Here is a 114791-nt window from a genome sequence, read left to right as displayed (position 1 = left end):
GGGCCTCCTCGGTGCGCAGGATGAGCATCTTGCGGTTCGGCAGCCCGGTGAGCCCGTCGTGGGTGGCCTGGTGGTCGCGGCGCAGCGAAAGCGTCGCGGTGAAGTAGACCGCGGTCAGCGGCGCGACGAACAGCGGCACCAGGGCCGTGGAGTGCGCCATCACGACCACGACGAGCGGCGCGAGTCCGAGCAGCGCCCCGTAGACGAGGGCCTGCGGGCCGATCGACGCCTTCATCACCCGGGCCAGCGGCCGGCGCTCGTGCAGCGCCACCGCCTGGCAGACCAGGATCGCGCGGACCGCGAAGTACGCCGCCGCGGCCAGCGCGATGGCCGGGATGTCACCGCCGTCGGGCGTCCAGGGCGCGCGGGGCGCCGGATGCGCGCCGAACGCGGCGAAGGCCGCCGCGGCCGCCGTGCAGGCCAGGGTCACCTGGGAGAGGTTGAACAGCACCCGGTGCCAGGCCCTGCGGTGCACCAGGCCGCTGACCACCACCGCGACCGCCTGCATCAGCACCGCCGTGGGCAGTCCCTGGTACATCAGCACGGCGAAGGTGAACATCGTGGAGGTCGGCGTGCCCCCGACCAGCGTCGAGGAGCTGAACATGACCGGGCGCAGCTCGCCCAGCACCACCAGGACGGTCAGCATCCAGAACAGCGGAGTGCGGGCCACCTCGCCCAGCTCGCCGAAGCCGAGCCGTGCCTGCGCGATCACCAGCGCGGTGACGCCGACGGCGGTGACCGCCGTGAGGTAGGCCCACAGAGGCGAGCCGGGGCGCGGTCCGGTGTCCCGGGTGTCGACGGGCGTGGACATTTCGCCCAGGTCGACGGCGGGCAGGAGGACGCGTGGCACCCCGGCGAGCGGCATGAGACCGCGTGAAAGCGTCATCGGTAAGAAACCCCCCAAGAGGTCACTATGGGAGGGTACGGCCTCTGGGCCACTTCGCGAAACCGCTTGGGCACACTCCGTCACCATGATTTCTGGAGATATCACGGTCTGACCGGAGCTGCCGTGAAAGTTTCAATTGCTCCACAGGTCCGTTCCCCCGCCCGCCTGCGCCTATTAGGTTGGCCGTCCAGACAAACCCCGAGCGGCCCTTCTTGGACCCGCCTTCGGCTCCCTACCATCCGAGAGACCTGTGGGAGCGCTCCCACATTACCGGACGGAGTATTTCCATGTCTCGCAGATTGACGGCGGCTGTGCTCACGGCGGTCGCCACGGCCGCGGTGGGAGCGTCCGTGCTCACCTCCTCCGCCGCACAGGCCGCCGACTCCGCCTTCTACGTGGATCCGACGACCAACGCGGCCAAGTGGGTGGCCGCCAACCCCGGCGACAGCAAGGCCCCGGTGATCAGGGACCGCATCGCCGCCGTCCCGCAGGGCCGGTGGTTCGCCAGCTACAACCCCTCGACCGTTCGCAGCCAGGTCGACGCCTACGTCGGCGCCGCCGCCTCCGCCGGCAAGATCCCGATCATGGTCGTGTACGAGATGCCGAACCGCGACTGCGGCGGCGCGAGCGCAGGCGGCGCCCCCGACCACGCCTCCTACCGCGCCTGGATCGATCAGGTCGCCGCGGGCCTCGGCGGGCGGCCAGCCTACATCATCCTGGAGCCCGACGCCCTGGCGATCATGCCGAACTGCATGAACTCCTCGCAGCAGGCCGAGGTCCAGGCGTCCATGGCGTACGCCGGGAAGAAGTTCAAGGCCACCTCCCCGAACGTCAAGGTCTTCTTCGACGCGGGCAACGACGCCTGGGTGGGCGCCTCCGACATGGCCAACCGGCTGCGAGGGGCCGACGTCGCCAACAGCGCGGACGGCATCTCGCTCAACGTCTCCAACTACCGCTTCACCTCGGGCGCGGTCTCCTACGCCAAGAGCGTCATCGCCGCCACCGGCGTCTCCTGGCTGAAGGCCGTGATCGACACCAGCCGCAACGGCAACGGCCCGGTCGGCACCGAGTGGTGCGACCCGGCCGGCCGCGCCACCGGCACCTGGAGCACCACCAACACCGGCGACTCGGCGATCGCGGCATACCTGTGGGTCAAGCCTCCGGGCGAGTCCGACGGCTGCATCGCCCCCGCGGGGCAGTTCGTGCCGCAGCGGGCCTACGACCTGGCGATCGCCGCCCCGTACACCCCCTCGCCGTCCCCGTCACCGTCCCCGACCCGGTCCCCGTCGCCCTCGCCGTCGCCGTCCCCCTCGGCTTCGCCGTCCCCGTCTCCGTCGGCCTCGCCCTCCGCGTCGCCGTCGCCGTCTCCGTCGCCGACCTTCACCGGCGACCGGGGCTGTACGGCGGTCTACAAGGTCGTCAGCTCGTGGCAGGGCGGCTTCCAGGGTGAGGTCACCGTGACCAGCGCGGGCGCCTCGGCGATCAACAACTGGACCGTGAAGTGGACGATGCCCAGCGGGCAGTCCATCAGCCAGTCGTGGAACGCCAACCTGACCGGCAGCACCGGCAGCATCACGGCCTCGAACCTGAGCTGGAACGGCAACATCGCCCCCGGCGGAAGCGCCACGTTCGGCTTCCTCGGCAGCTCCAGCGGAGCCCCGTCCACCCCGTCCCCCCTGGTCTGCACCACCTCCTGATCCCCATCGCATAGTCCAGGCGTGCCGTACGGCTCCCCCTCCGTACGGCACGCCCTTCGCGTGCGGCGCGTCAAGTGGTGCGGATCTCCACGAACCCGAGAGCGGCCAAGCCGATCAGATGCACTCCGGCGCTCGCGCAGCCCGCGCGGGTGGGTCGGGTCGACGCGAGCCGAATCAGCCGCCGGCCGGAACAGGCACCGCCGCGCCGGAAACCCGGACCCTGGCGTCCCCTTCTCGCAGCTCCACCCGCAGCAGACCGGGCCGTCCCAGGTCGACACCCTGGTGCAGGGTCAGCCTCGCAGTGGGACCGGCCTCGCCGAGGTCCCGCAGATACGCCCCGAAAGCGGCTGCGGCGGCTCCGGTGGCCGGGTCCTCCACCACTCCGCCGACGGGAAAGGGATCACGCACCTGGAAGGTGTCCGCCGACTCCCGCCACACCAGTTGCAGGGTGATGAGATCCCGATCGGTCATGTATTGAGCCAGCCGGGAGAAGTCGTAGTCCAGATCGGCGAGGCGCTCGCGGGTGGCGGCGGCCAGGACCAGGTGGCGCGATCCCGCGAAGGCGATCCTCGGGGGCAGTCCGGGATCGAGCTCGTCGATCCGCCACTTCAGCGCGTCGAGCGCCTGTGCCACGTCCAGCTCGCTGACCGGCTCGACGTACGGTTCCACGCTGGTCAGGGTCGCCCACAGCACGCCGCCGTCATCCGCCACTACCTCGACCGGTACGGTTCCGGCCCGCGTCTCGAAGACCAGGCCGCCCGGGCCGATCCGTTCGGCGAGCGCGACGGCCGATGCCACCGTGGCGTGCCCGCAGAACGGTACCTCCATCTTGGGACTGAAATATCGGACGGTGAAGGCCCGACCGGCGTCGGCGAGTCGCGCCGGAGCCTCGCGCAGGAAGGCCGTCTCCGGATGGCCCACCTCGGCGGCGATGGCGAGCATGGCCGCCTCATCCAGCCCTGCGGCGTCGAGCACGACTCCGGCCATGTTGCCGCCGGCGGGATCGGTGGTGAAGGCCGCGTACTGCAGGACCTCCGGTATCGCATGGGCAGAAGTCGGCATGCCCCTGCCAACAGCGGAGGAGATACCCCTGTTCCCGAGGACATCGCCTCGTTCACGCGAAGGCTCAGGTCCTGTCAGCGGGGCTCCTGCACCTGGTGCCTTCTGCTGACGCAATGCCGCCGATGGCGACAAAGTCTGATCACATCTACGTTAGAGCGGATCTACCCCTGATCGCGGCGACTACGCCGCCGAGGCCACGCTCACTCCTCGGGGGTGACGGCGACGGCGCGGGCGGCGTCGGGGCCCTCGTCGAGGAGGACGTGGAAGCCTTCCTCGTCGAGGATCGGGACGCCGGCCTTGACCGCCTTGTCGTACTTCGAGCCGGGGTTGTCCCCCACCACCAGGAAGCTCGTCTTCTTCGACACCGACGAGGTGACCTTGCCGCCCCTGGCGCTGATGGCCTCGCCGGCCTCGTCACGGCTGAAGTCCGACAGCGTCCCGGTGACGACGAAGGTGAGCCCCTCCAGCGGACGCGGGCCCTCGTCGGCGGGCGACTCGTCGGCCATCCGGACCCCGGCGGCCCGCCACTTCTCGACGATCTCCTGGTGCCAGTCGACCGCGAACCACTCCTTGATCGTCTCAGCGACCCGTGGGCCGATGCCCTCCACCGCCGCCAGCTCCTCCTCGGACGCCTTCGCGATGGCGTCGATCGAGCGGAACTCCGCGGCGAGCGCGCGGGCCGTGGGCGGGCCGATGTGCCGGATCGTCAGCGCCACGAGCACCCGCCACAGCGGCTGGTCCTTCTTCTCCTTCAGCTGCTGGAGGATCAGTTCGGCGTTCTTGCTGGGCTCGCCCGAGATGTTGGCGAAGAACGAGACGACCTTCGGCTCGCCGGTCTCCGGATCGGTCTTCGGCAGGCCCGTGTCGGGGTCGCGGACCACCGATCTGATCGGCAGCAGCTTCTCGATGGTCAGGTCGAACAGGTCGGCCTCCGTGCGGACCGGCGGCTCCTGCGGCGGCAGCGGCTGGGTCAGCGCGGTCGCCGCGACGTAGCCCAGCCCGTCGATGTCGAACGCGTTGCGCCCGGCGGCGAAGTAGATCCGCTCACGCAGTTGCGCGGGGCAGGAGCGGGCGTTCGGGCAGCGCAGGTCGGCGTCGCCCTCCCGCTCGTAGGCCAGTTCCGTGCCGCACTCCGGGCAGTGCGTGGGCATGACGAACTCCCGCTCGCCGCCCTGCCGCAGGTCCACGACCGGCCCGACGATCTCGGGGATGACGTCGCCCGCCTTGCGCAGCACCACGGTGTCGCCGATCAGCACGCCCTTGCGCGCGACCTCCGAGGCGTTGTGCAGCGTGGCGCGCTCCACGGTGGACCCGGCCACCACCACCGGCTTCATCACGCCGAACGGCGTGACCCGGCCCGTGCGCCCCACCCCGACCTGGATGTCGAGGAGCTTGGTGGTGACCTCCTCGGGCGGGTACTTGAACGCGATGGCCCAGCGGGGGGCCCGGCTGGTGCTGCCGAGCTGCCGCTGCACCGGAATCCGGTCGACCTTGACCACCACGCCGTCGATCTCGTACTCCGGGTCGTGGCGGTGGTCGTTGTAGTAGGAGACGAACTCCCGGATCTCGTCGAGGCTCCCGACCACCTTGTAGCGGTCGCTGACCGGGAGCCCGAAGTCACGCAGCCGCTCGTAGACGGCGGACTGCGTGGCGGGCAGCGGGCCGCCGCCCTCCCACTTGCCGACGCCGTGGACGATCATCCGCAGCGGCCGCTGCGCGGTGACGCGCGGGTCCTTCTGCCGCAGGGAACCCGCCGCCGAGTTGCGCGGGTTCGCGAACGGCGGCTTGCCCGCGTCCATGAGCTGCTCGTTGAGCTTCTTGAATCCCTCGACCGGCAGGAAGACCTCTCCGCGCACCTCCAGCAGGTCGGGGACGTCGTCCCCGTCGAGCCGGTGCGGCACGTCGCCAAGCGTGCGGATGTTGGGGGTGATGTCGTCGCCGGTGCGCCCGTCGCCCCGGGTCGCGCCCCGCACGAGACGGCCCTTCTCGTAGACCAGTGCCACGGCGAGACCGTCGATCTTCAGCTCGCACAGGTAGGGCCCGGGGTCGGCCTCGATCAGCCGCTCCGCCCTGGCCTGCCAGCCGGCGAGGTCGGCGTCGTTGAAGGCGTTGTCGAGGCTCTCCATGCGCTGGAGGTGGGTGACGGGGGTGAACTCCGTGGAGACCGGCGCCCCCACCTTCTGGGTGGGCGAGTCCGGCGTGCGCAGGTCGGGATGCGCCTCCTCCAGCGCCAGGATCTCCCGCATCCAGCCGTCGTACTCGGCGTCGCTGACGGTGGGCGAGTCGAGCACGTAGTAACGCCAGTTGGCGTCCTCGAGCAGCTCGGCCAGCTCGGCGTGCCGCTCCCGGGCTTCGGCGGGCGCGCTCCGCGCTTCTCCGGCGGCGCTCCCGGCGGCCTCGGCGGCGCCCGTCACGCTGTCGACCTCGCTCGCGGCCTCCGCGTGCCCCTTCGCCTCATCCGCAAGCTCAGTGTCGTCAAGCCCGGTGTCATCAAACCCGGCGTCATCGAGCCCGTCAGTCTCGTCAGCCCTGTCGGTCACGTCGCCCGTCTCCCCTCGTCAGACACCCAGGGCAACCGTATCTCCGGCGGCCGACAGTTCGCGAAGGACGGGGGCGGGAGCCGCGCCGAGGACGTGGGCGGCCCCCGCCGGACCGCTCGTCGAGAGGGCCGCTCCAGACCGCGCGGCCCCTCGTCTCAGGAGCGATCGAGAATTACGGTAGACCGCTTGCAGCCCACTTTCATTCCTTTTTGTCCGGGTGTACTCGGGCCGGTCGCTGTGGATGGAGAGGGACCGGCCCGAGGGTCATCCTCCCTGGGTCCAGACCCGTTCCCAGCGAGAGCACTTGCCGGTGATCCGGGACGCGCTGCCCCTGCAGACCATGGCCTTGGCCAGCAGCATGTATCCGGCGTTCACCGTGAACGTCCGCGGGGTGGACTGGGAGCAGTTGCGGTAGGTCGCCGTGCGGTACTTCCCGCGGTCGGTCAGCCACTTGATCTTCACCCACGAGCAGGTCCTGGCCCCGCCCGCGTCGTAGAGGTCGCCGACGATGCGCAGGCCCGACGAGCCCGACCGGACGTGCCCGTTCGCCCAGCCCTTGGTGTCCGAGGACGCTGTGGGCCCCCACTCCCAGGTCTCCGCCGCCGAGGACGCCGAAGCCGCGGCGGGAGCCGCGGCGAGACCTGCGGCCAGAGCGGCGGACAGCCCGGCGGCGGCGAGGGGGAGCAGAAGGCGCGCGGCGCTTCGCATGGTCTTTCTCCTGAACGTCTGAACTTCCAGCACGTCAAGAGATAGGTGACAGGGCTTGTGAATCACTTGGGGATGAGCTGGGAGACCGCTTGGATCACTCCGCGCGATCCCGGCGGACGTCAGATCGTGAGGTGCGGCCCGATCCGGGCCAGCGCCTCGGCGGGCCCGGGCTCGGCCGCGAGGGCGGCGGTCAGCAGCAGCCGGGCCTTGGGGGCGGCGAGCGATCCGGCGAAGACCGCGCCCGCCTCTTGCAGGGTGGCCCCGCCTCCTGCGCCATACACCGGCACGGACGGACCGGCGTGGCAGCGCGAGGTCACGAGCACGGGCATGCCCGCCGCGACGCACGCGCGGGTCTCGCCGAGCAGGCCGGGGGTCGGGTTGCCCGCCCCCAGGGCCTCCAGGACGAGCCCGCGTGCACCTGCCGCCCGGGAGGCGGCCACATGGACGCCGTCGGCGCCGAGGTAGGCGGGCACGATGTCCACCCGGACCGCCAGGCCCTCGAGCTCCGCCAGGGTGAAGCCGGGGAGACGTTCGGGCCTGGCGGCGATATGGACGCGTCCGTCGTGCACGCGGCCGATCGGACCGTAGCCGGGTGAGTCGAAGGCGTCCGGCGCCACAGTGTGGGCCTTGGTCGCGTACCGTGCGGCGTGGACCCGCCCGGCCATGACGACGACGGCGCCCAGACCCCGGCGCGCGGTCGCGGCGGCGACCTGGAGGGCGTCCGCGAGGTTGCGCGGCCCGTCGCCGTCCGGCTCGCCCGCGTGCCGCTGCGCCCCGGTGAACACCACTGTCCGGTGGGCGCCCAGGAGCAGGTCCACGAAGAACGCGGTCTCCTCCATCGTGTCGGTGCCGTGGGTGACGACGACCCCGTCCACTTCGGGGTCGGCGACCGCCGCGGCGACCCGTTCCGCGATCCGCAGCATGTCGTCCAGCGTGAGGTTGAAGCTGTGGACGAGCATCGCCTCGTCCACCTCGACGGTCACCGCCGCTCCGGCCGCACCGATCAGGTCGCGCCCGGCGACGGCCACGCTGACCTCGCCGCCGGGGCCGGGCACAGAGGCGATCGTGCCTCCGGTGGTGATGACGCGGATCCGTGCGCTCATCGGGACAGCGCCTCCTCCAGCTGTCCGGACGTACGGCCGGTCCTCGCCCGGGCGAGCAGGTAGTAGATCCCGCCCGCGACCAGGCCGCCGGCCAGCCACGAGAAGTCGGTGCCGTTCAGCGCCCGGGCGATGGGGCCCTGGGTCGCGGGCACCATCCCGAACTGCCAGCTCCACGCCGCGAGCAGGCCCAGCCCGAGGCTGATCATCGCGGGCCGGCCGTCGCCGCCGGCGGCAGAGGCGTCGTCACGGTAGAGGGAGAGCACGTCGATCCGGCCGCGGCGCAGGAGGAAGAAGTCGACCAGGACGATGCTCGCCCACGGGCTGATCCACACCAGGATCGAGACCATCCAGTTGTCGAAGGCGTGGGCGAAGCTGTCGGCCCGGACGAACACCGCGAGCACGACGGACGCCACGAGACCCGCGATGAGGGTGAGCTTCCATCGGGCGATCCGGATGCCGACGGACAGGGCGGCGAGTGAGCAGGAGTAGAGGTTGAGGATGTTGGTGGCGACCGGCCCATGCATGATCAGCAGGAGCACGGGAATCGCCATCACTCCGAAGGTGCTCGTCACCAGGCCAGCGGGGTCGGCTCCGCTGCCCGAGGCGGCCAGGTACGCCCCGAGCGCGGCCAGCCACACGGTCGGCACGTACATGCCGAGTGCGGTGGACCAGAACACGGACCGGGCGGACGCGCCGGCCCGGACGAAGCGGCTGTAGTCGGCGGAGTAGGGCAGCCACGTGATCCCCCAGCCGACGCCGATCGCGGTGAGGAGCTGCGTGATCGCGGTGATCTTCGAGCCCGGCGCCGCCGCGGCGGTCGTCCACCGGGGGTCGGCCTGGCTCACCGCGAGGACGGTCATGAGGGCCATGAGCGCCACGGTGGCCGGCACGGTGTACTTCTCGAAGGTGCGGATGGCGTAGAAGCCGTACAGCGCCAGGAAGAGCTGGACGCCCATGATGACGGCGGCCACCAGATACTTCAGGCCGGTGCCGCCCTGGACGCCCAGCTGCGCGAGGATCGCCAGCACGAGGTCGAGCACGACCCAGGTGTTGACCCCGACCCAGCCCATGGTCAGCAGACCCTGGACGAGGCCCGGCACGATCGCCCCCCGGCGCCCGAACGCCGCGCGGCCGAGCACCATCTGGTTGACCCCGGTGCGATGTCCCATGACGTTGAACAGGCCGAACACGGCGCAGCCCACGAGGTTGCCCACGGCCACGACGACGACGGTCTCGACCAGGCTGAGACCCAGGGTGATGCCGAGGGCGCCGAGCACCCAGTTGATCGGTGCGATGTTGGCGCCCGTCCAGATCCAGAACTGTTGCCATGGAGTGGAGTCGCGGGCCGAGGGGGAGATGGGCTCGATGCCGTGGGAGTCGAAACGGACCGCGTCCGCCGAGTCGGCAGGAGGGGGGTTGTGCATGGCTGCTCCTGATAGTGCCGGCGTCACACCCTGATGTGACGCCCACCACACAAGCAGGTGGGACAGAGCCCGATAAATGGACGAAGCTCTAGCGATCAGGCCGGCCGCTGTGTAGATTCACACGGTGTTCACGCTGCGGTCCCTGGTCGCGAACGCGTCGCTGAAGCTGAAAGTGCTGGTGCCCGGCCCGGAGGGCGCCCTGGACGAGCCCGTCGCATGGGTCCACAACACCGAGCTCCCCGACCCCTCCTCGTACGTCCGGGAGCGGGAGCTGGTGCTGACCAACGGCCTGTGGACGGGGCAGGTGAGCGCCGCCGAGTTCGTGGCGAATGTGCGGCTGGCGAGGGCGGCGGGAATCGTCTTCGGGTTGCGTCCGCAGACTCCGAGCACCCCGCCGGAGCTGGTCACCGCCTGCCGGGACGCGGGCCTGCCGCTGCTGGAGATCGCCCCGGCGGTGCCGTTCACGGAGGTCTCCCAGGCGGTCTCCGCCATGTACACCGACCAGCGCCAGCAGGCCCTGGTCGGAATGGTCCGCAGGGGCGACGCCCTGGCGACCGCGATCTCGCGTGGGGCCGGCCCGTCCGGTGTGCTCGACGTACTCCGGCGGGATCACGACCTGCCTCTCGCCGTGGTCGACCGGACGGGCCGGGTGCTGGCGGCGGCAGGGGCCGACCTCGACGACGCTCAGGTCAGGGCGGTGACCGCCGGGCTGGCCCGCAGGCCGCCGGCGCTGGAGGTGGTCCTGCAGCCGGACCGAGGCGAGACCCTCGCCGCGCTCTTCCCCGTGGGAGCGGTGGGTGACGTCGACGCGGCGCTCGTCTGCCTGCGCCCGCTGTCCGGCCTCGAACCGGCCGAGCGGGCGGCGCTGGAGCAGGCGGCCAGGTTCCTCAGCCTGGAGGTGGCCAAGCAGCAGGCGGTGCAGGCGATCGAGATGCGCTTCGCCGGCGAGCTGCTGGAGATGGTGCTGTCCGGCGGGCAGCGCACGGCTGAGGTGGCCGGCAGGCTGCAGGCGTTCGGTGTGGACGCGGCGGGGCCGCTGGCCGTGTGCGCGCTGGCCTTCGCGGGGCCGGAGCCCGCCGCACTGCCCGGCCTGGCCGAGGTGGCCGGCGAGTTCCTCTCCGCTTCCGGGATCCCCGCGTTGGTGGCCGGAGGGACGCAGGACGTCGTGTCCGTGCTCTCCTGGCGGCATCCCGAGCCCGAGCTCCCCCTCCTGGCCGAGCGCCTTCTGGCGGCCGTGGGCAGGCGCTTCCCCGGCCGGCGGGTGGTCGCGGGGCTCGGCGGGGTGGCTCCGCACGCGGCGGGGCTCCGGCAGCCGCTGCTGCACGCGCGGGAGGCGTGCCGGGTGCTCCGGCGCTCCCCCGGCGGGCCGGCGGTTCGCCGCTTCGCCGAGCTGGGCACGCACCGGCTGCTGCTCGGGCTGGTGGACTCCGAGACGTTGCGCGGCTTCTCCCGCGACCTGCTCGGTCCGCTCCGGGAGCACGACGCCCGGCGCGGGAGCGATCTGGAACCGACGCTGCGCGCCTTTCTCGATCACGACGGGCAGTGGGCGGCCACGGCCGCGGCACTGCACATCCACGTCAACACCCTGCGCAACCGCCTGGCGAAGATCGCCGAGTTGACCGGCAGGGATGTGGGACGCACCGAGGACCGCGTCGACCTGTTCCTCGCCCTCGCCGTCGAGACGGGCTGAGCAGCGCCTGCCGACCGCGCCTACGAGGGATAGACCTCGGGGTCGACGGCCGGCGGGCGGGGCCGGCGGGTGGTCAGGTCCGGATCGGCCGCCGCCAGCTCGGCCACCTCGCGGCACCGGGCGAACCGCACGTCCCCGCACTCCAGCGCGTACTCGACGAATCGGCGCAGCGCCATGGCACGCCCCGGACGGCCCGACAGGAACGGGTGCACACACAGGTTGAACAGGCATCCGTAGTGGCGCATCCCGTCGAGCTCGGCGCGCCACATCTCCAGCACCTTGCCCGGAGACTCGATCACCGAGCCGACGTGTGGCGCGGGGAGGAACGCGTACTGCTCCCAGTCGTCGAGCGACCAGTGCACGGGCAGCTCGACGATGTCGCGGGACCCGGTGACCAGCCGGTACGGCCGGTCGTCACCCATGAGGGAGGAGTCGTAGAGCAGGCCGTGCTCGGCGACGAGATCGGGGGTCTGCCACGACGCCTCCCACAGCGCGGCCCGATGCCCGGCGATCTCGATGCCCTGGCTCGCGAACACCTCCAGGCCACGCTCGAAATCCGCGCGTTCCTCCTGTGCGGTCATCGAGGTGGGCGGGCGGTGGCTGTAGGAATGGTGTGCCACCTCGTGCCCGCGCTCCACGATCGACGCGGCCAGCCCCGGCCGTTGCTCGGCGACCCAGCCCGGGACGAAGAACGTCGCCGGGACGCCGAGTTCGCCGAGCAGGTCCAGGATGCGCGGAAGGCCCACCTCCGGGCCGTACGCCTGGTGTGACATGGTGCTCGCGTGCCGGGCGTACTCGCGCCCATGCGCGAGGACGGGCGTCTCGGCGTCCACGTCGAAGGTCAGGGTCACCACGGCCGCGGCGCGGTCACGCCAGTTCGCGCTCATCCCGCTCCTTCCTCTCCCGGCCGGTCGCACGGCCGTCGTTCCACCGTCCTTGGTGTGCCGAGTCTCGCATTCCCCGCGATCAGGACATGGCCCGCGCCGCCCGCAGCCACCGGCGCGCGTTGCCGAGCGTCGCCATCGGCTCCAGCATCGCGTGGTCGAACCGGTCCAGCGTCAGGCCCCGGGCGAGGCGCCGCGGCAGATCGGGGTTGGCCAGCGCGCCCCTGGCGACCGACAGCATGTCGGCATGGCCGTCCGCGAGCACCCGTGCCGCCTGGGCGAGATCGTGCATGCCGCCGTTCGCGACGACCGGAAGGCCGGTCACCTCGCGGGCGAGGGCCGTGATCGTGACGTCGCCGTCGAGGCGGGCGGTCTCGATCCAGTCGCGGCCCTCGCTGGCGATGTGCAGGTAGGTCGCGCCGGCGTCGGCGAGTGCGGAGAAAATGATCTTCGCGTCCCGGGCGCCCCCGGACCAGCGGTGTGTGAAGTCGTTGACCTTGCCCTGGGACAGCCGCACCCCGACACAGAAGCCGGGGCCCAGTTCCGCCCGGATGCCGGCCACCACCTCGGCCGTCAAGCGCACCCGGTTCGCGACGTCGCCTCCGTACGAGTCGGCCCGCCGGTTGGTGTAGTCGGTGAGGAACTGATCCAGCAGGTAACCGTTGGCCGCGTGCACCTCGACGCCGTCGAACCCCGCCTCTCGAGCCCGTACGGCCGAGCCGGTGAAACCGGCGATCGCCGTCTCGATGTCGGCCGTGCTCATCTCCCTGGGGATCGGCCACCTGCCCGATCCCCCGTACTCGGGCATCATCTCCCCGCGGGGCGGCACGGCGGACGGCCCGGCCGTCTCGTCGCGATAGGCGTTGCCCTGGGACAGGGCGCCGGCGTGCATGAGCTGCAGCAGGATCCGTCCGCCCGCGGCGTGCACGCGGCCGGTGATCTCCCGCCATGCCGCGACATGAGCGTCCGACACGATGCCCGGCTGGTTGCGATACCCCTGGCTGTAGACGGTGTCCGTGTAGGTGCCCTCGGTGATCACCAGGCCGAAGCCGCCTTCGGCGAATTCGGTGTAGTAGTCGGCCATCTCCGGGGTCGGCGTGCCGTCGGGGGCCGCGGAGACCCGGGTCATCGGCGCGACCGCGAGCCGGTTGGGCAGGTCGAGGCCGGCGAAACGGAGGGGCAGCAGGGCCGGATGACCCGGGGTGAACGCGCTCATCATCGGAAACGCACTCCTCGGAACGTGGGATCAGTCGGATTCGGGCAGGACGTCGATCGCCAGCGACGTCGGCACGCCGCCGTTGATGGCCACCAGGTCCTGCGGGCAGGCGGAGACCACGAGAACGCAGTCCATGACCGCCTGGAAGGTGATCGCGTCTCCCGGTCGGCTGACCGCGGGGAGCCAGTCGAGCCGCCCCTCCTCGTCGACGGGGATCCGCATGAACACGTTGACCGGTTGCGGGGTGAAGGGAACGGCCAATCCCATCGAGGCGAGCGCCCGGTGCAGGTTGCCGGCGCACGAGGCATGGGACGGCTGCGCGCCCAGCGCGGCGTACCGTTCCGGATCGCACGCGGCGATCAGCATGTCGTGCCGGCCCGGGGAGGTGTCGGAGACGAGCGTCAGGATCGGCCGGCGGCGATCGGTGACGAACCGCTCCCCCACGGCGGGGAACAACCGGTTCGTGGAACTGCGCGTATGCGAGGCGCTAAGGTGCTCGGTGACGTCATCGGCGGCGAAGGCGAAGACGTCGCCCACCTGGCCGCCTTCGAGATCGACGACGCTGACGCGCCGGCCCTGCGGCACCCGCACCGCCCTGGCCTCCCGGGCGGGTACGACGGTCCGCTCTATGGCGGTGATCGAATCCATACCCCAAGGCAACCATCGGTTCCCCACCTGGCGCCATGGAGCTTCCTCCAGCGAATGTCACTTCGACTGTGTCAGCATCCATCTCGCGCTGCGGAGCGCCGGCACCCGTTACTCGCCGGGGTCCTCGCGCAGCACCCGCGCCGCCTCCCTGCACCGGGCCAGCGCCGCCTTGGCGTACCTGGGCGAGGCCCCGGCCAGGCCGCAGGCGGGGGTGAGCACGACCTGCTCGGCGAGCCGGGCGGGCGGGAACCCGAGGCGACGCCACAGCTCGACCGCCGGCTTGGCCACCACGCCGACGTCGGCGAGCCGGGAGTCGGTCCCCGGCACGACGCCGAGGAACAGCGCGAGCCCCTTCTCGATCGTCTCGCCCAGCTCGTCCTCGTCGCGGCGGCGCAGCAGCGCCGCGTCCACCGACGCGCCCCGCGCGCCCGCCGTACGGATCACCTCGTACGGCACGCCCGGCGCGCAGCAGTGGACGACAGGGAAGGCGGGCGCGAGCGCGGTCAGCACGGTCCTCAGCCGCTCGGCCGCGATCGGGGACTCGACGGCGGGCAGCCGCCCGAAGCCGGACGCGGTCGGCACCGTGCCCGCGAGCACCCCGGGCAGCCCCGGCTCGTCGATCTGCACGACGAGGTCGGCTCCCGGGACCCGGCGCCGGACCTCCGCAACGTGCTGCGCCAGCCCCTCGGCCAGCGACTCGGTCAGGTCGCGTACGGCTCCCGCGTCGGCGAGCACCTTGTCGCCGTGCCTGAGCTCGATCGCCCCGGCGAGCGTCCACGGCCCGCATGCCTGGATCTTGAGCGGTCCCTCGTAGCCCTGGGAGACCTCCTCCAGGCCGTCGAGGTCGCGGGTGAGGTGGTCCCTGGCCCGCTTGAAGTCCCGTCCCGGCCGGTCGGCGAGCCGCCAGCCGGACGGCTGCACCTCCACGGGCAGCTCGACCAGCAGTGACGCCGTACGGCCGATCATGTCGGCGCCCACGCCCCGGGCGGGCAGCTCGGGCAGGTAGGGCATGGGCAGTTCACCGAAGGCCGTCCTGACCGCCTCCAGATGGTCCTCGCCCGGATAGGACCCCACCCCGGTGGCTGTGGCCTCGCTCCACGGATAGTCGCTCACGGTCACTAGCTTAGGGATTATGAAACTCACCAAACTCGGTCACGCGTGCTGGCGGCTGGAGAAGGACGGGCGGACGCTCGTCATCGACCCCGGCTCGTTCAGCGGCGAGGGGCTCCTCGACGGCGCGGACGCCGTGCTCATCACTCACGAGCACTTCGACCACGTGGACGCGAACCTGCTCAAGAACGCGAACCCAGGACTGGAGGTCTTCACCTGCCAGGCCGTCGCCGACCAGCTCGGCGAGATCCCGGCGAAGGTCCAGACCGTCCACCACGGCGACGCCTTCGACACGGCGGGCTTCCGCGTGCGGGCGATCGGCGAATGGCACGCCCGCAACCTGCCCGACGTCCCGCCCGTGCAGAACGTCGGCTTCCTGGTGGACGACGAGGTGTTCTACCCGGGCGACGCGCTCACGCCTCCGGGCGTCGAGGTGCCCACGCTGCTCGTGCCGACGGGCGGCCCGTGGCTGAAGGCGTCGGACACCATCCTCTACCTGCGCGACGTACGCCCCGCACGGGCGTACTCGACGCACGACGGCCTGTACAACGAGATCGGCCTCACGCTGGTCGACAACTGGCTCGGCATGGAGGCCGAGGCGCAAAAGGGCGACTTCCGCCGGATCCCCGTCGGCGAGTCCGTCGAGGTCTGACGTCAGACGGCCGAGGCGATCGTGGCGGAGCCGATGACGGCGTCCCCGTCGTACAGGACGGCCCCCTGCCCCGCCGCGACGCCGGTCGCCGGACGGTCGAGCTCGATGTGCAGCTCGCCTCCGGACACCTGGGCGCGGCAGCCGTACACCTCGCCGTGCGCCCGCAGCTGGACCGTGCAGGTGATCGGCTCGTACGGCTCCGGCACCCGGCCGTTCCACACCGGCCGCTCCCCCACGATGCTCCGGACCTCCAGGGAGGTGCGGGGGCCGACCGTGACCGTGTTGGACACCGGCTCGATCGACAGCACGTAGCGCGGCCTGCCGTCCGCGGCCGGCCGGTCGATGTGCAGGCCCTTGCGCTGCCCGACCGTGAAGCCGTACGCCCCCTGGTGGCTGCCCACCACCTGGCCGGTGAGCGCGTCGACGATCGGCCCCTCGGACGCGCCGAGCCGATCGGCGAGGAACGCCCGGGTGTCGCCGTCGGCGATGAAGCAGATGTCGTGGCTGTCGGGCTTGTCGGCGACGGTCAGCCCGCGCCGCGCCGCCTCCTCGCGCACCTGCGCCTTGGTCGAGCCGCCCAGCGGGAAGATCGCGTGCGCGAGCTGCTCCCGGGTGAGCACGCCCAGCACGTACGACTGGTCCTTGGCCTCGTCGACGCTGCGCCGCAGCACGCCGTCCTCCAGCCGCGCGTGGTGGCCGGTGGCGACGGCGTCGAAACCGAGCGCGAGCGCCCGGTCGAGCACCGCCTCGAACTTGATCTTCTCGTTGCAGCGCAGGCAGGGGTTGGGGGTGCGTCCCGCGGCGTACTCGCTGACGAAGTCCTCGACCACGTCGCGGTGGAACCGTTCCGCCATGTCCCACACGTAGAAGGGGATGCCGATGACGTCGGCCGCCCGGCGCGCGTCGCGGGCGTCCTCTAGCGTGCAGCACCCGCGCGCGCCGGTGCGGTAGGACTGCGGGTTGGACGACAGCGCCAGATGGACGCCCGTCACGTCGTGCCCCGCCTCGGCGATCCGGGCGGCGGCCACCGCGGAGTCGACCCCGCCGGACATGGCGGCGAGGACGCGGAGCTTTCCTGTGGGACCCATAACACATCGAGGTTACCCCCCGCGGGAGCGCGCCCGCGTTGGCATCGGGGCGGGCCGCCTGGGAGGATGCGGGGTCATGCGACTGTTCGGGCGCAAGAGCGAGTCCGCCGACCCCGCCGAGGCCATCGCCGAATTCTGGACCTGGTGGGACGAGGCACGTCCCCAGATCGACGCGCACGTCGAGGCGGAGGACCCCGAGGCCCTGTTCGAGATGATCGGCCCCGCCGTCACCGCCCTTCATCCGTCCCTCGTCTGGGAGATCGCTCCCGGCCGCATGGCCGTGAACGCCCTGGTCGTCAGCGCGTCGAACGACCCGGAGCTGCGGCCGTTCGCCCACCGGTGGGCCCTGGCCGGGCCGCCGTCTGACGCGATGTGGGAGTTCCACCCGTCGCGGCAGGCGAACCCGCAGGCAGCGGATCTGACGGTCGACGTCGGCGGTCGCGAGTTCGGGCTCGACCGGCTGGTGGTGGCGCTGCGCGTGCCGCCCGGCTCGCCCCGCGTGGACGTCACCGCCTTCCACCCGATCTTCCCCGACGTCGACGACGACACGCGGACGGAGGCGGCCTTCCTCGCGCTCGACTGGCTGCTCGGCGAGGACGAGGTGGCCCGCTGGGTGGGCGAGATCGTGGCCGCCGAGTTCGAGCCGATCGACGCCCTCCCCGCGGTCCACCTGCCCGCGGTCGTCGCCGAGGTGGCGGAGGAGTTCAAGGAGGAGCAGTGGGCGCTCCTCGAAGGCCACACCGCCACCGGCGGCCGGCTGACCGCCGCCGCCCGCTACCCCCTCAGGCCGGTCGACTTCCCGCTGTTCGACCAGCACATCGCCGTCACCCTGCCCTACCGGGAGGCCGACGGCGACGGGCTGCCCGAGGGAGCCTCCCTGGACGCGCTGCGCGACTTCGAGGAGCGGCTGAACGGACGGCTTGCCGCGCTCGGCTCGGCCGTGCTGGCGGCCCACCTGAGCGCCGACCGCAGCCGGGTGCTGCACGTCTACGCCGACCCAGCGGCGGCCCTGCCGCCCGTGGTCGAGGAGCTCGCGGCCGAGTGGAAGGAGGGGCGGGCCCGCGTCGACGTGGCCGAGGACCCCTCGTGGAGTGCGGTCGCCCCCTTCCTGACCTGAACCGGATATTCAGCGCGTTTCATGCCATACGGGACGGGCAGGTCGCGGTAGACGCACCGCGGGCGAGCGCCCGCGTTCCGCCCGTTCCCGCAGGCTGCGGGGCCGATCCGGCGATGGGATTGGGATCGGACATGGCTCAGCGCACACTGGACCGGTTGCTGGACGCGATCGAAGGCGACGGCCGCCTCGACCGGCCGGGTCATCGGCTCGAACAGGGTCTCGCGTTCGCCGAGAACCTCCTCGGGGTCACCCGGGGCCGCGCCCGCGGCCTCCTGCACGGCGTCTGGCTGGGACACCCGCTCCACCCGGTGCTCACCGACCTCCCGATCGGCTCCTGGACGACGGCGCTGGTCCTGGACCTCACCGGGCAGAAGCGGGCAGCGCGCACGGCCGTGGGAGTCGGCCTCGCCGGGGCGCTGGCCGCGGCGGCGACGGGCCTGCACGACTGGCAGCACACGCATGACAACGCCCGGCGCATCGGCATGGTCCACGGCACGCTCAACACGCTCGCCCTCGGCCTGTACGGCTGGTCGTGGCTGCAGCGGGGCCGGGGACACCACCTGCGGGGGCGGCTCGCCGCCCTGCTCGGCTATCCCGTGATCATGGCCAGCGGCTTCCTGGGCGGCACGCTCGTCTTCCGCCACCGGATCGGGGTCGACCAGACCGACAGGCGGCTCGATCCACGCCGTTTCACCCCCGTGCTGGCCGAGCGCGACCTGACCGACAACAGTCCCCACCGGGTGCGGGCGGGCGACGTGGACGTCGTCCTGGTCCGCGCGGACGGCCGCATCCACGCTCTGGAGAACGCCTGCCCGCACCTGCGCGGCCCGCTGTCCGAGGGCTGGCTCCGCGACGGCGCCCTCACCTGCCCCTGGCACGGCTCCCGGTTCGAGCTGTCCAGTGGAGAGAGTCTGAACGGGCCGGCCACCGGGCCCGTGCCGTGCTTCCAGACCCGCGTGCGCGACGGGTGGATCGAGGTGCGCCGCGCGCCGGTCGCGACCACCGCGCCTCCCGGCAGCGCGCTGGTCCACCAGCAGGAGGTGCAGCCGTGAGGAGAAGGTCACCGGTGCTCACGGAGGTGCGGGAGGCACCCGCTCGGCAGGAGCGGAAGAAGGCGACGCGGGTGCTCGTGGAGCACCACGAGTTGCTGCGGGCGATGATGCGGCGCCTGAGCGAGATACCGCGCTCCCAGCCCGGACGGCGGCGTGCGCTCGCCGACGAGCTGTTCGACGAGCTGTGGATACACGAACGGATCGAGGAGAACATCTTCTATCCCGCCGTGCGCCATATCACCCCCGGCACCGCGGCGGCGTGGTCCGAGCATCGCCAGCTCACCGACCAGCTCGCGGCGCTGACGTGCGCCGACCCGCGCACCGAGCGGTTCGACCGGGAGCTGGGCGTGCTGCACGACGTGCTGGAGTCACACGCCCACCTGGACGAGGAACTGCAGATGTTCCCGGAGATCGAGCGCTTCGCGGACGAGGAACTGCTGGCCGAGCTGGGCGACCGGCTCCAGGCCCGCCAGGGGCGGCTGCGCTCGTCGCGGCGCGTCCGCAGGTTCCTCCGCCTGGAGCGGGCGCTGCTGCGCCGTACGGCCCGATAGGCGGGCGATAGCGGCGGGAAGTGAGAGCACCGGCGGCTGTCATGGCCCTCGGCCCACCGCCGGCCGCGTCCACGAAGTGATCACCTGCCGGGCATTGTCGGTGGCGTGGTGCACCATCGGGATCACCGAGCCGTCGACAGGGACAGGAGATCGCGGTGGCGCCGACGAACCAGCACGTGGCCGGTCATGCCTTTCTCAGGGGCATGTACGAGGACGGCTACTACCCCGATCACCTCGTCGACAAGGGGAAGGCGATTCTTCTGAGGCTCTGTGAGCGGATCGAGGCCGAGAAGCCGTCGGACCTGGCGGCGCTGTACGTACTCACCGAGGCGGCGACGGAGGAGTTCAACGCGCTGGGGGAAGAGTTCGAGGCGGCCGGCAGCGATATCGAGACCGTCGCACGAGAGGTGATCGCCGAGGGCTTCTGGTTCGTGGCGTCCGCATACGGGTTCGCGGAGGTGGACGCGGAGGAGCTGATCGCCGCCCGGGAGTGGTGAGACCGGCCCTCGATGCGCCGCTGTGCCGTTGAACCGATCGGCTTCGGACCGAGCGGCTCGGGCGGGAGAAGAGAGCCCGCCGCGCCCGAAGAGGGCGGCCGGGCGGGTTGAGAGGGAGGAGGGGAGTCAGGGTTCGCTGCGGGCGGCCTCCAGGAATCGTGTGACCAGGGGGTTCTGGTCGTCGCGACGCCAGGTCACCGCGACGGTGGTGCGTGCGTTGTTCGGTTCGATCCGGCGGTATGCGACACCTTTGAGGCGGATCCGGCGGATGCTCGCCGGGGCGAGTGACACTCCCAGTCCCGCCTCGACGAGCGCGCAGACCGTCTGCCATTCGATTGCCTGCTGGCCGAGGCGGGGTTCGAAACCCGCATTGCGACACAAGTCGAGGATCCGGTCGTAGAACATCGGTCCGGCACTGCGGGGCAGCAGCACGAACGGTTCGTCCGCGAGTGCTTTGATCGGGAGGACGCGCCGGGCCGCAAGGGGGTGGGCGGCCGGCACGACCGCGATGAACTCCTCGGACAAGATCGTCTCGGTCGCCAGCCCCGGCTCGTCCGGCGGCTCGCGCAGGAGCCCGACGTCGATCACATGCTCGTGCAGGGCGGTCACCTGCGGCGCCGTGGTCATCTCGCGGATCTCCATCTCCACCTGGGGAAACCGATCGTGGTAGGCGCGCAGCAAGCCCGGCAGGACGGTCAGCGCGAGCGATGCGGAAAAGCCGATCCGGATACGACCGGCCTCACCGCTGCCAGTGCGCCGGGCCGCGTCCAGGCCGACGGCGATCTCGTCGAGTGCGCGCCGGGCGGCGGGCAGGAGTTGGCGTCCTGCCTCGGTGAGGGCGACCGCGCCGGGGCCTCGGGTGAACAGCGGGTGCCCGACCTTCGCTTCCAGCCGGCGGATCTGCTGGCTGAGCGGTGGTTGTGCGATGCCCAGCCGCTCCGCTGTGCGCCCGAAGTGGAGTTCCTCGGAGAGGACCGCGAAGGCGTGTAGCTGCTGGAGGCTGAGCTCAGGACGGTCCATACCTTCAGGGATATCAGATGATTCAACGGAAGGTGTTGGACATATCGCTGCCGGTTGCCTACCTTTCGCCCCATGACAGAGCGACGCGTGATCGTGAGTGGATCCACCTTCGAAGAGGAGATCGGCTACGCGCGGGCGGTGATCGACGGCGACTGGGTGCACGTGTCCGGGACGACCGGGTTCGACTACGCGACCATGACGATCTCCGACGACGTGGTCGAGCAGGCCGAGCAGTGCCTGCGCAACGTCGAATCGGCACTGGCCGAGGCGGGTTGCTCGTTCGCCGACGTCGTCCGGGTCAGATACCTGCTGCCCAATCGTGAGGACTTCCAGCCGTGCTGGCCGACCCTGCGCCGCCGCTTCGGCGACATCCGCCCAGCCGCGACGATGCTCGTGTGCGGGCTCTCCGATCCCCGCATGAAGTTCGAGATCGAGGTGTACGCACGACGCCCCGCAGAGCCGAGGCCCGCGACCGCTGCCTGCTGACCGGCAGGAGGAACGCCCCGCGAGTCGGCGCATGCGCGCTGTTCCAGAGTTCGCGCTCCACGACCGGAGCGAGGGTCCCAATGATCCGCCTTGCTGCGCGTCCGATAGAACCCCTGAGTACAACGAGGCTGATCGATGACCATCGCCGCGGTCCATGTCCACCGTCTGGTGGCTCCCCTCCACACGCCGTTCGTCACCGCCCTGGCGCACCTGACCCACGTCTCGACCGTCGTCGTCGAGATCGTGGACCGCGACGGGCGCTCCGGCTTCGGCGAGGCGCCGGAGGTGTGGACCGTCACCGGATCCTCACTGGCCTCCAGCGAGGCCTGCGTCACCGAGGCCTTCGCCCCGCTTCTCATCGGCCGCGGTGCCGATGACCTGGTGGAGAACTGTCGCAGAGTCAGCCGCGCCGTGGTCGGCAACGAGCCGGCCAAGGCCGCGGTGGACGTCGCGCTCCACGATCTCGCCGCGGTCCGCCTCGGGGTCCCGCTGGTCCGGCTGCTCGGCGGCTCCCGGCTGGTGGTGCCCACCGATGTCAGCCTTGCGGCCGGCACGGCGGACAGTTTGGCCCTGGCGGCGAAGAGCCGGGCCGCGGAGGGCTTCGACGTGCTGAAAGTCAAGGTCGGCACGGACGCGGCCACGGACGTCGACCGCGTGACGGCGGTCCGCCAGGCGGTCGGTCCCGAGGTGAGGATCCGTCTCGACGCCAACCAGGGGTGGACGCCCCGCGAGGCGGTACGGGTCATCCGCGCGCTGGAGGACGCAGGCATGGGAGTGGAGTTCGTCGAACAGCCGGTGGCCTACCGGGATGTGGAGGGCCTGGCCTGGGTGAGCGACCGCGTCGAGACCCCGATCATGGCGGACGAGTCCGTCTTCGACGTGCGCGACCTGGTGGAGGTGATCCGACGGCGCGCGGCGGACCTGATCAACGTGAAGCTGGCGAAGAGCGGTGGGCTCAGCGCCGCCCGTACCCTCCTCGAACTGGCGCGAGCTCAGGGCATGGGCACCATCGTCGGCTGCATGCTGGAGACCGAGATCGGCACCGGCGCCGCGGCCAGCCTGGTAGCCGCCTACGGGACCACGATGGTGAGCGACCTCGACGCGGTGTGGTGGCTGCGGCGCCCCGCCGTCGTCGGCGGCATGCGGTACCAGGGCGCTGCGATCGCACTGTCCGACGCGCCGGGCCTGGGCATCTCCGGCCTGGTCGCCGCAGAAGCCCGGGAAGCCGCGGAGGCACGGGCATCAGGGGGCAATCAGGGCAGGTTATGACAGGCCGGCACGGCGGGCGCGCTCGACGACGTGCCCGATGACGTCGGCGAGCCGGTCGACGTCCTCCTCGACGGAGGTGTGGCCGAGGGAGAAGCGCAGTGAGCCGCGGGCGCGTGCGCGGTCCTGGCCCATGGCGAGCAGCACGTGGGACGGCTGGGCGACCCCGGCCGAGCAGGCCGAGCCCGTGGAGCACTCCACGCCCTTGGCGTCGAGGAGCATGAGCAGGGCGTCCCCCTCACAGCCGGGGAACGAGAAGTGGGCGTTGCCCGGCAGCCGGTCGACCGGGTCGCCGTTCAGCACCACGTCGGGCACGGCCAGCCGTACGCGCTTGATCAGGTCGTCGCGCAGCGCCGACAGCCGCTCGGCCGTGGCGGTTTGCCGCGCGACGGCCGTCTCGACCGCCGCCGCGAACCCGGCGATGGCCGGCGCGTCGAGGGTGCCGGAGCGGATGTCGCGCTCCTGCCCGCCGCCGTGCAGGACGGGCACCGGATCGACGCCCCGGGCCAGCAGCAGCGCCCCGACGCCCACGGGACCGCCGACCTTGTGGCCGGAGACGGTCATGGCGTCCACGCCGGACTCGGCGAACGAGACCGGGAGCTGGCCGACCGCCTGCACCGCGTCGGTGTGGAAGGGGATGCCGTATTCGTGCGCGATGGCGGCCAGCACGCGCACCGGCTGCACGGTGCCCACCTCGTTGTTGGCCCACATGACGCTCACCAGCGCCACGTCGTCGGGGTCGCGGGCGATGGCCTCGCGCAGCGTCTCCGGATGCACGCGGCCCCGCTCGTCCACGTCCAGCAACTCGACTCGCGCGCCGTGGTTGTCGCCGAGCCAGTGGGCGGGATCGAGGGCGGCATGGTGCTCGACCGCGCTGATCAGGATCCTGGGCCGCTTCCTCGCCCAGAACAGGCCCTTGACGGCGAGGTTGTCGGCCTCGGTGCCGCCGGCCGTGAACACGACCTCGCTGGGGCGGGCGCCGAGCGCGCAGGCGATCGTCTCGCGCGACTCCTCGACGACCCGGCGGGCGCGGCGGCCCGCCGCGTGCAGGGATGAGGGGTTGCCGACCTGCCCGAGCTGGGCGGTCATCGCCTCGATCGCCTCGGGCAGCATCGGGGTGGTCGAGGCATGGTCCAGATAAGCAGCTCCCACGACCCCTCCCTGACACGGATTCAGCCCACCAAGCGTATCCGGGCGGGCACCGGACACAGGCACGTGTCGCAACTTAACCGTCCAGACGGTACAGTAGATGTCATGAGGAAGGACGAACTGCTGGACGCGGCCGAGGGCCTGCTGCAGGATCAGGGCGCCCAGGCCCTGACCCTGGCGGCGGTGGCCGAGCGCGCCGGTGTCAGCAAGGGCGGTCTCCTCTATCACTTCGCGAGCAAGGAAGCCCTCGTCAAAGGCATGATCGAGCGTTTGATCGCCGATTTCGACGCGCTGATCGAGGGCCAGTCGGAGAGCACCTACACCCGGGCGTACGTCGCCGCGACATTCGAGGCCGTGGAGACCGGCCGGCTGCGACGATGGGCCGTGGTCACGGGTGCGGCCGGCGACCCCGAACTGCTCGCGCCGCTGCGCGGGGCGATGGACCGCTGGATGCGGCAGGGCCTGGACGACGAGCCTGACCCCCTGACCTCCCAGGTCGTACGACTGGCCTGTGAGGGCGTCTGGGAGGTCGCCACCCACTGTGCGGCGATCATCGACTACGCCGCGATCCGCGCCAGGCTGCTCGCCCTTTTGTAGAGCGCCGCTTGTGAACAGCGCCGCTTGTTGACCCCTGACCCACACCTGGTGGTCGCCCTTCCTTCCGGCTCTGCCGTGAAAGGGCGACCTGCTGGTGTCTGCCCGTAAATCCGGGCCTGGAAACCCACTCGACTCACCTGGAAAGGAAGCTGTGATGACCCGCGCTTTGAGGAAGGCCCGTCACGGGGCAGTCCTCACCTTCGTCCTGGCCGGCCTGATGTGTGGAACCTTCACCGTGCGCCTCCCGGCGCTGGCCGACCGGCTCCGCCTGCCGGAGTCGTCGGTCGGGCTCACCCTGCTCAGCTGGGGGGTCGGCGCGCTGCTCACCATGCAGCTCATGCGCGTCGTCCTGGCCAGGATCGGCAGCCGTGGCGTCCTGCGCGCGGCCGCTCCCCTGTGCGCGGCGTCACTGGTCCTCGTCGCGTTCGCGCCGTCCCTCCCGGTGCTGGCCGTGTCCGCCGCCCTGTTCGGCATGGCGTTCGGCGCGGTCGACGTCGGCATGAACGCCCAGGGCTCGGCGGTCGAGCGCGCGTACGGCCGGCCGATCATGAGCGGCATGCACGCGGGATGGTGCGTCGGCGCGATCTCTGCGGGCCTGCTCGGCACGGCGGCCATCGCCCTGGGCCTGTCCCTCACCGCCCACATCCTGGTCGTCGCCCTGGTGTCGGTGCCGGCGGCGCTGGCCCTCAGCCGTCTGCACCTGCCCGACCCCGCGCCCGAGGCGGACGAGGCGGGCCAGGCGTCCGCCCGAGCCCGGCGCAGGCTTCCCGGGGTCGTCTACCTGCTCGGCGCGGTCACCTTCGCCGCGTTCATGGTGGAGGGCGTCGTCGCCGACTGGAACGGCCTCTACCTGATCGGCACGCTGCACGCCTCCGAGGCGGTCGCCGCGCTCGGTTACCCGGTGTTCGAGGCGGGCATGCTGCTCGCCCGGCTGGCCGGCGACCGGCTGCGCGGCCGCTACGGCGCCCGCGGACTGATCACGTTCTCCGGCGCCGCCACCGCGCTGGCGTTCCTCGTGGTCATCGCCGCGCCGGTGACCGTGGCCGCCGTCTCCGGGCTGTTCTTCATCGGGCTGTCGGTGGCGACGATCTCGCCGATGGCGCTGTCGCTGGCGGGGACCGCGACGCGCGAGCCCGGTCCGGCGATCGCGCAGGCGAGCGCGATGGGCTACGCGGGCCTGCTGCTCGGACCCGTGGTGATCGGCTTCCTGTCCACCGCGGCCTCGCTGCGGCTCGCGATGGGCGTGGCGGTCGTGCTCGGTGTCGTCATCGCCGTGGCCGCACGGCTGCTGCCCGCGTCCCGTACGGAGATCATCCCGCTGCCGGTCCGGTCGGGGGACGAGGAGGCCCGCCTCCGCGCGGCGGCCTGACGCCTGGCGGGCCCGCGATGGCCGACGGCGCCCTGGTCGCCCCCCAGCATGCCCGAGGCGTCGCCACCAGTGGAATGCACGAGGCGGACCTGATCCCGGATCAGGTCCGCCTCCGACGTGCAGGGCGCCGGCTCCCGGCCCGTGCCGCGTGAACACGCGGCAGGGCCGGGCGCGTCACTTGCGCTTCTCGATCTCCTCGGTGAGCTGCGGGACGACCTGGAACAGGTCACCCACGACACCGAAATCGGCGATCTCGAACAGGGGCGCCTCGGCGTCCTTGTTGATCACGACGATGGTCTTGGAGGTCTGCATGCCGGCCCGGTGCTGGATCGCGCCGGAGATGCCGGCCGCGATGTAGAGCTGCGGGGACACGGTCTTGCCCGTCTGCCCGACCTGGAACTGGTGCGGATACCAGCCGGCGTCGGTCGCGGCACGCGAGGCGCCGACGGCCGCGCCGAGGGCGTCGGCGAGCTTCTCGATGATCGAGAAGTTCTCGCCCGAGCCCACGCCCCGGCCGCCGGAGACCACGATCGCGGCCTCGGTCAGCTCGGGACGGGCGCCCTTCTCCTGCACGACCCGCTCGACGATCTTGGCCGCGCGGGCGGCGTCCGACAGGGCGACCTCCACCTTCTCCTCGGCGCCTGCCGCGGCGGCGGCGACGGGGGCGGTGCTGTTCGGACGGACCGTGATGATCGGCGTGCCCTTGGTCACGCGGCTGTGGACGTTGACGCCGCCGCCGAAGATGGACTGCTCGGCGACGAAGCCCTCGCTGACGCCCACCGCGTCCGAGATCACACCGGAGTCCGTCTTGACCGCCAGGCGGCCGGCGATCTCCTTGCCCTCGCCGGTCGCGGCGACGAAGACCGCGGCCGGGGAACGCTCGGCCACCAGGTGCGCAAGCACCTCGGCCTTGGGCGCCACCACGTAGTCGCCGATCTCGTCGGCCGCCGCCACGTAGATCTTCTCGGCGCCGTACTCGGCGAGCCTGGCCTTCGCGGCGTCGGAGTAGCCGGGGCCGGCCCACACGGCGGCCGGCGTGCCCAGCGACCGGGCCAGGGTCAGCAGTTCGAGGGTGACCTTCTTGACGTCACCGTCGACGTGGTCGACGAGAACCAGAATCTCACTCATCCCAAGCCCCTCAGATGAACTTCTTCGACGCGAGGAACTCGGCGGCCTTGGCTCCGCCGTCGCCCTCATCCTTGATCACGGTGCCCGCGGCACGCGGCGGGGCGGCCGCGAAGTCGACGACCTCGCTCCAGGAGTTCGCCAGGCCCACCTGGTCGGCCGCGATCTCCGCGTCGGCGACGCCGAGCGTCTCGACCGGCTTCTTCTTGGCGGCCATGATGCCCTTGAACGACGGGTAGCGCGGCTCGTTGATCTTCTCGACCACCGACACGACGGCGGGCAGCGAGGCCTCGACCTTGTCGTAGCCGTAGTCGGTGATCCGCTCCACCCGGATGGCCGTGCCCTCGACCTCGACCTTGCCGGCGAGCGTGAGCTGCGGGGCGCCGAGCCGCTCGGCCAGCATCGCGGCGAGCATGCCCGTGCGGGCGTCGGTCGACTCCGAACCCAGGATCACCAGGTCGAAACCGATCTTCTTCAGGGCCTGGGAGATGGCGTAGGAGGTGCCCAGGGCGTCCGAGCCGTGCAGCGCGTCGTCGTGCAGGTGCACCGCCTTGTCGGCGCCCATCGCCAGGGCCTTGCGGATGGTCTCGGTCGCCTTGGCGGGGCCCATGCTGAGGACGGTGACCTCGCCTCCATGGGCCTCCTTGAGCCGCAGCGCCTCCTCGACCGCGTACTCGTCGAGCTCGTTCACGACGCCGTCGGCGGCGTCGCGGTCGAGCGTCTTGTCATCGGACCTCAGCTTGCGCTCGGTCGCCGTGTCGGGGACCTGCTTCACGCAGACGACGATGTTCATGGCCGGTGGCCGACCTCCCCTTTCCGTACGGCTGACGCCGCGGTTCTCGGTACGTGGCGCGGGGTACGCGCACGTGATGCAAGACTGCCAGGTGCTCGCGGGCGCGCCTGTGCAGGTGGCCCGGGTGTCGAGCTGACCCTGGTCCCCCCAGGCGTATGTTACCCATCGGTAGCTTAGGTGCAAACCTCCAGGTTTTTACGGCCGCGTCCTTCGATTGAGGAATTCCCCAGAACCCGGTCACGCCCACTGCCACCCTACCGAACTATGTTCCGGAGGAGTCGCGGAGGTCCCTGCGGCCGAGACCCACCCCGCTCCGGTGTCCGATATGTTGGCATTTCTACGGGCGATCTTGGGGGTTCTCCGCCAGTGCGTGGGACGTGGCTGATCATGGCTCTTGTCGTAGGCCTGTCCGGCTGCGGTGCGGTCACCGACATGGTCGCGCACCGGGCCGACACGCCGAGCCCGGTCTCCTCACCTCGGCCGACGCCGAGCGCCGCACCCACTCCCTCCGCCGGCGAGACGGGGCCGACCATCGCCCAGGCCAGGCAGGCCCTGCGGGAGTGGGTGGGCAGATACAACGCGACGCTTCGCAAGCCCAAGTGGTGGAACCGGAACGACCGGCTCGACGCGCTGTTCGTCGAGGCGGCGCTGCACGAGGGTGTGCTCGAACGCAACCATGAGATCTTCGGGTCGAAACCGGGGCACACACCGATCAGGCCGACCGGCACCCCGACGATCTACCTGCCCAGGCCGGAGCGGCAGCGGCCGATCGGCGAATGGTTCATCGCGCAGGCGACCTACAAGGACACCAAGGGCCATGCCCGCCCCCACGTGCTCGCGTTCCTCCGCTCCCCCGGGCAGTCGTTCAGGCTGGCCGTCGCGACTCCGATCCACTGGGGCGAGCGGATGCCGAAGCCGCGGCTCGACGCCGACGGCTACGTCACCGACATGGACACCCTCATGGCGCCCGCCGTGGCCGAGGAGTACCTGAACTTCTGGAACCACGAGAAGAAAGAAGGCGTTTCCGGCTACCGCCTCGCCAAGGACAGTTACAGCCGCAAGGCGTTCCCCGCGGTGTACAAGGGGGCGTACGTCGAGTTCGCCGGGCACGGTTCGATCTTCGGCTTCCGCACGGCGGACGGCGGGTCGTTCTTCCTGTTCGGCATGGTCAACGACCCCGAGCACGTCAACCAGGTGCTGAGGGAGGCACTGCTGGTGCCCCGGGGCAGCAGGACCATCCAGGAGCTCGGCGCCGACTGGTTCTCCTAGGGCCTGTATCGAAGTCCGCTGTGGCGGTCAGCTCGCGAACACGAGCATCACGAGCAGGAGCAGGACGGTGCCGACGGCCATGAGGAGCGTCGCCGTGCTGAACAGCGTGCTGAGCAGCGCCCACACCGCGACGGCCCCGACGCCGCCCGCGAGGTCCACCACGAGCCGCCGCCTCGACCTGCCCAGCAGCCCGAACCCCGCGTCCACGAGCAGGGCGATGCCGTAGAGCACCAGCAGGAGAAGCGACACCTCCGGCAGGTTGGCACGGGCCGCGGCGGCGAACAGGCCGACGACCACCGCGGAGCCGATCACCCAGCGGCGGTGCAGCTTCTCCCGGTGCGCGGCGCGCGGGTCGTCCACCTCTCCCCGGCGGGTGCCGCGCGAGGGCAGGCTCCGCCGCCGGTCGCCGGGCCGCCACTGCTGGGTGGGCGCCTCCGACAGCGCGGGCCGCGCCGGCTCGATCCCGTCCAGCGCCGGCGCGGCCTCCTTGAGGAGCCCGGCCAGCTCGGCCGTCGCCGGGCGGTCCGCCGGATCGGCGCTCAGGCATCGCTCCACGATCGGGGCGAGCCAGGCCGGCACGCCCGACAGGTCGGGCTCGCGGTGGACGACCCGGTAGGCGATCGCCGCGGCCGGCCCCGTCCCGTACGGCTGCCGCCCCGACGCGGCGAAGGCCAGCGTCGCCCCCCAGGCGAACACGTCGGCCTCCGGCCCGGCCTCCCGGCCTTCCAGCACCTCGGGGGCCAGGTAGCCGGGCGTGCCGACGACCGCCCCCGAGGCGGTGACCGAGGCCGACTCCAACGCGCAGGCGATGCCGAAGTCGATCACGTACGGCTCGCGCTCGGAGACGATCACGTTGGCCGGCTTGAGATCGCGGTGGACCACCTCGGCCGCGTGGACGGACTCCAGCGCCTCCGCCAGCCCCAGGGCGAGCCGTAGCAGGTCGGCCCCGGCGACCGGCCCGTCGTTGGCGATGACCGCGCTGAGCGGCCTGCCCTGGACATACCGGGTGACGATGTAGGGCCGCTCCCCCGACAGCGAGGCGTCCAGCACCTCGGCGACGTGGGCCCCGCGAACCCGGCGCATGGTCTCCACCTCGCGGGCGAGGCGGGTGATGGCGAACCCGTCGGAGGCGACGTGGGGATGCAGGACCTTGACCGCCACCGTGCGCCCGTCGGGATCGAGCGCGAGGTGGACCTCACCGAACCCTCCGGAGCCGAGCGTGGAGACCAGGCGATAGGGACCAAGCTGTTCCGGCGTGCCCAACAGGTGCCTCCCGGTTCACCGTGGCGACCGGGGCGGGGTCAGGTCCAGAAGGTCAGGAAGCCCAGGCCGATCCTGTCCATGATGTCCCCGATCACGCCGCCGATCAGGTTGACGACCGTGTCCTGACCCTTCTGTTTGAGATCCGCGACGATGTGGTCCACCGCCACCGACGGCGGCCGCCAGGGGACCCACGAGGCGTCCGCGGACAGCGCCGTCATGATCGCGAACAGCGCGACCGTGCCGACCGCGATCGTCACGATCATTCCCGCTCCGGGGCTCCGGATCACCGCGCTCAGCGTCCGGGACACCGCCTTGCGGGGGGCCTTCCCCCCGGGAAGGAGGAACAGCCCGGCCACGAAGGCGCCCGTGGCGTACGCCGCGGCGGGGTCGGGCCTGACCCCGCCGAGGTAGTGGAACCCGCCCCACACGCACATGGCGAACATCACGGCCAGCGGCACCTGCACCACCGTCGCCAGTCCGGCCTTGATCAGCGCCCACGGGGTGCCGAGCACCGCGAGGAGCGGGTCGGCCCCGCTGCTGCCCCGCGCGGCCCGGCGGTCGGCCAGGTCGCCGAGCAGGTACTGCCCCACCCGCAGGCACAGCGCCGCCACGACGGCGAACAGGCTCACCACGACCGGCAGCAGGCAGGCCAGCGCCACGAGCGTGGCCAGCAGCAGGGCCGCGAGCACCGGATGCGGGGCCCGGTAGGGGGCCCGCCTCGGCTCGGGCTCGTACGGCGCGGCGGGAGCCGGCGGCGGCGCGACCCGGGGCTCAGGGTGGCCCGCCACCCGCTGGTCGGTGTACGGCTGGTACACGGGTTGCTGGTAGCCCGGGGGCTGGTACGGCGGCGGGGGCGGGCCCGCCTGCCCGTACGGCGAGGCCTGCGGATGCGCCGGAGGCGGCGCGGACACCGGACGGCGCTGCCTGGGCGCCCGGGGCTCCCGTCGGGGCCGCTCCGGCTCCACGTAGTTCACCGGCGGCAGCAGGTCGGAGTAGCTGTCGTCGCCGGCGGGCAGCATGCTGGTCCGGCTTGCGCCGGCGCCGTTCACCCGGTCGCCCGCGTCTCCCCGCGCCGGCTCGTCGAGCACGCGCGTGCCGTCCAGGATCCGCGTCCCGCCGTCGCGCGGCGGCTCGTGGGCGGTCTCCCTGAGCACGGTGACCGAGGGGTCGAGCGAACGGGTGAGCCTGAGCAGCGACGCGGCCGTGGGACGCGAGGTGGCCTCGGGCGCCAGCGCGGCGCGGAGCCAGCCCCGCATCCAGGCCGGCGCGAGGTCCACCTGCGCCTTGCCTTCGAGGATGTTGTAACAGACCGACTCGAACGTGCCCGAGCCGAACGGCGCCTTCCCCGTGGCGGCGAAGAAGACCGTGGCCGCCAGGGCGTGCACGTCGGCGGCCTGGGTGATCTCGGTGTCCCGGATGATCTCCGGGGCGAGGTAGCCGGGGGTGCCGACGAACATCCCCGTCTGGGTCAGCCGGGTGGCGTTGACCAGGTGGGCGATGCCGAAGTCGATCACGAGCGGCTCGCCGGCCACGAGCATCACGTTGGCCGGCTTGAGGTCGCGGTGGATGACGTCGGCCGCGTGGATGGCGACCAGGGCCTCGCACAGGCCCACGGCGAGCCGGATCACGCCGTCGTCGGCGAGCGGCCCGTCCTCCAGGACCGTCTGCTCTAAGGTCCGGCCGGGGGCGTACCGCGTCACGATGTAGGGTGCGGCGCCGGTCAGGTCGGCGTCGAGGACCTCGGCGACGCGCCTGCTGCGCACCCGCCGCATGGTCTCCACCTCGCGGGTGAGCCGGTCGCGCGCCTTGAGGTCGGTCGCGACGTGCGGGTGCAGGACCTTGACCGCGACCTCGCGCCCCTCCGCGTCGAGGCCGAGATGGACCACCCCCATGCCGCCCTCGCCGAGCTGCCTCAGCAGCCGGTAGGGCCCGATCCTCTCCGGAGCCTCAGTAGCCGACATCTCGTCCCCCGTCACCCGTTCCCCGCCTGGTTACGCAGGTCTTTCAGTCGTTCCAGTACTGACACAACGTCGATTGGGCCCCAGAAGTGCCCTGCTGTCTGTTTACCCAGGAGGCTGGAGAGCGCGATCGCCGCCGTCAGCACCGCGAAGGCGCCGATCCCCCAGGCGAGCCCCTTCGCCGCTCCCTCGCCGGGCGCCAGCGAGGCCAGCGTCCGCCGCATCTGCCTGCCCGGACCCACCACTCCGGGGCCCGCGCAGATCGTCCACAACGCCGTCGCGATCCCCCAGCTCAGCGCCGCGAGCAGGAGCGCGGAGGTGTCGCCGAGGAGGACGGTGAGCAGCAGCGTCACCGGCAGCCCCAGGATCAGCGCGTACGGCACGAGCGCGATCGTGACGCCGATCGACTTGACGAGCTCCGCCGGACGGCTCAGCACCCGCAGCACGTCGGCCGCCGCGGCGCCCGCGGGACGGCGAGAGTGAAGGTGCGGCTGGGCCAGGTCGGCGGCCCGCAGCAGCACCGCGACCGGCACGGCCACCAGGCACACCAGCAGCGGCGCCACGACCGCGAGCGACGTCATCACGACCAGGAGCAGCGCGCTCGCCACGCCGTACGTCTTGGAGCGCTGGAACAGCCCCCCGGGCGGGAACGGCATGGGCGGCACGGTCGGCGGCGGCACCCGCACCGTCGGCATGAACGGTGCGGGGTTCGGCTGGTGGATGTGCGGTGTCCGCTCGTAGAGCTCGGGCGCGTGTCCGAAGAGCGCGTGGTCGCGCGCCGCCACGTCTCCCTGCTCGTAGGCCCCGTGCTCGTTCGCCCCACGCTGGGGGGCTCCGTGGTGAGGGGCGCCGTGGTGAGGGGCGCCGTGGTGAGGGGCGCCGTGCTGAGGCGACCCGGGCTGCGTGAAGCCGGGCTGGGGGGACGCCGCGCGCGGGCCCGTGGGATCGCCGCTGACGGCCTGGCGCACCTCTTCCGAGGTCACCCGCCGCGTGGGGACGTCTCCCTCCGGGCGCAGCATCGGCGTGGGCCACTCGTCCGGGGCACGCGGCGGCGCGGACGGCCCGCCCGTCGTGGGAGCCGGGCCGGAAACGGGCGAGCCCGGGAACGCGGCCGGACCGGACGGGCCGGACGTCTGGGTGCGGGGCGGCGGCATCCGGGTGGGGATGTCGCCCTCCGCCGGGCCTTCCACGGGACCGCCCGGGCCGTTCGCCGGGCCGTTCTGTGGGCCGTTAGGCCCGAGGCCCGCCCGGCGCAGGTCCTCTCCGGTCACCCGCACGGTCGGGAAGGGGTCGCCGCCCTGGCCCGCCGCGGGGGTCTCGCGCAGCAGCGAGACGAACTCCTCGGCCCGGCCGCCCGGCTGGGACGGCGCGACCGGCGGCGTCGCCACGGGCGCGACCGGCGGGGAGATCGGCGGCACCGGCGACCCGGTCGGCGGACCGCCCTGGCGGCCGGAGCCGGGCGCCTGCTGACCGCCGGTGTCGTCCACGTTGGGCACCGTCGTGATCTCGTCGGGCACGCGGCGCCTGCCGCCCGGCGACTGGGGCATGAGCCGCGCGAGCTGCCGTACGAGCTCGGCCGCGGTCGGCCGCCTGGCCGGGTCGCGGTTGAACGCGGCCCGCAGCATCGGCTGGATCGGCGCGGGGGCGGCCTCGACGTTGGCCCGGCCGGAGGTGATGTTGAAGAAGATCATCTCCAGCGTGCCCTTGCCGAACGGCGGCTGGCCGGTGGCGGCGTACAGCACGGTGCCGGCCCAGGCATGCACGTCCACCTGCGGCCCGGCCTCGTGGCCCTCGATGATCTCGGGGGCGAGGTAGCCGGGCGTGCCGATGAACATGCCGGTCTGGGTGAGCCGGGTGGCGTCGACCGCCTGGGCGATGCCGAAGTCGATCAGCACCGGCTGGCCGTCCAGCATCAGCACGTTGCCCGGCTTGAGGTCACGATGGATGACCCCGGCCGCGTGCACGGCGGCGAGGGCCTCGGCGACCCCGACGGCGACCTTGAGGAGGGCGTCGAGGGGCAGCGGGCCGTCGTTCTTGACGATCTCGTCAAGCGGCCGTCCCGGCACGTAGCGGGTGACGATGTACGGCCTGCGCCCCGTGACGTCGGCGTCGACGACCTCCGCGATGTTCGGCCCGCGCACCCGCCGCATGGTCTCGACCTCGCGCGACAGACGCCTGCGCGCGACGTCGTCGCCCGCCACCTCCGAACGCAGGACCTTGACGGCCACCTGCCTGCCCTGCGGATCGAGGGCGAGGTGAACCACGCCCATGCCGCCCTCACCGAGCCGCCTCAGCAGCCGGTACGGGCCCAGTCGGTCGTCCTGATTCATTGCCTAAGCACCATACCGACTAAAAGAACGCCCATGAGTGAACCATCGCGCCACATCTCCGCTCAGCACAACGGAGAAAAGACGCGATCGGTTTCCAGGCAGGCGGTCAAATGGTGAGCGCGAGGACCTCCCCCTGCGTCGCCGCCACCAGCGCCTCGCCGGAAAGCGCCAGCTTGGAGCGGCGGACGCCGCTGCCGATCACCACGAACGGCCGCCGGGTCACGTTTTCGTCAACGAGCACCGGCCAGCCCTCGGGAAGACCGATCGGAGTGATGCCGCCGTACTCCATACCGGTCAGTTCGACGGCCTCCGCCTGCGCGGCGAAGGACGCCTTCCGCGCGTCCAGATGGCGGCGCACGATTCCGTTGACGTCGGCCCGCGCGGTGGCGAGCACCATGACGGCGGCGTACCGCGTCTCCCCGCCTCGCTTGGCGGCGACGATGACGCAGTTGGCCGAGTCCTCCATCGCCACGCCGTACCGCTCGCAGAACGCGGCGGTGTCGGAGAGATCGGGATCGATCTCGGCGACCTCCACCTTGACGTCGAGTTCGGCCACGGCCTTGGCGACGGGATCGGCGAGCAGGTCCGGCCGGTCGGACGCGGGAACCCATTCGAGCGGCATTCAGCCCTCCTTGACGGTGTGCGGTGCGGTTGGATGACCACCTTAGGGGCAGGCTCCGAGGAGATCGGGCGTCAGCCGTACCGGCCGCTGCCGCAGGCGACCTGGCCGCCGATCATGGAGAAGAGCCCGAACACCGCCATGATCTCGTGATAGTCGTCCGTGGTGAACTCGGTGTGCCGAGGGCCGGCGAGCCGCACGCCGGGCACGATCGAGCAGGCCGTGGCGATGGCGGTGGAATTCCACTCCACGCCGAGGGTGTACGGCGGCTCGACCACGTAGGGCCGGAAATCGGACAGCCTGCCCAGGGCGCGGGCCGTGCCCTCGCGGATGCGCCGCCAGGCCACGGCCGGGGGCAGCAGCTCGGCGGAGAACTTGTCGATGCCCTTCTTCACGGCGACCGTCTCGACCTCGCCGAGCAGTTCCCTGGCCTCCTCGCACACCGCCTCGTCGCCGCTGACGAGCGCGACCGGCACGCCCAGCGAGCCCGCGAAGCCGGCCACGATCCGGGTCTCGCCGCAGACCTCGCCGTTCAGGTAGACGTTCTGGATCTCCTTGCCCATCCACGTGTGGTTGAGCACCCCGTGCGACACCCCGGCCCGGGCGTGGTAGCCGGCGAAGCAGGCGGCGTCCATGCCGGCGACGAGGCCCTGCCCCATGCGATGCGGCTTGCCCGGGCCTCTGATCAGCGTGGCCCGCTCGTCCAGCAGGTCGATCATGAGGTTCTTGGTGGACCCGTGGGCGTCGTTCACCAGCACGGACGCGGCGCCCGCGTCGAAGGCGCCCTGGATCACCGCGTTGGCGTCCCCCGTCATCAGCTCGCAGCCGCGCTCGTACCCGCGGCCCCCGTGGTGCATCTCCTCGGGGTCGGTCAGCCCGGTGACCCCCTCCATGTCCACCGACAGGTAGATCTTCATATCGCCGCCCATGCCTCCACCTGGCGCTGCTCGTCCGCGGTCATGAGCCCGACCTTCTCCCGCATGTACGCGCCGACTCGTTCGCGCCAGGGCTCCGGCGTCTCGTCGATCGAGGGCGGGTAACAGCGGTCCATCCAGCGGGTCGACTCCACGGTCGCCCCAAGGTACTCCGCCGCCTTGGCGAACGGCGTGTCCTCGATCCCCGGCACCCGCGCGCAGCCGTACTCGATCGTCTCCTGGCCAGAGTACGGCGGCGGCTGCTGCCAGGCGCGGGCGGGGACCGACCGGGCGGTGAGCGTCGTCTTGAGCGGGCGTCCCTCGACGGCGGCGAGGATCAGCTCCTTGCGCAGGCATTTGCCGCATTTCTGGCACGGTCCCGACGAGTCGCCCCGCAGGCACCAGCGGACCAGGTGCGCGAGGTCGGAGCCCATCGCCATGCGCATGGTCACGGGCTCGCTCACGCCCCCGACCGGGAGCACCAGCGGGAGCCCCGCGGCCTCGTACAGCCGGGCCCACTTCCCGTGCGGCGCCCACATGGGGTTGTCCGGCGTGTAGCGGTTGACGTACCGGTCGCTGCCGAGCCAGCGCGAGCCGATCTCGTAGCCCAGCGCGACGCCCCCGAGGTCGAGGTCGCCGGCGAGGAGCAGCGCTCCCACCGTGACGGCGTGGTGCTCCGGATAGCCGGGCCGGGGACGGCTCAGCAGGAACTCCAGATCCGACTGGACGACGTGGAGTTCCCTGCCGGTCTGCCGGGCGAGCCCGGCGAGCACCTCCGCCCGGTAGTGCGTCCACCGGTTGGGCACCCGCGGGTGGCTCACCCGCTGGAAGTGCACGAACGGCGCGTCGGGAAACATGTCGGCCACGGCCATCGAGTCCGCGCCCCCGCTGTAGGAGACGGCCAGACGGGTGCCGCTCCTGGCGTCCGCCCCGACCGGCCCGGCGTCCACCCCCCACCCCGTGCGCAGCGCCTCGGCGAGCCCGGCGGAGATCGGCCGGTCGAACGTCACCCGCCGCCTGACCCACGGCGCGACGACGGTCCACGCGGCGACCGCCAGCAGGTCGGGATGCGGGGACGCGCCCGCGTCCCCGGTCCGTACGTGGCAGGAGTTGGTCCGCAGCTCGATGGGGTGGCCGTCGGTGCAGGCCCCCGTCGTCTCGTCCTCGGGGTCGAGCAGGAAGACCAGCCGCCAGACGTCCGCGTCACGCGTCCACTGCACCCGCATGACCGGTCACCCCGCCCGTCCGGGAGCGCCCACCCGTGCCGACAGGTCGTCGATCGCCTGCCAGATGCGCATCTCGCTCTGCAGCAGCGTGTCCACCGCCTCGGCGGTCTCGGTCGCCAGCCGGTGCGCCTCGGCCGCCTTGGGGTCCGTCGTCACCCGCGGCTCCGGGGCGGTCTTGACCTGCGTCCCCGTCCCCCGCCGCAGCCGGTCGACCTCGTCGCGCAGCGCCACGACCTCCCGGCGGAGCATCTGGACCTCCCAGAGCGCGTCCTTGAGGTCCTGCCGATGGTCGGGCTTGGTGACATACCGAGAGTCGAGCCGGGACAGCAGCGCCCGGCGCAGCCGCGACAGGCCCGGCACTCGCAACCGCATCATGAACCGCCACGATAGCGGCATTTTCGATCGATTCTTGACGCAAAGTCCAGAGTTGCTCACAGAACCCTGAGAAGCCGTCTTACGGCCACTTCCCGGGCAGGGCGGCGGCCGCGACCTCGCCACCCAATACAGTCTGCGGTTGTGCTTTACGGCAGATCGGCGGAGACGGCGGCGATCGACGACCTGATCGATCGGGCCAGGAAAGGCGTCGGGGGCGCGCTCGTGCTGCGCGGCGAGGCCGGTGCCGGCAAGACGGCGCTGCTCGACCTGGCGGCCTCCCGCGGCGGGCCCATGCGCGTGCTGCGGACCACGGGGGTCGAGGCGGAGGCCGATCTGGCGTTCGCCGCCCTGCACCAGTTGCTGCTGCCGGTGACCGGGCTGCTCGACGCGCTGCCGGAACCGCAGGCCGAGGCCGTACGCGGCGCGCTCGGGCTGGCCCCGGCCGGTTCTGGCGATCGCTTCCTGCTGGCGGCCGGGGTGTTGTCGCTGCTGGCCGAGGCCGCCGCGCAGGACGGGCTGATCTGCGTCGTCGACGACTTCCAATGGGTGGACCGGCCGTCGGCCGACGCCCTGCTGTTCGCCGCCAGGCGGCTGCGCACCGAGCCGATCGCGATGCCGCTGGCCGTACGGGGCGGCACGCCGGTGAAGGGCCTGCCCTCGCTGGAGATCGCCGGGCTGGCCGAACCGGCGGCCGCCGAACTGCTCGACGCCGGCTTCGCGCTCGCGGCGCCGGTCAGGCGCGACCTCGTGGCGCTGACCGGGGGCAACCCGCTGGCGCTGCGCGAGACGGCCCGGCTGCTCACCCCCGCCCAGCGGGCCGGCCGGGAACCGCTGCCCGACCCCCTGCCCGGCGGCGACCGGCTCTTCGGCGACCGGGTGGCCGCGTTGTCGGCAGGGGCGCGGCTGACGGCCCTGCTGGCGGCGGTCGAGAGCGACCTGGACCTGGTGCTGCGGGCCGCCGAACGGCTGGGCGTGGGAGAGGCGGCGTTTCCCGAGCTCGAGTCCGCCGGGCTCGCGAGCGTGTCGGGGACTCAGGCGCGGTTCCGCCATCCGCTGATCAGGTCGGCGGTGTACGAGGCGGCCTCCCCCGCCGCGCGCCGCGAGGCGCACGCGGCACTGGCCGAGGTGTCGGACGGGGACCGGCGGGCCCGGCATCTGGCCGGGGCCGCGCTCGGCCAGGACGAGACGGTCGCCGCCGCGCTCGCCCGGGCCGCCGAACGGGCCCGGGACCGGGGCGGGTACGGCGCCGCCGCCACCGCCCTGGCCAGGGCCGCCGAGCTCACTCCCGAACCGCTCGTGCGCGCCCGGCGCCTCAAGGACGCCGCCGTGGCCGCCTGGCTCGGGGGGCGTCCCGGCCAGGCGGAGTCCCTGCTGGCCGAGGCCCGCGAGTTCGCCGGGGCGGACCCCGCGCTGACCATGGAGATCGCGCAGCTGCGTGGGCGGTTCGAGCTGAACTCGGGCGACGCCGCCGAGGCCGTGCGGATCCTCGCGTCGGGCGACACCCTGGGCATGCTGGCCGACGCCTCGGAGGCCGCGTCGTACGTCGGCGACACGAAGGCCATCATCGAGATCGGGCGGCGGGCGGCCGCCTTCCCCGAGGGGTTCCTGCGCGACGTGGTCGCCGGCATCGGCGCGACGCTCGCCGACGGCAGCGGGCACGACCTGCTCAGGCGGGCCCTCGGCCGTACGGGCGAGCTGCGCGAGGCGGCCGAGCTGATGTGGGCGTCGGCGGCGGCGAGCTATCTGGGCGAGGTGGACCTGTCCGCCGAGCTGGCCGAGCGGGCCGGGCGGGTGGCCAGGGTCTCCGGGATGACGGGCCAGCTGCCCGTGGTGCTGGAGTTCGTCGCCACGGCGGAGCGGCTGGCCGGGCGCCTCGCGGACAGCCGCGCCGTCTCGGAGGAGGGCCTGGAGCTGGCCCGCGAGGCCGGATACGTCAACACCGTGGCCGCGCATCTGGCCAACCTCGCGGCCGTGGCGGCCCTGCGCGGCGAGGAGGAGCCCTGCGGCCGGTACGCCCGGGAGGCGCTGGCCATCGCCGTCCCCCACCGCGTGGGCCTGCGCGCCGGGCTCGCGGCGTACGCCCTGGCCATGCTCGACCTGTGCCTCGGCCGGTTCGCGGCGGCGCACGACCGGTTCACCGCGATCGTCGCCGCGGGCCCGGGAGCCGGTCATCCGACCGTCGTCTGGCGGAGCACGCCGGACCGGATCGAGGCAGCCGTCGGCGCGGGTGACGCGGCCGCCGCCAAGGCGGCGCTGGAGGCGTACGAGCGCTGGTCGGCCCACGCGGGGACGGCCGAGTCCCGGGCCCTGCTCGCCCGGTGCCGCGGCCTGGTCCTGCCGGACGACCGGGGCGTGGAGGCGCTCGGCGAGGCGTCACGGCTCCACGCCAACCCGTTCGAGGCGGCCAGGACGGGACTGCTGCTGGGCGAGCGGCTGCGCCGTACGCAGCGGCCGGGTGAGGCCAGGGCGCACCTGCGCGCGGCGCTGGAGACGTTCCAGCGCGCGGGAGCCGCTCCCTGGGCCCGGCGCGCGTACGGCGAGCTGCGCGCGGCGGGCGAGAGCATACGGGCCGAGCAGGAGACGGCCGCGGTTCCCGAGGCGGCACCCGACGTACGGGGGACGGCGCTGGACACGCTCACCCCGCAGGAGCTGCGCATCGCCACCCTGGTGGCGGGCGGCGCGACCAGCAAGGAGATCGCCGCCCGGCTGTTCCTCAGCCCGCGCACGGTCGAATACCACCTGTACAAGATCTATCCGAAGCTCGGCATCACCTCACGTACTGAACTGGCTCGGCTAGTAGTTCTACGGAAGGCGGCGGCGGCCGGGGACGACATGCTTTAGCCCATGCCAAACATCTGGAGTGAAGAGTTCGGGGCCGCGGCCGACGCGCCGATCGTGCTGGTGATGGGTTCGATGTCGCAGGGGATCCTGTGGCCGGACGAGTTCGTGGGCCGGCTCGCCGCCGGCGGCCGGCGCGTGATCCGCTACGACCACCGCGACACCGGGATGTCCGACGTCATCGACTTCGAGAAGGATCCGTACACATGGGACGACATCAAGAACGACGTGCTGCGGGTGATGGACGCGCACGGGCTGGACAGCGCGCATCTGGTCTGCCATTCGGCGGGCGGGCTGCTCGGGCAGCTGATCGCGGTGGAGCGGCCGGAGCGCGTGCGGACGCTCACCGTCATCGGCTCGTCGCCGCTCGGCGGCGGTGAGGGCGCGGTGATCATGCGGGCGCTGATGGGCGAGCCGCAGCCCGAGGGCAGCCTGCCCGAACCCACGCCGGAGTTCGTCGCGTTCTACCGCGAGCTGATCGTGGCGCCGCCGCCGCGCGACCGGCGGGAGCGGATCGAGCGCATGATCGCGGAGGACCGCGTGCTGCACGGCACCGGCCTGCCGTTCGACGAGGACGCCTCGCGCAGGCTGGCCGAACGCCGGTACGACCGGGCGCGCGACCTCGACGCGGCGGCCAACCACCGGCTGGCGGCGGCGGCGAAGCCGGACTTCGAGCCGGTGGGCGTCCTGCACCGGGTCACGGCGCCCACCCTGGTCGTCGAGGGCACGCACGAGCCCGCCAAGCCGGGCCACGGCGCTCTCATCGCCGAGCAGATCCCCGGCGCCCGGCTGATGACGGTCGAAGGCATGGGCCACACCCTGCCGCCCGAGGTGCACGCGGAACTGGCCGGCGCCATCCTCGCCCACACAGCCTGATCCGCGAGGGACGCGGACTGCAGGCGCCCCGAGCCGCCGCGCCGAAGGCGCGGCAGATCAACACAAAGGGGCGCGGCGATGTCACCGTCCGGTGAACTTGGGACGGCGCTTCTCGGCGAAGGCCGTCATGCCCTCCCGGGCGTCCTGGGTGGCGAACAGACCGGAGAACTGGAGCCGCTCGATCTCCAGGCCGGTGTCGAGGTCGGTCTCGAGGCCGTGGTCGATGGCGAGCTTGGCCGCCCGGACCGCGGCGACCGGTCCCTCGGCGAAGGTCGCGGCGAGTTCGAGCGCCGCGGTGTAGACCTCGCCGTCGGGCACCACCCGGTCGACCAGGCCGATGGCGAGCGCCTCGGCGGCGTCCACGTGCCGCCCGGTGAAGATCAGATCCTTAGCCCGGGCGGGCCCGACGAGCCGGGACAGGCGCTGGGTCCCGCCCGCGCCGGGGATGATCCCGAGGGTGATCTCCGGCTGGCCGAGCTTCGCGCTCTGCCCGGCCACCCGGAAGTCGGCGCACAGCGCGAGCTCGCAGCCGCCGCCCAGGGCGTACCCGGTGATCGCCGCGATCACCGGCTTGCCGATCCGCGCGACGGCGGTGAAGCAGTCCTGCAGAGTGCGCGAGTGCACGGCCATGTCGGCGTAGGACATGACCGCCATCTCCTTGATGTCGGCGCCGGCCGCGAAGACGCGTTCGCCGCCGTAGACGATGACGGCGTGCGTGTTCGGGTCGGCGTCCACGAGCCCCGCGGCCTCCGCGATCTCCTCCTGGACCTGCCGGTTCAGCGCGTTCATCTTCGGCCGGTCGAGCCGGATCGTGGCGATGTGCTCGGAGATCTCCACCCTGACGAATTCACCCATGGCCCCCACGATAAGGGGGAGATCAGCGCCCGAGCGGGAGGGGCCGCCGGGGAGCGGCCGGCGTCGCGGCCGCGATGCCGTGGTAGATCCGCTCGTATCCCTCGACCATCACGGGCACGTCGAAGTGCCGGACCACGCGGTCGCGCACGGCGTGCGGGTCCAGCGCGGAGACCGCCTCGATCGCGGCGGGGAGCTCGCCGGGCGTGTCGCGGACGTAGCCGGTCACCCCGTCCACCACGATCTCGGGCACCGCGCCCCGCCGCAGCGCCACCACCGGCGTGCCGCAGGCCATCGCCTCGATCATGACCATGCCGAAGGGCTCGTCCCACAGCAGCGGGAGCACCAGGCACCGGGCCCGGGAGAACAGTTCGCTCTTGAGCGGGCCGTCCGCCTCTCCCAGGTATTCGACGCCGGGCCCGAGCAGCGGCTCCACCCGCTCGCGGAAGTAGGCCTGCTCCGCCCGCTCGGCTTGCCTGCCGACCAGCAGGATGCGGCGGCCCGCCGCGCGCGCCGCCTCGATCGCGAGGTGCGCGCCCTTGTCCGGGCTGAGCCGTCCCAGCCACAGCACCCAGTCGTCCTTGTGCTCCAGGAACGGCCACGCCGCGACGTCCAGCGCGTTGTGCACCCGCCCCACCCAGTTCAGGCCGGGCGCGTGGGCGCGCTGGGCCGAGGAGATGGCGACCAGGGACACGTCCGCGCCGAGGCTCCGGTAGTAGTCGCCGAGCTCTCCGCTCACGTCGTTGTGGCAGGTGACGACCGTCGGCACGAGCCGCCCCCCGGCGGTGAGCGGCCCGGCCAGCGAGTGGTCGTGGACGATGTCCACGTCCAGGCCCCGCAGGAGGCGGGCCGCCTCGGCCGCGTGCACCACCTCGGGGAACGGCTCGCCGATCCGTGCCGAGGGCGGCTCGTCGTAGGTCCTTAGGTCCACGCCGTGGCCTGCCCCGATGACGGTGACCCGGTGCCCGCGCGCCCGCAGGCCGTGGACCAGGGCGGCGGTCACCGCCTCGATGCCGCCGTACGTGCGGGGCGGCACGTCGTACCAGGGCGGGGCGACCATCCCGATGTGCAGGGCCTGTGCCATGGTGCTGGTCTACCCCTCTCACCTGCCACGGAAGCAGGCGAGAGGGGTGACCGGGTCAACTCTTCCCAGCCCTAGCGCAGGGTGCCGTTGGTCATGCCGACCGGCTCCTCAGGGACGGTGATGAGGCCGAGCTCCGCCGCGGACGCCATCAGCGGGTGGAACGGGACCACGCGCACGCTGTAGCCGAACGCACCGGTGCGGTCCAGCGGCACGACGCCGGTGTAGTGCGCCCTGCCGTCGTCGCCCACCGAGTCGACCTTCAGCGTGACGTAGCCGGGTGACAGCAGCTCGTCGTGCGCGCCCACCCTGCCGTAGGCGGCCTGCACCTGGAGGTCCTCGGGCGACAGCTCGCCGAGGGCGATCGTGGCCCGCAGCTCCAGCCGGGCCCCCAGCTCGGGGGTGTCCCCCACGCCGGTCGCCTCGACGTGCTCGACCCGCACGCCCGGCCACGCCTTGGCCACGCGCAGCTTCCAGGCCGCGAACAGCCGGGCGTTGCCGTACCCGTCGGCCGCCAGCGACCGGGCGGAGGCCGCCGCCGGGGTGTACAGGTCGGTGACGTAGTCGTGCAGCATGCGCCCGGCCAGCACCTTCGGCCCGAGCGAGCTCAGCGTGTGCTTGACCATCTCCAGCCAGCGCCGCGGCAGGCCGTCGGCGGCCCGGTCGTAGAAGCGGTCGGCGACCTCGCGCTCGATGAGGTCGTACAGCGCCGTGGCCTCCAGCTCGTCGCGGCGCTCGGGGTCGTCGACGCCGTCGGCGCTGGGGATCGCCCAGCCGTTGTTGCCGTCGTACCACTCGTCCCACCATCCGTCGCGGATGGACAGGTTGAGGCCGCCGTTGAGCGCCGCCTTCATGCCGGACGTGCCGCACGCCTCCAGCGGGCGCAGCGGGTTGTTCATCCACACGTCGGAGCCCGTCACCATGAGCTGCCCGAGCGCCATGTCGTAGTCGGGCAGGAAGACGATGCGGTGCCGCACGTCCTCGGAGTCGGCGAAGCGGACGATCTGCTGGATGAGCTTCTTGCCGCCCTCGTCGGCCGGGTGCGCCTTGCCTGCGATGACGATCTGCACCGGCTTGTCCGGATCGAGCAGCAGCCTGCGGAGCCGGTCGGGCTGGCAGAGCATGAGGGTCAGCCGCTTGTAGGAGGGCACCCGCCGGGCGAAGCCGATCGTCAGCACGTCCGGGTCGAGCGCCTCGTCCACCCAGCCCAGCTCGGCCTCGCTGGCGCCGCGCTGCCGCCACGACTTGCGCAGCCGCCGGCGCGCCTCCTCGACCAGGCGGGCGCGCAGCTTGGCGCGGATGCCCCAGATGTCGGCCTCGGAGAGCTTGTGCACGCCCTCCCAGCCCTGCGCCTTGTCGATCAGCGAGGGCAGTTCCTCGCCGGCGAGCTCCATCATCTCCCGGCCGACCCACGTGGGGGCGTGGACGCCGTTGGTGATCGAGCCGATCGGCACCTCGTCCACGTCGAAGCCCGGCCACAGGCCCTGGAACATCTCCCGGCTGACGTGGCCGTGCAGCTCGGACACGCCGTTGACCCGCTGGGCCAGCCGCATGCCCATGACGGCCATGTTGAAGACCGACTTGTCGGCCTCGGGGCCCTCGGGCTCGGCGCCGAGCTCGAGGATGCGGTCCACCGATACCGTCGGCCAGGCGTTGGACCCGCCGAACTGGCGGGCGATCATCTCGGCCGGGAACCGGTCGATGCCGGCGGGGACCGGCGTGTGGGTGGTGAACACGGTCCCGGCGCGTACGGCCTCCAGGGCCTCCTCGAACGACAGCCGGGCCTCGGTGAGCTCGCGGATGCGCTCCAGGCCGAGGAAGCCGGCGTGGCCCTCGTTGGTGTGGAACACCTCGGGCTCGGGGTGGCCGGTGATCCGGCAGTAGGCCCGGATGGCCCGCACGCCGCCGATGCCGAGCAGCAGTTCCTGCATCAGGCGGTGGTCGCCGCCTCCGCCGTACAGGCGGTCGGTCACGTCCCTGGCGACCGTGTCGTTCTCGGCGACGTCGGAGTCGAGCAGGAGCAGCGGCACCCGGCCGACCTGGGCCACCCAGACCTGGGCGTGCAGGACACGCCCCTCCGGCAGGCCGATCTTGATGCGGGCCGGCGCGCCGTCCTCCTCCTTGAGCAGGGTGAGCGGCAGGCCGCCGGGGTCGAGGGAGGGGTAGTGCTCGAGTTGCCAGCCCTCCGCGGACAGCGACTGGGTGAAGTAGCCGTGCCGGTAGAGCAGGCCGACGCCGAGGATCGGCACTCCGAGGTCGCTGGCGGCCTTCAGGTGGTCGCCGGCGAGGATGCCGAGGCCGCCGGAGTACTGCGGCAGGGCGGCGGAGATGCCGTACTCGGGCGAGAAGTAGCCGATCGCCTGCGGCACGCCCTCCAGCGACTGGTACCACCTGGGGGCGGTCATGTACTCGCGCAGGTCGTCGGCGGCGTCGGCCAGGCGGCGCAGGAAGCGCCGGTCCTGGGCGAGCTCGCGCAGCCTGTCGGCCTCGACCGCGCCGAGCAGCGCGACGGGGTCGTGATCGACACGCTCCCAGACGTCGGGATCCACCTCGGCGAACAGGTCCATGGTCTCGGGGTGCCACGACCATCGGAGGTTTTGGACCAACTCACCCAGAGGTGCGAGCTGTGAGGGAAGAACGGTTCGGACAGTGAACCTGCGGATAGCTCTCACGGGGCCAGACCCTAGTTACTCAGCGCCACGACGCGCGACCGAATCAAACTTGTCGTACTGCGATGCCAGTTCTCGAACGCTCTCACCACCATCAAACCGGTTCAAACCTCACCAAAGTACCCTTGACCTGGTGATGTCCGTGCCCGACCGCGGCGGCCGGCACGCAATGATCGATCTCCCGGGGACGCCGTCCCAAACACGGCGAGCGGTCTTTCGTTCGGCAGGGGTAAGAGTGGACTATTGGGGCAACCCCTGTATGGATGAGGAAGGACCGCGGCCAGCGGATCCTGCCTCCCGCGCTGCCCGCCTGACCACAGCTGTTCCTGCCCCGCAAGCCCCGGCGGCTCCCGGTGTGCCGCCCCCGAGTACGAAGTGACGATGATCGGACGCATTCCCATCCAGGACATCCAGCCCGTCGTCGACTGCGGCCAGTGGCCCGCCAAGGCCGCCGCGGGAGAGACCTTCGAGATCAGCGCGACGGTGTTCCGCGAGGGACACGACGCGGTCGCCGCCGGCGTGGTGCTGATCGACCCGAGCGGCACGCCGGGCCGGATGCTGCCCATGCGCGAGGTCGCGCCCGGCACCGACCGGTGGAGCGTGGAGGTGACGCTGCCCGCCGAGGGCCTGTGGCAGTTCCGGGTCGAGGCCTGGAGTGATCCGATCGCCACGTGGATGCACGACGCGGGCATCAAGATCCCCCGCAACCTGGACGCCGACCTCATGTGCGAGGAGGGCGCCCGGCTGTTCGAGCGGGCGGCCAAGGGCGTGCGGGCGGCCGACTGCGCGGCGACGGAGGCGGGCGGCGTCTGCGGGCACCGGGCCGCGCTGCTGGCCCTCGCGGCCCGCCTTCGGGACGAGGCGGTGGACCCCAGGGCGCGCTTCGCGGCGACCCAGATGCCCGAGACGGCCGCGCTGATCGCCGCGCACCCCCTGCGCGACCTGCTCACCCGGTCGGGCCGCAACCGCGTACGGGTGGACCGGCGGCGGGCGCTGTTCGGCTCCTGGTATGAGTTCTTCCCCCGCTCCGAGGGGGCCGTGGTGGGGCAGGAGGGCGTCGCACCCAAGTCGGGGACGTTCACGACGGCGGCCAAGCGGCTCCCGGCGATCGCCCAGATGGGCTTCGACGTGGTCTACCTGCCGCCGATCCACCCGATCGGCACGCAGTTCCGCAAGGGCCGCAACAACACCCTGACGCCCGACCAGTACGACCCCGGGTCGCCCTGGGCCATCGGCGCACAGGAGGGTGGGCACGACGCGATCCACCCCGATCTGGGCACGATCGAGGACTTCGACGAGTTCGTGGCCAAGGCACGCGAGCTGGGTATGGAGGTCGCCCTCGACCTCGCGCTCCAGTGCTCCCCCGACCACCCCTGGGTCAAGGAACACCCGGAGTGGTTCAACATCCGGGCCGACGGCTCGATCGCGTACGCCGAGAACCCGCCGAAGAAATACCAGGACATCTACCCCCTGAACTTCGACAAGGACCCCGAGGGGATCTACGCGGAGATCAAGCGGGTGGTCCGGCACTGGATGGACCACGGTGTGCGGATCTTCCGGGTGGACAACCCGCACACCAAGCCGGTCCGGTTCTGGGAGCGGCTGCTGTCCGACATCAACTCCACCGACCCCGACGTGCTGTTCCTCGCCGAGGCGTTCACCCGCCCGGCCATGCTGCAGACCCTCGCGAAGGTCGGGTTCCACCAGTCGTACACGTACTTCACCTGGCGCAACTCCAAGCCCGAGGTGGAGGAGTACCTGCGGGAGCTGTCCCACCAGACCTCGCACTACCTGCGGCCGAACCTCTTCGTCAACACGCCCGACATCCTGCACGAGTACCTCCAGCACGGAGGCGTGCCGGCGTTCAAGATCCGGGCGGTCCTGGCGGCGCTGATGGCGCCCACCTGGGGGGTCTACTCGGGGTACGAACTGGCCGAGAACGTCCCGGTCCGTCCGGGCAGCGAGGAGTACCTCGACAGCGAGAAGTACCAGTATCGGCCGCGTGACTGGGCGGAGGCGGAGCGTGAGGGCCGTAGCCTTGCCCCGTTCATTACCCAGCTCAATTTGTTGAGAAGAGCACACCCGGCGCTCCAGGAATTGCGTAACCTACGTTTTCACAACGTCGACCAGCCGGACGTGATCTGCTTCTCCAAGCGGCTGCCCGGCGCCTATGACACGGCCTCACGACGGCACGGACTAGGCGATGTCGTGCTGGCCGTCGTCAATCTGGATCCACACAACACACACGAGGCGACGGTCCGGCTCGACATGCCTGCCCTCGGTCTCGACTGGCATGCCGAGTTCGTCGTGGACGACCAACTGTCGGGCGAGTCGTACCGCTGGGGGCAGGCGAACTACGTGCGCCTCGACCCGCACGTACATCCCGCACACATTCTCACGCTCCGCCACGGGTCAGCGCACCGCCCGTGAGCGCAGCTCGGCACATCCGGGGAGTCAAAAGGTGAGCTCGACGACACCTCAGCCCAGTCACATCCAGCCCAGCCACACGCAGCCCGTCCCGAACACCTTCACCGAGGAGGAACCACGGGATCGGCGCTGGTACAAGCGGGCTGTCTTCTACGAGGTGCTGATCCGGGGCTTCGCCGACTCGAACGGCGACGGCACCGGCGACATCCGCGGCCTCATCGAGAAGCTGGACTACCTCCAGTGGCTCGGCATCGACTGCCTCTGGCTGCTCCCGCTGTACGAGTCCCCCCTCAAGGACGGCGGGTACGACATCTCGGACTACATGAAGATCCTTCCGGACTTCGGTGACCTGGGGGACTTCATCAAGCTGGTCGACGAGGCGCACAAACGGGGCATCCGGGTCATCGCCGACCTGGTCATGAACCACACCAGCGACCAGCACCCCTGGTTCCAGGCGTCCCGGCACGACCCCGAGGGCCCGTACGGCGACTTCTACGTGTGGAGCGACACCGACGAGAGGTACCAGGACGCCCGGATCATCTTCGTCGACACCGAGGCGTCCAACTGGACCTACGACCCCGTCCGCGGGCAGTACTACTGGCACCGGTTCTTCCACCACCAGCCGGACCTCAACTTCGAGAACCCGGCGGTGCAGGACGCGATGATGGAGGTCATCCGCTTCTGGCTCGACCTCGGCATCGACGGCTTCCGGCTCGACGCCATCCCGTACCTGTTCGAGCAGGAGGACACCAACTGCGAGAACCTGCCGGCGACCCACGCGTACCTGAAGCGGGTGCGGGCGGAGGTCGACCGGATCTACCCCGACCGGGTGCTGCTGGCCGAGGCCAACCAGTGGCCGGCCGACGTGGTGGAGTACTTCGGCGACCCGGTCACCGGCGGCGACGAGTGCCACATGGCCTTCCACTTCCCGCTGATGCCGCGCATCTTCATGGCGGTGCGGCGGGAGTCGCGCTACCCCATCTCGGAGATCATGGCCCAGACGCCGAAGATCCCCGAGAACTGCCAGTGGGGCATCTTCCTGCGCAACCACGACGAGCTCACGCTCGAGATGGTGACCGACGAAGAGCGCGACTACATGTACTCCGAGTACGCCAAGGACCCCCGCATGCGGGCCAACGTCGGCATCCGCCGCCGGCTGGCGCCGCTGCTGGACAACGACCGCAACCAGATCGAGCTGTTCACCGCGCTGCTGCTCAGCCTGCCCGGCTCACCCGTGCTGTACTACGGCGACGAGATCGGCATGGGCGACAACATCTGGCTCGGCGACCGGGACGGCGTCCGCACGCCGATGCAGTGGACGCCCGACCGCAACGCGGGCTTCTCGAGCTGCGACCCCGGCCGGCTCTACCTGCCGGTGATCATGGACCCGATCTACGGGTACCAGGCGATCAACGTCGAGGCGCAGCAGAAGAGCGCCAGCTCGCTGCTCCACTTCACCAAGCGGATGATCGAGATCCGCAAGCGTCACCCGGTGTTCGGCCTCGGTGAGTTCACCGAGCTGAACTCGTCCAACCCGAGCGTGCTCGCGTTCGTGCGCGAGCTGGGCGACGACCGGGTGCTGTGCGTCAACAACCTGTCGCGCTTCCCCCAGCCGGTCGAGCTCGACCTGCGCAGGTTCGAGGGATCCACGCCGGTCGAGTGCATGGGCGGAGTTCCTTTTCCACCGATCGGCGAGCTTCCGTATCTTTTGACGCTCCCTGGGCATGGGTTCTATTGGTTCACACTGCCCGTCACGCAGAGGACGGCCGGCACGAAGGAGGAGTGACGACTTCACTTCAGGGACTCCTGGCCGGCTGGATCACCGGACAACGGTGGTTCGCCGGCAAGGGGCGCGCCATCGACGACCTGTCCATCGACTCCGAGATCGAGATCGCCGCCGGCGACCCGGCGCTGCTCCATCTGATCGTCTGCGTGCGGCAGGGGGAGCGCCACACGCGTTACCAGATCCCGGTCGGGCTGCGTGAGCACGTGCCCGACCGGCTCGGGCACGTGCTGATCGGCACGTGCCGCCGTGACGACCGCGAGGTGAACGTCTACGACGCGCTGCACGACTCCGCCCTGACGGGGCATCTGCTGGAGGGGATGGCCGGCGACCGCCGGTTCGACGGCCTCGGCTTCCACCTCGCGCACGGGGCGGAGATCGACACCTCGCAGCGCAGTCTCGTGCTGACCGCCGAGCAGTCGAACACCTCGCTGGTGTACGGCGACAAGTACATATTCAAGCTGTTCCGCCAGCTCAACCCGGGGGTCAACCCCGAGCTGGAGATCATCACGGCGCTCGCGGACGCGGGCTCGGCCCACGTGGCCAAGCCGTACGGCTGGATCGAGACCGAGCTCCAGGGCGAGCCGACCACCTTGGCGATCATGCAGGAGTACCTGCAGAACGCCAATGAAGGCTGGTCGATGGCGCTGACCAGCGTCCGCGACCTCTACGCGTGCCAGGAGGGCATGCCGGCGGAGGACGCCGGAGGCGACTTCGCCGCCGAGGCGCGGCGGCTCGGGCTGGCCACCGCACAGGTGCACCGCGAACTCGCGCGAGCCTTCCCCACGGGGACGATCGAGCCGCCCGAGATCAAGCGGATGACCGAGCGGTTCCGCCGCCGCCTGGACAAGGCGGTCGCCGAGGTGCCGCGCCTCGGCGAGCACGCCGCCGTCGCCGTCGAGGCGTTCGACCGGCTGTCCGATCTCGGCCACGAGATCCCGGTGCAGCGGGTGCACGGCGACTACCACCTCGGCCAGGTCATGCGGACCATGACCGACTGGGTGGTGCTCGACTTCGAGGGCGAGCCGGGCCAGCCGCTGGCCGAGCGCCGGGCGCTCGACTCGCCGCTGCGCGACGTGGCGGGCATGCTGCGCTCGTTCGAATACGCCGCACGGCACCTGCTGGCCGGGCACCCCAACGCCGACGGGCTGGAGAACCGGGCCAGGGAGTGGTCGGAGCGCAACCGGGCCGCGTTCCTGGCCGGCTACTCGGAGGGCGGCGGGCGCATCCGCGGCGACGACGCGGTGCTGCTGCGCGCGCTCGAACTGAGCAAGGCGGTGTACGAGGTCGTCTACGAGGCGCGCAACCGGCCCTCATGGCTACCCATCCCGCTCGCGGCCTTTCGCTGACAAGATCAGGGTGTTCGGAGGGATATATCTAGGGCAGGTTGGGCGACATGGATTTGGACCGGCTGGCGGGGGGCGCGCATCACGACCCCCACTCCATATTGGGGGCCCATCCCGGGCCCGACGGTGTCACGATCAGGGCCCTGCGCCCCTTCGCGGAGAAGGTCGAGGTGCTGGCCGACGGGTCGGCGCACGAGATGAGCCATCTCGCGTTCGGGGTGTTCGAGGTGACGCTGCCCGGCGTCGACAAGGTCCCCGACTATCGCCTGCGCATCACCTACCCCGACGCCCCGCCGTACGAGACGGACGATCCGTACCGGCACTGGCCGACGCTGGGTGAGCTGGACCTCCACCTGATCGGTGAGGGCCGGCACGAGCGGCTGTGGGAGGTGCTCGGGGCGCGGGTGATACGTCACGAGGACGTGGACGGGACGGCCTTCTCGGTGTGGGCGCCGAACGCGCAGGGCGTGCGGGTGATCGGCGACTTCAACCACTGGAACGGCGCCGCCCACCCCATGCGCTCGCTCGGCCGGTCGGGCGTGTGGGAGCTGTTCCTCCCGGAGATCGGCGAGGGCACCCGGTACAAGTTCCAGATCCTCGGCCTCGACGGGATCTGGCGGGAGAAGGCCGATCCGATGGCCCGCCGCACCGAGGTGCCCCCGGCGACCGCCAGCATCGTCGAGAGGTCCGCCTACGAGTGGCGCGACGAGGAGTGGATGGCCGCCCGGCCGTCGCGCGACGCCCTCGCCGAGCCGATGAGCACCTACGAGGTGCACCTGGGCTCCTGGCGGCCCGGCCTGTCCTACCGCGACCTCGCCCGCGAGCTGGTCGAGTACGTCAAGGACATGGGCTTCACGCACGTGGAGTTCCTGCCGGTCGCCGAGCACCCGTTCGGCGGCTCGTGGGGCTACCAGGTGACCTCCTACTACGCCCCGACCTCGCGCTTCGGCTCCCCCGACGACTTCCGCCACCTCGTGGACGAGCTGCACCGGGCCGGCATCGGCGTCATCGTGGACTGGGTGCCCGCGCACTTCCCGATGGACGAGTGGGCGCTGGCCCGCTTCGACGGCACGCCGCTCTACGAGCACGCCGACCCCGCCCGCGGCACCCACCCCGACTGGGGCACGTACGTCTTCGACTTCGGGCGCAACGAGGTGCGCAACTTCCTGGTGGCCAACGCGCTCTACTGGCTGAAGGAGTTCCACGTCGACGGCCTGCGGGTGGACGCCGTGGCCTCGATGCTCTACCTCGACTACTCGCGCCGCGAGGGCGAGTGGACGCCCAACGTGTACGGCGGCAGGGAGAACCTCGACGCGATCGAGTTCCTCAAGGAGATGAACTCCGTCGTCTACCGCGAGGAGCCGGGCATCATGACGATCGCGGAGGAGTCGACCGCCTGGCCCGGCGTGTCGCGGCCCGTCCATCTCGGCGGGCTCGGTTTCGGCTTCAAATGGAACATGGGCTGGATGCACGACTCGCTCAGCTACATGTCCCGGGAGCCGATCTACCGGCAGTATCACCACCACCAGATGACGTTCTCCCTGATGTACGCCTTCTCGGAGAACTTCGTGCTGCCGCTGTCGCACGACGAGGTCGTCCACCTCAAGGGGTCGCTGCTGGGCAAGATGCCGGGCGACGAGTGGCAGCGTTTCGCCAACCTCCGCGCCCTGTACGGCTTCATGTGGGCCCACCCCGGCAAGCAGTTGCTGTTCATGGGCGGCGAGTTCGGCCAGGGGGCCGAGTGGTCGGAGGCGAACGGCCTCGACTGGTGGGTGCTGGACTTCGACTTCCACCAGGGCGTACGCCGCCTGGTGAAGGACCTCAACCGCGTCTACCGGGACTCGCCCGCGCTGTACTCGCGCGACAACACCCATGAGGGCTTCCGCTGGATCGACGCCGACGACGCCCCGGGCAACGTGCTGTCGTTCCTGCGGTACGGCGCGGACGGCTCGGTGCTGGCCTGCGTCGCCAACTTCTCCGGTTCCCCGCACGAGGACTACCACCTCGGCCTGCCCACCCCCGGGCGGTGGGAGGAGATCCTCAACACCGATGCGTACGAGTACGCGGGGAGCGGCGTCGGCAACATGGGCGCGGTCGAGTCGGTCGAGGAGCCGCGGCACGGGCTGCCCTGCTCGACCCGGCTGCGCGTGCCGCCGCTCGGCGTCGTCTGGCTGCGGCCGGTGGAGAGCCCGACGGCCGTGAGCGCGGAGATGGAGGAGCCGAAGACGATCGAGCCGCCCGCCTCCGAGGAGGCGGTGTAGGTCTTCCTACCTGCGTCCAGGTAGAGAGGCTGCCCGGGCACGTGGGCTCGCAGAGGCGCGACTACGCCGCCGGCGTGGGCGACCTGAGCGGCGGGCGGTTCTCAAAGGGGCGGCCAGTCGCGTAGGGCGGCGTCGGCCATCTCCTGGAGTTCATCGCGGCCGACACCGCTCGCGGCTTGCACGGCGATGCCGAACACCAAGGTCGTGACGTATCGGGCCAGCAGCCCCGGATCGGTCTCCGGAGGCAGGTCGCCGTCGTCGACGGCTCGCTGGAACCGCTCCCGGACGCGGGAGCAGCCGTTGTTGCGCCAGGCGGCGAGAAGGTCACGGACCGCCTGCCCGGAGTCGCCGGTGGCCAGGGCACCCTGGACGCCCAGGCACCCGTGGGGATGGGCCGGGCGGGTGGTGGTCCGAACGACACCGGCCAGGATCGCGGTGGCGACGCCGAGGGCGGTCGGCTCCTCCAGGGCCCGGGCCAGGTACGCGCTCGGGCCTTCGGTGTAGCGCTCCAGGGCCTTGCGGAACAACTCCTCCTTGTTGCCGAAGGCTGCGTACATGCTTTTGGCGGAGATGCCCATCGCCTCGGTCAGTTTCGCCAGGCTGGCCCCCTCGTAGCCGTGCTCCCAGAAAGCCAGCATGGCGCGCTCAAGAGCGTCGTCGGCGTCGAATCCTCGCGGCCGGCCGATCGGGCCGCTCTGTCTGGTTGCCATCCCCGCAGCCTACCCCTTCCGCATCGATCGATGCAGAAGTGCTACTGTTCGACTTCAGCAGCGATCGCTGCAGAAGTTTGGGGAGGTTGTTCGCATGGGACTACTTGAGGGCAAGACCGCTCTCGTCACCGGGGGCAGCACCGGAATCGGCCTGGCCAGTGCCGTACGGCTGGCGGCCGAGGGCGCCCACGTGTTCATCACCGGCCGGCGCAAGGCCGAACTCGACGCAGCCGTCGAAGTGATCGGCTCAGCGGCTACCGCGATGATCGGCGACATCTCGAACCTGGCCGACCTGGACCGGATCTACGAGACGATCCGCGGCCGGGGGCGGGGTCTGGACGTCCTGTTCGCCAATGCCTCCGTCGCCGCGTTCGTGCCGCTTGAGCAGGTCACCGAGGAGCACTTCGACACCCTCTTCGGCATCAACGTCCGGGGCACGCTGTTCACCGTGCAGAAGGCGCTGCCCCTGCTCAACGACGGCGCCTCGGTAATCTTGAACGGCTCTACCAACGTGGACGTCGGCGCGGAGGCGTTCGGCGTGTACGCGGCGACCAAGGCCGCCACCCGATCGTTCGCCCGGACCTGGGCCAACGAACTCAAGGGACGCGGCATCCGGGTCAACACCATCACGCCCGGCCCGACCGACACCCCTGGTCTGTCGGGGCTCGCTCCCGACCCGGAACAGGCCGCCGCCCTCAAGCAGCACCTGGCCGCACAGGTGCCGCTGGGCCGGCTCGGGCGCCCGGAGGAGATCGCCGCCGCCGTGGCCTTCCTCGCCTCCGAGCAGAGCAGCTTCATCACCGGTTCGAGCCTGTACGTCGACGGCGGCCTGAACCAGATCTGAGTTCCGTGGCGCACATCCGGCGAGGATGACGCCTGGCGGGCCGGGCTCGCTCAGGCGGGCGAGCCCGGCAGCCCGCGTGGGTTGGGCACGAGCACCAGACCCGTGCCGAACTGATTGCCGGCCTCGCCCGGGCGCGACGAATCACCTTGAGGTGAGTCTGTCCCCGAAGCAGGTCAGGCGCGGCCGCGGAAGAACTCCCGCAGGTCCTCCACGAGCAGGCCGGGCGCCTCCAGGGCGGGGAAGTGACCGCCCCGGTCGAACTCGGTCCAGCGCACGATGGTGTGGGTCTTGTCGGCGAACCCACGGATGGCGAAGTCTGTGGGGAAGACCGCCACGGCCGTCGGCACGCTCGATCGCTCGCGCGGCGCCCACATGGACGGGTCGTTGAACCGCTCGAAGTAGGTGTGCGCGGCCGAGCCCGCGGTGCCGGTGTACCAGTAGAGGCTGACGTCAGTGAGGATCCGGTCGCGGTCCACGGCGTCCTCGGGCAGATCGGCGGCCGGGTCGGTCCATTCCTGGAACTTCTCCACGATCCAGGCGAGCTGGCCGGCCGGGGAGTCGTGCAGGGCGTGCGCGATCGTCTGCGGCCGCGTGCCCTGAATCTGCATGTACGCGCTCGACCGGTCCTGCCAGTCCTTCATCCGCCCCAGCCGCTCCCGTTCGGCCTCGGTGAGCGCGGCCATGTCGGCCGGGTCCCCCGTCGGGAAGGTGACCAGCGCGTTGAGGTGGACCCCGACGACCCGGTCGGGCGCCACTCGGCCGATCAGCGGGGCGATGAAAGCGCTCACGTCGCCGCCCTGCACGCCGTACCGGTCGTAGCCGAGCCGGTCCATCAGCTCTGCCAGCGCCGCGGCGGCCCGTCCGTCGGTCCAGCCGAGAGCGGGCAGCGGGCCGGAGAAGCCGTACCCGGGAAGCGACGGGATCACCACGTGGAAGGCGTCGGCGGAGTCGCCACCGTGCGCCACGGGGTCGGTGAGCGGGCCGATCACGTCGAGGAACTCCACGATCGAACCGGGCCAGCCGTGCAGCAGCAGCAGCGGCGTGGCGTCCGCCACGGCCGAGCGGACGTGCAGGAAGTGCAGGTCGATGCCGTCGATCGTGGTCGTGAACTGCGGATGGGCGTTGATCGCCGCCTCGTGCGCCCGCCAGTCGTACTTCTCCGCCCAGTACACCGCCAGGTCGCGCAGGTAGCCGGTCGGCACGCCGCGCTCCCAGCCGGCTCCCGGCAGCTCGGGGGCCCAGCGGGTGCGGGCCAGCCGATCACGCAGGTCGTCGACGTCGGCCTGGGGGATCTCGACGCGGAACGGACGGATCTCGGTGTTCGTCATGCGATCACCGTAGGAACGATCGGTGTCAGGTTCGGTCACTAATGGCGGGCACAATTCCGGTCATGCTGGAAACCTCGGCACGTCTGCTCCGGCTGCTCTCGCTGCTCCAGTCGCGCGGCGACTGGCGGGGCGCCGACCTGGCCGGACGGCTCGGCGTGGGCCTGCGTACGGTGCGGCGCGACATCGACCGACTGCGCGACCTCGGTTATCCGGTGGACGCGACTCCGGGAGTCGCGGGCGGTTATCGGCTCGGCGCCGGCACGGCGCTGCCGCCGCTGCTGCTCGACGACGAGGAGGCGGTGGCGGTGGCGATCGGGCTGCACACAGCGGCGACCGGCAGCGTGGCCGGGCTGGAGGAGAGCTCGGTGCGGGCGCTGGCCAAGCTCGAACAGATGCTCCCGGCCCGCCTCCGGCACCGGGTGACCGCGTTCCGGGCGGCGGCCGTGCCGCTGACCGGGCCGGCGCCGGTCGGCGAGGCGGTCGACCCCGGCCTGCTGACCGCGCTCGCGGCGGCCTGCCGGGATCATCGGCGGCTGCGGCTGCGGTACCGGGGACGGGACGGCCTGTCGGTCCGTACCGTCGAGCCCCACCGGCTGGCTCACACGCACCGCCGGTGGTATCTGCTGGCCTGGGACGTGGACCGCGACGCCTGGCGGACCTTCCGGGCCGACCGGATCCAGGGACCTGTGGACCCGCCCGGCGCCCGGTTCGCCCCGCGTACGCCTCCGTCCGGCGACGTGGCGGCCTACGTCTCCCAGGCGATCTCGTCGGCGCCCTACCGCTACCGGGCCCGGATCCTGTTCGAGGCCCCGATCGAGGCGGTGGCCAGGCGCTCCTCCCCCACGGCCGGCCGGCTGGAGGCGTACGGCGCCGACGCCTGCCTGTTCCACACGGGCTCCGACTCGCTGGAAACGCTGGCCCTGCACGTCGCGGCCAAGGGATTCCCGTTCCGGGTGCTGGACCCGCCCGAGCTGATCCCGGTCCTGCGCGACCTGGCCGACCGGCTGCGCCTGGCGGCCGAAGCCTAGCCACCGCCGCCTACGCCGTGCCCCGGCTTTTTCGCGGCCCTTTCGCGGGCCTTTGCGGCGAGACGGGCGAGGCGGGCCCCGGAAAGGCCGGTCAGACCGTGATGACGACCTTTCCTGGGGCGTGCCCCTGTTCCACGTATCCGATGGCCGCCGGGATCTCCGCGAACGGATAGCTGCGGTGGATCACCGGGGTGACCTTGCCGTCCTCGATGAGATCGGTCAGCCGCATCAGGTCGCCCCGGATGTTCCCGGCGCCGACCACCTGGGTCGCGACCACCCGCTGGGACACGAACGGCGCCACCGCGAGCGTCGCGATCATGTGACCGACGGGCTGCAGCCACCGTCCGGCCGGCCCGCCGACGAGGACGTGCGTCCCCCGGGGCTTCAGCACCCGCAGGCAGGCCCGCAGCGAGCGGGTGCCCGCGATGTCGAGCAGCAGATCGTGGCGCCGCCCGCGCCGGGTGAAGTCCTCCTTCGTGTAGTCGACGACCTCGTCCGCGCCGATCGACCGCACCAGGCCGGCGTTCCGCCCGCTGCACACACCGGTGACCTCGGCGCCGAACGCCTTGGCGAGCTGCACGGCGAACGTCCCCACACCGCCCGAGGCCCCGTTCACGAGAACGGCGTGGCCCGCCTGGACCCCTCCCTGGTCGAGCGCCATCAGCGCGGTGACGGCCGCCAGCGGCACCGCGGCCGCCTGCTCGAACGACAGGTTCTCCGGCTTCCGGACCAGTTCGCTCTCCCGCACGCACACGTACTCGGCGAAGCCGCCCTGGGTGAGCAGCGCGAACACCTCGTCGCCCGGGCGGAATTCCGTGACGCCGGCGCCGACCGCCTCGACCTGTCCCGCCACGTCGGCGCCCAGGATGCCGATTCGCGGCCCGCGCGGGCCGAGCGTGCCGCCCATCAGGCGCGCGGCGTACGGCTCGCCTCTCATGTGGTGCCAGTCGTACGGCTGGACGGAGGTGGCGCGCACCCGCACCAGCACCTCGCCGGGGCCGGGCACGGGCGTGACGACGTCGGTGAGCTCCAGGACGTCGGGCGGACCGTACGAGCGCAGGACGTACGCCTTCATGGGGTTCTCCTCGTCACCTCGGCGGTGGGAGGGCCAGCGTAAGAAGCGCCACGCCCAGGGCGTATCGGCCGAAAGTACGCCCGATCGGCAGCCGATCGGGCGGTGCGGTTCCGGCCGTTCCGCCGATGAAGCGCCGCCCCCTCGCGGACCACTATCGGCGCATGACCACACTGACGAAACGGCCCACGCTCGCACCCCGGTGGCTCGTGCCCGCCGCGCTGATCGCGCTCAGCGCCGTCCCGGTGATCGCCGGTTCCACCCGGCTGGGGCAACTGGCCGGCGGCGGGCCGATCACGCACGACAGCGCCCGGTATTTCGCGACGCCCGCGCCCGTCGTCGCGCACATCGTCTCCGTCACCCTCTTCAGCGTCCTGGGGGCCCTCCAGTTCGCCCGCGGATCACGCCGCCGCAGGCCCGCCTGGCATCGCGCCGCCGGGCGGCTCGTGGTGCCGTCCGGGATCGTCAGCGCGTTCACGGGTCTGTGGATGACGCTGTTCTATCCCCACCTGCCCAACGACAGCGCCCTCCTCATGGGCCTGCGACTGGTGTTCGGCACCCTCATGATCGTTTCGCTCGTCCTCGGCTTCGCGGCGATCCGGCGGCGGGACGTCGCCCGTCACCGCGCCTGGATGACACGGGGCTACGCGATCGGCATGGGCGCGGGCACCCAGTTGCTGACCGTCGGTCCCTGGATGGCGCTGGCCGGCGAGCCCGGCCCGCTCCCCCGGGCGCTGCTGATGGGCGCCGGATGGGTGATCAACCTCGTCGTCGCGGAGTGGGCCGTCCGCAGAGGTTCCATGCTTCCGGCTCCGTCCCGAGGCGCGAAGTAGGCGGCTCACACCCTGGCCGTCTCCTCCTGATCGGGATGGCTCTCGTCCCGGAGCGAGCACATCAGCGAGCACAGCTCTGCGGTGTCGATGATGTGGGCCATTCTCGGGAGAACGCCGGTCATCAGGGTCTGGTGGGCGTGCGGGTCCGGGTCGGCGACCCCGTCGGACAGGACGTAGAGCCGGTAGTCGCGGTCGGCGGCGTCGGTGACGGTGGACAGCACGACGCCGCTGGTGGTGATGCCGGCGATGACCAGGGTGGTGATTCCGCGAGCCCGCAGCCGCCGGTCCAGGTCCGTCGTGGACAGCGCGCCGAAGCGGGTCTTGCGGACGACGATGTCGCCGGGCTCGGGAGCGAGCCGAGGGTGGATGTCCGTGGCGGGATCCGCGTGGTGCATGAGGCGCTGCCGGCCGAGGAAGGAGAAAGCCCTGTTGGCCGGCGGGATCGCCGCCCAGTCGGCCTCGGTGAATCCGACTCGCACGTAGGCGACGGCGGCGCCGTGCGCGCGCATGTCGGCGATGGCGCCGGCCACCCGCGTCAGCAGCGCTTCCTGGCCGGCCTGGTCGGGGAGCGCGGCCAGGATCGCCTGCTGGTAGTCCATGACGAGCAGTGCGGCCGTCCGGGGGTCCGGCGCCGGGGTCGTGACGGTCATTTTCTCTCCTTGGGTGATGGGATCGCGGTGACGGCCGTGGCGGCCCGTCAGGCGCGGCTCGGTGCGGACTCGGTCTCTGCGGGGGGCTCGGCAGGGGGATCGGCAGAGGGATCGGCAGGGGGCGCCGCGGCACGCCGGGGAAGCAGCAGCGGGGTCGCCAGCAGGAGCACGCCGGCCAGGCCGATGGCCGTGCGCGGGCCGAGCAGGCCGCCCAGCACGCCCCAGACGGCCGTCAGGAGCGCGGTCGAGGCCTTGGTCGTCACCGTCCAGGCGGACAGCGTGCGGGCGATCCGGCCGGTCGCGGTGCGTTCGAGGCGATAGGTCGCGCAGACGGGGTTGAAGACCCCGCAGCAGAAGATGAGCCCGAGCTCGACGCCCATCACCAGCAGCAGCCCTCCGGCGCCCGGCCCCACGAAGGCCAGGCCGACGAGCCAGAGCGCGCGCAGCGCCCCGGACACGACCAGGACCCGGTGCTGCCCGAACCGGGTGACGAGCGGCCGGGCCAGCCGCGAACCCAGCAGCCCGCCGATCGAGGGCGCGGCGAAGGCCAGGCCGTACTGCCACGGCTCGAACCCGAGCCGGCCGAGCATCAGGACGGCCAGCAGCGCGTCGGCGGCCATCACCAGGCCGTTGAACACGGCGGTGTTGAAGAACAGGGGGCGCAGCGTCGCGTCGGCGAGGATGTACCGCCAGCCGTCGAGCAGGTCCCCGGCCCGCAGGGGCGCGGTCTCCCGGCGCTCGGGCCGCTGCTCCCTGCCGCCCGTCGCGCGGATGCCCAGGGCCGACAGCAGGTAGCTGACCGCGTCGGCCACCACCGTCGCCACCGGACCGAGGAGCCCGATCGCGGCACCGCCCAGCGGCGGCCCGATGATCGTGGTCGTCCAGGCGGTGGACTCGAATCGGGCGTTGGCGACGAGCAGGTCCCCGGCCGGCACCAGCGTCTTCAGGTACGCGCCGGAGGCGGCGCGGAAGGTGATGTCGGCCGCCGCGACGACGACCGAGACCAGCAGGAGCTGGACGAAGGAGAGCACGCCGAGCGCGAACGCGGCGGGGATCGTCAGCAGCGCCGCGAACCGCACCAGATCCGTCCCGATCAGCACCGGCCGCTTGCGGCGGAACTCCACCCACGGGCCCAGCGGCACCGCGACGGCCGCGCCCACCGCGGCCCCCACGGAGGCCAACGCCGCGACCTCCGCCGGCCCTGCGTGCAGCACCTGCACCGCGATCAGCGGGAACGCGCCGAAGGCGAGCCATGTGCCGAGCGCGCTGGTCCCGTACGCTGCCCAGAGCCACCCGAACCGCCGCCCCAGCCGGTGCCCGTTCCGCATGTCCCACGCCCCTCGTCAGTCACCCGCACAACCGATCCGCGATCGAAAGCATCAAAGCGAGGACCACGACCGGGGATCAAACAACGCCAGGCCGCCCGGCCACAACCGGCGGTTGTATCCCTAGGGTGTCCGCATGGACCTCGACACCGTCCGGACGTTCGTCGCCGCCGCCGACGCGGGGCAGTTCCAGGAGGCCGCCGCCGAGCTGGCGGTCACCCAGCAGGCCGTCTCCAAGCGCATCGCCGCGCTGGAGCGCGACCTCGGCGTGCGGCTGTTCACCCGCACGCCGCGCGGCGCCGAACTCACCATCGACGGGCAGGCGTTCCTGCCCCACGCCCGGGAGCTGCTGCGCGCGGCCGACCGGGCCGTCGCTTCCGTACGCGCGGGCAGTCGTCCACTGCGCGTCGACGTGCTCAGTTCGCGCGGCGCCGGGTCGGGCCTGATGCGCGGCTTCCACCGCGCGCACCCCGAGATCGAGCTCGACGTGGTGATGCTGCTCGACATCGAGCGGGCCGTCGCCGCCATCCGATCCGGCGCGATCGACGCGTCCTTCCGCGCCGTCGCCATGCCCGGCCGTCCGCTTCCCGAGGACATCGAGTCCGTCCGGGTGCTCGACGAGCCGCTCCAGCTCCTCACCGGTCCCGCCCACGCGCTCGCGGGCGCCCGGTCGGTGACCGTCGCTCAGCTCGCCGGGCACCGGATCTGGATGCCCGGCATCGTCCCCGGCAGCGAGTGGGCGGCCTACTACGACGACCTCGTCGCCGAGTTCGGCCTCACCATCGAGGCGACCGGCCCCAACTTCGGCTCCGACGCGCTCCTCGACACCGTCGCCGACACCCCGGCCCTGGCCACCTTCATGGGCGGGCACACCCGCCTCGTCTGGCCCGCCGGGCACGGCCTGCGCCGTATCCCGGTGACCGATCCCACGCCCGTCTACCCGCACTCACTCCTGTGGCACCGCGCCAACCCCCACCCCGCGCTGGCCACCCTCCGCGCCCACCTCGCCGCCACGGCGGCCGGCCACGACGCCGCCGGGACCTGGGCGCCCGGCTGGGCGATAGCGCGCTGAACGCCGCCGCCTCGGCGGAGCGCCGATCGGCCGGATGCGCGGGAGCCGGGAGCCCGGTCAGCTCCTGACGCGGCCGGTCTCGTAGGCCCAGATGGCGATCTCCACGCGGTTGCGGGCGCCGAGCTTGGCCATCAGGCTGGCGACGTGGGTCTTGACCGTGCTGAGCGAGATGTGCAGCTCGGCGGAGATCTCCACGTTGGTCCGGCCGCGCGCCACGGCGGCGAGGATCTGCTCCTCCCGGTAGGTGAGCGCCTCGACGGGCTGCGCGGGTGACGAGGCGGGTCCGGTGCGGGCGAAGGCCCCGAGCAGCCGCGCGGTGACGCTCGGGGCGATGAGAGCTTCGCCGCCGGCGGCGGCGTGCACGGCCTGCGCGAGCATGTCGGCGCCGGCGTTCTTCAACAGGAAACCCCGGGCCCCTGCTCTCAGCGCGGCGTAGACGTACTCGTCGAGGTCGAACGTGGTGATGACGACGACGGCGAGAGGGTCGGCGACGTCGGGTCCGGCGAGGGACCGGGTCGCCTCGATGCCGTCGGTCCCCGGCATACGGATGTCGAACAGGCACACGTCGGGGCGCAGGCGCCGCGCGAGCTCGACGGCCCGCCGCCCGTCGGCGGCCGTGGCGACGACCTCGATGTCCGGCTGCGCGTCGAGGATCATCGAGAGCCCGGTGCGGACGATCTCCTGGTCGTCGGCGATCAGCACCCGGACGCCGCGCCCACCGGCTCGCTCGCTCCGCTCGCTCATGGCGCGACGCCGGCCCGGGGAAGCACCGCGGTCACCGTCCACCCCCGATCGCGGTCGGGGCCGACCACGCACGTGCCGCCGAGCAGGTTCGCGCGCTCGCTCATGCCGATGATCCCGTATCCCGGCGGCGTGCCCTGGCGCCCGGAGCCACCGTCGCCGTCGTCGCTCACGCACAGGCGCACGACCGTCTCGTCGGCGGCGACGCGCACCTCGACCCGGGTGGCGTGACGCGCGTGCCGCACGGCGTTGGTCACCGCCTCCTGGGCGATGCGGTAGACCGCGGACTCGACCGACGGCGACAGGCCGTCCAGGTCGCCCGATATCTCCACCTCGACCGCCGGGTGGTGGGAGCCGCCCCGGCTCGCGAGCCCCTCGAGCTCGGCGATGCGCCGGCCGGGCGTCAGCTCCGCCGGCCGGTCCCGGCGCAGGACGCGGACGATGGCCCGCATCTCGTCGAGGGCCCGTGCCGCCTCGGCCTCGATCACCCGGAGGGCCTCGGCCGCGGCGTCCGGCCGCGACGCCGCGGTGGCGAGCCCGGCCTGTGCGCGGATGGCCATCGCGGAGACGTGGTGCGCGACCGTGTCGTGCAGGTCGCGGGCGAGCTGCTCGCGCATCAGCAGCTTGACCTGGTCCATCTCGCGCATCCTCGCCCCGGCCCGGTAGCGGAACACGCCGCCCAGGCTGGTGGTCGCGAGCATGACGGCGAACGGCCCGACCACGTCGGGCACAGCGGCGTGGTCGACGAGCACGGACAGGCCGGTGGCGGCGAGCATGATCCCCAGGCCGGTCACGATCTCCCTGCCCGACCCCCACCGGAACAGCGCGTACGGCAGGATCAGCAGGTATCCCAGCGTGTACATGTCGAGGGTCGCGCCGGTCGCGAGGACCGGGATCGCACCTGTCGCGACGAAGCAGATCGCGAGCATCGCCAGCGGCCGGGTCCGCCGCCACAGCAGGGTGGGGACCAGCCCGGCGGTGACGACGACCTGGAAGAGCCGCCAGGGAAGGTCCGGCCGCAGCGCGCCTTCGAGCAGGGCGAGCGGCACGAGCACCCCGACGAGCGCCCAGTCCCGCCAGACGCGTACGGGTGGATCCGGGGGACGGGGCTCGTACCACACGGAGCGGACGAAGCCGTGCACCGAATCATCGTACGAGAGCCGGCGCCCGCCGCGCCCCCCGGGGTGGAGACTCTCCTGTCGCCCGGCCGGGGCGACCTTAGCGGAGGCTTAAACGACGCTTAGAGGGCCACGAGGGCGTTGACCCCTTCGTCGTCCGTGCTTACTCTCCTAACTAATAGGAAACTTTCCTGTCCTTTACCCCCCAAGAGCAGGAGCTCCGTTGCGAAAGATCCTCCTGGGGTCCCTGATCGCGAGCGCCGCGTTACTCGCGCCGCTCGCGCTCGGGACCGCGACCGCCGCCACCCCCGCCACCGCCACGTACGCCGTCGACTCCGACTGGGGCTCCGGCTTCCAGGGCAAGTTCACGGTGAAGGCAGGGTCGGACGCCCTGCCAAGCTGGACCGTCGAGATCGACATGCCCTCGGGCGCGACGATCAGCTCGGCCTGGGACGCCACCATGACCAAGAGCGGCAACCACTACACGTTCAAGAACCCCTCGTGGAGCGGCGGCCTCGCGGCGGGCGCCTCGGCGAGCTTCGGTTTCGTCGGAGCGCCCGGCGGCTCGACGCCGCTGAACTGCACCCTGAACGGCGCGCCCTGCACCGGCGGGCCCACCGCCTCCCCCTCGGCCAGCCCGAGCAAGAGCCCGAGCCCCAGCCCGTCCGCCTCGCCCTCCGTCTCGCCGTCGGCGTCTCCCTCGGCGTCTCCCTCGGCAAGCCCGAGCCCGAGCACGCCCCCGCCGCCCGGCGGTAAGAAGGTGATGGGCTACTTCACCGACTGGGGCGTCTACGGCCGGCAGTACTTCGTGAAGAACATCGTGAGCAGCGGCTCGGCCGCCAAGCTCACCCACATCAACTACGCCTTCGGCAACGTGACGAACGGCCAGTGCGCGATCGGCGACTCCTACGCCGACTACGACATGGCCTACACCACCGCCAACAGCGTGGACGGCAAGGCCGACACCTGGGACAACCCCAACGCGCTGCGCGGCGCGTTCAACCAGCTGCGCAAGCTCAAGGCGATGTACCCGAACATCAAGATCCTCTACTCCTTCGGCGGCTGGACCTGGTCGGGCGGCTTCGGGCAGGCGGCGGCCAACCCCACCGCGTTCGCGAACTCCTGCTACAACCTGGTCGAGGACCCGCGCTGGGCGGACGTGTTCGACGGCATCGACATCGACTGGGAGTACCCGAACGCCTGCGGCCTCAGCTGTGACACCAGCGGCCCGGCGGCGTTCAGGAACCTCATGGCCGCGCTGCGCGCCAAGTTCGGCAAGGACTACCTGATCACCGCGGCGATCACCGCCGACGGCAACTCCGGCGGCAAGATGGACCTCGCCGACTACGGCGGCGCGGCGCAGTACGTCGACTGGTACAACGTGATGACCTACGACTTCTTCGGCGCCTGGGACGCCAAGGGCCCGACGGCTCCGCACTCGCCGCTCACGTCCTACTCCGGCATCCCGGTCGCGGGCTTCTACTCCGACAACGCGGTGCAGAAGCTGAAGAGCCTGGGCGTGCCGGCGAGCAAGATCCTGCTGGGCATCGGCTTCTACGGCCGCGGCTGGACCGGCGTCACCCAGGACGCCCCCGGCGGCACCGCCACCGGCGCCGCGCCCGGCACGTACGAGGCGGGCATCGAGGACTACAAGGTCCTCAAGACCAGTTGCCCGGCCACCGGCACGGTCGCCGGCACCGCCTACGCCAAGTGCGGCTCGAACTGGTGGAGCTACGACACCCCCGCCACGATCGGCGGCAAGATGACCTACGCCAAGAACCAGGGTCTCGGCGGGGCCTTCTTCTGGGAGTTCAGCGGCGACACCGCCAACGGTGAGCTGATCACCGCCATGGCCGGCGGCCTCAAGTAACCGCTTCGCACCGATGCGGGCCCCCGCGTCTCGCGCGGGGGCCCAGATCATCCGGCCATCCCGGCGAAACCTTCGCTTATGGTGGCATTTATGGACGCGACGAGGACGATCGTAGAAACGGTCGGCAAGCTGCGGCAGCGCCGCACCGCGCCGCTCGTGCTGGAACTGGACCTGACCGAGGGGCTGTCGGAAGGCCCGCCCGCCGACCCCGTCACCGCCCTGCTGTCCATGCGCAAAGCGCGCCTCGCCGAGGTGCTGTCGGGCCTGCGCCGCGCCCGCAAGGACCCCCGCGTCACCGCGCTGATCGTCAAGATCGGCGGCAACCCCCTCGGCCTCGGCATAGTGCAGGAGCTGCGGGCGGCCGTGGTCAAGCTGCGCGCCGCGGGCAAGCGGACCGTCGCGTTCGCCGAGACGTTCGGCGAGTTCGGCGCCGGCACCGTCCCCTACTACCTGGCCAGCGCCTTCGAGCGGGTCTACCTCCAGCCCTCCGGTGACGTGGGCCTGACCGGGGTGGCGCTGGAGCAGCGGTTCCTGCGCGACGCGCTCGCCAAGGCCGGGGTGGAGTATCAGATCGGCCAGCGGCACGAGTACAAGACCGCGGCCAACACCTTCACCCAGAACCACATGACCGACGCCCACCGCGAGTCGGCCGGGCGCATCGCCGAGTCGGTCACCGAGCAGATCGTCGCCGGCGTCGCCGAGGGACGCGGCCTCGACCCCAAGCGGGTGCGCGAGCTGATCGACCAGGGCCCGTTCATCGGGACGGAAGCCGTCGAGGCCGGGCTCGTGGACGGGCTGAAGTATCGCGACGAGGTCTACGCCGAGACCGTCGACGACGGCGCGCACCTGCTCTACGTGTCGCGGTACGCCAAGAGCGCGCTGTCCAGCAGGCTCCCCCACCCCGGAGCGGCCACGGTCGCCCTGGTCCACGGCAACGGCATGATCCGTCTCGGGCGCAGCGGCCGCTCGCCGCTGGGCGGCGGGGGCGCCATGGGCTCCGACACCATCTGCGCGGCCCTGCGCTCGGCCCGGCGGGACGAGAAGGTCAAGGCCATCGTGTTCCGCGTGGACAGCCCCGGCGGGTCGTACGTCGCCTCCGACGCGATCTGGCGCGAGGTCGTGCTGGCCCGCGAGGCGGGCAAGCCGGTCATCGTGTCGATGGGCGACCTGGCCGCCTCCGGCGGCTACTTCGTGTCGATGGCCGCCGACGTGATCGTGGCCCAGCCGGGCACCCTGACCGGCTCGATCGGCGTGTTCGGCGGCAAGCCCGTCGTCGGCGGGCTGCTCGGCAAGCTCGGCGTGGTGACCGAGTCGGTCGCCGAGGGCGCCAACGCCGGGATGTTCTCGCCGTCCACCGCCTTCTCCGACGACCAGTGGGAGCGGGTGAACGCCTGGCTCGACCGCATCTACGACGACTTCGTGGGGAAGGTGGCGCAGGGCCGCGGCCTGACCAGGGACCGGGCACACGAGCTGGCCAGGGGCCGGGTGTGGACCGGCGCCGACGCCAGGGCGGCCGGTCTCGCCGACGAGCTCGGCGGCCTGGAGGACGCCCTCGCCCTGGCCCGCCGCCGGGCCGGGCTGGCCGGCGACGCCCCCGTGCGGACCTATCCCCGCATGCACCCCCTGGAGCGGCTGCGCCCGCCGGAGTCGAGCGAGGACAAGTCGGCCGCGCTCGCCCGGGTGCGCCTGGAGGCGTGGGGGCCGCTGGCGCGGATGGCCGGGCAGCTCGGCCTCCCGGCGTACGGCCCGCTCGTGCTGCCGGGCTGGTGGACGATCAGGTAGGACATCACAGCACGGGACGGTAGCGGGAGCGCAGCCGTACGAGCGGGGCCTTGGACGCGTCGACGTAGTCGACGCCGAGGACCTCCCCGACGAACAGCGTGTGGTCGCCGGCCGGGACGACCCGGGTCGTCTCGGCCTCGATCGCCGCCACCCCGCGCTCCACGACCAGCGCCTCGCTGTGCGCGCCGCGGTGATGGGCGACCCCGGCCAGCAGGAGCCGGGCGCCCGGCCGTCCGGCCGTGGCGAACCTGGAGGCGACCGTCTGCTGGCCGTCCGCGAGGACGCTCGCGGCCCAGCGGTCCCTGCGCAGCAGCACCTCGGCGAGATATCCGGCCGAGTCGAGGCTGATCAGCACGAGCGGCGGGTCGAGCGACACCGACATCAGGGTCGCGACCGTGATGCCCAGGTCGTCGCGGTCGTCCTTGACCGTCACGACCGCCACGCCCGCGGCCAGCTGCCCCATGGCCTCGGTGAACAGTCCCACGTCGGCACTCCTTCCCTTCCGGCGTGCGACTGTGCCACCGAGCGTCCCGGTACGCAAGCGAACTACAAGTGAATATGTCATGACATAAGGATGACCTATTGCATTGGTGTTATTTGGTCATTACGGTCGAGGCGACATCATCCCCCAACCGAGGAGGCGCGATGCGTCCCCTGTCCGGGCTGTTCCTTGCCACCCTGACGATCTCGCTGATAGGCGGGGCGGCGGTTCCGGCGTCGAGCAGCGGCGTCGCCACCGTGTACCCGCAGGTGGAGACCCCCGCCCTGTACGACGACGAGGCCGGCGGCAACGCCAACGGCGACGACCCCGCCATCTGGGTGGACCCCGACGACTCGGACGAGAGCGTGGTGATCGGCACCGCCAAGGAGGCCGGGCTCTTCGTCTACGACCTGGACGGACGGCAGGTCCAGCACCTGCCCGCGCCCGCCGCGCCGGGCCCCGACGACGAGGTCGGCAGGTTCAACAACGTCGACGTGGCCTACGGTTTCGGCGGCCGGGACCTCGCCGTGGTCTCCGACCGGGGCCGCGACCAGCTCAGGATCTACGCCGTCTCCCACGGCCGGCTCACCGACGTGACCGACCCGGCCGCGCCGTTCGTCTTCAACTCCACGCAGGAGCAGGTCAACGACAAGGAGACGGCGTACGGCCTGGCCACCTGGACGGACTCCACCGGGACCTATGCGCTGGTCAGCCGGCGGCACCGGACCTCGGTCGGGCTGGTGAAGCTGCTGCCCAAGCCGGGCGGGAAGGTCGGCTACCAGCTCGTCAGGACGCTCGACCTGCCCGCGTCGTTCGCCCTGCCCAACGGGCAGACCTGGGCCCCGTGCGACGAGCCCGGAGTCCAGCCGCAGGTCGAGGGCATGGTCGTCGACCAGGAGAAGGACGTCCTCTACGCCGCCCAGGAGGACGTCGGCATCTGGCGGATGCGGGCCGACCTCACCGGCCCGCCGGTGCTGGTGGACAAGACCAAGGAGTTCGGCGTGCCCGGCACGTACGACGCCGCGACCGACGAGTGCACCCCCGGCGCCGACCCCGGCTACGGCGGCAAGCACCTGGCGGCGGACGCCGAGGGCCTGACGATCTACTACCGCGAGGACGGCAAGGGCTACCTGCTGGCCTCCAGCCAGGGCGACAGCACCTTCGCCGTCTACCGCAGGGAGGGGTCCAACTCCTACCTCGGCCAGTTCCGGGTGAGCGAGAAGAACGGCCGCGACGGCGTCGAGCACAGCGACGGCTCGACCGTGCTGAACGTGCCGCTCGGCGACTTCGGCGAGGGCCTGTTCGTCGCGCACGACGGGGAGAACACTCCCGCCGAGCCCGACCGTGAGATCACGAACTTCAAGTTCACCAAGTGGGACGACATCGCGGACAAGCTCGACCTCGACGTGGACACCGACGGCTGGGACCCGCGCGACTGACGCGGACGGACAAGACGGCCCCCGGGTGTCCCCGGGGGCCGTTCCGTTCACCGGGTCAGCCGTGGTTGACGCGCCAGAAGTCCGAGACCGTCTGCCGGTTGCGCAGGTCGCCGAGCAGCCCCGCGGGGTCGGTGTGGAAGAGCTGGCCCTTCCAGTCGTTCAGGCCGGCCGGGGTGACCAGCGGCTTCACCGTGCTGTTGCCGGAGACGCCGCCCTCGCCGATCTCGTGCTTCACGCCCTCCTCGGTCATGATGAAGTGGACGTACAGCTTGGCCGCGTTGGGGTGCTTGCTCTTGGCGGCGATCGCGACGTACTTGGGATAGCTGAAGCCGGCGAACGGCGTCATCCCTTCGCAGGTCGCCTGGGCGTATCCCTTGTCCTCGTTGTTGCGGAACTTCGAGATCGACATGAAGCCGATCTTCTTGTCGGTGGCGTTCGGCGCGCCCACCGCCGCCGAGATGTCCTCGTCGGAGCCGGTCAGCACGGGTTTGTTGGCCGAGATGCGCTTGACCCACTCGTAGGCGGCGCTCTTCTCCTCCGTCTGCAGCGGCTTGCCGTACTTCGCCTGGTAGGCCTGCTCCAGCGCCTGGTTGCCGTGCGCGTCCAGCTGGGTGAAGAACGACAGCACGGTGGGCTTGCCGAGCGGGTCCTGCATGACGAGCTTGCCCGCCCACTCCGGCTCGGTCAGGTCCCACACGTTCTTGATGGGGCATCCGCCGGGCGAGAGCCTGGTGTTGTACGCGAAGACCGTGGCCTTCGACAGCGCGAGCAGCGGGTTGCGGTTCTCGGCCGGGATCTGGTCCTTCAGGTCGGCGGGCACCCAGGTCCGGGCGACGCCCTGCGGGATGAGCTGGCCGACAAGCACCCCGCCGTCCTCGTACATGGCCGCGTCGATGGTGACGTTGCCGGCCGCGTGCTCCCTCGTCATCTTCTCCGCGGTCTGCGGGGTGTCGGACTTCACCCCCTCCATTTGGATGCCGTACTTGGCGGTGAAGGCCTTGGCCACCTCTTCGATGTCGCCGCTGGAGTCGTAGACGAGCAGGCCGCCCTCCTTCTTCGCGGCGGCGACCAGCGCGTCCAGGTCGAGGGACGCGTCGATCGAGGGGCCGGGCAGCGGCTGCTCGGCGCTCGTCGCGGAGGACGACGCGTCCGGGCCGGTGGAGGGCGCGCAGGCGGCGACGGCGAGCGCGAGCAGTGCCAGGGGAACGATCTTCCGGGTACGCCTCAAGGTGGCGTCACTCCTCTTGCCTCTCGGGGGTCGTCGGGCGCCGCCCAGAGCCCCGATCCGGCGCCGCGGTGTGCTCCACGATGAACGTCACGTGAACAGTTTGTCAAGACATAATGACCTCAGTTGCGAACTGGACATATACCGTTAATACGGCCTCAGCGGCGTTGGTCAAGACATTCTGATGTCAGCTACCGTCGAGTCGTGACAGTCACCAGATTGGACATCGACCTCGACAGGTCGAGCCCCGTGCCCCTCTACTTCCAGGTGGCCGAGCGGATCACAGAGGCCATCCAGGCCGGCAAGCTGCCCCCCGGCTCCCGGCTGGACAACGAGATCCAGCTCGCCGAGCAACTCGGCCTCTCCCGCCCCACCATCCGCCAGGCGATCCAGTTCCTCGTGGACAAGGGCCTGGTCGTCCGCAAGCGCGGCGTCGGCACCCAGGTCGTGCACGGCCAGGTGAAGCGCGCGGTCGAGCTCACCAGTCTGTACGACGACCTTCGCAGGGCCGGACAGGAGCCGCAGACCCGGGTGCTGTCCCTGGACACCGTACCGGCCGAGGAGGAGGTCGCGGTGGCCCTGGGCGTCGAACCGGGCACGGAGGTGCTGCGGCTGGAGCGGATCAGGTTCGCCATGGGAGAGCCGCTCGCCCTGCTGCACAACTGGCTGCCGCTCGGGCTGGCCCCGCTGACGTCCGAGTCGCTGGTGGAACGCGGGCTCTACGAGATGCTGCGCCAGACCGGCATCCGGATGCGGGTGGCGCACCAGCGCATCGGCGCCCGCGCCGCCACCCCCGCGGAGGCCCGGCTGCTGGAGGAGCGGCGCGGCTGCCCGCTGCTCACGATGGTCCGCACCACCTACGACGACCAGGGGCGAGCGGTCGAGCACGGCTCGCACGTGTACCGCGCCTCGCACTATTCCCTCGAGGTCACCCTCGTCGAGCGCTGAGTCACGCTTTTCTCATCGGGATGATAGTTCATCCGAATGTCAGGACAAACTCTTGACCTTTACCTTCCGCTCATTTAGAACTGGAGGCCCCTGGACGAGGAGCTGACACATGCGTGTGGGTTTGCTGGGCCTTGGCCGCATAGGCGTCTTCCATGCCGCCACCCTGGCCGGTCTCGCGGACGAGCTGGTGGTCTCCGACGTGGACCGGAGCCGGGCCGAGGAGGTGGCGGCGCGGCTGTCCGCGACGGTCGGCGACCCCTTCGACGCGGACGCCGTGGTGATCGCGACCCCGACGTCCACTCATGCGGAGGCGCTCGAACGCGCCTGTGAGCTGGGCGTCCCGGCGTTCTGTGAGAAGCCGGCGGCGCCCACGGTGGAGGAGACGCTGCGGGTCGCCGAGACCGTCGAGCGCACCGGCGCCGTCGTGCACATCGGCTTCCAGCGCCGCTTCGACGCGGGCTACCTGGCCGCCCGCGACGCGCTGCGCTCCGGTGAGCTGGGCGTGCTGCACCGCGTCCACCTGATCACCGCCGACCCCGCGCCGCCGCCCGCCGGCTACATCCCGTCGTCCGGCGGCATCTTCCGCGACTGCCACATCCACGACTTCGACATCCTGCGCTGGGTCAGCGGGCGCGAGGTGGACACGGTCTACGCCGCGGGCGCCAACCGCGGCGAGGAGTACTTCGCCGAGGCGGGCGACGTGGACACCAGCGCCGCGATCCTGACCATGGACGACGGCACGCTGGCCACCCTGCAGGGCTCGCGCTACAACGGCGCCGGCTACGACGTGCGGATGGAGCTGGCCGGCACGCGCGGCGCCTGGGCGGCGGGGCTCGGCGGGCGCACCCCGCTGCGCTCGGCCGAGGGCTTCACACCGGACGGCGCCCCCTGGCCGGACTTCCAGGCCAGGTTCGCGGAGGCGTACGTCGCGGAGATGACGGCCTTCCTGGAGGCGGCGCGGGGCGAGCGGGAGAGCCCCTGCACGGTCCGCGACGCCCTGGCCGCGCTGTACGTGGCCGAGGCGGCGGACCTGTCCCGCCGGACCGACCGTCCCGTCCGCGTGGTGGAGGTGACCAAGTGAGGATCGCCGCCGCCCCCATCTCCTGGGGGGTCTGCGAGGTGCCCGGCTGGGGCCACCAGCTCGCCCCGGAGCGCGTGCTGGCCGAGATGGCCGCGCTCGGGCTGACCGCCACCGAGCTGGGCCCCGACGGGTTCCTGCCGCCCGAGCCGGACCGCCGCGCCGCCCTGCTCGGCGGCTACGGCCTGCGCGCGATCGGCGGTTTCGTCCCGGTCGTCCTGCACGACCCGGCGCACGACCCGCTGGCCGCCCTGCGGGACACGGTGGCCGCCTTCGAGGCGGACGCGGTGGTCGTGCTGGCCGCCGCGACCGGGGTGGACGGCTACGACGGACGCCCCGCCCTGGACGACGATGGCTGGCGGACGCTGCTGTCCAACCTCGACCGGATCGACCGGGAGATCTCCCACCTGGTCACCCTGCACCCCCACGTGGGCACCATGGTCGAGACCGGCGAGGAGGTGGAGCGGGTCCTCGATGGCGCGGCCGTCTCCCTCTGCCTGGACACCGGGCATCTGCTGGCCGGCGGCGCCGACCCGCTGGACGTCGTCAGGAAGGCCCCCGAGCGGATCGCCCACGCGCACCTGAAGGACGTCGACGCCGGCCTCGCCGGGCGGGTCAGGGCGGGCGAGCTCACCTACACCGACGCGGTGCGGGCCGGGATGTACCGCCCGCTCGGCCGCGGTGACGTCGACGTGGCGGGCATCGTCTCCGGCCTGACGGCCGCGGGGTACACCGGCTGGTATGTCATGGAGCAGGACGTGATCCTCACGTCGGCCGACGCCGATCCCGTGGAGGACGTGCGCGCGAGCCTGGCCTACCTCACGGGCCTGGCCTCCCCGGAGGACGCAGCATGACCAGCACCGCAGCCGGCACCGCTCCCGACACCGCGGCGGCGGCGCCGGAGGTGCTGACCATGGGGCGGGTCGGGGTGGACCTCTACCCGCTGCAGGTCGGGGTGTCCCTGCGGCAGGTGACGACCTTCGGCAAATACCTGGGCGGCAGCCCGACCAACGTGGCCGTGGCCGCCGCCCGCCTGGGCCGCCGCAGCGCCGTGGTCACCCGCACCGGCGCCGACCCCTTCGGGCGGTTCGTGCACGACGCGCTGCGCGAGTACGGCGTGGACGACCGGTATGTGACCGCGGTGCCCGGTCTGCCGACCCCCGTGACGTTCTGCGAGATCCGGCCGCCGGAGGACTTCCCGCTGTTCTTCTACCGCTGGCCCAAGGCGCCCGACCTGGAGATCCTTCCCACCGAGCTCGACCTGGCCGCCGTCACCGGCGCAGCGCTGCTGTGGACGACCGTGACCGGCCTGTCGGACGAGCCGTCGCGCGGCGCGCACCTGACGGCGCTGAAGGCCCGGGGACGCGCCCCGCGCACCGTGCTCGACCTCGACTACCGGCCGATGTTCTGGCCCGACCCGCGTACGGCCCGCCGGCACGTGCGCGAGGCGCTCGGCCACGTGACGGTCGCGGTCGGCAACCTCGACGAGGCCGAGGTGGCCACCGGCCTGCGCGATCCCGAGGCGGCCGGCCGTGCCCTGCTCGACGCCGGGGTCGAACTCGCGATCATCAAGCAGGGCGCGGCCGGTGTGCTGGGCATGACGGCCGGCGAGGCGGTGCGGGTGCCGCCCGTCGACGTCGAGGTCGTCAACGGGCTGGGCGCCGGGGACGCCTTCGGCGGAGCGCTGTGCCACGCGCTGCTCGCGGGCTGGCCGCTGGAGCGGACGCTGCGGTTCGCCAACGCCGCGGGCGCGATCGTCGCCGGCCGGCTGGCCTGCGCTCCGGCGATGCCCACACTCGGCGAGATCGAGACCGTCGTGACCCGGGGTTCCGCACGGGGGCTCCCCCCGGACCCGGGGAACGTCATCCAGGGGGACTCCCCTGATGGAGAAGCAGGAAGGGAGGACGCCGGCCATGCGTGAGGAGGACTACCGCCGCCTGCTGGACGACCGGGCCTGGCACCCGGAGCGGGTGGCCCAGGTGGCCGCGGTCCGCAGGCGCCGTCCGCTGCTGAGCGGGCGCGGCCGGCTGCTGATCATCGCGGCCGACCATCCGGCCCGGGGCGCGCTCGGCGTGGCCGGACGGCCGATGGCGATGGAGAGCCGGATCAGCCTGCTCGACCGGCTGACGACCGCCCTGGCCCGGCCCGGCGTGGACGGGCTGCTCGCCACTCCCGACATCGTGGAGGACCTGCTGCTGCTCGGCGCCCTCGACGACAAGATCGTGATCGGCTCGATGAACCGGGGCGGGGTCCAGGGCGCGGCGTTCGAGTTCGACGACCGCTTCACCGCCTACGACGCCGACTCGCTCGCGGCGATGGGCTTCGACGGCGGCAAGATGCTCTGCCGGATCGGGCTGGAGGACCACGCGACCGCCGCCACGCTGGCGAGCTGCGGGCAGGCCGTCACCCAGCTCGCGCGGCACGGGCTGATGGCGATGATCGAGCCGTTCTGGTCCCGTCGCGTCGATGGAGCGGTGCGGCACGACCTGTCGCCCGAGGCGATGATCCGCGCCATCAGCGTGGGCCAGGGGCTGGGGGCGACCTCCGCCCACACCTGGCTGAAGCTCCCGGTGACCGAGGACATGGACCGCGTCCTGGAGGCCACGACGCTGCCGGTGCTGCTGCTCGGCGGCGAGCCCGGCTCCGACGAGATCTGGGACTCCTGGAGCAAGGCCCTGCGCCTGCCGGGCGTGCGCGGCCTGGTCGCCGGGCGGGCGCTGCTCTACCCACCGGACGACGACGTCGCGGCGGCCGTGGACGCCGCGGTCACCCTGCTGGAGACCACATGACCCACATACCCCACGGCGCGGCCGCCTCCGGCCCCTGGGACGTCGAGATCACCCCCGAGGCCGCGGGCTGGACGTACGCCGGGCTGCGGGTCGTGGACCTGGCGGACCGGCCGGTGGAGCTGTCCACCGGCGAGGAGGAGATGCTCGTCCTGCCGCTGGCGGGGGCGTGCGACGTCGTCGCCGACGGCCTGCGGCTGTCGCTGACCGGCCGCCCCTCGGTGTTCTCCGGGCCGGCCGACTTCGCGTACCTGCCGATCGACGCCCGGGTGACGATCACCGGCACGGGCAGGGTCGCGCTCCCCGCCGCCCGGGCCACCCGCCGCTTCCCCATCAGGTACGGGCCCGCGGACGCCGTGCCGGTGGAGATCAGGGGCGCGGGGCAGGCGACCAGGAAGGTCCACAACTTCTGCTCCCCCGAGGCGTTCGACTGCGACAAGCTCGTGGCGGTCGAGGTGATCACGCCGGGCGGCAACTGGTCGTCCTATCCCCCGCACAAGCACGACACGCCGTCGGAGCACGAGGCGGTGCTCGAGGAGATCTACTACTTCGAGGGCGGCCCCGGCTACCAGCGGGTGTACGGCACCCACGACACGCTGGCCGAGGTGTCGGCGGGCGACGTCGTGCTCGTGCCGCACGGCTACCACGGCCCGTCGATGGCCGCGCCCGGCTACGACCTCTACTACCTGAACGTCCTGGCCGGCCCGGCGGACAAGCGGTCCATGGCCTTCTCCGACGATCCGAGGCACGCCTGGATCCGCGACTCGTGGGCCGGCCAGCCCGTCGATCCCCGGCTGGGAGGTGTCTCATGAGGAACACGACGAGGCTCACGGTGGCGCAGGCGCTGGTGCGGTTCCTCGCCCAGCAGTGGACCGAGCGCGACGGCGTGGAGCACCGGCTGATCGCCGGGTGCCTGGGCATCTTCGGGCACGGCAACGTCGCGGGCGTCGGCCAGGCCCTGGCCGAGCAGGGCGCGGGCACCCACGACCCGCTGCCCTACTACCTGGCCCGCAACGAGCAGGCGATGGTGCACACGGCCGTCGGCTACGCCCGGCAGTCCGACCGCCTGTCCACTCTCGCCTGCACCAGCTCGATCGGGCCGGGCGCGACCAACATGGTCACCGGGGCCGCGCTGGCCACGATCAACCGGCTGCCGGTGCTGCTGCTGCCCGGCGACCTGTTCGCCACCCGGGTCGCCTCGCCCGTGCTGCAGGAGCTGGAGGACCCTCGGTCGTACGACGTCAGCGTCAACGACTGCCTCAAGCCGGTCAGCCGCTTCTGGGATCGGATCAACCGGCCCGAGCAGCTTCCGGCGGCGCTGCTCGCGGCCATGCGGGTGCTCACCGACCCCGCCGAGACCGGCGCGGTGACGCTGGCGCTGCCGCAGGACGTGCAGGCCGAGGCGTACGACTGGCCCGAGGAGCTGTTCGCCCGCCGGGTATGGCGCGTGGCCCGGCCGGTCCCCGAAACCGCCGCCCTGGCCAGGGCCGCCGAGCTGCTGCGCGGCTCGCGCCGCCCGCTGATCGTCGCCGGGGGCGGGGTCAAATACAGCCGCGCCTGCGCCGAGCTGGCCCGCTTCGCCGGACGCCACGGCGTGCCGGTGGCCGAGACCCAGGCCGGCAAGGGCGCGCTGCCGTACGACCATCCGTGCGCGGTGGGCGCGATCGGGCACACCGGGACCCGCGCGGCCGACACCCTGGCCCGCGAGGCCGACCTGGTCATCGGGATCGGCACCCGCTACAGCGACTTCACCACCGCCTCGCGGACGCTGTTCCGGCAGGCCGGGTTCCTCAACGTCAACGTGGCGGCGTTCGACGCGGCCAAGCACGCGGCCGAGACGCTCGTCGCCGACGCGCGGGAGGCCCTGAAGGCGCTCGACGACGTGGACTGGCGGGCCGACCCCGGCTGGACGAGCCGGGCGGCCGAGCTGGCCGCCGCGTGGCAGGCCGAGACCGACCGGTTCTACGGCGGGACCGAGCTGACCCAGCCGGTGGTGCTCGGTGTCCTCAACGAGGTCGCCGCGGGCGGGGTGGTGGTCAACGCGGCCGGGTCGATGCCGGGCGACCTGCACCGGCTCTGGCGCGCCTCCGACCCCGGGCAGTACCACGTCGAGTACGGCTACTCCTGCATGGGCTACGAGATCGCCGGCGGCCTGGGGGTGAAGCTCGCCGCCCCGGAGCGTGAGGTGTTCGTGCTCGTCGGCGACGGGTCCTACCTCATGATGGCCCAGGAGATCGCCACCGCCGTGCAGGAGGGCGTCAAGCTCGTCATCGTCCTGGTGGACAACCAGGGCTTCGCCTCGATCGGCGCGCTGAGCGAGTCGGTCGGCGCGCTCCGGCTCGGCACCGCCTACCGGAAGCGCGGCCCAGGCGGCCGGCTCGACGGGGAGCGGCTGCCCGTGGACCTCGCCGCCAACGCGGCCAGCCTCGGCGCCGACGTGCTGACGGCGGCCGACCCGCAGACCCTGCGGGCCGCGCTCGCCAAGGCCGTCGCGTCCCCCCGCACGACCGTGGTCTACGTCGAGACGGTCCCCGGTCCCGCACCCGCCGCCGAGGCGTGGTGGGACGTGCCGGTGGCCGAGGTGTCCGGGCTCGCCGAGGCGCGCGCCGCGCGCGAGCGCTATGACGAGGCCAAGCGTGACCAGCGGCCCTACCTCTGATGGGGTGGACGCTCGCGTTCGCCGCGGCGGCGGTGCTCTTCACGTTGATCAGCGGGGCCAACGACGGGGCGACCCTGATCGGGCTCGGGCTGCGCTTCCCCCGCTCGCCGGGCTGGACGGCCGCCGCCCTGCTCACCGCGGCCCTGTTCGCCGGGCCGTACGTGCTGGGCGTCACGGTCGCCCGGACGTTCACCGAACGGCTGGCGGGGCTGGACACCGGGCAGGGGGCGGCCGCCTTCCTCACCGGAGTGGTGGTCGCCGTGACGGTGGTCGCGATCCTGACCGGCCGCGGCCTGCCCACGAGCCTCACGCTCGCCGTGATCGGCGGCATCACCGGCGCCGGGGTCGGCGCCGGGCTGCCGGTGTCGTGGCGGGGGGTGGCCACCGTCCTCGCGGTCGGGGCCGGGGCGCCCCTGGCCGGGCTGGTCCTCGGCTACCTGCTCGGGACGGCGTCCCGCCGGGTGCCGTCCTACCAGCGGATGCCCCGGCTCGTGGGCACCGCCCACCTGCTGGCGTACGCGGCCCAGTGCCTGGCGTACGCGCTGAACGACGGCCAGAAGATGATCGCGGTCGCGAGCGTGGCGATCGGCGTGGGCCGCGGCGGGCTCGGCCGGGTGGGCCCGGTCGACGTCCCGCCGGTGTGGATGGCCGTCCTCGCGGCGCTCTTCCTCGCCGGAGCGCTGGCGGGTCTCCCCCGGGTCGGCGCCCGGCTCGGGCGCGGCCTGGTCATCACCCGGCCGCTGCACGTCGTCTCCGCGGAGACGGCGGCCACCGGCGCCGTGCTCGGCAGTTCGGCCCTCGGCAGCCCGGTGAGCATGACCCAGTCCATCACGGCCGGCGTCGTCGGCGTGGCGGCAAGCGAAGGAGCACGGAGGGTGCGATGGCAGGCAGTGGTGAACATGGGAACGGCGTGGCTGGTCACGCTGCCGTCGTCGCTGGCGCTGGGCTGCCTGGCGGGGCTGGCGCTCAGGCTGCGGTGACCGGCGCGCGGGGGCGTTCCCGCCGGTTCGCGCGGGCCTGGGACGACCTGCGGGGGCGGTCGGCACGGCGGGTGGTCGGCCTGGTCCGGGGGCAGATCGCGGTCGCGCGGGACGGGGCCGGGCTCGCCCGCGCCACCGCCGCCGGCGCGACGGACCGGTCGGCCGCGCGGGCCCGGATGGCCGAGGTGGAGCACGAGGGGGACGCGGCGCGGGCCGAGCTCGTGGAGACCCTGCGCCGCGTGCTCGCCACCCCCATCGACAGGGAGGACCTGTTCCGGCTCTCCCGGTCCATCGACGACGTCCTCGACCACCTGCGCGACTACGTACGCGAGACCGACCTGTTCGGGCCGGAGGACCTCGGCTTCGCGGTCGAGCCGCTGCAGGCGGTGATCGACGGCCTGGACGAGCTGGACGCGGCCGTGCTGAAGATGCTCGACGACCCCGGCTCGGTGACCGTCGCCGTGCTCGCCACCCGCAAGTGCTGCAACCGCCTGCGGCAGCTCTGCCAGGCCCGGCTCGCCGAGCTGTTCAGCGGCCCGCTGCGGATGGAGACGCTGCGCGAGCGCGAGCTGCTGGCCCGCCTCGACGCGGTGGGCCGGCGGCTCGGCGAGGCCGCCGACGCGCTCGCCGACGCCATGCTCAAACGCAGCCACTGAGCCCCACGCCCCCGCCCCGAACCCCCGGCTCCGCGCCCGAGCCCCGCCCCTTCCCCCGGCATCCCGGCAACTCCCCTGGCATCCCGGCAACTCAGAAAGCGGGGCCCCGCACTCCGGCGGTCCCCGACCTCGAAGGAAGTACCCCCCATGGCTGTTGTGACCAAGGCGGAGACGCCGCCCCGACCACCCAGATCGCGCAGGCTGCTCTATCGGCTCCGCGTCCTGCGCCACGACCCGACCGCCGCGCTCGGGCTGATCCTCGTCGTCGTGCTCGGCTATCTCGTCGTGGCGCCGCTGGTCGCCGTGCTGTCCGACGCCTTCCGCCTGCAGTACGGCGACGACGTGCACGCCGGGCAGGCGGTCGGCGAGTGGACCGGCTACTACCTCTGGCGGGTCTTCCGCTCCCAGATCAGCGGGCTGCTGTTCTGGCAGCCGCTGCTCAACACGCTGGTGGTCGCGCTGGGCACCGTGCTGTTCGCCCTGGTGCTCGGCGGCGGCATGGCGTGGCTGGTGACCCGCACCAACGTGCCGGGACGCAAGTGGCTGGCGGGCGCGCTGGTGATCCCCTACATGCTGCCGTCGTGGACCTTCTCGCTGGCGTGGCTCACGCTGTTCAAGAACGAGCGCGCCGGCGGTCAGGTCGGGTTCCTCCAGGCCCAGGGCGTGCGCACGCCCGACTGGCTGGCGTACGGCGCGCTGCCGATCATCGTGACCCTCGGGCTGCACTACTACCCGTTCGTGCTGCTCCTGGTCGGCAACGCGCTGCGGCGCATCGACGCGCAGCTCGTGGACTCGGCGCGCATCCTCGGCGCGCCGCAGCGCACGGTCGTGCGCCGCATCGTGATCCCGCTGATGCTCCCCGCGCTGTCGTCGGCCGTGCTGCTGGTGGTCGGCCGGGTGCTCGGCACGTTCGGCACGCCGTACGTGCTGGGGCTGCCCGCCGACTTCCGGGTGCTGTCCACCGGGCTGTTCCAGTCGATCCGCGACCGCAGCACGGGCGTGGCCTCGGTGCTCGCCACGGTCATCGTGGTCGTCGGGGTGGTGATCGTGCTCGCCGACACCCGGATGACCCGCGAGCACCGCCGGTTCGTCACCGTCGGAGGCAAGGGCGGCATGGACCGGCTGAGCGACCTGCGCCGCCTGCGCTGGCCGGCGTTCGCGCTCGGCCTGGTGGTCTTCGGGGTGAGCGTGCTGGTCCCGGTGTTCACCCTGCTGCTGTCCACGGTCACCCGTACGCCGCTGGACCTGTCGACCTTCACCCTCGACTACTGGTTCGCCGAGCGGCTGCCGGGGGCGGTCGGGTTCCCCCACGGCGTCTTCCGCGGCTCCGAGCTGTGGGCGGCGGCATGGAACTCCCTGCGCATCGTCGGCCTGGCCTCGGTGATCTGCGCGGTCGCCGGGCTGCTGGTGGGATACGTCGTGGTGCGCGGCACGGCCCCGCGCGTCGCCTTCTTCCTCCGCCAGGTCTCCTTCCTGCCCTACCTCGTCCCCGGCATCGCGTTCGCCGCCGCCTCGCTGTCGCTGTTCGCCGTGGCCCGCGGCCCGATCCCCGCGTTGTACGGCACGACGTTCCTGCTGATCCTCGTCATGGCGGTGACCCATCTGCCGTACAGCTCGCGCTCGGGCATCGCGGCGATGACCCAGCTCGGCCGCGAGCCGGAGGAGGCGGCGCAGATCGCCGGAGCGCCCTGGTTCCAGCGGATGGGGCGGATCATCTTCCCCATCCAGAAGGGCGCCCTCGTCACCGGGATCGTGCTGCCGTTCATCTCCGGGCTCAAGGAGCTCAGCATCGTGGTCATGCTCACCACGACCGGCACGGAACTGCTCACGACGCTGTCGATCGGCCTCGTGGACTACGGATACACCCAGCTCGCCAACGCGGTCGTCCTCGTCATCGCGTTGGTCTCCTTCACCATGACGTACCTGACCCAGCGGCTGACCAAGAGCAGCCTGGCGTCCGGCCTAGGAGGATAGATGCCAGCCATCACGCTGACCGGAGTCGCCAAGAGCTACGGCGGCGGCGAGCACGCCGTGAAGAACCTCGACCTCACCGTCCCCGACGGCGCGTTCATGTGCCTGCTCGGGCCCTCCGGCTGCGGCAAGACCACGACCCTGCGCATGATCGCCGGTCTGGAGCAGCCCACGGCCGGCACCATCAGCGTCGGCGACCGCGTGCTCGACTCCGTCGAGCGCGGCCTGTACGTCCCGCCGGAAAAACGCGGCATGGGCCTGGTCTTCCAGAACTACGCGCTGTGGCCCCACCTGTCCGTGCGCGACAACGTGGAGTTCGGCCTGCGCATGCGCAAGGTGCCCGCCCCCGAGCGCAGGGCCAGGGCCGAGGCCGCGCTGAAGATGGTGCACGTCGACGCCGCCATGGACCGCTACCCCTCCCAGCTGTCCGGAGGCCAGCAGCAGCGCGTCGCGCTCGCCCGCATGCTCGCCGTCAACCCGTCGGTGCTGCTGCTCGACGAGCCGCTGTCGAACCTCGACGCCCGGCTGCGCCTGGAGATGCGCGCCGAGCTCAAGCGCATCCACGAGGAGTCGGGCGCGACGATCGTCTTCGTCACCCACGACCAGCTTGAGGCCCTCACCATGGCCACCGACGTCGCGGTGATGAACGAGGGCGAGTTGCAGCAGGTGGCCGCGCCGATGGACATGTACGACCGGCCCGCCAACCGTTTCGTCGCCGAGTTCGTCGGCAGCCCGCCCATGGCGATCGTCGACGTCGGGCCCTCCCCCGCCGGCCTGGCCGGATCGCTGCTGCGCTTCGCCGAGTCCCGCGTACCCGGATGCGCGCCCGCGGCCGTCGGCATCCGGCCCGAGGCGCTGCGCCTCGGCCCGCCGCCCGGCGCCACCTGGTGCGAGGAGGCCGTCGTCGAGGCCGTGCTGCCGGCCGGGTCGTCCTGGACCGTACGGCTGCGCGTGCTCGACACCGAGGCGTACGCGGTGTCCTACACCCCGGTCGAGGCGGCCCCCGGCGACATGGTGACCTGCTGGACCGAGCGGATGCACCTGTTCGGCGCGGACGGCGCGCGGCTGGCCGCCTGGGACGGAATGGGGGCGGTGGCGTGATCAGGCCCGTGGCGCTGCTGCTGGACTTCGGCGGCGTGATCGTGGAGACCACCCGCCGCCCGTCCTGGGCGGCCGAGCTCGCCGCCGAGGTGCACGGGCGGCTGTGCCGGGCGGGGTTCGACGGCCTCACCGTCGAGGAGGTCGAGAGCGACATCCGGGCGGGTGCGCGCGCGGACAAGTACTGGAAGGACTCCACCTCCCGCCGCTTCGCGCCGGAGGAGATGACGCATCGGGAGTTCTGGGCCGACTACGTCGGGGGCGACTGGCCCGAGCAGGCCCGCACCCTGGTGACCGCGGAGGCGACCCCGTTGTGCCGGCGGATGGGCGAGCTGCGCAGCGGGCGCAAGCTGCGGCCGGGGATGGCGGAGCTGCTGGAGGCCTGCTGGGCGAACGGCGTCACTCCTGCGGTCGTCAGCAACGCGCTGTGCGGCGCCGTCCACCGCGACTTCATGACGACGGCCGCGCTCGACCGCCAGGTGGCCGTGCAGGTCTACAGCGACGAGGTCGGCGTGCGCAAGCCCAACCCCGAGATGATCTGGATCGCCTGCCGGGCCCTGGGCGCCGACCCCGCGCAGGTCTGGTACGTCGGCGACAACTACGACCGCGACGTGGTGTGCGGCGCCCGCGCCGGAGTCGGGGCGACCGTCCTGATGGTCTCCGGCAGCACCGACGAGATCCCTTACCGGGTGCGCCAGAGCCCCCAGGCGACCGTGGAGGACCCGCGCGGCCTGCTGACCCTTCTGGAGGAGACATGGACCTGAACACCTCACGTGAGCTGGCCGCCATCGCGGTCAGGGCGGCCAGATCGGTCGGCGACCTGCTGCGCCACGCCTTCCGCTCCCGGCCCGAGATCACCACGAAGCGCGACTTCCACGACCCGGTGACCGAGCACGACAAGGCCGCCGAGGCGCGCATCCGGGAGGTCATCGACCGCCTGTGCCCCGGCAGCGTGGTGGTCGGCGAGGAGGGCGGCGTACGCGGCGAGGGCGAGGTCCGCTGGTACGTCGACCCGATCGACGGCACCGCGAACTTCGCGGCCGGGCTGCCGTTCTTCTGCACCTCGATCGCCGCCGCGGTGGACGACCGGGTGGTGGCCGGCGTCGTCTACGACCCCGTGCGCGACGACGAGTACACCGCCTCGCTCGGTGGCGCCTTCTGCAACGGCGCGCCGCTGCGCAGCTCCGGCGCCCGCAGCGACCGGGAGGCCGTGCTGCTGTCGAGCTACCCCACGCCCCGCGACCTCACGACGGAAGGCGACGACGCCCTGCACCGGTTCGCCCGCGTCCAGCACGCCTTCGCCACCACCCGCCGTCCCGGCAGCGCGGCGCTGAAGCTCGCGCACGTCGCCGCGGGCTGGTCCGACGTCGCGCACGGCACGAACGTCAACGCCTGGGACATCGCGGCCGGGTCGCTCCTGGTCGAGCAGGCGGGCGGGGTGTTCGTCCCGCTGTCCGGCAGCGTCTTCACCCCCGGCGGCTACGTCGCGTGCGTGGGCGGTTTCGACCTCGCCGGGTCGGTGATGGCCGAGGTCTTCCCGGACATCTCGGCGGCGGTCGCGACGGGAGCGGCCGGGGCGGCCTCGTGATCCGCTGGATCGTGACCGACCTGGACGGCACGCTCGTGGGGCGCGACCTCGCCATGGTGCCCGCCAGCAGGGACGCCCTGCGCCGCTTCCGCGCCGCGGGCGGGGAGGTCGTCATCGCGACCGGGCGGATGGAGCTGTCGGCCCGGCCGTTCTACGACGAGCTGGGGCTCGACGGGGCGGCGATCCTCTACAACGGCGCCCGTACGGTGGACCTCGGCACGGGAGCCGTGCTGCGCTCCCGTCACCTGCCGCCGGCGGCGTGGCGGACGCTGCTGGAAATGTTCGGCGATCTTCCCGAGGGCGTCTATCCGGTGGCGTTCTGCGGGGGCGAGGCGCTGGCCGTACACGACGTACCCGAGCTGCGGGATTACGCCCGGCGCGACGGCATCGCTCTGCGGGATCCGGGCGACTGGTCGGCCCTGCCCCCCGGTGCGATCACCAAGTGCATGCTGATCGGCGACCCGCTCCCCGACCTGACGATTCCCGGCACCGTGACGGTCCGGTCCGAGGCCACCTACCTGGAGGTGCTGCCGGAGGGCGCGACCAAGGGCACCGCGCTCCGCGCTCTGGCAGCGTCCCACGGCGTGCCGCTCGAGCAGATCGCCGCGGTCGGGGACAACCCCAACGACATCGACATGATCGCGGTGGCCGGGCTCGGGGTCGCGGTCGGCGACGGCCACCCGGACGTCCGGGCCGCGGCGGACGTCGTGGTCGGCGCCTGCGCCGACGGCGCCGTCGCCGACGTGGTGGACCTCGCCCTGTCCCGATAAGCAGGAGACACCGAGCGAGGCGGGAGACCAGCCCCGGACCGGGAGGGGTCCGGGGCTGTCGTCGCGGGACGGGTTCCCGCAGCCCGTGTCAGTGGTGTCAGCGGCCGCGTCAGCACGACAACGGTGCGGTATCAGAGCGGTCGGCGATCGTGGACGCCATGAACGGATCAGCGATCGCGGCCTCGGGGCTGCGGAAGGCGTACAAGGACAAGGTCGTGCTGGACGGCGTCGACCTGGACGTCGAAGCCGGCACGATCTTCGCCCTGCTCGGGCCCAACGGCGCCGGGAAGACCACGACGGTGAACGTGCTGACCACGCTGCTGGCCCCCGACGCCGGCAAGGCGGTCGTCGCCGGGCACGACGTGGCCACGGAGACCAAGGCGGTGCGCGCGGCGATCGGAGTCACCGGGCAGTTCGCCTCGGTGGACGACCTGCTCACCGGCGAGGAGAACCTGCTGCTGATGGCGGATCTCCTGCACCTGCCCAAGGCGGAGGGCAGGCAGATCGCCGGCCGGTTGCTCGACCGGTTCGATCTGGCCGAAGCGGCGAGCAAACCGGCGGCGTCCTACTCCGGCGGCATGCGCCGCAAGCTGGACCTCGCCATGACGCTGGTCGGCAGGCCGCAGATCATCTTCCTGGACGAGCCCACGACGGGACTCGACCCGCGCAGCCGCCGCACCATGTGGGAGATCATCCGGGAGTTGGTCGCCGACGGCGCGACCATCTTCCTCACCACGCAGTATCTGGAGGAGGCCGACCAGCTCGCCGACCGCATCGCCGTGCTCGATCAGGGCCGGCTGGTCGCCGAGGGCACCGCCGACGAGCTCAAGCGCCGGGTCCCCGGCAGCCACGTCCGGCTGCGGTTCACCGGCCGCGACGAACTCGACGCCGCGGCACGGGTCCTGCCCGGGTCCACGAGGGACGACGAAGAGCTGGCCCTGCGGGTGCCCGGCGACGGCGGTGTGAGGTCGTTGCGCGCGCTGCTCGACCGGCTCGACGCGCACTCCGTCGACGTCGAGGAGCTGTCGGTGCACACCCCGGACCTGGACGACGTCTTCCTCGCCCTTACCGGCACCGCGAACAAGGAGATCAACGCCCGATGAACGTCATCGCAGATTCCGCGACCATGCTGCGGCGCAGCTTCCGGCACACGATGCGCAATCCGGTGGCGCTGTTCAACGGCGTCGTCATGCCGGTCTTCCTGATGTTCCTGATGGTCTACGTTTTCGGCGACGCGTTCAGCGTCGGCGTCGGCTACGCCGACTACGCGACGCCGGGGTTGATGCTGACGACCATCTGCTACGGCATCGGCGCCACCGCGGTCGCCGTGAACTCCGATATGACGACCGGTTTCATCAACCGGCTTCGCGTCATGGACGTGTCCCGGGCCGCGGTGCTGAACGCGCACGTGATCGTGACCATGCTGCGGAGCCTGGTGGCCATCGCGATCGTCACCGGGGTCGCGTTCCTGATGGGATTCCGGCCGTCGGCGGGTTTCGCGGAATGGCTCGGCGTGATCGGCATCATCGTGCTGACGGTGCTGGCGATCGGCTGGCTGACCGTCGCCTTCGGTCTCGCGGCGAAGACGCCGGAAAGCGCCGGCTTCGCCGCTGTCCCGCTGATGCTCCTTCCCTTCCTGAGCAGCGCGTTCGTGCCGGCCGACAAGATGGGTCCCGGTGCACGGCAGTTCGCCGAGTATCAGCCGTTCACCTCGATCATCGAAACCCTGCGCGGGTTGCTGACCGGCGCGCCGTCGACGGGCTCGGCCGTCACCGCGATCGCCTGGTGCGTGGGGCTGACGTTGGTCGGCTACCTGTGGGCGCGCGCGTCGTTCAAGAAGCGAGCGTGATCTCGGCCAGCTCGCGCCAGTCCCTCCGCCCTCCGTCACGGATCGCCTCGGTGAACGCGGATTCACCGAGGCGATTCCGCGTCTCCGCGGCGATCCTGGAAGCGTCCGGCTGCGAACGATCCGGCGTGCCGCGCACGGCGTCGCTCGCCGCGAGCAGTCGCGCGGCCTGCTCGTGCTCTCCCTGGCGCAGCGCGAGATCCGCGATCCCGATCAACACCTCGGCGATCATCGGCGGGTACATCACATCCACAACCGCGCGGAATGCCTCGGTCCGATATTCGCGGGCCTCTGCGAGATCCTCGGCGAGGTAGCCGTACAGGTCCATGGTCCTGGCACGGGCGGATTGGTCCATCGCCCTGTTGTCCGGAGTCGCCCGCACCTTGGCCAGATGCCGGCGTGCCTGGTCCGGCTCGCCGCGCCAGCGGGCCAGTTGTGCCGCAGAAAACGCCAGCTCGCCGAGCACGCCCGGCCAGGTGATCCCGCCCGCGCACCGCTGCGCTTCGGCCATCGCGGAGGTGCTGGACGGCTCGTCGCCGAGCAGCCAGTACAGCTGAGCCTGCCGCGCCCGCAGACCGACCACGTCCTCGGTCGCGCCCACCTCGGTCAGCGCCACAGCCGCCTCTTCGTAGTGTTCGCACGCGCGTGCGAACTCACCGCGCATGGCGAGCCGATCGGCCAGGAAGGTCAGCGCCAGCGAGATCCCCATCCGCTCACCCAGCGTACGGAACTCGGCGAGGCCGATCTCGGCGTCGATGTCCACATCGGTCTCGTCGCCGCCGAGCGTGAGCCGCAGCCGGCCACGAGCGAGCCTGGCCTGTGCACGCACCCACGGATCGTCGTCGCGGATGAGCGGCTCGAACGCGGGCAGGAACTCCGCCGGACCCTGCAGCATCCGCTCCAGCGGCGCGACGAACCCGAGCAGCGGATTGCGATACCCGCTGCGCTGGGCGAGCCGGTGCGCCTCCTCGATCCACTCCCGCGCCTGAAACTGATCGCCGCCGACCCTGGAGCTCACGAACACCACCACGATGGTGTACGCCATCGCCCGCACCTCGTCGGGCACCTCACCGGGCAGCGAAGCCGCCGCGATGCTCAACTCGGTGCCCTCGGCCCTGTGCCCGCTGAGGTACCAGTACCAGCCGGCGGCCCCGACCAGCCGCATCGCCTCCGTGGCCCATCCCTCGGCGATCGCCCCGCGCAGGGCCGCGCTGATGTTGTCGTGCTCGGCCTCGAGCCTGGACAGCCATTCCAGTTGCTCGGCCCGGCGCAGGTGCGGATCGGCCGTCTCGGCCAGCTCGACGAAGTAGGCGAGGTGCGCCCGGCGCGTCTGCTCGGTCTCCCCGGCCTCGGCGAGCCGCTGCGCCGCGTACTCCCTGATCGTGCCGAGCATCCGGTAGCGCGGGGTGTCCTCGCCGTCGGCGAGCAGCAGCGACTTCTCGATCAACGCGGTCAGCACGTCGAGCACCTGCTCCCCGGCGAACGCCTCGTCCCCGCACACCCGTTCGGCCGCCTCGAGGCTCGCCCCGCCGGAGAACACCGACAGCCGCCGCAGCACGCGGCGTTCGGCCTCGGTCAGCAGGTCCCAGCTCCAGTCCACGACCGCGCGCAGTGTCTTGTGCCGGGGCAGCGCCGTACGGCTGCCGCCGGTCAGCAGAAGGAATCGGTCGTCGAGCCGGCGTGCCAGCTGGTCGACGGACATGGTGCGCAGCCGCGCCGCGGCCAGTTCGATCGCCAGCGGAATCCCGTCGAGCGCCCGGCAGATCCGCGCCATGGCCGACAGGGTGTGCGCGTCGGAGCCGACGTCCTTGCGCACCAGAGCCGCGCGATCCCGCAGCAGCCGCACCGCGGGTGACGACCCGGCCTCGGAGGGGTCCGCCCCGTCCGGGGGCAGCGCGAGCGGTTCGACCTGCCACAGCACCTCCCCGGTGATACCGAGCGGTTCCCTGCTCGTGGCCAGAATCCGCAGCCTCCGGCACTCCCCCAGAAGCCGATCCACGAAAGCCGCGGCCGCCTCGATCACGTGCTCGCAGTTGTCCAGGATCAGCAGGATCGAGCGCTCCCTGACCGCGGCGGCGAGCTGGTCCATCGGCTCCCCGCCCCGCGCGGCGCCGAGCAGTGCCTGGTCACGCAGGCCGATCGCGGTGAGGGCGGCCTGCGCCAGGTCACCGCCCGCCCGCACCGAGGCCAATTCGACCAGCCACGCCCCGTCCGGCAACTCGGCGAGCATCGTGCGCGCGGTCTCCGTGGCCAGCCTCGTCTTGCCGGAGCCGCCCGCCCCCGTCAAGGTGACCAGCCGGTGCCTGAAGACCAGATCGGCGACCGCGGCGATGTGGCCGGCGTCGCCGACGAAACTCGTCAGCTCGGCGCGCAGGTTCGTCCTGTGGTTCTCCGACCGCTCGCCCAGCTCGCCCCGCAGCAACGCGGTGTGCAGCGCGGAGAGCTCGGCCGACGGGTCGGCGCCCAGCTCATCGGCGAGCCGCTCGCGCGTCCGCTGGTACACGGTCAGCGCCTCAGCCGTACGCCCCGCCTCGGCGAGCGCCCGCATGAGGGCCGCCACGAACCCCTCTCGCAGCGGATAGGCCGCGACCAGCTCGGTCAGCTCGGAGACCAGCTCCGAGCCGCGGCCGAGGCGGATGTCCGCGTCCACCCGATCCCCGAGCGCGGAGATGTGGAGTTCGTCCAGACGCGCGACCGCGGCGTCGAACGCGTCGCTGTCTCGCAGCGCGATGTCCGCCATGGCCGTACCGCGCCACAGCGCCAGGGCCGAGCGCAGCAGATCCGCCCGCGCCGCGGGCTCGGCGGCACGGGCCTGACCGACCAGGCGCTCGAACCGGCACACGTCCACGGCGTCAGGAGCCACGGCGAGCCGGTATCCGCCGGAGTCCGCCTCGATCACACCGTCCGGCAGCACCCTGCGCAGCCTGGACACCAACGCCTGCAGGGCGTTGACCTCGTCCGCGGGCGGCCGCTGTCCCCAGATCCAGTCCACCAGCCTCGCCCGCGTGACGATCCGGCCGGGTTCGAGGGCGAGCGCGGCGAGCAGTGCGCGCAGCCGAATCCCGGGCACCTCCACCACGGCCCCATCGCCGTTCCGGACCTCGAACGGTCCGAGCAGTTCGACTCGCACGTCAGCAATTGTGCCGATCCGTGGCGGCACCGGCTAATCGGCACCGCGCGCACACCGCCCACCCAGGCCGGGCCGGCCGTGGGCCGGTCGCGGTCAGCCGTGTCCCCCGGTCACACGTCCCAGGTGACCGGGAGACTCTTCACCCCGTAGATGTCCGCGGTCTCCGGGCGCAGGCTGACCTCTTCCGCCGGTACGGCCAGGCGCAGCGTGGGGAAGCGGTTGAGCAGCGCGGGGAAGGCGACCCGCATCTCGACTCGGGCGAGCTGCTGGCCCAGGCACTGGTGGATGCCGTGGCTGAAGGCCAGGTGGCCGCCGTCCTGCCTGCGCAGGTCGAGCACGTGGGGGTCGGCGAAGCGCTCGGGGTCGCGGTTGGCGGTGTTGAGGGACAGGATGACGCTCGTCCCGGCCGCGATGGTCCGGCCGCCCAGCTCGACGTCCTCCAGCGCCGTCCTCATGAACGTCTTGGCGACGCTCAGATAGCGCAGCAGCTCTTCGACGGCCTGGTCGATGAGCGTGGGCTCGGCGCGCAGCGCGGCCAGCTGGTCCGGGTTCTGCAGCAGCGCGAAGGTGCCCAGTGCGAGCATGTTCGCGGTGGTGTCGTATCCGGCCGACAGCAGGATCAGGGCCATCCCCCGCAGCTCCTCGTCGGTCAGGTCGCTGTCGGTGAGGTCGCTGAGCACGTCGTCGGTGGGGTTGGCGCGCTTGGCGGCCACCAGCTCCGCGAGGTACTGCTGGGTCGCGGTGTAGGCCGCGAACAGTTCCTCGTCGCCGGCCTCCCCGCCGAGGAACTTGTCGATGTTGTCCTGGAAGAAGCCCCGGTCCTCGTACGGCACGCCTAGCAGCTCGCAGATGACGACGGAGGGGATGGGCTTGGCGAACGCGGTCACCAGGTCGGCCGGCGGCCCGGCCTTCTCCATGGCGTCCAGGTGCTCCGCGGTGATCTGCTCGACGCGCTCGGTGAGCAGTCGCATCCGCCGTACGGTGAACTTGCCCACCAGCGGTTTGCGGTAGCGGCTGTGCTGCGGCTCGTCCATGAGCAGGAACTCGCCGGGCGGCGCCGGGGGGACCTCGATGTCGCCGTAATCGATCAGCGGGTGGTGGCGCATGAGCTCCTTGCGTGAGCTGAACCGCGAGTCGGCCAGGACCGACCGGACCAGGTCGTATCCGGTGATCAGCCAGCCCTGGTGCCCGTCGGGGAAGAGGTAGCGGCTGATCGGGCCGTGACGGCGGGCGTCGATCAGCTCCGCGGGCGGGTCGAAGGGACAGCCGGACCGACGCGCGGTCGGCAGCGTGGTGACGGTGTGTTCCATGGTCATTCCCCTCATCGCCCGCCGGGCACGATCGTGTCTTCGGAAGCCTTTCGCGGCCCCGGGGCCGCGATCGCTGAGCCGTTCATGGCCTCCACGATCGCCGGTCGCCCTGACATCGCGCCGTCGCCGTGCTGACGCGGCCGCTGACACGACACCGCGTCGGACCGATCCCCGTCCACTGGGTACAGACGAACGCCTCCCGGTTAGGAGCGAGAGCCCCGCTCCACCGGGAGGCGTTCACCTCTGTCCCGAGCGTCAGACCAGGCCGTTCTGCGTGAGCCAGTCCTTGGCCACCACGGGCGGGTCGTCCTTGTCGACGGAGATCCGCTTCATCAGGGAGACCAGCGTCTGGGTGTCCAGCTTGGCGGAGACCGCGTTCAGCGTGGAGGTCACGGTGTCGTTCACGCCGGCCTTGTAGACGAGGGGCGTCACGTTCTCCGAGCCGAAGGCGTTCTTGTTGTCCTGCAGCGGCACGAGGTCGTTCAGCACGATCTTGGGGTCGGTGGTGAACACGTTGCCCACCTGGACCGTGCCGCTCTTGATCGCGTCAGCGGTGGTGTCCCCGGTGGGCTTCCACTGCTTGAACTCCAGGCCGTAGACGTTCTTGAAGTTCTCCTCCTGACGCTGCTTGAACTCCGGCGGACCGCCGACCACGAAGTCCTTCGCCACCTTGGCGAGGTCCTCGATGCTGGTGAGCTTGTACTTGTCGGCCGTGGCCTTGGTGACCGTCAGCGAGTTGTTGTCCTCGGCCGCCGCGGGCTCAAGGATCTCCAGCTCCGGGGGCAGCTTGGCCTTCAGACCCGAGAGGATCTCGTCCTTGGTCCTGGCCGTGCTGGACTTGTCGACGAACGCCAGCAGCGACCCGGCGTACTCGGGCAGCACGGTCAGGCCGCCGCTCTTGATCTGGTCGTAGACGACCTCGCGGCTGCCGATGTTGGGCTTCTCCTCGACCGTGACCCCCTTGGCCTGGAGGGCCTGGGCGTACATCGAGGCGAGCAGGACGCTCTCGGGGAAGTTGAAGGAGCCGACGACGACCTTCGCGGCGGCGGCGCCGCCCGAGCCCGACGCCGACGGGGCCGCGGACGCGGTCGTGGAGAGGGGGTCGGAGCCCCCGCAGGCCGATAACGTGAGCGCCGCGGTCAGGGTGACCACCGCGACGCCGAAGAAACGCCTCATACCAGAAAATCCCTTCATTTTAGGGGGATAATAGCGAAATTAGCGGACCTGACGGACACCGGGCGAGACGGCCACCCGGTCGAGCAGGACGAAGGCGAACTGGACGGCCAGGGCGAGGGCGGCCACCAGGACCGCTCCCCCGATCACGTCCGCGTAGGTCTTGGTCGCCAGGCCGTCGATGATGAACCGGCCGAGCCCGCCCAGCCCGACGAACGCGGCGACGGTGGCGGTCGAGACGACCTGGATGGCCGCGAGGCGCAGGCCCAGCAGGATCAGCGGCAGCGCGACCGGGGTCAGCGTCCTGAACAGCACCTGACGCCCGCGCAGGCCCATGCCGTACGCGGCGTCGCGCAGGTCGGCGTCCACTCCACGCACACCCTCGTAGGTGTTCACCAGGATGGGCGGGACCGCCAGCACGATCAGCGGGATCAGCACCGGCAGGACGGTCCCCACGCCCGCCAGCAGCACCACGAGCACGAGCAGGCCGAGCGTCGGCAACGCCCGGGCGGCGTTCGCCGCGACCACGACGAGCAGCGCCCCGCGGCCGGTGTGGCCGATGAGCATGCCGAGCGGCACGGCGATCAGCGCCGCGACGAGGAAGGCCGCCGCGGAGAACTCCAGGTGCTCCAGCAGCCGGACCGGGATGCCGTCCGGGCCCGACCAGTGCGCCGCGTCGCCGAAGAAGTCGGCCAGCCAGTTCACGCCGTCCTCCTCGCCCGGGACCAGGGGGTCAGCAGCCGCTGGGCGAGCACGAGCAGCCCGTCGGCGAGCACGGCGAGCAGGACGATGAGCACGATCCCGACCACGATCGGCGTGTAGAACTGGCGCTGCCAGCCGTCGATGAACAGGTTGCCCAGCCCGCCCTGGCCGATGAGCGCGCCCACGCTGACCAGGCTGATGCTGGACACGGTCGCGACCCGCAGCCCGGCCAGGACCACCGGCACCGCGACCGGCAACTCGACCCGGAGCAGCCGGCGCGCGGGCCGGAACCCCATGGCCACGGCCGACTGCCGTACGGGATCGGGCACCGAGGCCAGGCCGTCCACCACGGCGGGGATCAGCACCGCGAGCGCGAAGAACGTCAGCGGGATGACGACGGTCGACCGGGTGAGCCCGGTGACCGACAGGAAGATCGAGAACAGCACGAGGGACGGCAGCGAATAGGTGACGTTCATCAGCGCGGCCGTCGGCTGGTAGAGCCAGCGCCAGCGCACGCAGGCCAGGCCCAGCGGCAGGGCGACGACCAGCCCGAGCAGCACGGGCAGGAAGGCCATCACGACGTGGTTCTCCAGCAGGGCGCTGATCGCGGTGGGGCCTCCGTTGGCCCAGTTGCGCGCGATCCAGTCCCAGCGGACCAGGGGCTCCTCGGTCACGCGGGCGCCCCCTCGGAGGAGCCGGCGCCCGAGCCGCCCGAGCCACCCGGTGCGGGGCCCGCGGCGGGCGGGGCGTACTCGGCGAGCAGTTCGTCGATCGCGTCCCGGCCGGCCACGCCGCGCACGCGGCCCTCCTCGTCCACCGCGACCGCGGTGCCGTTGGGCGACAGCAACGCCGCGTCGAGCGCCACGCGCAGCGAGTCGGTCTCGGGGTTGAAGGTCCCGTACGCCGCGAGCCCGTCCGCGGTCCGCCAGCCGAGCGGCCTGCCGTCCTCGTCGGTCGCGAGGCCGGACGGCGCCGGGCTCAGCCGCACCTCCTTGGCCGAGATGAACGACAGCCGCCGGATGCCGCGGTCGCGGCCGAGGAACTCGCGGACGAAGTCGTCGGCGGGCTCGGTGAGCAGCGTGGCCGGGCCGGCCATCTGGGCCAGCCGCCCGCCGACGCGCATGACGGCCACCGTGTCGCCGAGCTTGACCGCCTCGTCGATGTCGTGGGTGACGAACACGATCGTCTTGCGCAGCTCCGACTGCAGCCGCAGCAGCTCGTCCTGCAGGCTGGCCCGCACGATCGGGTCGACGGCGCTGAACGGCTCGTCCATGAGCAGCACCGGAGGGTCGGCCGCGAGCGCCCGGGCCACGCCGACGCGCTGCTGCTGCCCGCCCGAGAGCTGGAAGGGATAGCGGACGGCCAGGCCGGGGTCGAGCCCGACCAGCTCGAGCAGCTCCATGGCGCGGGCGCGCGCCTTCTTCTTGCTCCAGCCCAGCAGGTACGGCACCGTCGCCACGTTGTCCACGATCTTGCGGTGCGGGAACAGGCCTGCCTGCTGGATCACGTACCCGATACCGCGCCTGAGCGTGGGCGGGTCGATCTCGCGCACGTCCTGACCGTCCAGGGTGATGCGGCCGGAGGTAGCGTCGATCATGCGATTGATCATCCGCAGCGACGTGGTCTTGCCGCAGCCGGAGGGGCCCACGAACACGGTGATCGCACCCGTGGGCACCTCCAGGCTGAGGTCGTCCACGGCCACCGTTCCGTCCCGGTAGCGCTTGGTGACGTCTTCGAACGTGATCACGCCATCTCGCCCTTCGAAAGAGTGTGCGATCAAGCCAACATCGGGAGGCCCACTCGCTCTTCCCCGTGAACCTCCCGGATATCAAAACGCGACCCGTTCCGGACACACCGCCCGGCGGCCAGCCTACGGTGGGAACCCTCGATATCCGGGCCTAGATATCTATCAATAGGGCATCTCATGATGCGTGGCGCGGTGATGTGTTGGCATGATTACTCTCACGCCTCTCCCGTCCCACCGCCGCGTCCCTCCGATACGGACCAGCCAAGAACTCAGAGGAGCCGGTCGTGACTGCACCGCTCACCGGTCAGCGCTCCAGGAGCGAGCTGATCGCCGAGCTCTACGAGCGTCACGCCGCCGGGTTGTTCGCGTACTGCCACGACCAGCTCGGTGAGACCGCGTCCGCCGCCGACGCCGTAGTGGCCGTCTTCACCACCGCTCCGACCGCCGAGCCGCCCTCGCGTGCCGCGCTGTACGCGCTGGCTCGCCGGGAGATCTACCGCCGGGACGTCAGCTACGCGCTGCCGGCCGTCGACTCCGTCGCCGACCCCGCCACCGCCTTGATCGAGCGGGTGTTCCGGGACATCCGGCCCCACCAGCGTGAGGTCCTGCTGCTGTCGGAGGTGTGCGGCCTGACGGCGCCCGAACTGGCGCTTGTCCTCGACGTGGCGGCCGACACCGCCGAGGAGCTGATCGCGGGGGCGACGCGCCGCTTCGCCCAGACGCTGGAGACGGCCGTCACCGCCGCGAGGTCGGCGCCGTTCGTGCCCGCCTCCGTCGCCGAGGTCTACGACGCCATCGGCGTCTCCCCCATCGGGGACGTGCTGGCCCGGCTGCCCTGGCACCGGCCGGCCGCGTCCGTACGCGACCGGGTGCTTGCGGCGCTGCCGTACGAGGAGCCGGTCAGCGCCGCGACGGGCGGGGAGCGGTCCTCCGGCCTGGTCACCAAGAGGCTGTGGCCGACCACGCCGACCTGGCCGCTGCCGCTGAGCGACCCCGACCAGGTCACCAACACGTGCGTGGTCAAGGCCGACGCCATCGCGCAGCCGCAGGGCTCCCGGCGCAAGGCCAAGCACGAGGCGGCGACCGAGCCCATGCCCCGGCTGCGCGGGGCGCTGCTCAACTCGCTCGGCGAGGGCCGTCTGCGCAGGAAGCGCCCCGGGCGGCCCGCGCCCGCGGAGCGACCGGCGGCCCTGTCCGCGCCCGTGGAGCCGCAGGCGTCCCCGCAGGAACCCGCGCACGCTGCGCCCGCCACGCCGCCACCTGCTCCGGAGGTCGCGAATACCGCCCCCGAGTCGTTCGACGCCTTCGGCACCACGGCCGCTCACCGCCCGGACCCGTTCGACGCCTTGGGAACGTCCGGCACGCCACGCCCCGCGGAGCCCTTCGGCGCCTTCGGCACCACCCCGCGCCCGGCGGACCCGTTCGACCGCCCCGTGGAGCCCTTCGACGCCTTCGGAACGTCCGGCACGCCACGCCCCGCGGAGCCGTTCGACGCCTTCGGCACCGCCCCGCGCCCCGCGGACCCGTTCGACGCCTTCGGGGCTTCCGGCGCACCCCGTCCGGCCGAGCCCTTCGACACCCTCGGCACCACCCCGCGCCCGGCGGAGCAGTTCGACGCCTTCGGGACTGCCGGCACGCCGCGCCCCGCGGAGCCGTTCGACGCCTTGGGGACTGCCGGAACGCCCCGCCCTGCGGAGCCGCTGGACGCGTTGTTCGACACGCTCCGCTTCGCCGTGCCCTTCGACGCGTTCCGCACCGCCGATGCTGCGGGCACCTCGCGGCAGGCCGAGTCCACCGGCGACTTCCCGCGGACCGAGGAGCCGTCGGACGACGCTCCGCTGGCGCCGCCCTCCGAGGCGCTTGTCCCGGCCGCTCCCCCCATGGACGTCTTCGCTCCCGCGCCTCAGGAGGCGGAGCGACCGGCCGAGCCTTTCCTCCCAGCCGAGGAGCCGCAGGCGGAGACGGACGGCGCGCGTGCCGCCGACACGTCCGCGACGGAGGCCGACGCCCTCGTCCACCCGGCCGCCGCGGCGGTTCCCGTCCCCCGGGCCGTCACCTCCCGCCGTCCGAGCCGCAAGCACGCCGGCAGGCCGTCCGGCGGCGGCAGCGGCACGAGCAAGAGCAGGGGCACGAGCAAGGGCAAGGGCACGAGCAAGGGCCGACGGGTCAAGGGCGAGCGGCACTACGACTGGCTGTGGGAGGTCGTCGGCATCCTGATCTGCCTGATCATCGCGCTGGTCGTCTTCTTCAACGTGCCGACGGTGTTCACGCCCTGAGCCCGGAACGCCTGGAACGTCCGGGCGCCGGGCGCGTGCTCATCGTGGTGGTTTGGGCAGCCCGAGCCCGAGCATGGCGATCAACTCACGCTGGACCTCGTTGACGCCGCCGCCGAAGGTGAGCACGAGCGCGCCCTTGACGCCCCGGTCCACCCGCTCGACCAGGTCGCGCGTCTCCTCGTCGTACGGATCGCCGAAGCGGGCCAGCGTGTCGCCGACGATCCGGCCGACGTCCTGCACCCGCTCCGAGGCGTAGATCTTGGTGGCCGAGGCGTCGGGCGCGCCCAGCCAGCCGAGGTCCATCGACGCCGCGACCTGCCAGTTCAGCAACTCGTTCGTGCGGAAGTAGGCGTACACCTCGGCGACGGCCCGCCGTACGTCGGGGTGCTCCCACAGCGGCGCGCCGTCGCGTCCCCGGGTGCTCTTCGCCCAGCGGACGAAACGGTCGAGGGTGTGCCCGATGTTGCCGGCGGGCCCGAGAGTGACGCGTTCGTGGTTGAGCTGGCTGACGATCAGGTCCCAGCCCTTGTCCACCTCGCCGACGACCATGTCGAGTGGGACGCGCACGTCCGAGTAGTACGTCGCGTTGGTGTGGTGACGGCCGTCCATCGTGATGATCGGCGTCCAGGAGAACCCGGGGTCCGTGCAGTCGACGATCATCATGGTGATCCCGCGGTGCTTCTTCGCCGCCGGATCGGTGCGCGCGGCCAGCCAGACGTAATCGGCGTGGTGCGCGCCCGAGGTGAACACCTTCTGGCCGTTGACCACGTAGTGGTCGCCGTCCCGCACCGCCGTCGTCCGCAGCGAGGCCAGGTCGGTGCCCGCCTCAGGCTCGCTGTAGCCGATGGCGAAGTGGCACTCGCCCGCGAGGATGCGCGGCAGGAAGAACTCCTTCTGCGCGTCCGTGCCGTACCGCATCAGCGTCGGGCCGACCGTCTGCAGCGTGATCAGGGGGTAGGGCACCTCGGCCCGGGTGACCTCGTTGGCGAAGATCTGCTGCTCCACCGGGCCGTAGCCGCCCCCGCCGTACTCCTTCGGCCACCCGAGCCCGAGCTTGCCGTCGCGGCCCAGCCTGCGGCAGTGCGCCATGTACGCCTCGCCGAACGGGTCGCGGGCGATCTCGGCGCGCTGCTCGGCCGTCAGGCAGGACGCGAAGTAGTCCCGCAGGTCGTCGCGGAGCCGCCGCTGCTCCGCCGTCAACTCGATGAACATCAGACCAGGGCTCCGATCAGGTCGAGCTGGGCCTGCTCGCCGCCCAGCAGATGGGCGAGGTGCTTGCCCAGGCCGAAGTGACGATGCAGCGGATAGGTCAGGTCGAGGCCGATGCCGCCGTGCAGGTGCTGGCAGGTGTAGAGCGCGCGTACGGCGTCTCCTGCCGCGTTGTAGGCGGCGACGGCCAGGTCCCGCTCCGCGGGCAGCCCTTCGCCCAGCCGCCACACTCCCGTCCACATGGCGACGTCGAGCGCGCGTGAGGCGATGTAGACGTCGGCGATCTGCATGGTCACGGCCTGGAACTCGGCGAGCACCCGGTCGAACTGCCTGCGTGCGGCGATGTGTCCCTTGGTCAGCGCGAGCGCGCCCGTGAGGACTCCGGAGGCGGTCGCGGTCACGGCGGCCAGAGTGTTCAGCCGCAGCGCGGCGACGGCCGCGCCGTCCGGCTCCCCCACCATCTCGGCCGGCGCGTCCTCCAGGGTGACCAGGGCCGCGGGTTCCCCGGTCGGCGTCGGGATCGGCCGCAGCCGCGCGTCTCCCGGCCGCACGAGGAACAGTGCGGCCCCGTCCCCGGCACGCGCGGGCACGAGGATGGCCGACGCCTCGGCGGCGTACGGGACGGCTCCGGGCCGCCCGGTGATCCTCCCGTCCCCGGCGATCGCGGCCGGCGGGTCGCCCGGGCCCGCCCCGGCCGCGCGGAAGGCGACGGTCAGCACCTCCTCCCCCTCGGCGAACGGCGCGAGTGCCCGGCGCTGCGCGTCCGTCCCGTGCCGGGCGACGGTCAGCGCCGCGATCAGGCCGGGCAGCGCGGGAACCGGCGCGACGCGCGCTCCCGCCTCACGCAGGATCACCGCCATGGCCAGCGGGCCGAGCCCGGCCCCGCCCGCCTCGGGCGGCAGGCACGCGCCGAGCAGGCCCGCCTGCGCCAGCGCCTTCCACGCTCCCGCGTCGTACGGCCGGCCGCCACGCTCGTGCGCCTCGATCCTGGCCTGGTCCGCCTCCCGGTCCAGCACCGACGCGGCCAGCGCGCGCAACTCCGCATGGGTCTCGTCGAGATCGAAGTCCACCGGGCCTCCCGCGTGTTCCAGGACCTGCCTGCGGGGCGAGATCCCCGCCCAGAACGGCAAACTAGAACGGATTCTAATCTCTGTCCAGAGGGAGACTCGCGAACCGTCGACGACACGCGGCTGAAACAGGAAAGTCATTTAGCCGCCAGCGCTTTTGTGACTGACGGGTAACCATCCGGAAGGAGCGAAAATCAGATAACGTGTTCCTATGCGCACTTCGCATGCAGTCGCCGACGCTCCCTCACCGCTTCCCGAAGGCCCCTCGGCCACGGGCAGCCATCCGGCCCCGGCCACTCCCGGGGTCCGCACCAGGAGCCAGCACCAGCGGCGCCGGCGCATCGTCCAGGCGGCGGCCGCCCTCGCCTCCCGCGGAGGCGTCGAGGCGATGCAGATGCGCACGGTCGCCGAGCGCGCGGGCGTCGCCCTGGGAACGCTCTACCGCTACTTCCCCTCGAAGATGGACCTGGTCGTGGCGGTGGTCGGCGAGGAGATCGACCTGCTGGAGTCCAGCATCGAGCGGCGCCCTCCGCACGCCACCCATCCCGCCGGCCGCGCGGTCGACGTGCTGATGCGGGCCACCCGCGGCCTCATGCGCGAGCCGGAGCTCGCCGACGCGCTCATCCGCTCCCTGATCATGGCGGAGGTGGAGGCGCCGTTCGGCGACCGGATGGCGAGCCTGCTGCTGCGCGTCGCCACCGACGGCCGCACGGTGAGCCTTCCCGCGGAGGACCAGCTCGCGCTCACCGGCTCCCTGGCGGGAGTCTGGGTGCAGGAGTTGCTGGAGATGCTGCGCGGGCGGCGCACCTACGAGCAGATCCAGCACCGCATCGAGATCGCCGCCGAGCGGCTGCTGGCGGGTTTCTAGATTTTCCTTCTATTGACGACCGCGCTTTCCCGCGTCACGAGATCGACCGCCGCATAACCGTCAGTAAGATCGCCAAGTCAGACGGACTTCGTTCACCCATTCGTCCTTATCGGGATAGAACAGGTTCCAGCTCTATTGGATCCAATTCCAATGCGGCGACAGTCGGCGCGGCCGCCTCTCAATCTTCTCAAGCATGACAGAACCGGGCGATCCGGTCGCCGACGGCCCCCCTCTGCCGTCGAGCGTAGGAAACGGACGGTCGGCCGCCCGTGCCCGCAGGGATGATCAGGACCTGGCCGTACAATTCCCCCGGGCGGGCTGAGCGCGACCCCGGACGAAGACGCGCGGCAGGGAGACGGGGCGTGGCGGTCACCGACGCGGCGATCAGCAGCATCAAGGACATGATCCTGTCGGGCGAGCTGGGTCCGGGCGACCGGCTGCCCCGGGAGGCGGACCTGGCCGAGCGGCTGGGGCTGTCACGCAACTCGCTGCGGGAGGCCGTCCGCGCGCTCGCCCTGATCAACGTGCTCGACGTGCGGCAGGGCGACGGCACCTACGTCACCAGCCTGCAGCCGGGCCTGCTGCTGGACGCCCTGTCGTTCGTGGTCGACTTCCACCAGGACGACACGGTCCTGCAGTTCTTCGAGGTGCGGCGCATCCTCGAACCCGCGGCCACCGCGATGGCGGCGACCCGGATGACCGACGAGGACATCGCCGAGCTGCGCGACATCCTGGACGCGTTCCCCGAGCAGCCGAGCGCGGAGGACTTCGTCGTCAACGACCTGCGGTTCCACCAGAAGATCGCCGAGGGCTCGGGCAACCCCGTGCTCGGCTCGCTCATCGAGAGCATCTCCGGCCCGACCGCGCGAGCCCGCATCTGGCGCGGCCTCACCCAGGAGGGCGCGGCCGATACGACGCGGGCGCAGCACGCCGCCATCTACGAGGCCATCGCGGGCCGCCGGCCGGAGATCGCCCAGGCCTGGGCCACCGTCCACATCGCGGGGGTGGAGGAGTGGCTGCGCCGCGCGCTGTGACGGCGCTCCACCACGACGGGCCGCTACCGGGATTCGTGCGCTTCGACCAGGGACTTCGGCGCGGTGAGGCACCACGCCTCGGTCACCAGCTCGAACAGCTCGTCAGGGTCGATCTTGGCCAGATGGACCACGACCCAGCCGAAACGCCCGGCGGTGAACTGCGGCTCGAACACCTCGGGCCGCTCGGCCACCAGCGCGATCTGCTCCTCGATCGTCGCCTTGAGGCCCACCGTCTCGGTCCGCTCCCACAGGTAGCCGAAACCCTTGCCGCGCACCTTGAACGAGACCCAGTCGCCACCCTCACCCTGGCCGACCTCGGGCAACCGGTTCACCATGGCCAGGAACTCCTCGACGCTCACACCCATGCGCCCAGTCGTACCAGAGCCCACCGACAAGGCGGCGGCAGCGATCCGTCACCTGCGGGTCGCTTGACGGGCCGCCGCACCCGTAATAGAACCCGTTTCAGAATCAATGCGAACAAGCGCTTGATCACGCTGTCGCCGCCGCCGACAGGGCGATCGTCCCTCTTACCAAGGGCAGCCAAACCCGATTAGGTGATGCCATGGAAATCAACCTCGTCGACAAGGACCGCTACGCGCGCAGCGGAGTGCCGCACGACCAGCTCCGCCGGCTCAGGGGTGACGCGCCCGTCTACTGGCACGAGGGAGAGGGCGACTGGCCCGGGTTCTGGGCGGTCACCAAGCACGCGGACGTCGTCCACGTCTCCCGCCACTCCGACCTGTTCTCCTCGGCGCGCAAACTGGCGCTGTTCGACGAGATGCCCGAGGAGCAGCGCGAGTTCCAGCGGCTGATGATGCTCAATCAGGACCCGCCCGACCACACCCGGCGCCGCTCGCTGGTCAACCGCGGCTTCACCCCGCGCCAGATCGGGCGGCTGGAGGAGCACATCCGCGACATCTGCCACGCCCTGGTGGACGAGGTCCAGAGCAAGCCCGACGTCGACTTCGTGCGGGACATCGCCGCGCCACTCCCGCTGTACGTGATCTGCGAGCTGCTCGGCGCGCCGGTCGAGGACCGGGACAAGATCTTCGAGTGGTCCAACCGCATGATCGGAAGCGACGACCCCGACTACTCCACCAGCCCCGAGGAGGGACAGGCCGCCGCCTTCGAGGTCTACTCGTACGCCCACACGCTGGCCGCGGCGCGCAGGCAGGACCCGCGCGACGACATCGTCACCAGGCTCCTGCAGCCCGACGAGGACGGGCAGACGCTGACCGAGGACGAGTTCGACCTGTTCGTCCTGCTGCTGATCGTGGCGGGCAACGAGACCACGAGGAACGCCGCGTCCGGAGGCATGCTGACCCTCTTCGAGCACCCGGACCAGTGGAAGCGCCTGGTGGACGACCCCTCCCTCGCCAGGACGGCAGCCGACGAGATCGTCCGCTGGGTGTCCCCGGTCAACCTGTTCCGGCGTACGGCCACGGCGGACACCGAGATCCGCGGCCAGAAGATCGCCGCGGGCGACAAAGTGGTGGTCTTCTACGCGTCGGCCAACCGGGACGAGGAGGTCTTCGAGCGGCCCGACGAGTTCGACATCGGCCGCGACCCCAACCCGCAGATCGGCTTCGGCGGCGGCGGGGCGCACTTCTGCCTCGGCAACCACCTGGCCAAGCTGGAGCTTCGGGTGCTGTTCGAGGTGCTGGCCCAGCGCCTGCCCGGCATCCGGCAGACCGGCGAGGCCAGACGGCTGAGGTCCTACTTCATCAACGGCATCAAGACGCTGCCCGTCGCCCTCGGCTGACGGGCAGCGACGGCAGCGGGGTCAGGGCCGGGCGCGGCCGGGCCGGCACGCTGCCGTATCCGTGGGCGCGTGGATCCGCGGGGCCGGGCTCCGGCTCCGCGGCCGGGTAGCGCGACAGCAGCGGAGACTCCCCGAGCGCCAGCGCGACGCCGCCGAGCGCGCCCGCGACGTCGCCGAGCGCCGCCCGGCGCAGGGTCAGCCGACGGCGCGAGATCGGCACCGCGCCCGCGTCCAGGGCCTCCTGGACGGGCCCCAGGAGCGGAGCGCCGATCTCGGCCAGCTCGCCGCCGATGACGATCACCCTGGGCCCGATCGCGTTGGACAGCGCGGCGAGCACCCGGCCGATCCGGCCGCCCACGTCGGACAGCAGGCCGAGGGCGATCGGGTCCCCCGCCTCCGCGGCGGCCCTCAGCGCGGGCAGGTCGTCGCCGTGGCCGCCCCGGGCGCGGTAGGCGTCGAGCACCGCCCTGATCGAGGCCACGGTCTCCAGGCATCCCGTGCCCCCGCACTCGCAGGGCCTTCCGGCCGGGTCCACCGGGATGTGCCCGATCTCCCCCGAGACTCCGTCGGCGCCGCGGTGCAGCACCCCTCCGGCCACCACCCCGCCGCCGACGCCGTACGACAGCCGCAGATAGAGCACGTCCCGGTCGCCGGCGGCCGCACCCCACGTCGACTCGGCGAGCGCCGCGAGCCTGGTGTTGTTGTCCAGCAGCACCGGCCCGCCGAAGCGCTCCCCGAGCATGGCCTCGACACCGGAGAGGGTCGCGTCCCGCGCCCCGGCCAGCGGGCCCACGACGCCCACGCCCACGCCCCTGAGCGCCCTCTGCCACAACCCGCCGCCGACGAGCCCGCGGACGAGGCGTTCGGCGAGCGCCACCCGGTCGGGCCACGGCAGGCCGGGCGCGTGCGCCTCCCCCGCCGAGCCCACGATCTCGTACGTCACGCCGAGCGCCGCGACGTGCACGGCGCGGCGGGCGAAGTCGATGCCGAGGGCGAGGCCGACCGCGGGATTGAGGGCCAGTCGCTCGGCGGGACGGCCCCGGCCGCGCGGCCCCTCGTCCGGCATCGCCGCGACCACCGCGCCCGTGGCCAGCAGCCCGCTGAGCGTGTCGTGCAGGGTCGTGCGCGACAGACCGCACCGCCGGCTGAGCTCGCCCCGGTTGAGCGGGCCGTGCGCGCGCAGCAGGCCGAGCACGGCCTGCTCGTGCCCGCGCCGCACCGGAGACACGACGTCTGCCCTGAATCGCATGCGGAAAAGCATGCACACTTGGTAGGTTTTGTGTCAATCTTGGACGGCACCGACGAAGCTCTCACTCCGCTGGGGCATCGGTGGGTGCTGCCGCCGCGGCGCGGGATGTCAGGCCCAGGAGGAGTCCTGCTCGGGGTCGCCGCCGTCGGCGAGCAGGCGCAGGTCGGCCTCGACCATCATCGCCACGAGCTCCTCGAAGGACACCGTCGGCTCCCAGCCGAGCTGGGTGCGGGCCTTCTTCGGGTCCGCGCACAGCAGGTCGACCTCCGCCGGGCGGTGCAGGGACGCGTCGCAGACGACGTGCCGCTCCCAGTCGAGATCGGCGGCGGCGAACGCCGCCTCGACGAGCTCGCGCACCGAGTGCGTGCGCCCGGTGCCGATGACGTAGTCCTCGGGCTCTGCGGCCGACAGCATCATGTGCATGGCCCGGACGAAGTCGCCGGCGAACCCCCAGTCGCGGCGCGCCTCCAGGTTGCCCAGGCGCAGCTCCGCGGCCATGCCGAGCTTGATCCGCGCGACGCCGAGCGAGACCTTGCGGGTGACGAACTCGGCCCCCCGCCGGGGCGACTCGTGGTTGAACAGGATGCCCGACACCGCGAACATCCCGTACGACTCGCGGTAGTTCTGTGTGAGGAAGTGCCCGTACGCCTTGGCCACGCCGTACGGCGATCTGGGGTGGAAGGGGGTGCGCTCGGTCTGTGGCGTCTCCCTGACCTGGCCGAACATCTCCGAGGACGACGCCTGGTAGAAGCGGATCTGCCCGGCCGACGAGCCGCGCGAGGCGGTGATCCCCGAGCAGACGCGGATGGCCTCCAGCACGCGGAGCACGCCCATGCCGGTCACCTCGGCGGTCAGCTCGGCCTGCTCCCACGACATGGGCACGAACGAGATGGCCCCCAGGTTGTAGACCTCGTCCGGCTGCACCTTCTCCACCGCCGAGATCAGCGACCCCTGGTCGAGCAGGTCGCCGCGGACCAGCCGCACGTCCTGCAGGAGCCGGCGCACGCGCGGGACGCGAGGGTTGGCCTGCCCGCGGACCAGGCCCCAGACCTCGTATCCCTCGCTCAGCAGGTGTTCTGCGAGATAGGAGCCGTCCTGACCGGTGATGCCGGTGATCAGCGCACGCCTGGCCAACGGATCCTCCTCGTAGCGCCCAACTTGGCCTATGAGAGGCGAATGTACCGCCCTGCCCGGCCGTGCCTACATATGCACCGCTAGAACGTGTTACACCGAATCTCGTTCGAGTAAGCTAACACCCCAGGTCGGGCCGGGTGAGAGTCGATCGAGGACCCTTTCCACCTCACCCACCCCATCTAAGGTCAAATGGTAGTGTTCCTGGCAGCAGCCCCACGGGGGCACGGCTGGAAACCGGCTGGAAAGGGGTGCCTCTTGGCGGAGAGGCTGCGAGTCGCGCTGCTGTCATACCGCAGCAAGCCCACCTGCGGCGGCCAGGGGGTGTACCTGCGCCACATAAGCCGCGAGCTCGTCGCTCTGGGCCACCACGTCGAGGTCTTCTCCGGCCAGCCCTACCCGGAGCTGGACGAGGGCGTGGTCCTCAACAAGGTGCCGAGCCTGGACCTCTACCGCGACGAGGACCCGTTCCGCACGCCGAAGCTCGACGAGTATCGCGACTGGATCGACGCACTCGAGGTCGCCACGATGTGGACGGCCGGCTTCCCCGAGCCGCTGACGTTCAGCCTGCGGGCCTACCGGGAGCTGAAGAAGCGGCGGGGCGACTTCGACGTCGTCCAGGACAACCAGACGCTGGGCTACGGCCTGCTCGGCATCCAGCGACTGTTCCCCGTCGTCGGCACCATCCACCACCCGATCAGCGTGGACCGGCGGATCGAGCTGAAGGCCGCCAAGGGCTGGAAGCGGCTGTCGATGCGCCGCTGGTACGGCTTCGTCCGCATGCAGAGCATCGTGGCGCCCCGGCTGAACCCGATCCTGACCGTCAGCGAGTCGTCGCTCGCCGACATCCACCGCGACTTCAACGTGCCGCAGTCCAACATGCGGCTGATCCCGCTCGGCGTCGACACGCGGTTCTTCCACCCCCGGCCCGAGCTGCCGAAGCGGGAGAACTCGATCGTGGCCGTGGCCAGCGCCGACTCGCCCATGAAGGGCGTGGCGACCCTGCTGCGGGCGGTCGCCAAGCTCGCCACCGAGCGCGAGGTCAACCTCACCGTGGTGAGCAGGCCCACTCCCGGAGGCCCCACGGAGCAGCTCGTCGACGAGCTGTCGCTGCACGACCGGGTGCGGTTCGTGCACGGCATCCCGGACGAGGAGCTCGCCGAGCTGATCGCCACCTCCGAGGTCGCGGTGGTCCCCTCGCTCTACGAGGGATTCTCGCTGCCGGCCGTCGAGCACATGGCCAGCGGCACGCCGCTGGTCGCCTCGCGTACGGGCGCGCTGCCCGAGGTCGTCGGCGACGCGGCCGTGCAGGTCACTCCGGGTGACCCCGAGGAGCTGGCCGCCGTGCTGCGCCGCCTGCTCGACTCCCCCGAGGAGCGCGCGGAGTTCGGCCGGCGTGGCTACGACCGCGTGATGGAGCGCTACGCGTGGCCGGTCGTCGCCCGCCGCACGGTCGAGGCCTATCACGAGGCCATCGCCGCGCGCCGCGTCTCCCGATGAGCGTCTCCCGGTGACTCCCCAGAACCCACGAAAGGCAGGCACCGAGTGCTGACCGTCGACTTCAACCGGCTCCCCGTCGGACCGGGAGACCGCGTCCTCGACCTCGGAGCCGGTGGTGGCCGGCACGCCTTCGAGGTGCTGCGCCGGGGCGCCGACGTGGTCGCCTTCGACATGGACGCCACCGAGATGGAGAACGTGGCGGCCATGTTCGCGGCCATGGACAAGGAGGGCGAGGTGCCGGCGGGCGCGACCGGCGACACGGTCGTCGGCGACGCCCTCGACATGCCGTTCCCCGACGCGTCGTTCGACCGCGTCATCGCCGCCGAGGTGCTCGAGCACATCCCCGACGACATGGCCGCGATGCGCGAGATCGTACGCGTGCTGAAGCCGGGCGGCCGGGCCGCGATCACGGTGCCGAGCTTCCTGCCCGAGCGGATCTGCTGGGCCCTGTCGGAGGACTACCACACCGCCCCCGGCGGCCATATCCGTATTTATACGTTGGCGGAGCTTCAGGCGAAGCTGAAGGCCTCCGGGCTCGAGGTCGGCGGCCACCACTACGCCCACGGCCTGCACTCGCCGTACTGGTGGATCAAGTGCGCGGTCGGGGTGAACGACGACGAGCACCCGCTGGCCAAGGCCTACCACGAGCTTCTCGTCTGGGACATCATGAAGCGCCCCCTCGCCACCCGGCTGGCCGAGGCCGTGCTCAATCCCCTGATCGGCAAGAGCGTCGTTGTCTACGTCCGGAAACCCGCATGAGGCGGGTGCCCGAGGTCACAGGGATCATCACCGCCGAGCAGGTCGTCCGTACGGCCGAGAGCATCGCCGCCATCCAGGACGACCAGGGCGGCGTGCCCTGGCCCGAGGGCCACATCGACGCGTGGAACCACATCGAGTGCCTGATGGCGCTGACCGTGGCCGGGCTGCGCGCCGAGGCCCGCAAGGGCTACGACTGGCTCGTCCGGCACCAGCGCCCGGACGGCTCCTGGCCCATGAAGGTCCGCGACGGCGAGCCCGCCGAGGCGGCCGGGGAGTCCAACCACGCGGCGTACATCGCGGTGGGGGTCTGGCACGACCTGCTGGTAACCGGCGACGAGGACTTCGCCCGGTCGATGTGGCCGGCGGTGTCGCGGGCACTCGACTACGTCATCGGCCTGCAGACCGCGCGCGGCGAGGTCCTGTGGCAGCGCGACGCCGAGGGCCGTCCGGCGGAGTACGCCCTGCTCACCGGGTGCTCGTCGATCCACCAGGGCCTGCGGTGCGGGGTGCTGCTCGCCGAGCGGCTGGGCGACCCACAGCCCGACTGGGAGCTCGCCGCCGACCAGCTCGGCCACGTGATCGCCGAGCACCCCGAGGTGTTCGCCGACAAGAGCCGCTTCTCGATGGACTGGTACTACCCCGTGCTCGGCGGCGCCGTACGCGGCCCGGCGGCGGCCCGGCGGTTCGACCTGGAGTGGGACACCTTCGTCGTGTCCGGCCTCGGCGCACGCTGCGTCTCCGACCAGCCCTGGGTGACCGGCGCGGAGTCGTGCGAACTGGTGCTCGCGCTCGACGCCGCCGGGCTGCGGGAGCGCGCGCTGGCGGTCTTCGCCGACATGCAGCACCTGCGCCACGAGGACGGTTCCTACTGGACCGGCTGGCAGTTCGTGAATCAGCGGCACTTCCCCAACGAGCGGTCGGGGTACACGGCCGCCGCGGTGGTGCTCGCCGCGGACGCCCTCGCCCGCGCGACGCCCGGCTCGGGGGTCTTCCGCGACGCCGGCGGCCGGCAGGCCCGCATCACCGGCGAGTGCGGCTGCGAGCGCGCCCGCGCCTGACCGATCGGCGGCTCCCCTGCCGCCGGCCACGCTGCTGGGGGTCGCGGCGCTGGACGTACCCGACCACCTGGTCGAGGTCGAAGCCACCGCGGTCATCGGCTGAAGACGCCCGGCGGGACGCGCCGTCAGACGCGTTCCAGTACGCGCAGCGACCCGATGACCCGCACCTCGCGGAAGTCGCCCGACTCCAGCGCGCGCAGGTAGACCCGGTAGGGCGCCTGCCCGCCGTCGGCCGGGTCGGGGTAGATGTCGTGGAAGACCAGCGCGCCGCCCTCCATGACGTGCGGCGCCCATCCCTCGTAGTCGGCCGTCACCGGTTCCTCAGAGTGGCCGCCGTCGATGAACAGCACGGCCAGCGGAGTGGACCAGTGGCGGGCGACCGTCGCCGAGGCGCCCACGACCGCGATCACCTCGTCCTCCAGGCCGGCGGCGGCGATCGTGTCGCGGAAGAACGGCAGCGAGTCCATCCGCCCGGTCCTCGGGTCCACCAGCTCGGGGTCGTGATGCGGCCAGCCCGGCTGGATCTCCTCGGAACCCCGGTGGTGGTCCACCGTGAAGACCACCGTGCCCGCCCGCCGCGCCCCGGCGCCCAGGTAGATCGCCGACTTGCCGCAGTAGGTGCCGATCTCGCAGATCGGCCCGCGGGAGCCGTACGCGCAGGCGGTCTCGTACAGGGCCTCGCCCTCGGCGGGCGGCATGAACCCGCGTGCCTGTTCGGCGGCACGGCGCAGGTCGTCGGGCATCGGGGTCACCATGTCGGGCACCCTACCCAACAGGCCGAACGATGTTCGGGACTGCCCCTTGTCCGCCCTGATGCAACGTGTTCTACTTTGCTTCGTGAACCAGCGCGCCCGCATCGCGATGAGCGAGGAAGAGATCGCGGGGCTCCTGCGAGACGCCCGCAAGCTCCAGCTCGGCACGATCAACCCCGACGGCACGCCGCACCTGGTCACGATGTTCTATGGACTCGACGACGGCCGCGTCACGTTCTGGACGTACGCCAAGTCGCAGAAGGCCCGCAACATCGAGCGCGACCCGCGGGTGAGCTGCCTGGTCGAGACCGGGGACGAGTACGCGCAGTTGCGCGGCGCGCTCGTCTACGGCAAGGCACGGCTGATCGACGACCCGGCGGCCGTCCTGGAGGTCGGCCTGGACGTCACCCGGCGGATGACCGGCATGTCCCTCGACGGTCCGGAGGCGCGGGGATACGTCGAGCACACCGCGCGCAAGCGCGTGGCCTACCTGGTCGAGCCGGCCCGCGTCGTCTCCTGGGATCACCGCAAGCTCGGCGGCGATGGGTCTGCCCCGCGGATCTCGCCGTAGCGACCGCAGTAGGCGAAAGATCCAAGGGACAGGCCCTAACGTGAACTCCAGCGCGATGTGACGCACAGGAGGAGGACGCGCCATGAAGATCAAGGTCGACTACGACGTGTGTGAGGCCAACGCCGTCTGCATGGGCCTGGCGCCCGAGGTCTTCGAGGTCGACGACGAGGACAACCTCCACGTGCTGATGCCCGAGCCGCCCGCCGAACTGCTCGACCGGGTCCGCCACGCGGTCCGGTCCTGCCCCAAGGCCGCGCTGTCGCTCGAGGACGAGTGACGCCCGGCACCCAACCCTGAAAGACCAGGAGGTCCCCATGCGCGGCGCGCTTCTCCACGCGGTCGGCGACGAAAAGCTCGACATCAGAGACGACTTCACGCTGACGCCGGTGGGCCCGGGTGACGTCCGGGTGCGGGTGAAGGCCACCGGCGTCTGCCACTCCGACCTCTCGGTGCTCACCGGCGTGCTCCCCATGCCGCTGCCGATCATCCCCGGTCACGAGGGCGCGGGCGAGGTCGTCGAGGTGGGCGACGGCGTGACCGCCGTGCAGCCGGGCGACCACGTCATCATCAACTGGACGCCCGCCTGCGGCGACTGCCCGAGCTGTGTGGGCGGCCAGCCGAACCTCTGCATGACGTACATGATGAAGAGCTTCACCGAGCCGCGCTTCCTGTTCGGCGGCGAGACCCCGGCGTTCGGCATGGCCGGGTGCGGCACCTGGGCCGAGGAGATCATCGTGCCGTGGCAGGGGGCGATCAAGGTCGACCCCGACGTGCCGTACGAGGCGGCGGCGCTGATCGGCTGCGGGATCACGACGGGCGTCGGCGCGGTGCTCAACACCGCGAAGGTGCGCCCCGGCGCGACCGTCGCGGTCGTCGGCTGCGGCGGCGTCGGCCTGTCGGTGATCCAGGGCGCCCGCATCTCCGGCGCGACCACGATCCTCGCGATCGACCCGCTGGAGTCCAAGCACGCGCTCGCGAAGAAGGTCGGCGCCACCCACGCCTGCACCCCCGACCAGCTCATGGACGCCATCGGCACGCTGACCGGCGGCCAGGGCTTCGACCACGGCTTCGAGGTGGTCGGCAAGTCGGCGGCCATCATGACGGCCTGGCAGGCGACGCGGCGCGGCGGCGACGTCATCGTCGTCGGCGCGGGCGCCATGGACGACCAGGTGCCGCTGACCGCCTTCAACCTGCTGTTCGAGGGCAAGAACATCCTCAGCTCGCTGTACGGCGACGCCGACGTCCGCAGGGACTTCCCGCGCTTCGTGAACCTCTACAAGGCGGGCAAGCTCGACCTCGACAGCATGATCAGCTCCCGCATCAGGATCGGCGACCTGAACGACGCCGTCGACGCCCTGCGCGGCGGCGAGGTCCTCCGGCAGATCGTGCTGTTCGACTGACGCCACCGGCCCGCCGGAGATCTCCCTGGCGCGGGGGATACCTCCGGCGGGCCGGGGTAGCCCGAGCGGCGAGATGCAGACGTTCCTGCCGTATCCGGACTTCGCGGCCACCGCACGCGTCCTCGACCCGCTCCGCCTCGGCAAGCAGCGGGTCGAGGCCCTGCAGGTCCTGCGCACGCTCACCGTTCCGGGGTACGGCTGGCGGCACCACCCGGTGGCGCACATGTGGGCCGGGTACGAGGAGGCGCTGGTCCGCTACGGCCTGGAGATCGTGTCGGTCTGGTGCGAGCTGGGCCGCGCCGACACCTGCGCCGGGACGATGACCAGGGAACTGCTCGGCTGCCGGGGCATCCCGGCGCCCCGCACCCAGGAGGCCCTCGCGGAGGCGGGCGAACTGCCGCCATGGCTCGGCGATCCCGCACTCCACCTCAGCCACCGCTCGGCCCTGCTGCGCAAGGACCCGGAGTTCTACGGCCCGAAGTTTCCGGGAGACCCCGACGACCTCCCCTACGTCTGGCCCGACTCCGACCGCGTCAACGCCCTGCTCCCGCCCCGCCGCACCCTGTAGCGCCGAAGCGGCCGCGGCGTGGGGTGAGGCATGCCGAAGGGCCGGGCACCCCTGATGGAGCACCCGGCCCCGGCCTCGCAAGAGCTGGGGAGAGAGAGGTCAGCTCTCGGAGGAGAAGGCGGCGTCGAAGGCGGCGTCGGGCGGGGTGATGGCGTTGAGCGAGCGGATGTAGGCGAGGGATTCCGGCGCGCCGTGCAGCCGGTCCATGCCCGCGTCCTCCCACTCGATGGAGATCGGGCCGTCGTAGCCGATGTGGTTGAGCGCCCGGAAGCACTCCTCCCACGGCACGTCGCCCCGGCCGGTGGACACGAAGTCCCAGCCGCGGCGGGGGTCGGCCCAGGCCAGGTGGGAGGCCAGGCGGCCGCGCCGGCCGTCGCGGGTGGCGACCCGGGCGTCCTTGCAGTCGACGTGGTAGATCCGGTCGGCGAAGTCGAGGATGAAGTTCGCCGGGTCCAGGCCCTGCCACACCATGTGCGAGGGGTCCCAGTTCAGCCCGAAGGCCGGCCGGTGCCCGATCGCCTCCAGCGTCCGCACGGTGGTGTGGTAGTCGTAGGCGATCTCGCTGGGGTGCACCTCGTGCGCGAAGCGCACCCCGACCTCGTCGAACACGTCGAGGATCGGGTTCCACCGGTCGGCGAAGTCGGCGTAGCCCGCCTCGATCATCGACGGCGGCACCGGGGGGAACATCGCCAGCGTGTGCCAGATCGACGAGCCGGTGAAGCCGACGACGGTCGTGACGCCGAGTTTGGCCGCCGCGCGGGCGGTGTCCTTGATCTCCTCGGCGGCGCGCTGCCGTACGCCTTCGGGTTCGCCGTCGCCCCAGATGCGGGCGGGCAGGATGCCCTTGTGGCGCTCGTCGATGGGGTGGTCGCACACGGCCTGGCCGACGAGGTGGTTGGAGATCGTCCACACCCCGAGGTTGTACTTGGCCAGGGTCTCCTTCTTGCGTTCGATGTAGGAGTCGTCCGCCAGGGCCTTGTCGACCTCGAAGTGGTCGCCCCAGCAGGCGATCTCCAGGCCGTCGTAGCCCCATTCCGAGGCCAGCCGGCAGACCTCCTCGAACGGCAGGTCCGCCCACTGCCCCGTGAACAACGTGACCGGTCGCGTCATCTCACTCCCGCTCTCACAATCGTGTGGACAATCACACCTTTTCCGATCACACCGAGGTCCAGCCCGACTCGGCGGCGGCGCTCTCCTCGACCGCGGCGAGCACCCGCTGCACCCGCAGCCCGTCCTCGAAGGACGGCGTGGGGTCGGTGCCGGCGGCGATCGCCTCCAGGAAGTCCTTCGTCTCGTGGACGAACGTGTGCTCGTAGCCGAGGCCGTGGCCCGGCGGCCACCACGCCCCGGCGTACGGGTGGTCCGGCTCGGTGACGAGGATCCGCCGGAACCCGGCGTCCCGCTCGGCGGCGTCGTAGAACCACAGCTCGTTCATCGCCTCGAAGTCGAAGGACAGGCTGCCAGCCGATCCGTTGATCTCGATGCGCAGCGCGTTCTTGCGCCCGGTGGCGAAGCGGGTGGCCTCGAACGACGCCAGCGCGCCGCCCTCGAAGCGGCCGATGAACAGGGCCGCGTCGTCCACCGTCACCTCGCCCATCTCACCGGTGCCGCCCTCGCCGGCCAGGCCGCTCGACCCTTCGGCGAGCGGGCGCTGCTTGACGAAGGTCTCGGTGAGCGCGCTCACCCCCGTCAGCGACCGGCCGACGATGAACTGCGCGGTGTCGATGATGTGGGCGCCGATGTCGCCGAGAGCGCCTGACCCGGCCTTGTCCTTCTGGAGCCGCCAGACCAGGGGGAACTCCGGGTCGAC

At 71.9% G+C, this 114791-nt stretch carries 100 protein-coding genes (1 of these 100 running past the window's edge); 52 read left to right on the top strand and 48 right to left on the bottom strand.

Annotated elements, in window-relative coordinates:
• On the bottom strand, positions 1 to 811 hold the start of the coding sequence (locus tag ABZ860_RS25895) for an EAL domain-containing protein (RefSeq protein ID WP_357224897.1). 1259 nt of this gene lie to the left of the window's left edge; 811 of the gene's 2070 nt are visible here — the first part of the coding sequence; the start codon lies at positions 809 to 811; the stop codon falls past the left edge of the window.
• A gap of 362 nt (positions 812 to 1173) precedes the next feature.
• On the opposite strand from ABZ860_RS25895, the gene ABZ860_RS25890 reads away from it, so the two are divergent.
• The gene (locus ABZ860_RS25890; protein ID WP_357224723.1) at positions 1174 to 2583 is read left to right on the top strand and encodes a glycoside hydrolase family 6 protein; all 1410 of its coding nucleotides are present in this window, start codon (positions 1174 to 1176) and stop codon (positions 2581 to 2583) included.
• 174 nt (positions 2584 to 2757) lie between these two features.
• On the opposite strand, the gene ABZ860_RS25885 is transcribed toward ABZ860_RS25890, so the two are convergent.
• The 5 genes from ABZ860_RS25885 to ABZ860_RS25865 form a co-directional block, all read right to left on the bottom strand.
• Complete coding sequence (locus tag ABZ860_RS25885) at positions 2758 to 3645, bottom strand: PhzF family phenazine biosynthesis isomerase (protein ID WP_357224721.1); 888 nt, start codon at positions 3643 to 3645, stop codon at positions 2758 to 2760.
• Positions 3646 to 3845: 200 nt separating this feature from the next.
• Positions 3846 to 6059: an NAD-dependent DNA ligase LigA gene (gene ligA, locus ABZ860_RS25880; protein ID WP_357224894.1), complete on the bottom strand. Its 2214-nt coding sequence runs from the start codon at positions 6057 to 6059 to the stop codon at positions 3846 to 3848.
• Between the two features lie 390 nt (positions 6060 to 6449).
• Positions 6450 to 6893: a hypothetical protein gene (locus ABZ860_RS25875; RefSeq protein ID WP_357224719.1), complete on the bottom strand. Its 444-nt coding sequence runs from the start codon at positions 6891 to 6893 to the stop codon at positions 6450 to 6452.
• A 119-nt stretch (positions 6894 to 7012) separates the two neighbouring features.
• Complete coding sequence (locus tag ABZ860_RS25870) at positions 7013 to 7996, bottom strand: asparaginase (protein ID WP_357224717.1); 984 nt, start codon at positions 7994 to 7996, stop codon at positions 7013 to 7015.
• The gene (locus ABZ860_RS25865; RefSeq protein ID WP_357224715.1) at positions 7993 to 9420 is read right to left on the bottom strand and encodes a cytosine permease; all 1428 of its coding nucleotides are present in this window, start codon (positions 9418 to 9420) and stop codon (positions 7993 to 7995) included. The genes ABZ860_RS25870 and ABZ860_RS25865 overlap by 4 nt, the downstream gene beginning before the upstream one ends.
• Before the next feature lie 124 nt (positions 9421 to 9544).
• On the opposite strand from ABZ860_RS25865, the gene ABZ860_RS25860 reads away from it, so the two are divergent.
• Complete coding sequence (locus tag ABZ860_RS25860) at positions 9545 to 11110, top strand: helix-turn-helix domain-containing protein (protein ID WP_357224712.1); 1566 nt, start codon at positions 9545 to 9547, stop codon at positions 11108 to 11110.
• 20 nt (positions 11111 to 11130) lie between these two features.
• Here ABZ860_RS25860 and ABZ860_RS25855 read toward each other — a convergent pair whose 3' ends face one another.
• The 4 genes from ABZ860_RS25855 to ABZ860_RS25840 form a co-directional block, all read right to left on the bottom strand.
• Entirely contained in the window at positions 11131 to 11997 is an 867-nt protein-coding gene (locus ABZ860_RS25855) for a polysaccharide deacetylase (RefSeq protein ID WP_357224710.1), read from the bottom strand.
• A 79-nt stretch (positions 11998 to 12076) separates the two neighbouring features.
• On the bottom strand, positions 12077 to 13213 hold the full coding sequence (locus tag ABZ860_RS25850) for an NADH:flavin oxidoreductase (protein ID WP_357224708.1): 1137 nt from the start codon (positions 13211 to 13213) through the stop codon (positions 12077 to 12079).
• Positions 13214 to 13240: 27 nt separating this feature from the next.
• A complete protein-coding gene (locus ABZ860_RS25845) occupies positions 13241 to 13858 on the bottom strand; it encodes an urea carboxylase-associated family protein (RefSeq protein ID WP_357224706.1) in 618 nt (205 codons plus the stop codon).
• Between the two features lie 108 nt (positions 13859 to 13966).
• Complete coding sequence (locus ABZ860_RS25840) at positions 13967 to 14971, bottom strand: methionine synthase (protein ID WP_357224704.1); 1005 nt, start codon at positions 14969 to 14971, stop codon at positions 13967 to 13969.
• Positions 14972 to 14990: 19 nt separating this feature from the next.
• On the opposite strand from ABZ860_RS25840, the gene ABZ860_RS25835 reads away from it, so the two are divergent.
• Positions 14991 to 15620 carry an MBL fold metallo-hydrolase gene (locus ABZ860_RS25835; RefSeq protein ID WP_357224701.1) on the top strand — a complete coding sequence of 210 codons (630 nt, stop codon included), beginning with the start codon at positions 14991 to 14993 and terminating at the stop codon, positions 15618 to 15620.
• Positions 15621 to 15622: 2 nt separating this feature from the next.
• Here ABZ860_RS25835 and mnmA read toward each other — a convergent pair whose 3' ends face one another.
• On the bottom strand, positions 15623 to 16708 hold the full coding sequence (gene mnmA, locus ABZ860_RS25830) for a tRNA 2-thiouridine(34) synthase MnmA (protein WP_357224699.1): 1086 nt from the start codon (positions 16706 to 16708) through the stop codon (positions 15623 to 15625).
• Between the two features lie 76 nt (positions 16709 to 16784).
• On the opposite strand from mnmA, the gene ABZ860_RS25825 reads away from it, so the two are divergent.
• From ABZ860_RS25825 to ABZ860_RS25810, 4 genes are all read left to right on the top strand, one after another.
• A complete protein-coding gene (locus ABZ860_RS25825; RefSeq protein WP_357224696.1) occupies positions 16785 to 17825 on the top strand; it encodes a DUF695 domain-containing protein in 1041 nt (346 codons plus the stop codon).
• Between the two features lie 131 nt (positions 17826 to 17956).
• Complete coding sequence (locus ABZ860_RS25820) at positions 17957 to 18877, top strand: Rieske 2Fe-2S domain-containing protein (RefSeq protein WP_357224694.1); 921 nt, start codon at positions 17957 to 17959, stop codon at positions 18875 to 18877.
• Positions 18874 to 19428, top strand: a complete 555-nt coding sequence (locus tag ABZ860_RS25815; RefSeq protein WP_357224692.1) for a hemerythrin domain-containing protein — start codon at positions 18874 to 18876, stop codon at positions 19426 to 19428. Before ABZ860_RS25820 ends, ABZ860_RS25815 begins: the two co-directional genes overlap by 4 nt.
• Positions 19429 to 19583: 155 nt before the next feature.
• The gene (locus tag ABZ860_RS25810; protein ID WP_357224690.1) at positions 19584 to 19925 is read left to right on the top strand and encodes a DUF5713 family protein; all 342 of its coding nucleotides are present in this window, start codon (positions 19584 to 19586) and stop codon (positions 19923 to 19925) included.
• 126 nt (positions 19926 to 20051) lie between these two features.
• Here ABZ860_RS25810 and ABZ860_RS25805 read toward each other — a convergent pair whose 3' ends face one another.
• Positions 20052 to 20945, bottom strand: coding sequence for a LysR family transcriptional regulator (locus ABZ860_RS25805; RefSeq protein ID WP_357224688.1), 894 nt, complete (start codon positions 20943 to 20945; stop codon positions 20052 to 20054).
• 72 nt (positions 20946 to 21017) lie between these two features.
• Here ABZ860_RS25805 and ABZ860_RS25800 point away from each other — a divergent pair, with 72 nt between their 5' ends.
• Both ABZ860_RS25800 and ABZ860_RS25795 read left to right on the top strand, forming a co-directional pair.
• Complete coding sequence (locus ABZ860_RS25800; RefSeq protein ID WP_357224686.1) at positions 21018 to 21431, top strand: RidA family protein; 414 nt, start codon at positions 21018 to 21020, stop codon at positions 21429 to 21431.
• A 135-nt stretch (positions 21432 to 21566) separates the two neighbouring features.
• A complete protein-coding gene (locus ABZ860_RS25795) occupies positions 21567 to 22700 on the top strand; it encodes a dipeptide epimerase (protein ID WP_357224684.1) in 1134 nt (377 codons plus the stop codon).
• Here the strand turns inward: ABZ860_RS25795 and ABZ860_RS25790 are convergent.
• Positions 22695 to 23849, bottom strand: coding sequence for a cysteine desulfurase family protein (locus tag ABZ860_RS25790; protein WP_357224683.1), 1155 nt, complete (start codon positions 23847 to 23849; stop codon positions 22695 to 22697). The genes ABZ860_RS25795 and ABZ860_RS25790 overlap by 6 nt on opposite strands.
• Positions 23850 to 23951: 102 nt before the next feature.
• Between ABZ860_RS25790 and ABZ860_RS25785 the strand changes: the two genes are divergently transcribed.
• Positions 23952 to 24443 carry a TetR/AcrR family transcriptional regulator gene (locus ABZ860_RS25785; RefSeq protein WP_357224681.1) on the top strand — a complete coding sequence of 164 codons (492 nt, stop codon included), beginning with the start codon at positions 23952 to 23954 and terminating at the stop codon, positions 24441 to 24443.
• Positions 24444 to 24597: 154 nt separating this feature from the next.
• Complete coding sequence (locus tag ABZ860_RS25780; RefSeq protein WP_357224680.1) at positions 24598 to 25812, top strand: MFS transporter; 1215 nt, start codon at positions 24598 to 24600, stop codon at positions 25810 to 25812.
• Positions 25813 to 25986: 174 nt separating this feature from the next.
• On the opposite strand, the gene ABZ860_RS25775 is transcribed toward ABZ860_RS25780, so the two are convergent.
• Complete coding sequence (locus tag ABZ860_RS25775) at positions 25987 to 26940, bottom strand: electron transfer flavoprotein subunit alpha/FixB family protein (RefSeq protein ID WP_357224678.1); 954 nt, start codon at positions 26938 to 26940, stop codon at positions 25987 to 25989.
• A gap of 10 nt (positions 26941 to 26950) precedes the next feature.
• On the bottom strand, positions 26951 to 27730 hold the full coding sequence (locus ABZ860_RS25770; protein WP_357224676.1) for an electron transfer flavoprotein subunit beta/FixA family protein: 780 nt from the start codon (positions 27728 to 27730) through the stop codon (positions 26951 to 26953).
• A 387-nt stretch (positions 27731 to 28117) separates the two neighbouring features.
• Between ABZ860_RS25770 and ABZ860_RS25765 the strand changes: the two genes are divergently transcribed.
• Positions 28118 to 28999 (top strand): hypothetical protein, encoded by an 882-nt coding sequence (locus tag ABZ860_RS25765; RefSeq protein WP_357224675.1) that lies wholly within the window; start codon positions 28118 to 28120, stop codon positions 28997 to 28999.
• A gap of 27 nt (positions 29000 to 29026) precedes the next feature.
• Here the strand turns inward: ABZ860_RS25765 and ABZ860_RS25760 are convergent, their stop codons facing one another.
• The 7 genes from ABZ860_RS25760 to ABZ860_RS25730 form a co-directional block, all read right to left on the bottom strand.
• The gene (locus ABZ860_RS25760; RefSeq protein WP_357224673.1) at positions 29027 to 30262 is read right to left on the bottom strand and encodes a serine/threonine-protein kinase; all 1236 of its coding nucleotides are present in this window, start codon (positions 30260 to 30262) and stop codon (positions 29027 to 29029) included.
• Between the two features lie 38 nt (positions 30263 to 30300).
• Positions 30301 to 32223: a serine/threonine-protein kinase gene (locus tag ABZ860_RS25755; RefSeq protein ID WP_357224671.1), complete on the bottom strand. Its 1923-nt coding sequence runs from the start codon at positions 32221 to 32223 to the stop codon at positions 30301 to 30303.
• Positions 32224 to 32234: 11 nt separating this feature from the next.
• A complete protein-coding gene (locus ABZ860_RS25750) occupies positions 32235 to 34550 on the bottom strand; it encodes a protein kinase (RefSeq protein ID WP_357224669.1) in 2316 nt (771 codons plus the stop codon).
• A gap of 106 nt (positions 34551 to 34656) precedes the next feature.
• On the bottom strand, positions 34657 to 35172 hold the full coding sequence (locus tag ABZ860_RS25745; protein ID WP_357224668.1) for a YbaK/EbsC family protein: 516 nt from the start codon (positions 35170 to 35172) through the stop codon (positions 34657 to 34659).
• 71 nt (positions 35173 to 35243) lie between these two features.
• Complete coding sequence (locus tag ABZ860_RS25740; RefSeq protein WP_357224666.1) at positions 35244 to 36098, bottom strand: M55 family metallopeptidase; 855 nt, start codon at positions 36096 to 36098, stop codon at positions 35244 to 35246.
• On the bottom strand, positions 36083 to 37309 hold the full coding sequence (locus ABZ860_RS25735; RefSeq protein WP_357224664.1) for a DUF6395 domain-containing protein: 1227 nt from the start codon (positions 37307 to 37309) through the stop codon (positions 36083 to 36085). The genes ABZ860_RS25740 and ABZ860_RS25735 overlap by 16 nt, the downstream gene beginning before the upstream one ends.
• Positions 37310 to 37315: 6 nt before the next feature.
• Positions 37316 to 37684, bottom strand: coding sequence for a hypothetical protein (locus ABZ860_RS25730; protein ID WP_357224661.1), 369 nt, complete (start codon positions 37682 to 37684; stop codon positions 37316 to 37318).
• Between the two features lie 141 nt (positions 37685 to 37825).
• Between ABZ860_RS25730 and ABZ860_RS25725 the strand changes: the two genes are divergently transcribed.
• Both ABZ860_RS25725 and ABZ860_RS25720 read left to right on the top strand, forming a co-directional pair.
• On the top strand, positions 37826 to 40525 hold the full coding sequence (locus ABZ860_RS25725; protein WP_357224659.1) for an AAA family ATPase: 2700 nt from the start codon (positions 37826 to 37828) through the stop codon (positions 40523 to 40525).
• Between the two features lie 3 nt (positions 40526 to 40528).
• Entirely contained in the window at positions 40529 to 41398 is an 870-nt protein-coding gene (locus ABZ860_RS25720) for an alpha/beta fold hydrolase (RefSeq protein WP_357224657.1), read from the top strand.
• An 81-nt stretch (positions 41399 to 41479) separates the two neighbouring features.
• Here ABZ860_RS25720 and ABZ860_RS25715 read toward each other — a convergent pair whose 3' ends face one another.
• The 3 genes from ABZ860_RS25715 to glgP all read right to left on the bottom strand — a co-directional run bounded on the left by ABZ860_RS25715 (position 41480) and on the right by glgP (position 46003).
• On the bottom strand, positions 41480 to 42253 hold the full coding sequence (locus ABZ860_RS25715; protein WP_357224655.1) for an enoyl-CoA hydratase-related protein: 774 nt from the start codon (positions 42251 to 42253) through the stop codon (positions 41480 to 41482).
• Between the two features lie 22 nt (positions 42254 to 42275).
• Entirely contained in the window at positions 42276 to 43334 is a 1059-nt protein-coding gene (locus ABZ860_RS25710; protein ID WP_357224653.1) for a glycosyltransferase family 4 protein, read from the bottom strand.
• A 71-nt stretch (positions 43335 to 43405) separates the two neighbouring features.
• Positions 43406 to 46003: an alpha-glucan family phosphorylase gene (glgP, locus tag ABZ860_RS25705; RefSeq protein ID WP_357224652.1), complete on the bottom strand. Its 2598-nt coding sequence runs from the start codon at positions 46001 to 46003 to the stop codon at positions 43406 to 43408.
• Between the two features lie 378 nt (positions 46004 to 46381).
• Between glgP and ABZ860_RS25700 the strand changes: the two genes are divergently transcribed.
• From ABZ860_RS25700 to glgB, 4 genes are read left to right on the top strand one after another with little or no spacing between them, the layout of a single operon-like run.
• Positions 46382 to 48430, top strand: coding sequence for an alpha-1,4-glucan--maltose-1-phosphate maltosyltransferase (locus ABZ860_RS25700; protein ID WP_357224649.1), 2049 nt, complete (start codon positions 46382 to 46384; stop codon positions 48428 to 48430).
• 31 nt (positions 48431 to 48461) lie between these two features.
• On the top strand, positions 48462 to 50213 hold the full coding sequence (gene treS / locus ABZ860_RS25695) for a maltose alpha-D-glucosyltransferase (RefSeq protein ID WP_357224647.1): 1752 nt from the start codon (positions 48462 to 48464) through the stop codon (positions 50211 to 50213).
• On the top strand, positions 50210 to 51559 hold the full coding sequence (locus ABZ860_RS25690; protein ID WP_357224646.1) for an aminoglycoside phosphotransferase: 1350 nt from the start codon (positions 50210 to 50212) through the stop codon (positions 51557 to 51559). Before treS ends, ABZ860_RS25690 begins: the two co-directional genes overlap by 4 nt.
• A 47-nt stretch (positions 51560 to 51606) precedes the next feature.
• Positions 51607 to 53817 (top strand): 1,4-alpha-glucan branching protein GlgB, encoded by a 2211-nt coding sequence (gene glgB, locus ABZ860_RS25685; protein ID WP_357224644.1) that lies wholly within the window; start codon positions 51607 to 51609, stop codon positions 53815 to 53817.
• A gap of 101 nt (positions 53818 to 53918) precedes the next feature.
• Here glgB and ABZ860_RS25680 read toward each other — a convergent pair whose 3' ends face one another.
• On the bottom strand, positions 53919 to 54527 hold the full coding sequence (locus ABZ860_RS25680; protein ID WP_357224643.1) for a TetR/AcrR family transcriptional regulator: 609 nt from the start codon (positions 54525 to 54527) through the stop codon (positions 53919 to 53921).
• Between the two features lie 94 nt (positions 54528 to 54621).
• Here ABZ860_RS25680 and ABZ860_RS25675 point away from each other — a divergent pair, with 94 nt between their 5' ends.
• Complete coding sequence (locus tag ABZ860_RS25675; RefSeq protein ID WP_357224641.1) at positions 54622 to 55371, top strand: SDR family oxidoreductase; 750 nt, start codon at positions 54622 to 54624, stop codon at positions 55369 to 55371.
• A gap of 173 nt (positions 55372 to 55544) precedes the next feature.
• Here ABZ860_RS25675 and ABZ860_RS25670 read toward each other — a convergent pair whose 3' ends face one another.
• Positions 55545 to 56699 (bottom strand): epoxide hydrolase family protein, encoded by a 1155-nt coding sequence (locus ABZ860_RS25670; protein ID WP_357224640.1) that lies wholly within the window; start codon positions 56697 to 56699, stop codon positions 55545 to 55547.
• A gap of 62 nt (positions 56700 to 56761) precedes the next feature.
• On the opposite strand from ABZ860_RS25670, the gene ABZ860_RS25665 reads away from it, so the two are divergent.
• Positions 56762 to 57727, top strand: coding sequence for a WYL domain-containing protein (locus ABZ860_RS25665; RefSeq protein WP_357224638.1), 966 nt, complete (start codon positions 56762 to 56764; stop codon positions 57725 to 57727).
• A gap of 91 nt (positions 57728 to 57818) precedes the next feature.
• Here the strand turns inward: ABZ860_RS25665 and ABZ860_RS25660 are convergent, their stop codons facing one another.
• Positions 57819 to 58802: an NAD(P)-dependent alcohol dehydrogenase gene (locus ABZ860_RS25660; RefSeq protein WP_357224637.1), complete on the bottom strand. Its 984-nt coding sequence runs from the start codon at positions 58800 to 58802 to the stop codon at positions 57819 to 57821.
• A gap of 161 nt (positions 58803 to 58963) precedes the next feature.
• Between ABZ860_RS25660 and ABZ860_RS25655 the strand changes: the two genes are divergently transcribed.
• Positions 58964 to 59632, top strand: coding sequence for a DUF2306 domain-containing protein (locus ABZ860_RS25655; protein ID WP_357224635.1), 669 nt, complete (start codon positions 58964 to 58966; stop codon positions 59630 to 59632).
• 5 nt (positions 59633 to 59637) lie between these two features.
• Here ABZ860_RS25655 and ABZ860_RS25650 read toward each other — a convergent pair whose 3' ends face one another.
• Together ABZ860_RS25650 and ABZ860_RS25645 are read right to left on the bottom strand one after the other, a co-directional pair.
• Positions 59638 to 60282, bottom strand: a complete 645-nt coding sequence (locus ABZ860_RS25650) for a cysteine hydrolase (RefSeq protein ID WP_357224633.1) — start codon at positions 60280 to 60282, stop codon at positions 59638 to 59640.
• A gap of 47 nt (positions 60283 to 60329) precedes the next feature.
• Entirely contained in the window at positions 60330 to 61610 is a 1281-nt protein-coding gene (locus tag ABZ860_RS25645) for an MFS transporter (RefSeq protein WP_357224630.1), read from the bottom strand.
• A gap of 133 nt (positions 61611 to 61743) precedes the next feature.
• Between ABZ860_RS25645 and ABZ860_RS25640 the strand changes: the two genes are divergently transcribed.
• Positions 61744 to 62679: a LysR family transcriptional regulator gene (locus ABZ860_RS25640; protein ID WP_357224629.1), complete on the top strand. Its 936-nt coding sequence runs from the start codon at positions 61744 to 61746 to the stop codon at positions 62677 to 62679.
• A 57-nt stretch (positions 62680 to 62736) separates the two neighbouring features.
• On the opposite strand, the gene ABZ860_RS25635 is transcribed toward ABZ860_RS25640, so the two are convergent.
• Both ABZ860_RS25635 and ABZ860_RS25630 read right to left on the bottom strand, forming a co-directional pair.
• A complete protein-coding gene (locus ABZ860_RS25635; RefSeq protein WP_357224626.1) occupies positions 62737 to 63423 on the bottom strand; it encodes a response regulator transcription factor in 687 nt (228 codons plus the stop codon).
• Positions 63420 to 64562: a sensor histidine kinase gene (locus ABZ860_RS25630; RefSeq protein WP_357224625.1), complete on the bottom strand. Its 1143-nt coding sequence runs from the start codon at positions 64560 to 64562 to the stop codon at positions 63420 to 63422. The genes ABZ860_RS25635 and ABZ860_RS25630 overlap by 4 nt, the downstream gene beginning before the upstream one ends.
• Before the next feature lie 199 nt (positions 64563 to 64761).
• On the opposite strand from ABZ860_RS25630, the gene ABZ860_RS25625 reads away from it, so the two are divergent.
• A complete protein-coding gene (locus ABZ860_RS25625) occupies positions 64762 to 66408 on the top strand; it encodes a glycosyl hydrolase family 18 protein (protein WP_357224622.1) in 1647 nt (548 codons plus the stop codon).
• Between the two features lie 90 nt (positions 66409 to 66498).
• Positions 66499 to 68190 carry a S49 family peptidase gene (locus tag ABZ860_RS25620; protein WP_357224620.1) on the top strand — a complete coding sequence of 564 codons (1692 nt, stop codon included), beginning with the start codon at positions 66499 to 66501 and terminating at the stop codon, positions 68188 to 68190.
• Between the two features lie 4 nt (positions 68191 to 68194).
• On the opposite strand, the gene ABZ860_RS25615 is transcribed toward ABZ860_RS25620, so the two are convergent.
• Positions 68195 to 68674 carry a flavin reductase family protein gene (locus ABZ860_RS25615; protein ID WP_357224617.1) on the bottom strand — a complete coding sequence of 160 codons (480 nt, stop codon included), beginning with the start codon at positions 68672 to 68674 and terminating at the stop codon, positions 68195 to 68197.
• A 161-nt stretch (positions 68675 to 68835) separates the two neighbouring features.
• Here ABZ860_RS25615 and ABZ860_RS25610 point away from each other — a divergent pair, with 161 nt between their 5' ends.
• Positions 68836 to 70110, top strand: a complete 1275-nt coding sequence (locus ABZ860_RS25610; RefSeq protein WP_357224616.1) for a phytase — start codon at positions 68836 to 68838, stop codon at positions 70108 to 70110.
• 55 nt (positions 70111 to 70165) lie between these two features.
• On the opposite strand, the gene ABZ860_RS25605 is transcribed toward ABZ860_RS25610, so the two are convergent.
• Entirely contained in the window at positions 70166 to 71338 is a 1173-nt protein-coding gene (locus ABZ860_RS25605) for an ABC transporter substrate-binding protein (protein WP_357224613.1), read from the bottom strand.
• A 201-nt stretch (positions 71339 to 71539) separates the two neighbouring features.
• Between ABZ860_RS25605 and ABZ860_RS25600 the strand changes: the two genes are divergently transcribed.
• From ABZ860_RS25600 to ABZ860_RS25525, 16 genes are all read left to right on the top strand, one after another.
• Entirely contained in the window at positions 71540 to 72283 is a 744-nt protein-coding gene (locus ABZ860_RS25600) for a GntR family transcriptional regulator (protein ID WP_357224610.1), read from the top strand.
• 109 nt (positions 72284 to 72392) lie between these two features.
• The gene (locus ABZ860_RS25595; RefSeq protein ID WP_357224608.1) at positions 72393 to 73364 is read left to right on the top strand and encodes a Gfo/Idh/MocA family oxidoreductase; all 972 of its coding nucleotides are present in this window, start codon (positions 72393 to 72395) and stop codon (positions 73362 to 73364) included.
• A complete protein-coding gene (locus tag ABZ860_RS25590; protein WP_357224606.1) occupies positions 73361 to 74215 on the top strand; it encodes a sugar phosphate isomerase/epimerase in 855 nt (284 codons plus the stop codon). The genes ABZ860_RS25595 and ABZ860_RS25590 overlap by 4 nt, the downstream gene beginning before the upstream one ends.
• Complete coding sequence (gene iolC, locus ABZ860_RS25585; protein WP_357224604.1) at positions 74212 to 75282, top strand: 5-dehydro-2-deoxygluconokinase; 1071 nt, start codon at positions 74212 to 74214, stop codon at positions 75280 to 75282. The genes ABZ860_RS25590 and iolC overlap by 4 nt, the downstream gene beginning before the upstream one ends.
• Complete coding sequence (locus ABZ860_RS25580; protein ID WP_357224603.1) at positions 75275 to 76150, top strand: deoxyribose-phosphate aldolase; 876 nt, start codon at positions 75275 to 75277, stop codon at positions 76148 to 76150. The genes iolC and ABZ860_RS25580 overlap by 8 nt, the downstream gene beginning before the upstream one ends.
• Entirely contained in the window at positions 76147 to 76959 is an 813-nt protein-coding gene (gene iolB / locus ABZ860_RS25575; protein ID WP_357224601.1) for a 5-deoxy-glucuronate isomerase, read from the top strand. The genes ABZ860_RS25580 and iolB overlap by 4 nt, the downstream gene beginning before the upstream one ends.
• Positions 76956 to 78806 (top strand): 3D-(3,5/4)-trihydroxycyclohexane-1,2-dione acylhydrolase (decyclizing), encoded by a 1851-nt coding sequence (gene iolD, locus ABZ860_RS25570; protein WP_357224599.1) that lies wholly within the window; start codon positions 76956 to 76958, stop codon positions 78804 to 78806. The genes iolB and iolD overlap by 4 nt, the downstream gene beginning before the upstream one ends.
• The gene (locus tag ABZ860_RS25565; protein ID WP_357224597.1) at positions 78806 to 79786 is read left to right on the top strand and encodes an inorganic phosphate transporter; all 981 of its coding nucleotides are present in this window, start codon (positions 78806 to 78808) and stop codon (positions 79784 to 79786) included. The genes iolD and ABZ860_RS25565 overlap by 1 nt, the downstream gene beginning before the upstream one ends.
• Complete coding sequence (locus ABZ860_RS25560) at positions 79783 to 80442, top strand: DUF47 family protein (RefSeq protein WP_357224596.1); 660 nt, start codon at positions 79783 to 79785, stop codon at positions 80440 to 80442. The genes ABZ860_RS25565 and ABZ860_RS25560 overlap by 4 nt, the downstream gene beginning before the upstream one ends.
• A gap of 147 nt (positions 80443 to 80589) precedes the next feature.
• Positions 80590 to 82416 (top strand): iron ABC transporter permease, encoded by a 1827-nt coding sequence (locus ABZ860_RS25555; RefSeq protein WP_357224593.1) that lies wholly within the window; start codon positions 80590 to 80592, stop codon positions 82414 to 82416.
• Positions 82417 to 83514, top strand: a complete 1098-nt coding sequence (locus ABZ860_RS25550) for an ABC transporter ATP-binding protein (RefSeq protein WP_357224591.1) — start codon at positions 82417 to 82419, stop codon at positions 83512 to 83514. It begins immediately after the preceding gene.
• The gene (locus ABZ860_RS25545) at positions 83511 to 84275 is read left to right on the top strand and encodes an HAD-IA family hydrolase (protein ID WP_357224588.1); all 765 of its coding nucleotides are present in this window, start codon (positions 83511 to 83513) and stop codon (positions 84273 to 84275) included. The genes ABZ860_RS25550 and ABZ860_RS25545 overlap by 4 nt, the downstream gene beginning before the upstream one ends.
• The gene (locus ABZ860_RS25540) at positions 84266 to 85099 is read left to right on the top strand and encodes an inositol monophosphatase family protein (protein WP_357224586.1); all 834 of its coding nucleotides are present in this window, start codon (positions 84266 to 84268) and stop codon (positions 85097 to 85099) included. The genes ABZ860_RS25545 and ABZ860_RS25540 overlap by 10 nt, the downstream gene beginning before the upstream one ends.
• Positions 85096 to 85869 (top strand): Cof-type HAD-IIB family hydrolase, encoded by a 774-nt coding sequence (locus tag ABZ860_RS25535; protein ID WP_357224585.1) that lies wholly within the window; start codon positions 85096 to 85098, stop codon positions 85867 to 85869. Before ABZ860_RS25540 ends, ABZ860_RS25535 begins: the two co-directional genes overlap by 4 nt.
• Positions 85870 to 86027: 158 nt before the next feature.
• Positions 86028 to 86972: an ATP-binding cassette domain-containing protein gene (locus ABZ860_RS25530; protein ID WP_357224582.1), complete on the top strand. Its 945-nt coding sequence runs from the start codon at positions 86028 to 86030 to the stop codon at positions 86970 to 86972.
• Entirely contained in the window at positions 86969 to 87718 is a 750-nt protein-coding gene (locus ABZ860_RS25525) for an ABC transporter permease (protein WP_357224580.1), read from the top strand. Before ABZ860_RS25530 ends, ABZ860_RS25525 begins: the two co-directional genes overlap by 4 nt.
• Here the strand turns inward: ABZ860_RS25525 and ABZ860_RS25520 are convergent.
• The 6 genes from ABZ860_RS25520 to ABZ860_RS25495 all read right to left on the bottom strand — a co-directional run bounded on the left by ABZ860_RS25520 (position 87702) and on the right by ABZ860_RS25495 (position 95777).
• Positions 87702 to 90845 (bottom strand): BTAD domain-containing putative transcriptional regulator, encoded by a 3144-nt coding sequence (locus ABZ860_RS25520; RefSeq protein WP_357224577.1) that lies wholly within the window; start codon positions 90843 to 90845, stop codon positions 87702 to 87704. The two genes, ABZ860_RS25525 and ABZ860_RS25520, sit on opposite strands and share 17 nt — an antisense overlap.
• A gap of 110 nt (positions 90846 to 90955) precedes the next feature.
• Complete coding sequence (locus tag ABZ860_RS25515) at positions 90956 to 92161, bottom strand: cytochrome P450 (protein WP_357224576.1); 1206 nt, start codon at positions 92159 to 92161, stop codon at positions 90956 to 90958.
• A gap of 249 nt (positions 92162 to 92410) precedes the next feature.
• A complete protein-coding gene (locus ABZ860_RS25510; RefSeq protein ID WP_357224574.1) occupies positions 92411 to 93331 on the bottom strand; it encodes an ABC transporter substrate-binding protein in 921 nt (306 codons plus the stop codon).
• Between the two features lie 39 nt (positions 93332 to 93370).
• On the bottom strand, positions 93371 to 94033 hold the full coding sequence (locus tag ABZ860_RS25505; protein WP_357224572.1) for an ABC transporter permease subunit: 663 nt from the start codon (positions 94031 to 94033) through the stop codon (positions 93371 to 93373).
• A complete protein-coding gene (locus tag ABZ860_RS25500) occupies positions 94030 to 94704 on the bottom strand; it encodes an ABC transporter permease (RefSeq protein ID WP_357224571.1) in 675 nt (224 codons plus the stop codon). The genes ABZ860_RS25505 and ABZ860_RS25500 overlap by 4 nt, the downstream gene beginning before the upstream one ends.
• A complete protein-coding gene (locus ABZ860_RS25495) occupies positions 94701 to 95777 on the bottom strand; it encodes an ATP-binding cassette domain-containing protein (RefSeq protein WP_357224569.1) in 1077 nt (358 codons plus the stop codon). Before ABZ860_RS25495 ends, ABZ860_RS25500 begins: the two co-directional genes overlap by 4 nt.
• A 284-nt stretch (positions 95778 to 96061) precedes the next feature.
• Between ABZ860_RS25495 and ABZ860_RS25490 the strand changes: the two genes are divergently transcribed.
• Positions 96062 to 98053 (top strand): hypothetical protein, encoded by a 1992-nt coding sequence (locus tag ABZ860_RS25490; protein WP_357224567.1) that lies wholly within the window; start codon positions 96062 to 96064, stop codon positions 98051 to 98053.
• A gap of 39 nt (positions 98054 to 98092) precedes the next feature.
• Here ABZ860_RS25490 and ABZ860_RS25485 read toward each other — a convergent pair whose 3' ends face one another.
• On the bottom strand, positions 98093 to 99265 hold the full coding sequence (locus ABZ860_RS25485; RefSeq protein WP_357224564.1) for an acyl-CoA dehydrogenase family protein: 1173 nt from the start codon (positions 99263 to 99265) through the stop codon (positions 98093 to 98095).
• Positions 99265 to 100332, bottom strand: coding sequence for an acyl-CoA dehydrogenase family protein (locus ABZ860_RS25480; protein ID WP_357224562.1), 1068 nt, complete (start codon positions 100330 to 100332; stop codon positions 99265 to 99267). Before ABZ860_RS25480 ends, ABZ860_RS25485 begins: the two co-directional genes overlap by 1 nt.
• 208 nt (positions 100333 to 100540) lie before the next feature.
• On the opposite strand from ABZ860_RS25480, the gene ABZ860_RS25475 reads away from it, so the two are divergent.
• Positions 100541 to 101197 carry a TetR family transcriptional regulator gene (locus ABZ860_RS25475; protein WP_357224560.1) on the top strand — a complete coding sequence of 219 codons (657 nt, stop codon included), beginning with the start codon at positions 100541 to 100543 and terminating at the stop codon, positions 101195 to 101197.
• 362 nt (positions 101198 to 101559) lie between these two features.
• Entirely contained in the window at positions 101560 to 102231 is a 672-nt protein-coding gene (locus tag ABZ860_RS25470) for a FadR/GntR family transcriptional regulator (RefSeq protein WP_357224559.1), read from the top strand.
• A gap of 23 nt (positions 102232 to 102254) precedes the next feature.
• Here the strand turns inward: ABZ860_RS25470 and ABZ860_RS25465 are convergent, their stop codons facing one another.
• Positions 102255 to 102596, bottom strand: coding sequence for an MmcQ/YjbR family DNA-binding protein (locus ABZ860_RS25465; RefSeq protein WP_357224556.1), 342 nt, complete (start codon positions 102594 to 102596; stop codon positions 102255 to 102257).
• Positions 102597 to 102793: 197 nt separating this feature from the next.
• On the opposite strand from ABZ860_RS25465, the gene ABZ860_RS25460 reads away from it, so the two are divergent.
• A complete protein-coding gene (locus tag ABZ860_RS25460; protein WP_357224554.1) occupies positions 102794 to 103993 on the top strand; it encodes a cytochrome P450 in 1200 nt (399 codons plus the stop codon).
• Here the strand turns inward: ABZ860_RS25460 and ABZ860_RS25455 are convergent.
• Both ABZ860_RS25455 and ABZ860_RS25450 read right to left on the bottom strand, forming a co-directional pair.
• Positions 103965 to 105242 carry an ROK family protein gene (locus ABZ860_RS25455; RefSeq protein WP_357224552.1) on the bottom strand — a complete coding sequence of 426 codons (1278 nt, stop codon included), beginning with the start codon at positions 105240 to 105242 and terminating at the stop codon, positions 103965 to 103967. The two genes, ABZ860_RS25460 and ABZ860_RS25455, sit on opposite strands and share 29 nt — an antisense overlap.
• Positions 105243 to 105350: 108 nt before the next feature.
• A complete protein-coding gene (locus ABZ860_RS25450) occupies positions 105351 to 106376 on the bottom strand; it encodes a GDP-mannose 4,6-dehydratase (protein ID WP_357224550.1) in 1026 nt (341 codons plus the stop codon).
• A 255-nt stretch (positions 106377 to 106631) separates the two neighbouring features.
• Between ABZ860_RS25450 and ABZ860_RS25445 the strand changes: the two genes are divergently transcribed.
• From ABZ860_RS25445 to ABZ860_RS25435, 3 genes are read left to right on the top strand one after another with little or no spacing between them, the layout of a single operon-like run.
• Positions 106632 to 107873, top strand: coding sequence for a glycosyltransferase family 4 protein (locus ABZ860_RS25445; protein WP_357224547.1), 1242 nt, complete (start codon positions 106632 to 106634; stop codon positions 107871 to 107873).
• Between the two features lie 45 nt (positions 107874 to 107918).
• On the top strand, positions 107919 to 108632 hold the full coding sequence (locus ABZ860_RS25440) for a methyltransferase domain-containing protein (protein WP_357224544.1): 714 nt from the start codon (positions 107919 to 107921) through the stop codon (positions 108630 to 108632).
• Positions 108629 to 109690: a prenyltransferase gene (locus tag ABZ860_RS25435; RefSeq protein ID WP_357224542.1), complete on the top strand. Its 1062-nt coding sequence runs from the start codon at positions 108629 to 108631 to the stop codon at positions 109688 to 109690. Before ABZ860_RS25440 ends, ABZ860_RS25435 begins: the two co-directional genes overlap by 4 nt.
• A gap of 125 nt (positions 109691 to 109815) precedes the next feature.
• On the opposite strand, the gene ABZ860_RS25430 is transcribed toward ABZ860_RS25435, so the two are convergent.
• Entirely contained in the window at positions 109816 to 110445 is a 630-nt protein-coding gene (locus tag ABZ860_RS25430; protein WP_357224540.1) for a class I SAM-dependent methyltransferase, read from the bottom strand.
• An 82-nt stretch (positions 110446 to 110527) separates the two neighbouring features.
• On the opposite strand from ABZ860_RS25430, the gene ABZ860_RS25425 reads away from it, so the two are divergent.
• From ABZ860_RS25425 to ABZ860_RS25410, 4 genes are all read left to right on the top strand, one after another.
• Positions 110528 to 111013: a pyridoxamine 5'-phosphate oxidase family protein gene (locus ABZ860_RS25425; protein ID WP_357224538.1), complete on the top strand. Its 486-nt coding sequence runs from the start codon at positions 110528 to 110530 to the stop codon at positions 111011 to 111013.
• A gap of 82 nt (positions 111014 to 111095) precedes the next feature.
• The gene (locus ABZ860_RS25420) at positions 111096 to 111290 is read left to right on the top strand and encodes a ferredoxin (RefSeq protein WP_030506197.1); all 195 of its coding nucleotides are present in this window, start codon (positions 111096 to 111098) and stop codon (positions 111288 to 111290) included.
• Between the two features lie 37 nt (positions 111291 to 111327).
• Complete coding sequence (locus ABZ860_RS25415) at positions 111328 to 112413, top strand: Zn-dependent alcohol dehydrogenase (RefSeq protein WP_357224535.1); 1086 nt, start codon at positions 111328 to 111330, stop codon at positions 112411 to 112413.
• A 73-nt stretch (positions 112414 to 112486) separates the two neighbouring features.
• Positions 112487 to 112981, top strand: coding sequence for an MSMEG_6728 family protein (locus ABZ860_RS25410; RefSeq protein WP_357224534.1), 495 nt, complete (start codon positions 112487 to 112489; stop codon positions 112979 to 112981).
• A gap of 99 nt (positions 112982 to 113080) precedes the next feature.
• On the opposite strand, the gene ABZ860_RS25405 is transcribed toward ABZ860_RS25410, so the two are convergent.
• Both ABZ860_RS25405 and ABZ860_RS25400 read right to left on the bottom strand, forming a co-directional pair.
• A complete protein-coding gene (locus ABZ860_RS25405; protein ID WP_357224532.1) occupies positions 113081 to 114091 on the bottom strand; it encodes a sugar phosphate isomerase/epimerase family protein in 1011 nt (336 codons plus the stop codon).
• A 46-nt stretch (positions 114092 to 114137) separates the two neighbouring features.
• A partial coding sequence (locus tag ABZ860_RS25400; protein ID WP_357224530.1) for a Gfo/Idh/MocA family oxidoreductase occupies positions 114138 to 114791 on the bottom strand: 654 nt, incomplete at its 5' end.

It is taken from the genome of Microbispora sp. NPDC046973 (assembly GCF_040644495.1).
Taxonomy (GTDB): domain Bacteria; phylum Actinomycetota; class Actinomycetes; order Streptosporangiales; family Streptosporangiaceae; genus Microbispora.
This window is presented reverse-complemented; position numbering and strand designations above follow the sequence as displayed.

Coding starts and splice junctions, on each gene's coding strand:
- ABZ860_RS25890 (WP_357224723.1), top strand. CDS start 1,174: ATGTCTCGCAGATTGACGGCGGCTGTGCTCACGGCGGTCGCCACGGCC.
- ABZ860_RS25885 (WP_357224721.1), bottom strand. CDS start 3,645: ATGCCGACTTCTGCCCATGCGATACCGGAGGTCCTGCAGTACGCGGCC.
- ABZ860_RS25875 (WP_357224719.1), bottom strand. CDS start 6,893: ATGCGAAGCGCCGCGCGCCTTCTGCTCCCCCTCGCCGCCGCCGGGCTG.
- ABZ860_RS25870 (WP_357224717.1), bottom strand. CDS start 7,996: ATGAGCGCACGGATCCGCGTCATCACCACCGGAGGCACGATCGCCTCT.
- ABZ860_RS25865 (WP_357224715.1), bottom strand. CDS start 9,420: ATGCACAACCCCCCTCCTGCCGACTCGGCGGACGCGGTCCGTTTCGAC.
- ABZ860_RS25855 (WP_357224710.1), bottom strand. CDS start 11,997: ATGAGCGCGAACTGGCGTGACCGCGCCGCGGCCGTGGTGACCCTGACC.
- ABZ860_RS25850 (WP_357224708.1), bottom strand. CDS start 13,213: ATGATGAGCGCGTTCACCCCGGGTCATCCGGCCCTGCTGCCCCTCCGT.
- ABZ860_RS25845 (WP_357224706.1), bottom strand. CDS start 13,858: ATGGATTCGATCACCGCCATAGAGCGGACCGTCGTACCCGCCCGGGAG.
- ABZ860_RS25835 (WP_357224701.1), top strand. CDS start 14,991: ATGAAACTCACCAAACTCGGTCACGCGTGCTGGCGGCTGGAGAAGGAC.
- mnmA (WP_357224699.1), bottom strand. CDS start 16,708: ATGGGTCCCACAGGAAAGCTCCGCGTCCTCGCCGCCATGTCCGGCGGG.
- ABZ860_RS25825 (WP_357224696.1), top strand. CDS start 16,785: ATGCGACTGTTCGGGCGCAAGAGCGAGTCCGCCGACCCCGCCGAGGCC.
- ABZ860_RS25820 (WP_357224694.1), top strand. CDS start 17,957: ATGGCTCAGCGCACACTGGACCGGTTGCTGGACGCGATCGAAGGCGAC.
- ABZ860_RS25805 (WP_357224688.1), bottom strand. CDS start 20,945: ATGGACCGTCCTGAGCTCAGCCTCCAGCAGCTACACGCCTTCGCGGTC.
- ABZ860_RS25800 (WP_357224686.1), top strand. CDS start 21,018: ATGACAGAGCGACGCGTGATCGTGAGTGGATCCACCTTCGAAGAGGAG.
- ABZ860_RS25795 (WP_357224684.1), top strand. CDS start 21,567: ATGACCATCGCCGCGGTCCATGTCCACCGTCTGGTGGCTCCCCTCCAC.
- ABZ860_RS25785 (WP_357224681.1), top strand. CDS start 23,952: ATGAGGAAGGACGAACTGCTGGACGCGGCCGAGGGCCTGCTGCAGGAT.
- ABZ860_RS25780 (WP_357224680.1), top strand. CDS start 24,598: ATGACCCGCGCTTTGAGGAAGGCCCGTCACGGGGCAGTCCTCACCTTC.
- ABZ860_RS25775 (WP_357224678.1), bottom strand. CDS start 26,940: ATGAGTGAGATTCTGGTTCTCGTCGACCACGTCGACGGTGACGTCAAG.
- ABZ860_RS25770 (WP_357224676.1), bottom strand. CDS start 27,730: ATGAACATCGTCGTCTGCGTGAAGCAGGTCCCCGACACGGCGACCGAG.
- ABZ860_RS25765 (WP_357224675.1), top strand. CDS start 28,118: ATGGCTCTTGTCGTAGGCCTGTCCGGCTGCGGTGCGGTCACCGACATG.
- ABZ860_RS25755 (WP_357224671.1), bottom strand. CDS start 32,223: ATGTCGGCTACTGAGGCTCCGGAGAGGATCGGGCCCTACCGGCTGCTG.
- ABZ860_RS25750 (WP_357224669.1), bottom strand. CDS start 34,550: ATGAATCAGGACGACCGACTGGGCCCGTACCGGCTGCTGAGGCGGCTC.
- ABZ860_RS25745 (WP_357224668.1), bottom strand. CDS start 35,172: ATGCCGCTCGAATGGGTTCCCGCGTCCGACCGGCCGGACCTGCTCGCC.
- ABZ860_RS25740 (WP_357224666.1), bottom strand. CDS start 36,098: ATGGGCGGCGATATGAAGATCTACCTGTCGGTGGACATGGAGGGGGTC.
- ABZ860_RS25735 (WP_357224664.1), bottom strand. CDS start 37,309: ATGCGGGTGCAGTGGACGCGTGACGCGGACGTCTGGCGGCTGGTCTTC.
- ABZ860_RS25730 (WP_357224661.1), bottom strand. CDS start 37,684: ATGATGCGGTTGCGAGTGCCGGGCCTGTCGCGGCTGCGCCGGGCGCTG.
- ABZ860_RS25720 (WP_357224657.1), top strand. CDS start 40,529: ATGCCAAACATCTGGAGTGAAGAGTTCGGGGCCGCGGCCGACGCGCCG.
- ABZ860_RS25715 (WP_357224655.1), bottom strand. CDS start 42,253: ATGGGTGAATTCGTCAGGGTGGAGATCTCCGAGCACATCGCCACGATC.
- ABZ860_RS25710 (WP_357224653.1), bottom strand. CDS start 43,334: ATGGCACAGGCCCTGCACATCGGGATGGTCGCCCCGCCCTGGTACGAC.
- ABZ860_RS25700 (WP_357224649.1), top strand. CDS start 46,382: ATGATCGGACGCATTCCCATCCAGGACATCCAGCCCGTCGTCGACTGC.
- glgB (WP_357224644.1), top strand. CDS start 51,607: ATGGATTTGGACCGGCTGGCGGGGGGCGCGCATCACGACCCCCACTCC.
- ABZ860_RS25680 (WP_357224643.1), bottom strand. CDS start 54,527: ATGGCAACCAGACAGAGCGGCCCGATCGGCCGGCCGCGAGGATTCGAC.
- ABZ860_RS25675 (WP_357224641.1), top strand. CDS start 54,622: ATGGGACTACTTGAGGGCAAGACCGCTCTCGTCACCGGGGGCAGCACC.
- ABZ860_RS25670 (WP_357224640.1), bottom strand. CDS start 56,699: ATGACGAACACCGAGATCCGTCCGTTCCGCGTCGAGATCCCCCAGGCC.
- ABZ860_RS25665 (WP_357224638.1), top strand. CDS start 56,762: ATGCTGGAAACCTCGGCACGTCTGCTCCGGCTGCTCTCGCTGCTCCAG.
- ABZ860_RS25660 (WP_357224637.1), bottom strand. CDS start 58,802: ATGAAGGCGTACGTCCTGCGCTCGTACGGTCCGCCCGACGTCCTGGAG.
- ABZ860_RS25655 (WP_357224635.1), top strand. CDS start 58,964: ATGACCACACTGACGAAACGGCCCACGCTCGCACCCCGGTGGCTCGTG.
- ABZ860_RS25650 (WP_357224633.1), bottom strand. CDS start 60,282: ATGACCGTCACGACCCCGGCGCCGGACCCCCGGACGGCCGCACTGCTC.
- ABZ860_RS25645 (WP_357224630.1), bottom strand. CDS start 61,610: ATGCGGAACGGGCACCGGCTGGGGCGGCGGTTCGGGTGGCTCTGGGCA.
- ABZ860_RS25640 (WP_357224629.1), top strand. CDS start 61,744: ATGGACCTCGACACCGTCCGGACGTTCGTCGCCGCCGCCGACGCGGGG.
- ABZ860_RS25635 (WP_357224626.1), bottom strand. CDS start 63,423: ATGAGCGAGCGGAGCGAGCGAGCCGGTGGGCGCGGCGTCCGGGTGCTG.
- ABZ860_RS25620 (WP_357224620.1), top strand. CDS start 66,499: ATGGACGCGACGAGGACGATCGTAGAAACGGTCGGCAAGCTGCGGCAG.
- ABZ860_RS25610 (WP_357224616.1), top strand. CDS start 68,836: ATGCGTCCCCTGTCCGGGCTGTTCCTTGCCACCCTGACGATCTCGCTG.
- ABZ860_RS25595 (WP_357224608.1), top strand. CDS start 72,393: ATGCGTGTGGGTTTGCTGGGCCTTGGCCGCATAGGCGTCTTCCATGCC.
- iolC (WP_357224604.1), top strand. CDS start 74,212: ATGACCAGCACCGCAGCCGGCACCGCTCCCGACACCGCGGCGGCGGCG.
- ABZ860_RS25580 (WP_357224603.1), top strand. CDS start 75,275: ATGCGTGAGGAGGACTACCGCCGCCTGCTGGACGACCGGGCCTGGCAC.
- iolB (WP_357224601.1), top strand. CDS start 76,147: ATGACCCACATACCCCACGGCGCGGCCGCCTCCGGCCCCTGGGACGTC.
- iolD (WP_357224599.1), top strand. CDS start 76,956: ATGAGGAACACGACGAGGCTCACGGTGGCGCAGGCGCTGGTGCGGTTC.
- ABZ860_RS25565 (WP_357224597.1), top strand. CDS start 78,806: ATGGGGTGGACGCTCGCGTTCGCCGCGGCGGCGGTGCTCTTCACGTTG.
- ABZ860_RS25555 (WP_357224593.1), top strand. CDS start 80,590: ATGGCTGTTGTGACCAAGGCGGAGACGCCGCCCCGACCACCCAGATCG.
- ABZ860_RS25550 (WP_357224591.1), top strand. CDS start 82,417: ATGCCAGCCATCACGCTGACCGGAGTCGCCAAGAGCTACGGCGGCGGC.
- ABZ860_RS25540 (WP_357224586.1), top strand. CDS start 84,266: ATGGACCTGAACACCTCACGTGAGCTGGCCGCCATCGCGGTCAGGGCG.
- ABZ860_RS25530 (WP_357224582.1), top strand. CDS start 86,028: ATGAACGGATCAGCGATCGCGGCCTCGGGGCTGCGGAAGGCGTACAAG.
- ABZ860_RS25525 (WP_357224580.1), top strand. CDS start 86,969: ATGAACGTCATCGCAGATTCCGCGACCATGCTGCGGCGCAGCTTCCGG.
- ABZ860_RS25515 (WP_357224576.1), bottom strand. CDS start 92,161: ATGACCATGGAACACACCGTCACCACGCTGCCGACCGCGCGTCGGTCC.
- ABZ860_RS25510 (WP_357224574.1), bottom strand. CDS start 93,331: ATGAGGCGTTTCTTCGGCGTCGCGGTGGTCACCCTGACCGCGGCGCTC.
- ABZ860_RS25485 (WP_357224564.1), bottom strand. CDS start 99,265: ATGTTCATCGAGTTGACGGCGGAGCAGCGGCGGCTCCGCGACGACCTG.
- ABZ860_RS25475 (WP_357224560.1), top strand. CDS start 100,541: ATGCGCACTTCGCATGCAGTCGCCGACGCTCCCTCACCGCTTCCCGAA.
- ABZ860_RS25465 (WP_357224556.1), bottom strand. CDS start 102,596: ATGGGTGTGAGCGTCGAGGAGTTCCTGGCCATGGTGAACCGGTTGCCC.
- ABZ860_RS25460 (WP_357224554.1), top strand. CDS start 102,794: ATGGAAATCAACCTCGTCGACAAGGACCGCTACGCGCGCAGCGGAGTG.
- ABZ860_RS25455 (WP_357224552.1), bottom strand. CDS start 105,242: ATGCGATTCAGGGCAGACGTCGTGTCTCCGGTGCGGCGCGGGCACGAG.
- ABZ860_RS25435 (WP_357224542.1), top strand. CDS start 108,629: ATGAGGCGGGTGCCCGAGGTCACAGGGATCATCACCGCCGAGCAGGTC.
- ABZ860_RS25430 (WP_357224540.1), bottom strand. CDS start 110,445: ATGGTGACCCCGATGCCCGACGACCTGCGCCGTGCCGCCGAACAGGCA.
- ABZ860_RS25420 (WP_030506197.1), top strand. CDS start 111,096: ATGAAGATCAAGGTCGACTACGACGTGTGTGAGGCCAACGCCGTCTGC.
- ABZ860_RS25415 (WP_357224535.1), top strand. CDS start 111,328: ATGCGCGGCGCGCTTCTCCACGCGGTCGGCGACGAAAAGCTCGACATC.
- ABZ860_RS25410 (WP_357224534.1), top strand. CDS start 112,487: ATGCAGACGTTCCTGCCGTATCCGGACTTCGCGGCCACCGCACGCGTC.
- ABZ860_RS25405 (WP_357224532.1), bottom strand. CDS start 114,091: ATGACGCGACCGGTCACGTTGTTCACGGGGCAGTGGGCGGACCTGCCG.